The organism is Gordonia terrae (genome assembly GCF_001698225.1).
GTDB lineage: Bacteria > Actinomycetota > Actinomycetes > Mycobacteriales > Mycobacteriaceae > Gordonia > Gordonia terrae.
The window spans coordinates 1,435,824-1,549,436 of record NZ_CP016594.1; the positions used below are offsets into that span (position 1 = coordinate 1,435,824).

The window sequence follows — 113,613 nt, forward strand, 5'->3', positions numbered from 1 at the left end:
GTGTGTGGACGCCCGGCCGATCCGGTCACCGTGCCACGCAACCGAGTCATTGCCGTCGCGGTAGAGGCTGATCCCGGCCGTCGAGAATCCCTCGGGCAGTTCGTCGCGGTAGTGCTCGGTCAGCGCGGTGCGTGCGTCAGTGATGATCGGATCGGGGAACAGGTGATCGGCCTGGTAGATGGCGACAAGCCGCGGGACCTCGACCACCCGCTCGTACATACGACGTCGCTCGGCCCGCCAGGGGACGCATTCGCTGAGTCGGTCGAAGAGTTCGTCGGCGCCCCTGATCCAGCCGGGACACAGGTCGACCCACGCTCCCTCGGTGAGCGGGCGCCGCGAGATCGAGGTCGCCAGGTTTCCGAGCGTCGGCTCCGCTGACTGCTCAGAGAACAAGGAGCCTTGGGTACCGAGGGACATGGCTGCAGGGTACACCTGAATAGCACGTGTGTTCGAGTATTCTGCGCCTGCCGTCACCTCCCATCCGCGCGCGACAGTTCCGGCAGCAGGTCGAGCCGGCCCTCGATGAGTGCGGTCCGCTTCGCGCGCGACCAGCCATGGATGCGACGCTCTGCTGCGTAGGCCTAGCCGATGTGCGGGAATTCCTGCTGGTAGACGAGCCGGACCGGCCGACGAGGACGCGTGTAGCGCGATCCGTTCCCCGACTGGTGCTGGTCGAGTCGATGCTCGACGTCCCGGGTGCTGCCGACGTACAGCGTGCCGGCGGAGCATTCCAGGATGTAAAGGAACCCGCTCATGACTCGAGAGTGGTCCCTGTTGGTCCAGAGGGCGTGACTGTGTCCACAGCTGACGAACTCTGCGCCGCCTCCATACACAGGCGCGTCTCGCGTACGGGCTGGGTTGGGAGGTCGGGTCACCAGGTGGTTTCGACTCGGCGCCTCGCTTCGCTCGGTGCCGGCTCAACCAGCAGTGGGGGACTGCCGGGTCAATTAGCGGGGGTGCCGCCAGGTGGTTTCGACTCGGCGCCTCGCTTCGCTCGGTGCCGGCTCAACCAGCGGGGGGTGGGTGCCGGCTCCACCCAGCGGGGGAGAGTGCCGGCTCCACCAGCGGGGTGGTCACCAGGTGGCTTCGACTCGGCGCCTCGCTTCGCTCGGTGCCGGCTCAACCAGCAGTGTGGGCTTCCGGGTCAACCGGCGCGGGTGGCGTCGGACACCGGCGTGATCGGCAGACGCAGCGCGCCAGGGGCGTGTGCGGGGACGGTCGGACGGTGGGGTTCCACCGGCTCGACGGGACGGTACGACGCTCCGAGCTCGGGGCGCGGGTCGGCCTCCCCGGCATTGGGCCACATGGCGAGCGCGCGCTCCGCCTGTGCGGTGATCGTGAGCGAGGGGTTGACGCCGAGGTTGGCCGAGACGGTCGCGCCGTCGACGATGTGCAGGCCCGGGTGATCGAACACCCGGTGGTAGGGGTCCACCACGCCGTCCTGTGCCGACCGTCCGATCGAGCAACCGCCCAGGAAGTGAGCGGTCATCGGGATGTTGAACAGGTCGACGATGGAACCGCCTGCGTCGCCGTCGATCTCACGAGCGACAGCCCGGACCGCGTCGTGTCCCTCCGGGATCCACGTGGGCGGTGGATCGCCGTCGCCCTGCCTGCTACGCAGCATCGGGCCGAAACGGCCTCGCCGGGAGAACAGTTCGAGCGAATTGTCGGCACTCTGCATGACGAGCGCGATGATGGTGCGCTCCGACCAGCGCCGTACGGAGAGGCCGCGCATCGTGATCACCGGGTGGCGGACCATCTCGATCAGCGCCTGCAGCAGCCGGGGCAGCGGACCACCACCGTCGACGAGAATCGCCTGCAACAATCCGATCAGGTTGCTGCCCTTGCCGTATCGCACCGGCTCGATGTGCGTGTGTTCGTTGGGATGGAACGACGACGTGATCGCCACACCCTCGGTGTAGTCGGTCTCGAGGTCGCGCGCGGTGGCGGCCAGTACCGCCTCGGAGTTGGTGCGGACCACCTTGCCCAGGCGCGACGACAGCCCGGGCAGGTGTCCGCCCTGCTGCATGTCCAGCAGGAGCTTGTTGGTGCCGTACGTGCCGGCGGCGAACACCACGTGATCGGCGGTGAACGTGCGGCGCCCGCGGCGCGACCAGCGGCGACCCGACCGGTGCGCCTCCACGACGTACCCGTCGCCCGAACGGGGACGGACGGTGTCGACGGTCGTCATCGGGATGATGTGCGCGCCGGCCTGCTCGGCCAGGTACAGATAGTTCTTGACGAGCGTGTTCTTCGCCCCCACCGGGCATCCCGTCATACAGGCGCCGCAGTCGGTGCAACCGGTGCGTGCCGGACCGGCGCCACCGAAGAAGGGGTCCTCGACGGTCTTGCCTGCCTCACCGAAGAACACGCCGACGGGGGTGTGGACAAAGGTGTCGCCGACCCCCATCTCCTCGGCGACCTTGCGGATCACGCGGTCGGCCGGCGTCACCTTCGGGTACGTGGTCACACCGAGCATTCGCGACGCCTGGTCGTAGTACGGGTCGAGCTCGGACGCCCAGTCGGTGATCGACCCCCAGTGCGGATCGTCGAAGAAGGCGGGCAGCGGCCGGTACAGGGTGTTCGCGTAGTTCAGCGATCCGCCGCCGACGCCGGCACCGGCCATCACGAGCACGTCGCGCAGTAGGTGCATGCGCTGTACGCCGAACAGTCCCAGCGCGGGCGCCCAGACGTAGTCCTTGAGGCGCCAGCTCGTCTTGGGCAGGTCGCCGTCGGAGAAACGCCGTCCGGACTCGACAACCGCGACCCGGTAGCCCTTTTCGGTGAGACGCAGGGCCGCAACCGAACCGCCGAAACCGGAGCCGATGACGATGGCGTCGTAATGGTCTGGGGTCGAACTCACGGTGCGACGGTCCTCTCGGTGTCGGGTTCGGTTGCGTCGGTGGCGGCCGCGGGTGGGATCGCGGCGTCGAATCGGTGATCGGCCGGGTCGAACGACGACATCATCCGGCGGAAGTCGCTCGTGAACTTCGGCCACATCACCGAGTTTCGTCCGGTGGAGTCGAGATACCAGCTCGAGCATCCGCCCGAATTCCATACGGTGCGTTCGAGTTCGGGATCGAGGTCGGCGTTGTACCGGTCCTGGGCGGTGTCGGTGACCTCGAAGGTCGAACGGCCGCTGCGGGACAGCTCGGAGAGTGCCTTGCTCATGTAGTACGCCTGCGGTTCCAGCATGAGCACGATCGAGCTGTGACCCAGATTGGTGTTGGGGCCGTACAGGAAGAACAGGTTGGGGAAGCCGTGGATCTCGACGCCGCGGTAGGCGCGCGGCGATCCCGCCCACGCCTGGGCCAGGGTGCGCCCGTCGCGTCCGGTGATCGCCGACGCGATCGGCGGTTCGGTGGGTGTGAACCCGGTCGCGAACACGACCGTGTCGACCTCGTGTTCGCGGCCCTGGTCGTCGACGGCGCCGCGTGCGGTGAGGCGGGTGATCGCGCCGGTCACCGTTGCATTGTCGCGCTGCAATGCGGGGAACCATTTGTTGGTCAACAGCATCCGCTTGCAACCGATGGTGTAGTCGGGGGTGAGCCGACGGCGCAGGTCGCCGTCACGGACCTGGATCCGCAGCTGCGCCAGCGCGATGGTCTTGGCGATCGGGAGCAGTTTGGGGTTGCGGGCCATCATCAGGACGTAGGCCTCGCGATAGGTCCACACCATCCGCCGGACGAGCCGGTGGACACCGGGGACGCGGCGATAGAGTGCGCGTTCGAGGGAGCCGATGGTGCGGTCCAGACGCGGCACGACCCAAGCGGGAGTGCGCTGGAAGACCGTGAGATGTCCGACCTCGTCAACGATCTCGGGCACGATCTGGATCGCCGACGCGCCGGTGCCGACGATCGCGACGCGACGTCCGCGGAGGTCGTGGGAGTGGTCCCACTGAGCGGAGTGGAACACGGTGCCGGTGAACTCATCGGCGCCGGCGACCGGTGGCAGACCCGGCTCGGACAGCGCTCCCGGCGCCGCGACCAGGTAGCGGCAGCGGATCTCGCCATCCGTTGTGACCACGATCCATTCCTGCGCCGCGCCGTCCCAGTGAGCCGATGTGAGTGCACAGTTGTAACGGATCTGGTCGGCGAAATCGGCTGCGACCGAACGCAGATACTGGTGGATCTCGTGGCGGCGACCGTAGGTGTTGGACCAGTCCGGGTTGGGGGCGAAGGACAGGGAGTACAGCGACGTCGGGACGTCGCAGGCCGCGCCCGGGTAGTCGTTCTCGCGCCAGACCCCACCCGCGCCGTCGCCACGTTCGATGGCCAGCGTCTGCAGCTGCGGATGATCCGTGCGAAGACGATGCAGGGCGGCGAGACCGCCGAACCCGACGCCGACGACGAGGACGTCCACGCGCCGGGGCAGCGTGTTCTGCTGCGGGAGAGTCGGACTGGGTTCAGTCATGGGTCAGGAGTTCCTTCCATACGGGCAGGAGGTGGTCGAGCAGCGCGCGGTCGGCGTCGGGTGAGCGCAGGATGCGCGACACCGCCAATCCGCGTGCGAGTTCGATGGAGAGTTCGAGTTCCGCGGCGGTGTACCGGTCACCGAACAACTCGGCACAACCGACGGCGAGTGCGTCGGACACCTGCTGTTCCAGCGGGATGATCGCGGTTCGCAATCCGACGTCGCAGCGGGCGGCGACCCACAGCTCGAGAGCGGCGTCGAACAGCGGGCCGCTGAACGCCTCGATGAGTATCTCGAGTCCCTCGTGACCCGTCCGGGGCCGCGACAGGATCTCTGCCAGCCGACGCTCGACCAGGTGTCCGACCGCGGCGACCACCAGTGATTCCCGGGTGGGGAAGTGATGCAGGAGAGCGCCGCGGGAGATACCTGCCCGGCGGTTGACCTCCTGCGTCGTGGTGGCGGCGTAGCCGACGTCGACCAGGGCGTCGACGGTCGCGTCGAGGATGAGCGCACGCGTGGTCGCGGTGCGTTCGGCCTGCGTGCGTCGGCGCGGGGCTCGGGTGGGCTCGGTCACATCGACGACGATAGCACAAACAGTCCGGACTGCTTGTAAGTTCCGGAGATCATCCACCGCACGCCGCATGCGATGTCGTGATTGGCCACTCCGTACGATGACCGGGACGCAAGGGAACCCGGTGCGAATCCGGGGCTGTCCCGCAACTGTGACCCGACCTCGATCGGGAAGCCAGATCGCTTGCGTCTTCGCGACCCACGAGGATGGACATGAAAAATTCAAGATCGACAGCTGCGCACGCAGCTCCCGAATTGACCCGACGCCGGCTGCTACGCGGAGCCGGTGGGATCGCCGGCCTCGCCGGTCTCGGCGCGGTGGGCCTGCTCGCCGGTTGTGCCGACCGGCCGAGCCCGGCAGGCGCTCCGAGCGGCGGTACCCCGGTCCCCGGCGGCACGTTGCGCGTCGTCTTCGCGGGCACCTCGGCGACCGCCGATGTCCTCGACCCGCACGTCGTCGGCCACTCGGCGGGTGGCGCACTGTCCAAGGCGGTGTGGGATCACCTCGTCGACTACAACAACGACCTCACCCTCGACTATCGGCTCGCCGAGTCGCTGGAACCCAACGCCGACGGCTCGCAGTGGCGGATGGCGCTGCGCCGGGGCGTCGAGTTCAGTGACGGTTCGCCGTTCACGTCTCGCGATGTCATGTGGAGTCTCGAGCGCATGCTCGACGAGGAGAAACCGTCGGCCGGTGACCTCGACATCATCGACCTGTCCCGCACCAGGCCCGACGGCGATCACGCCGTCGTGGTGTCGATGAGAGAACCCGTCGCCGACTTCGGTTCGGTGCTCGCCGGTTGGTACGTCTACGTGATCAAGGACGGTACGACGGAATTCACGCCGTCGTCGCTTCCCGTGGGGACCGGCCCGTTCGTTCTGGAGTCGTGGTCGCCGGGCGACCGGTCGGTGTTGACCCGCAACGAGAACCACTGGGATCAGCGGCCCCACCTCGACGGGCTGGAGATCCTCCAGGTCGCCGAAGCCGACGCCAGATTCAACGCGTTCGGCTCGCAGGAGGCCGACGTCGTCTACGAACTCTCGCCGGCGCAGGGCAACATCCTGCGATCGCAGTCCGACGTCTACCTCGTGACGCCGCCGGTGGGCACGATGAGCTCGTTCACGATGCGTACCGACCTCGCGCCGTTCGACGATCCGCGAGTACGGGAGGCCCTCAAGCTGTCGGTGGACCGGCAGGCGATGGTCGACAAGGTGTATTACGGGTTCGCCGAGGTCGGCAACGACCTGTACGGCAAGGGCGCACCGTTCTACGCCGACATGCCGCAACGCGCGTACGACCCGGAACGGGCTCGCCGCCTGCTCCGAGAGGCGGGCAAGGAGAACCTCGTCGTCACCCTGCACACCGCGGACGTCAGTCCCGGCCAGTTGGCCTCGGCGACCCTCTTCGCCGAGCAGGCCAAGGCCGCCGGGATCACCGTCAACCTCGCTGTCGAGCCGGGCGACACCTACTTCTCCCAGGTCGTCGGGTCAAAGCCCCTCACCCAGTCCGGTTGGTGGAACTACAGTCTGGACTACTTCTACGGGCAGACCCTCACCTCGGACGCCCCGGCCAACGCGACCGCCTGGCGTCGTCCTGCGTGGGATGCCACCTTCGCCCAGGCTCGCGCCGAGATGGACCCGGCTCGCCGTGGTGAGTTGTACCGGGAACTGCAGGACGAACTCTGGAACGACAGCGGTTACCTCATCCACAGTTTCGCCCTGCAGCCGACGGGCGTCCGCAACACCGTGCAGGGCATCACCGACGGGGTGCCCGGCACCGGGCAGTGGGCCTCCTTCACGGGCACCTGGCTCCAGCAGCGCTAGGGGACTCGTCGTGTTGCGGTATGTCGCGGGCCGGTTGGCCGGGGCGTTGGCCGTGCTCGCTGTCGTTGCGGTGTCGATCTTCGTGCTCTTCGAACTGCTCCCGGGTGATGCCGCCACGACCCGGTTGTCGAGAGGAGCCGCGGGCCAACCGGATCCGGCTCAGGTGGCCGCTCTGCGCGCGGAACTGGGACTCGATCGTCCGGCAGTCGTACGGTTCCTCGACTGGGCAGGCGGTTTCCTCACCGGGGACCTCGGCGTGTCGCAACTCTCGGGCCGTCCGGTCGCCGAGATCCTCGACGGGCGACTCGCGAACTCGGTGATCCTCGCGATCGTCACCGTCGTCGTCCTGGTCCCGGCGGCGCTGGCGATCGGCGTCGCCGCCGGCGCACGGCCGGGTTCGCGCTGGGACCGGTTGCTCAGTACTGCGGCGCTCGCGGCGGAATCCGTCCCCGCGTTCGTGGTCGGTGTCGTACTGATTGCCTGGGTGGCGATCGGGATGGGGGTGCTGCCCGCGGTGTCGCTCGTACCGACGGGCACATCGGCGCTCGACCGTCCGGAGGTGCTGGTGCTACCGGTGCTGTGCCTGCTCATCGGGCTGGCACCGCATCCGGTGCGACTCGTCCGCGCCCGGATGACGGAAGCGATGCGCGCGCCGTACATCTCGGCGGCGCGGGCGAACGGGGTCGGCGAATTCCGGCTCGTCGTGCGTCATGCGGCGCCCAACGCGATCTCCGCGTCGGTGCAACCGCTGGCGGGAGCCGTCGTCGGGCTCGTCGGCGGTATCGCGGTCATCGAAGTCGTGTTCGCGTATCCGGGTGTGGCGCACGAACTCCTGCGGGCCATCTCCGGACGCGATCTGATCTTCGTGCAGTCGGTGGCGGTGCTGTTGGCCGCGTACGGGCTGCTCGTGTATCTCCTCGCCGACCTCGTGGCGCTCGGCTCGTCGCCGGCCGCACGGGGTGTCATCGGACGCAGCCGGTCATGAGCACGCGCTGTCGACGGCTCGTCGGCCCCGCTGCGGTGTTGGGCGTCCTCGTGATCGTCATTGTCCTCGGGCCGTTCGTCGCACCGTTCTCGCCGACCGCGATCGCCTCGGTGCCGTTCGAGACACCGTCGTCGAACCATTGGCTCGGAACCGATTTCGTCGGACGCGACGTCCTGTCACGCGTTCTACACGGTGGTCACCGGCTAATACTGATGACCGCGGTCGCGCTGTCGGTGTCGTACGTCGTCGGCGTTCTCCTCGGAGTCACCGCGGGAATGTCACGCCGGCTCGACGGCTGGGTGATGCGCCCGGTCGACGCGATCACCGTCCTGCCATGGTTTCTCCTGCTCGTGGTCATCGCGACGACGATGGGGAAGGGCCCGGTCGCGGTGTGCCTCACCGTCGGAGTCGCGACGGTGCCATGGGTGGCGAAGATCGTGCGGACGGCGACGATCGAACTCATGGACGCGGGTTTCGTCGAAGCCGCGATCGCCCGCGGCGAGACACTGCGATGGATCGCGGTGGCCCAGGTACTGCCGAACCTGCGGCCGGTGTTGCTGGCCGACGCCGGGATACGGGTCTCGGGAACCATCGCGCTCGTCACCGCGGGCAGCTTCCTCGGTCTCGGAGTGACTCAGCCACAGCCGGACTGGGCGTTGATGGTCACCGAGAACAAGGGCGGGATGGCGTTGACCCCCTGGCCGGTCGTCGTGCCTGCCGTATGCATCGCAGCGCTGGTCGTGGCGGTGAACCTGCTCGTCGACCGGTTGTCCGAACCCCCCGAGCCCTCACCTCGTGGTCCGCGACAACGTGTCCGGCGGCCGCTGGGCCGTCCGGATGCCACGGCCGGGAACCCGATATCGGTGTCGGGGCTCACGGTGGCGGCACCTGATGGCACCCCGCTCGTCGCGATCGACGCTCTCGAGGTCCGCCGTGGCGAGACCCTGGCCGTCGTCGGACCCTCCGGTGCCGGAAAGACCACGACGGCACTCGCTCTCGTCGACGCGCTGCCACCCGGATTCGTCACCGCCGGGACCGTGCGTGTGCAGGCTCCCGCCGACGGCGGTCGACGGCTCGGATACGTACCGCAGGACCCCGGTACCTCGCTCAACCCGTCCATGCGGATCGGTTCGGCCCTCCGAGAAGTCCGACGCGCCCACCGGTCGCGTCGTGCCCGGGACATCGAGATCCTGCTCGCCGAACTCGGATTGCCGACGGACCGCGAGTTCCTCCGCAGGTATCCGGCGCAGCTGTCCGGCGGCCAGCAACAACGGGTTCTGCTCGCGATCGCCCTCCTCGGCTCCCCGGGCGTGCTCGTCCTCGACGAGCCGACGAGCGGTCTGGACGCGGCCACGGCGGACGAACTGGTCGGGGTGTTGGACCGTCTCCGCAGTGGACGCACGGTCATCGTCATCACCCATGACCTGCACCGTATCTCGCGTATCGTCGATCGAGTCGTGATGCTCGACGGCGGGCGGATCACCGGCGAGTACCAGGCCGACGAGTTGCCTGCATCGCATGTTCCGGCGGCGGTGGCGCCCGCGGCCCGATTCGTCGACGACGCCGGCCCACGCGTCGTCGTGCGCGGCGTCACGGCAGACCATGGCCGCGCCACCGTGCTGCACGACGTCTCGTTCGAGATCGGGCGGGGCGAGTGTCTGGCGATCGTCGGACGTTCGGGCGCCGGAAAGTCGACGCTCGCGCGGTGTCTGGCGGGTTTGCATCCCCCGACCGACGGTGAGCTGCTGCTCGACGGCGCGCGCCTGGCGTCGACCGCCCGTGACCGCAGCATCGATCAGCGGCGCGCGATCAGCATGGTCTACCAGAATCCGCGACGCAGCCTGGACCCCCGGCGGACGGTCGGCCGGGAACTGCGCCGGGTACTCCGGGTGTTGCGCGGACTCGACGGCGTTGCCGCGGACCGCGAGATCGCGTCATTGCTGGCGGCGGTCCACCTCGGCCCGGAGATGCTCGATCGCCGCCCCGGCGAGTTGTCCGGCGGCCAGATCCAGCGCGTGGCGATCGCACGGGCACTCGCCGGCGGTCCGGACGTCCTGATCTGCGATGAGATCACGTCGTCGCTGGACGAGGTGGCCGCGGATGCGGTCCTGAGGATCCTCGAGGAACTCCGGGCGACGGGAACCTCGATGCTGCTGATCTCCCACGATGCGCAGACCGTGCGGCGGATGGCCGATCAGGTCCGGACGATGATCGACGGCCGCGTAAGTTGGACGTCATGCGATTCGGACTCTTCATTCCGCAGGGCTGGCGTCTAGATCTCGTGGGTGTGGACCCCGCGGACCAGTGGGGGGTGATGTCCTCGGTCGCCGACCGCGCCGAGTCGGGCGGATGGGACTCGGTCTGGGTCTACGACCACTTTCACACCGTGCCGCTGCCGACGGACGAGGCCACCCACGAGGCCTGGACCCTGGTGGCCGCACTGGCCGCCACCACCAGTCGCGTGGAGATCGGCCAGATGTGCACCGCGATGAGTTACCGCAACCCGATGTACCTGGCCAAGGTCGCCGCCACCGCCGACCTGATCTCCGGCGGTCGCGTGCAGATGGGCATCGGCGGCGGTTGGTACGAACACGAATGGCGCGCATACGGATACGGATTCCCGTCGGCGGGCGAGCGCCTCGCGCGGCTCGACGAGGGCGTGCAGATCATGAAACAGGCCTGGGAACAGGGCCGCGCGACGCTCGACGGCAAGCACTACACCGTCGACGACGCCATCTGCGCCCCGCAGCCCACGGCCGGACGGCTGCCGCTGTGGATCGCCGGCGGCGGGGAGAAGAAGACGCTGCGGATCGCGGCGAAGTACGCGGACTACACCAACTTCGACGGCACACCCGACGGATTCGTGCACAAATCGGCAGTGCTGCAACAGCATTGCGCCGACCTCGGACGCGACTTCGAGGCGATCACCCGCTCGGCCAACTACAACATCATGCTCGGCGAGACCGAAGCCGAGGTGGAACGCAAGCTCGCCGACCTCGAAGCCCGGCTCAGCAAGACGGTCGGGCCCGACGCGGCTGCCGGCAGCATGGGCGCGTTCCGCGGTATGCCCGGCGTCGGCACCCCGGAACAGGTCGCGGAGAACCTCCGCGGCCTCGCCGATGTCGGTCTGGCATACGGGATCTGCTACTTCCCGAACATCGCCGTCGACCGCGAGGACCTCGAGTTGTTCGAGGAGCGAGTGGTTCCGGCGCTGCGCTGAGTGGCTTCGGTCGCCTGGTGGTTTCGACTCGGCGCCTCGCTTCGCTCGGTGCCGGCTCAACCAGCGGGGGTGGGCGGCTCGCTTCGCTCGGTGCCGGCTCAACCAGCGGGGCTGGGCGGTGCCGGCTCAACCAGCGGGGGCGGTGCCCGCTCGATCAGCGAAAGATCAGAGCCGCCGAAGTCGTTCGGCGGCCTCGGCGATGACCTCGTCGCGTTTGGCGAAGGCGAACCGGAGCAGGTGGTGCCAGGGTTCGCGGTCGTCGGTGAAGACGCTCACCGGCACCGCGGCGACGCCGATGCGCTCCGGTAACGACCGGCAGAACTCGATGCCGTCGTCGACGCCGAGCGGCCGTGGGTCGGCGCAGACGAAATATGTTGCTTCGCTTCGGTGTACGGCGAAGCCCGCGTCGGTCAGGGCGGTCGAGATCAGGTCGCGTTTAGCCTGTAGTGCGAGAGCTGACTCGCGTACCCAACCCATCTCATGTTCCAGGGCGTGCGCGACCGCGGGCTGGAACGGTCCGGAGCCCACGTAGGACATGTACTGCTTCGCCGTCCGTGCCGCGGCGATCAATTCGGGCGGCCCACTCACCCAGCCGACCTTCCAGCCGGTGCAGTTGAAGGTCTTCGCAGCGCTGGAGATCCGCAACGTCCGTTCCCGCATACCCGGCAGCGTCGCCAGCGGGGTGTGCGTCCGGCCGTCGAAGACGAGGTGTTCATAGACCTCGTCGGTGACGGCGACGACGTCGTGTTCGACGCAGAGTCGGGCGATCTCGGCGAGGTCGCCGGGCGACAGGACGGTCCCCGTCGGGTTGTGCGGGCTGTTGACCAGCACCATCGATGTCTTCGGCCCGAAGGCCGCGGCGAGCCGTTCGCGGTCCAGGCGGAAGCCGTCGCCGTCGGGTACCAGCGGTACGACGCGTCGCACGCCGCCGGCCATCGCGACGGTGGCGGCGTAGGCGTCGTAGTACGGCTCGATCATGATCACCTCGTCACCCGGTTCCACCAGGCCGACGACCGCACCCGCGATCGCCTCGGTCGCGCCGACCGTGATCAGCACCTCGCGATCCGGGTCGTAATCCAGCCCGTACAGGTCGTGCTGCGTTCGCGCGACCGCGTGCCGCAACTCCGGCACCCCGATACCCGGCGGGTACTGATTACGTCCGTCGGTGATGGCCTGGCGCGCGGCGTCGAGCATCGACGCCGGCCCGTCGGTGTCCGGGAAGCCCTGGCCGAGGTTCACGGCGTCGTGGTCGACCGCCAGCGCCGACATCTCGGCGAAGATCGTCGTGGCGAACGGACGGAGCCTGCGGGTTGTCCTGTCCTCGAATGACATGGATCCCACAGTGGCACAGGTCCACTGTGTGCGGACACCGGACCGCGTCCGAATGACGGGGTCGACGACCCCGCCGGGGCGTACGATCCGTGCATGAAAAACCCAGCAGAGGTGAAGAAGCCCGCCGGACGGGTTCGGGTGCTGGCGGCGATCGCGGGGTGCGCTGCACTGTTCGCCGTGGCGGCCTGTTCGTCGGTCGAGCGCGTCACGAACAACGTCTCCGAGCCCTCGGATGTCGCGATCGGGGAGTGCGTGGAGGTCCGCGAAGCCGACGGTAGCTCCACCGTGGAGGCGACGAAGACCGATTGTGACGGTGACGGAATGACATTCGTCGCCACCCAGGTGATCCCCGGCGAATGCGGCGAATTCGAGAATTACCTGACCTTCCCGAAGACCGCCGACAAGCTGTGCCTGATGCCGAACTTCGCCGACGGCCAGTGCTACCAGATCCCACAGTCGGCGGGCGGGTCGCTGGTCGACTTCGCGAAGATCGACTGCGCGGGCACCGCAGAATCCGGATCGGCGATCTACCGCGTCGACGCCAGCGGTGACGGCTCGCTGGAGTGCACCGAAGAACAGCTCAAGGCCACGTACGAGGTGCCCGAACCACGCGCGTTCTGCATGACCTCGGTGGGAGACGCCTGACGCGCGAGGAGGGGCGATGCCGCGCAATCCAGGCGAGCACTTCGCCGGCTACACCATCATCCGACTCGTCGGCCGCGGTGGGATGGGCGAGATCTATCTCGCGAGACACCCGCACTTGCCGCGGAACGAGGCGCTGAAGGTACTGCCCGCCGAACTGAGCCGCGACCCGATGTACCGGCAGCGGTTCGTCAAAGAAGCCGAGCACGCCTCGAGCGTCGTCCACCCGTCGATCGTGACGATCTTCAACTCCGGCGAGTACGACGGCCACCTGTGGATCGCGATGGAGTACATCGACGGCATCGACGCGCTGCGACTGCTCCGCCAGACCCCACAGGGTCTCGACACCCCGACCGTGATCGCCATCGTGCGCGCCGTCGGTGCCGCGCTGGACCGTGCGCACGCGACGGGACTCCTGCATCGCGACGTCAAACCGGCCAACATCCTGCTGCAGGGCGTGGGCGGCCCGGAGCCGCGAGTCCTGCTCGCGGACTTCGGGATCGCCAAGTCCGAGCAGGACGTCAGCCATCTCACGTCGACGAACGTCTTCCTCGGCACGGTCGCCTACGCCGCCCCCGAGCAACTGCTCGGCGATCCGGTGGACGCGCGTGCGGACCAATACGCGCTCGCGGCCACCGTCTTCGAACTCCTCACCGGCCGGCCGCCGTTCCAGGGCGCCGGCACCGCGTCGATCATCGCCGGCCACCTGCAGTCGATGCCGCCGCGCCCGTCGACCCTGCGACCGGGCATCTCCGGCAGCGTCGACCCGGTGTTCGGCCGCGCCCTCGCGAAGGAGCCCGACCGCAGGTACGGATCCTGCCGCGAGTTCGCCGCCGAGCTCGAACGCGCGCTCGCGGCACCACCGCTGTCGAAGGAGCCGACGGTGCGTGCCCCGACACCCGCGCCACCGGTTTCGGTGACCCCGCCTCCTCCGGTGGGTCCATTGTCCTATCCGCAAGGGCCGCAGCAGCATTCGCCATATCAGTCGCAACCGGGGACCTATCCCGGTGGGTTCGCCTCGCAGGGTGGCTACCCCTCGCAGGGTGGCTACGCGCCGCCACCGCCGAAGAAGCGGTCCGGCCTGCTGATCGCCCTCGGCTCGCTCGCGGTGATCCTCGTCCTCGCGATCGCCACCGGGGTCGTGTACGTCGCGACACAGGTGTCGAGTGCACCGACCGCGGGCGGCACCTCGACGTCGCGCTCGACCCCGGTCGCCGGGCCGGAGACCACGACCTCCGCCGCCGGCACCTCCGCTCCTCGCACCACCGACTCCTCGACGCCGGCCGTCAACGGACCGGGGGACGTCCAGGTCGGCGAATGCGTCGGCATCGCCACCGATTCCGGGTCGTCGACGAGTGTGAATGCCTCCAAGGTCGACTGCGACTCCGCCGGTCTCAATTTCTACGCCGCGTCGAAGATCGCCGCGTCCACGTCGTGCGCGAGCCCACAGAATTCGACGCTCACGTTCCCGGACAGCACGGACAAGCTCTGTCTCACACCGAATTTCTACGAGGACCTCTGCTACCTGGTCCCGCTCTCGGGTGGCTCGCTCGCCGACTACCGGGAGGCCCCGTGCGCGAGCTCGGCGACGGCGCAGACGGTCCTCGCGCGTGTCACCACGCGGTCGGACGCAACCGTGACCTGCTCCGGCGACGAGACCAAGTGGGTCTTCTTCGAACCGGAGTCGATCGGGTACTGCCTCATCGAGACCTGAGGCCGTAGGGACCGGAGGGGCTCAGTCCGCGGAGGTGGAGTCACCGATCGTCGGGCCGAGAAGGTCGTCGGCGTCGGTGATGCGGTAGGCGTAACCCTGCTCGGCCAGGAACCGCTGGCGGTGCGCCGCGTAGTCGGCGTCGAGGGTGTCGCGGGACACCACCGAGTAGAAGTGTGCTTGCCCGCCATCACGTTTCGGGCGTAGCAGCCGGCCGAGGCGCTGCGCCTCCTCCTGGCGGGAACCGAACGTCCCCGACACCTGAACCGCGACCGAGGCCTCGGGGAGGTCGATGGAGAAGTTCGCCACCTTCGACACCACGAGGGTCTGCAGCTCGCCGGAACGGAACCGGTCGAACAGCACCTCGCGCTCCTTGTTCTTCGTCGAACCCTGGATCACCGGGGAGTCGAGTTCGCGACCGAGTTCCTCGAGCTGATCGATGTAGGCGCCGATGATCAGGGTCTGCTGACCGCGGTGCTTGTCGAGGATCGCCTTGACCACGTTGACCTTGGTGTGCGCGGTCGAGCAGAGCTTGTACTTCTCCTCCGGCTCGGCGACCGCGTACTGCAGACGTTCCTCGTCGGTCAGGGTCACCCGGACCTCGACGCAGTCGGCCGGGGCGATCCACCCCTGGGCCTCGATGTCCTTCCAGGGCGCGTCGTACCGCTTGGGGCCGATGAGGCTGAAGACGTCCCCCTCGCGGCCGTCCTCGCGGACCAGGGTCGCGGTGAGGCCGAGTCGACGACGCGACTGCAGGTCGGCCGTCATCCGGAAGACGGGGGCGGGGAGCAGGTGGACCTCGTCGTAGATGATCAGACCCCAGTCGCGCGAATCGAACAGGTCGAGATTGCGGTACTCGCCCTTCGACTTCCGCGTCATCACCTGGTAGGTCGCGATCGTGACCGGTCGGATCTCCTTGCGCTCACCCGAGTACTCGCCGATCTCCTCCTCGGTGAGGGAGGTGCGCGCGATGAGTTCGCGTTTCCACTGGCGTCCGGCGACCGTGTTGGTCACCAGGATCAGAGTCGTCGCGCCGGCCTTGGCCATCGCGGCCGCGCCGACCATCGTCTTGCCCGCACCGCAGGGGAGGACAACCACGCCCGAGCCGCCGGCCCAGAACGAGTCGGCCGCCATCTCCTGATAGTCGCGCAGCTGCCAGTCGTCCTGGGCGAGCTCGATGGCGTGCGCCTCACCGTCGACGTACCCGGCGAGGTCCTCGGCGGGCCAGCCGACCTTCAACAGAACCTGCTTGAGCCGGCCGCGCTCGGACGGATGCACGATGACGGTGTCGTCGTCGATGCGGGCGCCCAGCATCGGCGCGACCTTCTTGTTGCGCATCACCTCGATGAGGACGGCCTGGTCGAGGCTGACGAGGGTGAGGCCGTGTGCCGGATGCTTCACCAGCTGCAGTCGGCCGAACCGCCCCATCGTGTCCACGACGTCCATCAGCAGCGGCTGGGGCACCGCGTAGCGCGAGTACGTCACGAGCGCGTCGACGACCTGTTCGGCATCGTGACCTGCGGCTCGGGCGTTCCACAACGCGAGCGGGGTGACGCGGTAGGTGTGGACGTGCTCGGGGGCACGTTCGAGTTCGGCGAAGGGTGCGATCGCCGCGCGTGCCGCCGCGGCGTCGGGGTGATCCACCTCGAGCAGCAGCGTTTTGTCGGATTGCACGATCAGGGGTCCATCGGTCACCCGCTCCATTGTCCAGAAAGCACCGACGATTGTCAGCGTCGGGCCTGCTCTGGAACGCGTGAGACCCCCGTCGGCCTCAGAAGACGGGGATGCCGAGCTTGCGTCGGACCCGCAGATCCACCAGGTTGAGCCGGAAGATCCCGCGCAGCACGGGCGCCACCAGGGGGTCGACGAGTCGGAAGCCGGCGAGCGCCCGCTGGTACCGGCGCTCGTCGCGGTCGGACCACCGCCACCGCATCATCTCGCGGAACTCCGGCGGTAGCCCGGCTTTGATCGCGTAGGCGAGTGAGGGGCCGATCGTGATGTGCGCGAGGGTTCCCAGCGCGCCGACCCGGTACTCCAGGAACGACAGGTCGGCGAGGCTGCGGAGTTCCTCACGGACCGGGTCGTCGATGCGCAGCGCGGTCAGCTCGGTGTTCCAGTAGACGAGCAGATCGTCGTAGGTCTTCGGCCATCTGTCCCGCGGCACGTTGAGCGCGGTGCCCAACGGGTGCGACTCGGTGAGCACCATCTGCTTCTCCTCGGCGCTCAGGGGGCCGTAGAGCAGTTCGTACTGGTCGATGAAGTACTTGAGCAGGCACACCGCGACCCACAGCTGTAGGCGTGAGTCGTTCGCGCTGTAGCGGACGGGACTCGTTGCGGTCGAGTACACCTGGTCGTGGATGTGGCCGACGGCGTCGTGGATGTAGGCCTTGTCGGCGTCGGTGCCCATGAGTGCGACGGCGAGGAACGTCCCCGTCGTGCGGCCTCGTTTGATGGGCCGCTTGATCGCGTTGCCCGACGGCACGCGGCTCTCGTGGACGCCGTAACCGACCTTCGGGTTGGCGAGCTGCATGATCACGTTCGCGCCGGCGAGGGAAGGCCCGATGGCCGTGACGAGGTCGGCCGGTCGTGTCACCCGGGGGCGTCTGCGCGAGGGTTTCATCCGGGTGACGAGGTCGTGCTGATAGGTGTCGGCGACGCCACCGGGGGGTTCTCCTGCGGGGATCTCGCGAGCCGCGGTCATACCCGAGGGTACCAAGGATGAGACGGAAATCACTCCGATGTCTCTGTCTCCAGGGCTCAGGCGTCGAGCAGTTCGACGCTGGTGAGTCGATGGAGCGAGAAGCGCTGCTCGTCGTCGCTGCCCTCCTCGACGGCCACGAGTTGACCCGCGCCGAGGATCTTCGGCGTCACCACGTGCCGGCTCGCCGAGCCCTGGGCGTCGACGTACCCGACGCGCAGCCTGCGGTTGGCACGCAGGGCGAGCTGGATGAGCGCGGTCGCGGATTCGCCCCCGCCGGTGGCCCGAACCGGGGTCGTCGTGGCCGCGCCGCGAACCGGGGTGGCGGCGGCCGCCCGGTCGGTCGAGCGGATCCGGTTGACCACCGACCGTAGTTGGTCCTCGGACGGCGCATTTCGGCGCGGCTGGCTCTGTCGCCGCGCCCGCGACACCGTGACCCGACTGCCCCGCTCGCGCAGATCGACCAGGGCGCCCGACGAATCCTCGCCCGCCGGAGCGAATCCCGCCGCTCGCAACTGGTCGATGACGTCGCGCACCTCTGATGGCGACACCGCGACCGTCGGCGCCAACGCGCGCAACGCGAGTGGCTCGGCAGCCGCGCTGCGCAGCACGGCGGCCAGCACCGTCGGGTCCTCACATCGGATGAACGCGGACGCCACGCCCACCCGCAACTGGCCGTGTCTGCGGGCCACGTCCTCGATGAGATACGTGAGGGATTGCGGCACCGGGGTTCTCGAATGCGTCGTGAACATCGACAACAGCTCGTTGCTGCTGCGGCCCGCGTCCAATGCCCGGCGCACGCTCTCCGGCGAGACCCGATACACCGAGGCCGCGCCGCCCGACTCCAGATCGGCGACGAGTTCGACCTGTTCCGCGAGCTCCGAGGTCATCGGGCCGGGGACGGTCAGCGTCAGATCGGCCTGCGTCAGGAAGTGATCCACCGGTTCGGGCAACGCCTTGCGCATCGCGGCGAGCACCGCCGCGTCGACATCGGCGGGGTCGGTGGCCGGTGATTCCTCGACGGTGTACGCGCGGCCGACGGTGGTCAGGGCGTCGTGCGCGACGAGACCCAACTCCCTTGCCTCACGGAGTGTTTCGGCGACGACGCGGCGACTGAAACGTCGGATCTGGCGGGGACGGTGCCAGTGCAGGTTCGCGAGGACCGTGTCGGCGGGTACCCCGACCGCGGTGCCGGCGTCGGCGAGCGTGGACAGGATGAGCTGACGTTGCACGGGCGCGTACGCATCGTGCAGGTCGGCGGCCAGGGTGGCCAACGCGTTGCCGTCCCGGTCGGGTTCGCCGACCTGCCAGGCCCGGCGCGGCATGTGCAGCCAGGCATCTGCCAGCGCGAGCCACTGACGTTCCCGCGGTTGGTGCAGCCAGGTGTCGGCGGTGGAGGTGGGTGCGAAGGACTGCTCGCCGGAATCGTTGGGCGGCGCGGGTTCCGGGAAGCCGGCGTCGATGAGCCGGAGGTAGGCGGCGAGCTCGATCAGGAACGCGACCCGTTGAGTCTCGAGGCCGGTCAGCTTCGCCAGGCGCCGCAGTTCGCGCACGCCGAGCGCGCCCGAGCGGAGCACCGCCGCCGGGGTCGCCCCGAGGACCGTGATCAGCTGGGTGAGATGACGGATGAGTTCGAGTGCCTCACCCCCTGCGGCGGCGTCGACCGCCTTGGCCCCGAAACGGGGTTTGGCGCCGGACTCGTGTAACGGCGGTGGCGTGAGAATATCTGTGTGCCAAGGCGGTTCGTCGCGAAGCACGGCGCCGACCATCGGTGGGAGCTCGACGGTCTGACTGTCGACGCGGGCCAGCAGGCCCGACGAGATGAGGCGCGCGACCGGGGACTCCGGATCGGCGTCGGGTGCCGCATCGCGGCTGCGGCCCAAGGCCGGTCCGCGTGCCAGCGTCTGCAGCAGACCGAGAGGGCGTTCGTCGAGACCGGCGATCATCGCCGCGATCTCCTCCCCGGACCGGCCGACGAGAGGTCCGGTGAGATGCCGCGCCTTCCATGGCATCGCGGATTCGAGGTGCTCGCCGGCGCACAGGGAGGAGTCATCGCCCCACAGCACCGCGCGTCGACGGAGGAGATCGATCCGGGCACGTACGGAGTCGGCATCGGCCCGTCCGGACAAGGCCTTGACCACCGTCGTGACCGACGGTCGCTTCTTCTTGTCCGGACTACGGCTGTGGCGCGCGCTGACCACCTCGAGCACCGCGACGGCGAGGACGTCGAGATCCTCGCCCGCCAGGGACAGCGACGCCGCCGACAACGCCCGCTGCGCGAGCACTCGGGTACCCGACGGTGTCGGTGAGGCGAGATCGGGGCGTTCGACGAGGAGCTCGGTCAGTGCGTCGTCGGAACGCGCGGCCAACTCATCGGCCAGGCCGGTGTGCTGGTCATCCGAACTCATTCGATCGAGCTTACCGGGGTGCCTCCCACCTAGACGTCGCCGCGGCGGAGCATGCGGCCCCGGGCGGTCTCGAAGTCCACCCGCTGTCCGCGAACCCAGGTGCCCGTCACCACACCGGCAAGCGCACGACCGTCGTACGGGCTCACCGGGTTCTTGTGGTGGAGCCGGTTGACGTCGACGATCTGTGCGGACTCCGGCTCGAAAATGGCGAAGTCGGCGTCGCAACCGAGGGCGATGCGGCCCTTGGTCGGCAGGCCGGCGAGGTCGGCGGGCTTCGACGCCATCCACTCGATGACCTGCGGGAGGTCGATGCCGCGCTTCTTGGCCTCGGACCAGATGAGCGAGAGTCCGAGCTGCAGCGAGGCGACGCCGCCCCACGCGACCCCGAAGTCCCCGTTCTCGGGGTCCTTGAGGTCGACGGTCGACGGCGAGTGGTCGGAGACGATGCAGTCGATCGTGCCGGCCAGCAGTCCCTCCCACAGCAACTCACGGTTGCCGGCCTCCCGGATCGGCGGGCAGCACTTGAAGGCGGTCGCACCGTTGGGCACCTCCTCGGCCAGCAGGGTGAGGTAGTGCGGGCAGGTCTCGACGGTGATCTTCACCCCGTCGCGCTTCGCGCTGGCCAGCATCGGCAGGGCGTCCGACGACGACAGGTGGAGCACGTGGGCGCGGACCCCGGTCCAGCGTGCGCGCTCGATCACCTCGGCGATGGCCAGGTTCTCGGCCCCGCGCGGCCGCGAGGCGAGGAAACGTCCGTACTCGTCACCTTCGGGTGACGGAGCCTTGTCGATGGCGCGGGAGTCCTCGGCGTGCACGATCATCAGCGAGTCGAACTCGGCCAGCTTGGCCATGTCGGCTTCCATCTCGTCGGCCGTCAGGTGTGGGAACTCGTCCACTCCCGAGTGCAGCAGGAAGCATTTGAAGCCGAAGACGCCGGCGTCGTGCAGTCCCCGCAGGTCGTCCTCGTTGCCGGGGATGGCGCCGCCCCAGAAACCGACGTCGATGTGCGTCTTGCCCTGCGCCGCAGCGCGCTTCTCGGCCAGTGCGTCGACGTTCACGGTGGGCGGTATCGAGTTCAGCGGCATGTCGATGAGCGTGGTGACGCCACCGGCGGCGGCCGCGCGGGTGGCCGAGTCGAAGCCCTCCCATTCGGTGCGGCCGGGCTCGTTGACGTGTACGTGGGTGTCCACCAGTCCGGGGATCATCACCTGGTCGTCGGCGAGTTCGATGACCTCGGCGCCCACGAGTCCGCTCCCGAGCGGTTCGATGGCGACGACCCGACCGTCGCGGATGCCGATCTCACGCGCGACGATGCCCGCCGTCGTCAGCGTCTGTTCGCCACGCACGACCAGGTCGAACGGGGTGTCGGAGACGGGGGCCTGGTCACCGGATTCTGAGGTCATGGGGCGGGACTCCTTGGTGGTCGCCGTGTCCTGGGTCGATCCAGAGACTAGCTCACACTATTCCTCATCATGGAATCCCGCGCTGTTATTTCGGAACGTAACTCGCGAGTAGCGCAGGGTCATGCTATTGACAACGACCCTGAGCGTGGGGCTAACTGTCACGAACGCGGAAATCCGATTCCACATCACGGAACTCCCGCAAGTGTAGGAGCGCGGTCATCGCCGACCGTCCGACCGAAAGTGCAGAGATGAGCACTGAGCAGCACACAGTTCCCGTCGGTGAGGATGTCTCCGGTACCACCGGCGTCGTCCCGGATGGGCTGAGTCCGAAGCTCTACAACGACGACCTCGCGCCCACGAGCCGTGTCGGTCGACGCTGGAGCAGCTACAACATCTTCACGTTGTGGGCCAACGACGTCCACAGCCTGGGCAATTACGCCTTCGCCATCGGACTCTTCGCGCTCGGACTCGGCGGCTGGCAGATCCTGACCGCGCTGGTGCTGGGCGGCGTCTTCCTCTTCCTGCTGCTGAACCTCTCCGGGTTCATGGGGGAGAAGACCGGTGTGCCGTTCCCGGTGATGAGCCGCATCTCGTTCGGCATCCGTGGCGCGCAGATCCCCGCCCTCATCCGTGGCGGAGTGGCCATCGCGTGGTTCGGCATCCAGACCTACCTCGCCTCCGTCGTCCTGCGGATCATGCTGGTGGCCCTGTTCCCCGGCGCGGCCGATCTGGACACCAACCGCTTCCTCGGGCTGTCGACCCTGGGCTGGATCGCCTTCGTGTCCCTGTGGGTGATCCAGGTGATCATCGTCAGCTACGGCATGGAGATGATCCGCCGCTACGAGGCGTTCGCCGGTCCGGTCATCCTGATCACGATGGTGTCCCTCGCCATCTGGATGCTCAGCAACGCCGACTGGACCATCGCGTGGTCGACGCCCGATTCGTTGACCGGCGTGGACATGTGGCTCCAGATCATCGGTGGCGCCAGCCTCTGGGTCGCGATCTACGGCACCTTCGTCCTCAACTTCTGCGACTTCACCCGAAACGCCGAATCGCGAAAAGCCATCGTGGGCGGCAACTTCTGGGGCATCCCGCTCAACATGCTGCTCTTCGGCGGCATCGTGGTCGTCCTCGCCGGCGCGCAGTTCCGGATCAACGGCACGGTCATCGAATCGCCGGCGGACATCGTCCAGACGGTACCCAACACCTTCCTGCTGGTGCTGGCCTGCCTCGCGCTGCTCATTCTCACCGTCGCGGTGAACCTCATGGCCAACTTCGTCGCGCCGATCTATGCGCTGTCGAACCTCTTTCCGCGGCATCTCGACTTCCGGCGCGCAGCGCTCGTCACCGCGGTCATCGGGCTGGTGATCCTGCCGTGGAACCTCTACAACTCTCCCGCGGTGATCAACTACTTCCTGGGCGGGCTCGGTGCGCTTCTCGGACCGCTGTTCGGCATCGTGATGGCCGACTACTGGCTCGTCCGGCGTGCTCGGATCGACGTACCCGCGCTGTTCAGCGAGGCTCCCGACGCCGCCTACCACTACCGCGGCGGGGTGAACATGCGGGCCGTCGCCGCGCTGGTCCCGACCGCCGCCATCGCCCTGGTGATGGCGTTCGTCCCGGCCTTCGAAGTGATCTCGGAATTCTCCTGGTTCATCGGCGCCGGGCTCGGGGCGGTGGTCTACCTGGTGGTCGCCGACCGTCGCGGGCCGTTCGCCGAGGTCTCGGGCGAGCCGATCTCCGTCGCCAGCACCCACTGATCAGGAAGAAGATCTGATGCGCATCCTCGTCGCCAACGTGAACACCACCGAGTCGATGACCGAGGCCATTGCCGATTCGGCTCGATCGGTGGCCTCACCGGGCACCGAGATCGTCGGCATCACACCGCGATTCGGCGCGGACTCGTGCGAGGGCAACTTCGAGTCCTACCTCGCCGCCATCGCGGTGATGGACGCGATCCTCGCCTACCCGGAGCCGTACGACGCGGTGATCCAGGCCGGGTACGGCGAGCACGGACGCGAGGGACTGCAGGAACTTCTGGAGGTCCCCGTCGTCGACATCACCGAGGCCGCGGCGTCGACGGCGATGTATCTGGGACACCGCTTCTCGGTCGTGACGACGCTGGATCGGACCGTCCCGCTCATCGAGGACCGGCTCAAGCTCGCCGGCCTCGATCAGCGCTGCGCATCGGTTCGGGCCTCGGGACTCGGTGTGCTGGAACTGGAGTCGGACCCGGAGCGTGCGGTCAAGGCGATCGTCGAACAGTCGACGCGCGCCGTGGCCGACGATCACGCCGAGGTGATCTGCCTCGGCTGCGGCGGGATGGCCGAGCTCGAGGAGCAGGTCCGCGAAGCGACCGGCGTCCCGATCGTCGACGGCGTGCGTTCAGCCGTCACGATCGCCGAAGGTCTTGTCCGGATGGGACTCTCGACGTCGAAGGTGCGGACCTACGCCCCGCCGCGAGAGAAGAAGATCACCGGCTGGCCGTTGAACGGTTAGTTCTCCGGGGTTACCTGCGACCATTGCGGATCCCGGCCGGTCAGGCCGGCGAGCCGGTCGACGATGGGCGCGTCGTCGGGCACCTCGACCACCGGCCCGAACATTCCCTCGCGCTCGTCCTGTGGTTGGGGTGGGTAGTGGAGGTCGAAGACGACCTGGAGGATGTCGTCGGAGATGTCGAACGGGATGCCCATCGCACGTGTGATGTCCCAGCCGTGCAGCACGAGCTCTGACAGCGCCACGAGTCCCATGATCTCGGCCGGCAGTTCGACACCGCCCGCCTGGGTCATGCCGTCCCAGGCGGCGGGGTCATCCCAGGAGTCGGCGACCGTGGCGGTCAGGGCGAGCATGTGATCGGCGGCCGCCGATATCGATCGTGCCTGCGTGGTGTCGGTGGGCATGGGACTCCCTCTCGTCGTGTGTGCACTCGACAGGGCTGACCTGCTCGACGCCGGTTTCTCATCGGCCGCACCGATGCCCCCGTACGGTGGTCACGTGACCTCTCCGATCCGCGAGTACACGACCATCAGTCATCCGACGCCGAATACCCGTGTCTGGCACGAGATCCAGGGCGACGGGCAACCGCTCGTGCTGCTCCACGGCGCCTTCTCGGGTGCGTCGTCGTGGGGCGGGCAGGTGCCGGCCCTTGTGGACGCGGGGTGGAAGGTGTTCTGTCCGGAGCGTCACGGTCACGGACACAGCCAGGACGTGACCGACGAGTTCCACTACGCGGACATGGCCGAGGAGACGATCGCCTACCTCGACGAAGTGGTCGGTGGTCCGGCCGAGATCGTCGGGTGGAGCGATGGCGCGGTGGTGGGCGTGCTGGTCGCGCTGCGGCGGCCCGACCTGGTCCGGCATCTGGTCCTGATCGGCCAGTACTACAACAGTTCGGGCCGGGCGGTCGGCGGCATCCTCGACGCGCTCGATTCCGCCGACGACGAGCTGATGGAGTTCTTCGCTGCCGACTACGCGTCCGAATCCCCGGACGGGCAAGAGCATTTCCAGGTCGTCTTCGACAAGACGATGGCGATGATCAACTCCGAACCCGAGATCGATCTCGGTGATCTGGCCGCGATCACCGCACCGACGCTGGTCATGCAGGGTGACCGCGACGAGGTGACGCTCGAGCACAGCCGCGACGTCGTCGCCGCCATTCCGGGTGCACGGCTGGCCGTGATCCCCGGGACGCACCTCATCCCGATCGAGGCGCCGCAGGCGGTGAACGCGATCCTCGTCCAGTTTCTCGGCGCGGAGTGAGCCGGCGCCCTCAGTCCAGGACCATCGCCGAGAACGCGTCGGCCAGGGAGGGGTAGAGGTCGAGAGTGTCATCCAGGCCCGTCAGCCGCAGGGGCCGAGTGATGGCGGGATGCCCGCCGACGATGCCGAATCGGCCGGCCGGGGTGACGGCCGCGTGAGCGACGAGTAGCGCGGCGATGCCGGACGACGCGAGGAAGTCGGTGGCCGTGAGGTCGACGATCAGCCCTCGGGGTAGCTCGCTCACTGCTTCCAGAACGGCCGCACCCAACTGCGGGACGGTGAGCAGGTCGATGCTGCCGTGCACGGTCAGGACGATGAGGTGATCGCGCTGCGTCGAAACCACTGCGAGAGCTCGACCCGCCGGGGACGCGTCATCATCATCGTCGACGACCACCGGTTCGAAGCCATCTGCTCTCATGTAGCCCTGCCTCCCTGTTCGCTCGAAGTCGCCCGTCCATGAGATGGCAGCGCCACGAGGTTCGCCTGGTGGCGTCGGCAGTTGGCTTCACCGGTGCCTTGGTGTGTCCTCGGTATGACGTTCGGCGCCGTCGGCGACGCGGATGGCTGCGTGGGTGACCTGATTGCCTCGGGTGTCGACCGACCGCTAGCTTCAGACCGTGCGTACCCATGTCGCGTTTCTCGGCGGAGTCAATCTGGGCGCGCGCAACAGGATTTCGATGTCGGACCTCCGTGGGGTCGCCGAGTCGATGGGACTGACCGATGTGGTCACCTACATTCAGAGCGGCAACCTGGTGTTCACCAGCTGCGCAGTCGACGTCACTGAACTGGCTGGTGGTCTCGAGAATCGGATCGGCGAGCGGCTCGACGTCCCGCCCCGCCGTCGTCGTGCGGGCGCGAGGGCACGGTAGCGAGGACTCGGGTGTGGTGATCGGGCGGCGGGTGTACCTGCACACCCCGAAAGGCCTTGGTCGCAGTCAGTTGGCCGCCGAGCTCAACCGTCGGCCGGTCCCGACCACACCCGAGAACGTCAGCACTATGCGCAACTGGGCCACGGTCACCAAGGTGTTGAGCTTGCTCGACGGCTGACCGCAGCGCTGGATACGCCCGTCCCGAGCACCGCGACATACCCGGCGACAGCTACTGAGCTGACGAGGAGCAGGTACCAGCCGGCAGCGTGATCGAAGGCCAGCAGGTAGAGCGCGGTCAGTGTCGCGGCGCAGATCGCCGCGGCCGGCAGTGCCGGAAGCCACCGTCTGTCTCGCAGGACGAGTATCGCCGCCTGACACTGCACGGCGATCTGCATCAGGGCCAGGAGCGCCCCGGCGCCGGCCATCCCGATCAACCCCGGCAGTGTTCCGGTGTCGGAGAGGGCCGCAGTCGCGACGGACGCGAGAATCGCGACCGAGCCAAGGCCTGCTCCGACCGTCGGGGAGGTGAAGCGAGCGAAGTCGTGGTCCACAGAGTTCTCGGAGTGGTCGATGGAAAGGTGCATGACTTCTGTCTATCGCTTAGTGGGCCCCGCCGGTAGTATGCACAATATTGTCCATATGGACGAGAGTGTCCACGCCGACGGCAGGAGTCTGACGATGGAGAACCAGGACGAGTCCGTCCTACGGGACCCGGTTCGACGCGCTTACGAGGTGTGCCCGGTCGAGGTGAGCGTCGCCGTGCTCGGCGGGTCGTGGAAGATGACGATCGTCAAGAACCTCCTGGAGGGGCCGATGCGATATGGCGCGCTGGGGCGGGCAGTCGGTCCGGTGACACCACGAGTGCTCACCCGCCAACTCCGCGAACTCGAGAGCGACGGCATCGTGCAGCGCACTGCCTATCCCGAAGTCCCACCGAGAGTTGAGTATTCGCTCACCGAACAGGGGCGGGCATTGCGCCCCTTCGTCACCGCCCTCAACGAGTGGGGAATGACCTACGCGACCGAGGTGATCGAACCGAAGGTCGCGCAGCGGGGGAGCGCGGCGAGCTGAGTCGAGGCCGCCGCCAACCGGCGAAGCGTTCCGCGGAACACTCGTGACCTCAGGTTGAGCCCCGAAAGACTGTCGGTGCCGGGCGATACCTTATTGCTGTACTTCTCGTTCGGTTCAGGGGGTTGCGGTGGGGGTCAGTGCTTTTCGTTCCGGTGGGGATGTGTCGTCGATGTTCGACGGTGCGGATCCGGCGTCGCTGACGGATGAGGTGCTCGAGGGCAGGGTACTGGGGTATGCCGCGCAGATCACGGCTCTGTCAGCAACATTTCTTGAACTGGTGGCGGAACTGGATGAGCGGGAGTCGTGGCGGGGGCCCGGGATTCATTCGCTGGCGCACTGGTTGTCGTGGAAGGCCGGCATCGCACCGCGAACGGCGCATGAGCATGTGAGGGTCGCCAAGGCGATACGAGCATTGCCGGTGATTCGCAACGCTTTCGGTGAGGGCCGGTTGTCGTATTCGAAGGTTCGGGCGTTGACGCGGGTGGCCACCTCGGAGCGGGAGGCCGAGTTGGTGAATCTGGCGTTGTCGTGCACGGCGAGTCAGTTGGATCGGGCGGTGCGGGCGATGGTTCAGATCGATCGTGATCGTGGTGTCGAGGACGTGAGCCGGCCGCCGGTGGAGTCGACGGGTCGGTGGAAGTGGAATGCTGATGGGTCGTTGTCGGTGTCGTTGCGGTTGAGTCCGTTGGATGGTGCGCGGTTTCTGGCCGGGGCGGTGCGTGCGGAGTATGAACGCACTCGCACCTGCGATGACCCGGATCTACCGGCCGTGCAGAGTGTTCCGCGGAACACTGAACCTGAGTCGGGTGGCGGCGATTCGGAGGTGGTTCCGTCGCGGCGTCGGGATTTGTGGCGGCAGGTGCCGTCGAATGTGGCGCCGGCGGTGGTGGTGATGGCTGACATGGTGCATGACGGGATCGCGATGCCTGAACTCGCGCCGGGTGCGGAGATCCTCGTTCATGCCGGTGCAGGGATGGAGCACGCTCATCTCGATGATGGTCCCGGGTTGTCGGAGGTCGAGGTCGCCGAAGCTCGGTGCGGGGCGTCGACGCGGGAGGTGGTGAGCCGCAGGGTTCCCGGGCAGCCGGGGAAGCTGGCGTTGTTGGGTCTGGGGCGTAAGTCGCGGGCGCCGAACAAGGCCCTGATCAGGGCGTTATTCCTCCGCGATCGGTGCTGCCAGATGCCCGGGTGTGGTCGGACGCGTCATCTGCATGCCCACCATGTGCGGTTCTGGTCGGCGGGTGGGCGGACGGATCCGGACAATCTGATCTTATTGTGTGGGTCGTGTCATCGGTCGTTGCATCGGGGTGAGTTCTCTATCACCGCGCACGGCGAGCAGCGGTTCACCTTTCGCAGTCCGGACGGTGTCGAGATCGTGGCAGCCCCGCCGACCTCGAAACCGGTGGGCTGGGTGCCCGATTCCCGGATCGGTGCAACGGCGACGGTGCCGGTCGGTGGCGGGCGGATGGATCTGGGATACACCACCGAGGTGCTCTACGCCGTGTGGGAATGGAAGGAACGCAACGCAACTCGATCGGGGCCGGTCGTCCGAGCCGCGGCGTAGCTATTCGTCGCGCAGCTCATCGATGTCGGCCCGAGCGATCTCGTCGAGCCGGTCGAGGATGCGGTTGTAGGCGGGAGACTGATGATGCACGAGTGAGGTGTGGGTTTCGCCGTCGAACAGCTGCAGCTCGGTCGAGCCGCCGGCGGCGTCGAGGGCGCGCGTATAGCGGCGCGAGTTGTTCGGATCGACATCGGTGTCGGCCAGACCGTGAAACATGGTGACCGGTAGCGCGGGGTCGAGATTGCGGATGGGATCCACCGAGTCGTAGCGGTCGGGGACTTGTTGAGGTGTGCCGCCGAGTATGTGAGTGATGACGCGGTTGTTGCCGTGGCCGACCGCATAGCGCATGTCCAGGGGCCCCGAGATGGACACCGCTCGCGATGGAACGAAGGCCGGACGCGAGCCGACTTCATCGTCGGTGAGGCGATGGCGCGTGCCGCCCCACACGGCCAATTGCGCACCGGCGCTGTGACCGATCACCAACTCGTCGTCGATTCGCAACTGCGGGTAGGACTCTGCCAACGCGGGCACGTGATCCAATGCGCGAGCCACATCGTGGAAGGTGGTGGGCCACCCGCCGCCCGTACCCAGGCGTCGGTACTCCACGTTGTAAACCGCCAGCCCACGATCGGCGAGATCCCTCGCCATCTCGTCGAATTGCTCGGCGCCCGCACGGCTTTCCCAACCGCCACCGTGGATGATCGTCACGAGCGGCAGCGAGTCGTCGGCTTGCTCACCGGTAGGCAGGTACAGATTCGCCCAGTTCTCGGCGGGGTCGGCATCGGCGTCATCGAGATACTCGACGCGGACGACGTCGACCGATTCCGTTCCCGCAGGTACAGGGGGAGCGGTTGCCGCAGATGGTGTGCTGCTCGAAGTCGGCGACGACGACGGCTCGGGTTGCGTCGAGCATCCACCGCCGGCGACCGCGACCACCATGCTGACAGCGATCGTGACCATCCGGCGTCCCATCGGCTACTTCAGACCCGCCGGAACAGTCTCACCGTTGACCGTCACGGTCACCTCGCCCGTCGATGTGTTCTCGGTGATCCTGCCGTGTTCGAAGGTCACCACCTCGAGGTCTCCGTCGACTGTCACGTCGCTCGTGGGCACCCCCAGCGGGCCGGCCGAACCGTTGGTGCCGGTGAGCAACGGGACCCCGTCCGGCCCGCGCTCGGTGTTCCACGCGTCGCGGATCTTGCCGGAGGTGACGATGTAGGCGGGCGTTCCGGCTTCACTGCTCTTCGCGATGATCACACCACCGCGGAACTGTTGATAGACAACGCCGCTCTCGCGCGTCCCCGCGTTGTGATCCCCGGTCAGCGGCTTACCCAGGGCTTCTCGCTGTGCCCCCGTCGCGGACCCGTACTTCACCGCGATCGGACCGGTGAGGGTCACCTCCACGTCGTCCTCGCCCATCACCGTCACCTCGGTGGGCTCGGGCGTGGCATTCTGCGCGACAGGGGAGGAGGCCGTCGTGTCGCCGGCCGCTGCGGTCGTCGTCGACGACCCGGTCGTCGGGACTCCTGTGGGTGAGTCGTCGGCATCTGAGGTGCCGCACCCGGCGGCGATCAGCGTGACCACGAACAATCCGGTAACGAACTCGGTGCGGCGGGAAGCCATCTGCTTCATGTGCTCACCCTAACGGTGAACGGCAGGTGTGCTCACCCGTGCCGACGGCGATACTCACGCGCGGCACCCGGATGCAGGGGGATGGGGCCGGTGAGGATCAATGACTGCGCGTCGAGGAACTGACTGCCGATCGCCTGCGACGGTACGAGGTGTGCGGAGTCGTCGAGGAGCAGATCGACGACGGCCGCGGCGGTCGCGTCCGGCACATCCCGACGGGCGAGCAGCAGGTTCGCGACCCCGACGGTGGTGACCGCCGGGTGTCGGCCGTAGATGTCGGCCGGGATGCGTACGGGCTCGTACGCCGGCCCGTGCTCCCGTCGTAAGGCCGCCACGACTCCACCGAGATCGAGGAGGGCGATCGGCACGCGCAGGTCGGTGAATGCCGGGGTCGGCAGACCACCCGCCCACATGACGGCGTCGACCGCTCCCGTGGCGAGCGCCGAGCCGGCGTCCCGCATGGTCTGGCGAACCGGCCGGATGTCGCGGTCGGCGTCGAGACCGGCCGCGACGAGTACCCGCTCGGAGAGTCCCGCGGCACCGGAACCCGGCGCGCCGACACTCACCACCCGTCCGCGCAGATCGGCGATCGTCGCGATGCCGGAATCTGCGCGGACGGCCACCTGGAAGTAGTTCTCGTACACGCAACCGAGAGCGGTCAGTTGTGGATTCGCACGTTCGATGGCCGTGTCACTGAGGCTCATGGCCAGGTCTGCGGAACCCTCTGCCAGGGCGTCGAGGTTCTCGGCCGAGCCACCGGACCGACGCGGGCGGATCGGCGGCGCGCCCGACCGGTCGGCCGCCGCGGCGAGCAGTCCGGCGAACTCCCAGAAGAACCCGCCCGACTCGCCGGCGGCCAGGCGGACCGGCGCCCCGCGCTCGGTCCCACACGCGGACACCAGGAGCAGCGCGCCCAGGCCGGTGGCACCGCGGAGCATGGTCCGCCGGCCCACCGACCCGCGCGCGAACGACATGGTGCCACCTTAGGCCCGTCGCGCGCCGACCCCTGCGTCGAGGAAGGCCCGCCCTTGCTCGCGATCGAGCGGCGTCTCCGCCTTGTTGCGCAGGACGAAGATGTACACCATCAGCGACACCGCGATCACGATCGTGACGTAGGCGATGAACCACGGGACGTGACCGCCGTTCTTCGCCGCCTGGTAGATCAGCGGTGCGGTGCCGCCGAATGCCGAGTTCGCGAGCGCGTAACCCAGACCCACTCCCAGCGCACGGACGTGCGAGGGGAACAGTTCCGCCTTCACGATCGCATTGATCGAGGTGTAACCGGTGAGGATCACGTAGCCGACGGCGAGCAGGGTCAACGACGTTGCCACCGAGGTCGTCTGGGGCAGGTAGGTGATCAGGACGTAGGTGTACAGGACACCGCCGACGCCGAAGAAGATGAGGACGGGTTTGCGTCCGACCTTGTCGCTGATCATTCCGCCGATCGGCTGCAACACCATCAGGAACACCAGGCCGATGAGATTGATCCACGTCCCGGTGCGGCCGTGGTCCTCGTAGGCGGTCTTGACGATGGCCGGTGCGTTGACGCTGTAGGTGTAGAAGGCGATGGTGCCGCCGATCGTGACCAGGAAGCAGACCAGCAGGGGACGCCAGTAGTTCACGACGAGTTCGCGAATCGATCCGGACTCGGAGTCGGCCCCGCTGCGCACGGCCTCCAACTGCTCCGGTGTGAGCGACTCGTCCATGCTGCGGCGCAACCAGAAGACGACCACCGCGGCCACACCGCCGATGAGAAACGCGATGCGCCAACCGAAGTCGGAGATCTGCTCTTTGTCGAGGAACACCTGCATCACCAGCAGGGTGAGCTGTGCCAGCACGTGTCCGCCGATCAGCGTGACGTACTGGAACGACGAGAAGAAGCCGCGACGCTCGCGGGTGGCCGCCTCGGACATGTAGGTGGCCGACGCGCCGTACTCGCCTCCGGTGGCGAATCCCTGCACCAGACGACAGAGCACCAGGACGACCGCCGCCCACACGCCGATCGATTCGCGACCCGGTGTGAGCGCGATGACCAGGGAGCACGCCGCCATCAGCGACACGCTGAAGGTCAGCGCGGCCCGTCGGCCCCGACGGTCGGCGTACCGGCCGAAGAACCAGGAGCCGACCGGCCGCATCAGGAAGGTGACGGCGAAGATGGCGTACACGTAGACGGTCGAGTTCTTGTCGGCCGAGTCGAAGAACTGGCTCTCGAAGTACGTCGCGAACACCGTGTAGACGTAGACGTCGTACCACTCGACGAGGTTGCCGGAGGACCCTCGCAGGGTGTTGAGCACGGCACGGCGCGTCGCCGCGGCCGACGAGGTCGGCGGTGCGCTCCGGGCGTCCGCGGGCTGCCGGGTGGGCGAGTCGGTCATCGGGGTCCTCCAGATCGTCGAACGTGCTCCCGACCCGGTCCGGCGTCGGTGCCCCTAACACTGTGAACGCAGTCACAGGCGAAACGGAAGCCGATCGACGTTTCCTAACACTCCCTTAGGAGAGGTCCTCCACGTCGACCTCCGCTGCCGGGATCCAGAGGTCCACCCGCAGTCCGGTGGGACGTCCGGCAGCAACCCTCAGCTCGCCCCCGGCCGCGTCGACGAGGGCCGCAGCGATGGACAACCCGAGTCCGGACCCCGGTACGCCGCCGGTCGACGCGCGGAAGAACCGTTCGGTCACGCGAGGCAATTCGTCGTCCGTCACACCGCGACCGGTGTCGGCCACCCAGACCCGGACGCGCGTTCCCTCGGACCGGCAGCCCAGCTCGACAGACGCGCCCGGTCCGGCGTGATGGACCGCGTTGCTCATGAGGACGTCCGTCACCCGGATGAGGTCGTCCTCGTCGAGCGCGGCGATCGTCGAGGACGCTCGTCCCGATGGCAGTGCGATCGACGCCGACAGCCCGGCATCCGCGAGCGCGCCCGCCCAGAAGTCGTGGCGCTCGGTCAGTACGGCGGCGACGTCGCAGACCCCCGTCACGGCGCCGACGGGTCGTGACTCGGCAGTGGCCAGGACGAGCAGGTCCTCGACGATGCGGTCGAGCCGGTCTATCTCCACAAGCGTCTTCTGATGCGAGGTGAGCGATCTGCCGGTGAGGCCCAGACCGAGAGCGTCGAGACGAAAGCGGACCGCGGCGAGCGGATTTCGCAGGGCGTGCGCGGTGTCGGCGACCAGACGGCGCTGGGCCGCGGTTGCGTTCTCGACGTCGTCGGCCATCGCGTCGAAGATCCGGGCCAGCTCACGGACCTCCGGCGGGCCGCTGTGCCGGTGCTCGCGGAGTCCGCTCTGACTCGGCTCGTTCGCACCCGGAACGCGGTCGATGATCGATGCGCGCAGCGAGCGCACCCGGGTGGTCAACGCGGTGAGTGGACGAACCGTCCACCGCGACAGGGCAACCGCGATCAGCGACCCCACCACGAGCATCGCGACGGCCCCACCGGCGATCACCGCCCAGGTCTCGGCGACGTCGCGTCTGGCCGCCGAGGTCGACGCCTCGATGACCACTGCGCCGTCGACCTGGGTGCCCGTGCCGATCGGCATCGCCACCAGAACCGATCCGGGCGACCACGGCGTCAACCCCGACGCGACCCGGGTGCGCTGATTGCGCAACGCCTCGGACACGGCGTCGGCGACCTCTGGTGACCGGGCCGTGAGCCCGGCTGCGGCCCGCGTCGTGCCGGCCCGATCGACCACCACGACACCTTCCCCGTAGAGATCCCGATAGCGCTCGACGGCGCTCTGCAACTCGGTGCCCCGCATCTCCGGTTCCCGATCGGCGAGGTCGGCGAAGTAGACCGCGGACGCGGTCCGGCTCTCGGTGAACCGTTGCAGCCGTTCACGACTCGCCGTCGTCGCGAGGGGTACCGCCAGACCCAGGACCACGATCGCCGAATAGACGACGAGCACGAGCAGCACGCGCCGCCACATCGTTCAGGAACCCCAGCGGTAGCCGTACCCGCGGATCGTCTCGATCACGCCGGGCCTGCCGAGCTTCGCCCGGAGCGCGGTCATGTGGACGTCGATGCTGCGCGAGATGGCGACGTAGGCGTCGCCCCAGATCGCGTCCATCAACTGTTCGCGGCTCACCGCCTCACCCCGCCGGGCGACGAGGTGCGCGAGGAGTTCGAACTCCTTGGGAGTGAGGGCGACGTCGGTGCCGGCCACGGTCACCAGTCGCGCGTCGAGGTCGACGACGATGTCGCCGGCGGCGATCTGTCGCGCCGCGGGTGCCGGTGTGTCGACGGTGCGCCGACGGGCGGCCACCTCCAGGCGCGCCATCAGCTCGCCGAGGCGCGCCGGCTTCACCACATAGTCGTCGGCGCCTCCGCGGAGCGCCCGCACCACAGACCTCTCGTCCTGCCGCGCGGTGAGCACCACGACCGGCATCTCACTCACCGCCCGCAACCGGCGCAGCACGGTCAGCCCGTCCTCGTCGGGCAGTCCCAGGTCCAGCAGCGCGAGGTCGAATTCCCGGTGACCGAGGAGGAGATCGGCACCGCGCCGCATCCGACGGGGCTCGTGGCCGACCTCGTTCAGGGCGTCCACGAGCGCGTCACCGACCCCGTCGTCGTCTTCCACCACCGCGATACGCATCGCGTCTCACGGTACGACAGTGGGCATCCGGAGAAGCACGCGTCCAGACCGTTCGGGGTGGCCGCGTCAACGGGCGGTGTGGTGGCCCCGGAGCCGCTGAGAGAGTTCATGGGCGGTGTTGAGCAGGAGTGCGCCCATTTCCCGTCGACGAACGTCGCCGAAGCGGGTCTCGACGCCCGTCACGCTCAATGCCCACGCGGGCCGTCCGCTGTGATCGAACACCGCAGCGCCCAACCCCCAGCTTCCTTCCACCAGCAGCGCGGGATTCACCGCATAACCCTTCTCGCGCGTAGCGGCGATCCGCCGGCGGATCGCAGATTCGCTGTGCGTGTCGCCCCAGTCCGCCGACAGGTTCGATCGACCCAGGTACGCCTCGACATCGCCGTCGGGCAGATGGCTCAGGATGGCCAGACCGGCGGACGCCACCCCCAGGGGAAACCGCACCCCTTCGTGCAGGACGTGGGATCGGAGCGGGAAGCTGCCCTCTTGGCTGTGGGTGCACACGGTCTCATCACCCCGCCGGGCGGAGAGAAACGCACTCTCACCCGTCTCGCGCGCCACCCGATCGATCAGGTCGCGTGCGTCATCGGTGATGTCGTACCGCCGGCCGGCGCCGGCGCCGGCGCCGAGGAGAAACAGTTCGGGCCCCAGGTTCCACCGACCGGACGTCGAATCGCGATCCATCAATCCCTCGTCGGCCAGCGTCACCAGGAGGCGGTGCGCGGTCGGGCGCGCGAGCCCGGTGTCCGCCGCCAGTTGCGTCGTCGACGCGCCGTTCGGGGCGTGAGCGCCGGCGGCCCGCAAGAGTCGCGCGGCTCGTGCGATGACCGGAGTGCGCGAGGTGACCATGATCGGATCGTAGCGTTCATTCAACGAACGCCGTCAGGTTCGGTGTTCGGTGGGCGAGCAAATCGAGACCGAATATTGCCACTACAGAAGAAGTTCTCGGAGACTGATCGCCGACCGGACCAGATCAACCAATGAACGAGAGAAGGTGACGAGCGTCATGGCCGACAAAATGTTCGCCGACGCGACAGCCGCGGTGGTCGATATCAGGGACGGCGCAACGCTGGCCGTCGGAGGCTTCGGGCTGTGTGGCGTACCCGATCGGCTGATCGAAGCGCTCGCCGAGGCCGGGACCACCGGCTTGCGGGTGTTCTCGAACAACTGCGGGGTCGACGATCACGGCCTGGGCATACTGCTGTCGAGCGGGCAGATTTCCCGGGTCACCGCCTCATACGTCGGGGAGAACAAGGAGTTCGCCCGGCAGTACCTCGCGGGTGAGCTCGAGGTCGAACTGACTCCGCAGGGCACCCTGGCCGAACGGCTTCGCGCCGGTGGCGCCGGCATCCCCGCATTCTTCACGCCCGCCGGCGTCGGAACCCCCGTCGCCGACGGCGGGATGCCTTGGCGCCATGGGGCGGACGGGTCGGTGCTGATCGCCTCGCCGGCCAAGGAGACGCGTGAGTTCGGCGGTCGTCGCTTCGTGTTGGAGGAGGCCATCAACGCCGACTTCGCCCTGGTGCACGCGCGGCTGGGCGACACTGAGGGCAACCTCGTATTCGACAAGACCGCAATGAATTTCAACCCTCTCGCGGCCATGGCCGGCAAGGTGACCATCGCTCAGGTGGAAGAGCTGGTCGAGCCCGGCGACCTCGACCCCAACGAGGTGCACCTGCCCGGGGTCTTCGTGCAACGCGTCGTGCACACAGGGGCACAGCAGAAGCGAATCGAGAAGCGAACCGTCACCGTCGTCGGAGGACAGCCATGACCACAATCGCACGCCGAACCAGTGGATGGACCCGCGATCAGATGGCAGCTCGCGCCGCAGCCGAGATGATCGACGGCGAGTACGTCAATCTGGGTATCGGTCTGCCCACTCTCATTCCAGACCATCTCAGGGCCGGCGTGCACGTCACGCTGCACTCGGAGAACGGCATCCTGGGGACCGGCGGTTACCCGACCGACGAGGCGATCGACGCCGATCTGATTAACGCCGGCAAGGAGACCGTCACCGTCAGACCCGGCGCGTCGTTCTTCGACTCGGCCCTGTCATTCGGCATGATCCGCGGCGGTCACATCGACACCGCTGTGCTCGGCGGGATGCAGGTGTCGCAGACCGGCGACCTGGCCAACTGGATGGTGCCCGGGAAGATGGTCAAGGGTATGGGAGGCGCGATGGATCTCGTGCACGGCGCAGCACGTGTGATCGTCCTGATGGAGCACACCGACCGCAACGGGCTCCCGAAGATCGTCGAGGAGTGCACTCTTCCGCTGACCGGGCAGGGAGTGGTCGATCGGATAATCACCGACCTGGCTGTCATCGACGTGCCCGGTGACGGCTCCCTGATCCTCCGTGAACTCGCGCCCTCGGTGACGACCGACGATGTCATCGACGCAACCGGGGCGGAACTGACTGTGGCGCTTCGCTGAACCTTGTTCGTACTCGAGTCTATTCGGACGCCGGGTTCTCGCCCTCGACCCCGGTTCGGCCTCCACCGGTCTCGAGCATCGCCGCGACTTCGGCGGCCGCAGCGACCAGATCGCCTGTCCAGGAGGCGAGTTGCCCGGCTCGGCTCGTCGGGACCGCGATGGAGATGCTGCCGAGCGGAGCGCCGCGCTCGTTCGTGATCGGTGCTGCGACTCCGGCGACCCCGGGTAGGAGCTCGTCGTGGGTGGAGCTGTATCCACATCGGCGCGCAGTGGAGAGAGCCGATCGGACCGCATCGGGGTCCGGCGCGAACGACAGCGAGGTCTCGACGACGTCATCCGCGGAAGCGGCGAGGATCGACAGGGCCGCAGCGCCCTGATGAAGCGGAATGCGATGACCGATGTCGAACTGCACCCGCAGGACGTGTGCATGCGTCTCCACCTGATCGACCGCCACGGCATGCGGCTCCGGCCCGGCCAGGTCCGGCACGAACAGCAGGACCGTCTCTGACGTCTGCTCCGAGAGTCGCTCGAGGATGGGGCGCGCCACCTGCTGAACGTCGGGCTCCACCGAGTCGGCCAGCCGCAGCACGGTGGGTCCCAGCGAGTAGATCGCGGTCCCACCGACCCGCCGGACGAAACCTCGGGCATGCAACGTCGCGAGAAGCCGGTGTACGGCAGTGCGGTTCAGGTCGAGCGCGCGAGCGAGTTCCGCCGGGGATTGATTCGGCGTCGAACCGAGCTCGATCAAGACCCGGAGTGCCTGGTCGGCCGTCGTCGAGATGTTCACGGCATGTCGCTGCCGTTGAGGAACGAGGCACCGGACGACGACGTCAACGCCATATTTCCTTTCGTTCTAGCGAGTTCGACCCATCGTGCCACATGCCGCTTCGGTGAGACCGGTCGGACTCACCGTCTCTCTTTGCCCTGACCTTTGACTTCGAGAAGTGATCCGCGTTACAGTCAGCGAGTTCATTTAATGACCTCACATGGTTCACATTCGAGAGGATGCCGATGGTTGAAGTGCGGCAGGTTCAGGCATCGGTGGAGGCGACCCCAGGTCGTCAGTCGCCGAACAAGGTGTTGCGGGCGGGATTGCTCGGCACGGTGGTCGAGTATTACGACCTGGCGATCTACGGGCTGATGGCCACGGTCCTCGGCGCGAAGTTCTTCGCCGCGGAGGACGAGGGGACCGCCGTCCTGGCGACCTTCGCGACATTCGCCGTGGCGTTCTTCGTCCGGATCCCCGGTGGCATCGTCTTCGGTCAGATCGGAGACAAGTACGGGCGCAAGCCGGCTCTGACGGCCACCATCTTGTTGATGACCGGTGCGACCGCGCTGATCGGCGTCCTTCCCTCGTACGCCACGTGGGGCATCTGGGCGACCATTGTTCTCGTCCTCTGCCGCTCGGTGCAGGGATTCGCGGCCGGCGGTGAACTCGGCGGCGCGAATGTCCTGGTCGCGGAGAGTGCGCCGGCCCGCCGGCGTGGGTTGTACACCTCGGTCGTCAACATGGGCAGCACCCTCGGGTCGATCCTGGCTTCGATTGTTGCGCTGACCTTGGCGAGCATGGTGTCCGAGGAAGTCCTGTACGACTGGGCGTGGCGGGTGGCATTCCTGCTCAGCGTCGTGCTGGGAACAATAGGCCTCTGGATCAGGGTCACCCTGGAGGACTCACCGGAATTCGACGCCGTCAAGGCGTCTGACGAGGTGGAGGTACACAAGGTGCCGGTTCTGGCGCTACTGCGGACCGCTCGCAAAGAGGTGGGTCAGATCATCCTGATGCTGGCCATCGGCACCGGCGGATACTACGTCGCCTCCGTGTACTCGACGTCCTATCTGCAGATCCAGGGCGATCACAGTCCGAGTTTCGCCTTCCTGTGTTCCGTTGTCGCCCTGGGCTTCGGCACCGCCCTGCTTCCGGTGTCCGGAATGCTCGGTGACCGGTTCGGGCGCCGGCCCGTCCTGGTCTGCTCGGCCGGAATCGGTGTCGTCGTCGCCTTCCCCGCCTTCATCCTGATGGGATCCGGCAGTGTCGTCGGAGCCATAGTCGGACAGTCCATCCTGTTCGGATCGGTCTGCATGGTGAACGGGACGGCGATGGTGACGGCCCTCGAGATGCTGTCCGCTCGGGTCCGCTACTCCGGCCTCGCTCTCGGCATCAACACGGCGAACACCCTTCTCGGTGGCACCGCTCCGTTCGTCGCGGCGCTGTTGGTCAACACGACGGGCAACGCACTTGCTCCTGCCGGTCTGTTCACGCTCGTGGCCGTCCTGTCACTGATCGGTGCGCTCACGGTGACCGGGACCCGCAAGCTGGACCTGTCGCTGTGAACGGTTCTCTCCTGCAGGACAAGTGCGTTCTCGTCACCGGCGCCGCATCCGGAGTCGGCCTGGCAATCGCACGCGGCGTCGCCCAGTCCGGCGGGCATGTGTGGATCGGTGACGTCGATGCCGACCGCGCCCGCGCCGCCGCCTCGGCTCTCGGCGCCGAAGGGTATGCGGCCGACGCCTGCGCGCTCGATGTCACCTCCGAATCCGGCTGGGACGCAGCGGTCGGCCGCATCGAGGCCGAGTCCGGACAACTGCACGGTCTGGTCAACAACGCCGGAATCAGTGTGCGTACCGGCATCTCGGCGACCTCGCTCGACGACTGGAATCGCGTCTTCGCGGTCAACTCCACCGGACTCTTCCTCGGGATGCGGGCCTGCCACGGGATGCTGGCGAAGCAGCGTGGCGCCTCCATCGTCAACATCGCGTCGATCTCGGGCATGTTGGGGTACTACTCCGCCGGTTACACCGCCAGCAAATGGGCCGCACGCGGTCTGACGAAAACCGCTGCGCTGGAATTCGCCCCGGACGGAATCCGGGTGAACTCGGTGAATCCCGGACTGGTCGACACGCCGATGCTGCATTCGGCCGAGGACGGTGGTGCCTACGTCGACAGCAACGTGCGATCGATACCGATGGCGCGGATCGCGCAGCCGGAGGAGATCGCCGGCGTCGTCACGTTTCTGCTGTCACCCGACTCCTCGTACATGACCGGTACCGACCTCGTCGTCGACGGCGGTCTGCTGTCGGGCGGCACCTACCGCCGGATTCTCGCCGAACTCGACGGGGGGAACCGATGAGTTTCGACGGCATGTCGGCGGTGGTGACGGGGGCAGGTCGCGGAATCGGTGCGGCGATCGCGGACGGGTTGGCGCTCCTGGGGACGAACGTCGTCGTGGCCGATCTCAACAGCAGCAGTGCGACTTCGGTTGCCGAACGGATCTCCGGTCGAGGACACGGTGGCCGCGCCGTCGCCAGCGACATGGATGCCGGCTCGGCCGGCGATCACGAGCTGGCCGTCGCCGCTGCGGTGGAGGAGTTCGGACGCCTCGACTTCTACGTGAACAACGCCGGAGTGTTCCAAGAGAGCAGCCTCGAGGACATGAGCGTCGAACTCCTTCACCGAACCCTCCGGGTGAATGTCGAGGGAGTGATCTTCGGAACCCAGGCCGCGGCAAGACATATGCGACTCCACGGCGGGGGCAGCATCGTCAACATCGCGTCGATCGCCGGAACCAAGCCTCGCCCGAACCGCACCGCCTACAGCTCGTCCAAGGCCGCGGTTCTCCAGGCGACCAACAGCGCCGCCATCGAACTCGGGAACCATCGCATCCGGGTGAACGCGGTCTCACCAGGTTATGTCGACACCGCGCTGACCCAGTTCATGCGCGACGATCCGGATCTGTACGACGCCACTGTCGGCCGGGTCCCACTGCAACGAATGGGTCGAGTCGACGAGATCTTCTCGGTGGTGAGATTCCTGCTGTCCGAGGACGCCGGTTACGTCACCGGCGCGAACATTCCGGTCGACGGGGGGTCGCGCCATGTCTGACCACAACTCCGATTTCGATGTCGTCGTCGTGGGCGCGGGCGGAGCGGGGCTCGCCGCGGCCGCCACCGCCGCCGAAAACGGCTCGCGCGCGATTGTTTTCGAGGCCGAATCGTCCATCGGTGGTTCGACGGCGCTGTCGTCGGGAATGTTCACCGCCGCGGGTACGTCCGTGCAGGAATCCGCCGGCATCGCGGACTCGGCGGATCGAATGTTCCAGCACTACATGGATCTCAACCAGTGGCGCGTGCTGCCCGGGCCCACCCGCGCGTTCTGCCGGGAGACCGCCGACGTGGTCGACTGGCTGCTGGCTCTCGGCGTCGATGTGCCACCGTTGCAGACGACGAACGCCCACGAACCCGGGATCACCCGCGCCGGTGTGGAAGACTCTGCCCGAGGCCACGTTCCGCGAGGCGAGGGGCAGGCGATCGTCGATGTGTTGTCACGACGCTGTGCATCGCTCGGGGTCGATGTCGTCCTGAACACTCGTGTCGACGACCTCGTCCGGTCCGGAGACGGCTCGATCGCGGGCGTCCGCGTCGACGAAACGGAGGTGTCGGCACCGAACGTGGTGGTGGCGTCCGGCGGCTTCACCCGTGACGTCCACGCGCTCGAACGGTACTTCCCCGAGGGACTCGCCGCCGGTGACGATCTCTTCGTCGTCTCGGGGACCGGATCACGTGGTGACCACCTGCGATTCGCAGACAAGCACCGACTCGGGTTGTTCGGTCACGGCTGGGGACTGACCGTCCTCACCGCCAGAATCCAGACGGCGCACCACTGGACCAGCGGCTTCCCGCCGCCGTCGCGACTGTACGTCGACGGAAACGGCGTGCGCTGCATGGATGAGGATGCTCCGTACGCGATCAGCGGCGGCATCTACCGCGATCGTGGCGGCGTCATGTGGGCGGTGTTCGACGAGGCCGGCCGACTGGCGTTGCCGGAAGGGTACAAAGACTGGTCGCCCGACCGGGTTTCCGAGGAAGTACAGCGTGGCACCATCGAGACAGCGGACACCGTCGAGCAACTCGCCGCCCGGATGGGTGTACCGGGTGTGGCGCTCGCGGGCAGCGTCGCCGCGTTCAACGACTACTGCCACTCCGGTGTCGACGACGAGTTCCTCCGTCACGAGACCCGTGCGGCCAAGCGCCAACCCACGCCGCCGGCGGTCGACACCGGTCCGTACTACGCCGTGAGACTGGTGCCCGGCGAACTGGTCTGCACCCATACCGGACTACGGATCGACGACCGGGCGCGAGTCCAGGACGAGCTCGGACGCGCGGTTCCCGGACTGTACGCAGCGGGCGAAGCGGCCGGTGGGGTCTTGGGAAACCGGTATGTGGGAGGCGGCAACGCCGTCGCGCATGCCCTGGCCTTCGGACGGATCGCCGGCCGCAATCTCCGGACATCGCCCACGACGCACGCTCGACGAGAATCAGAGGCAGGACGATCGTGATGGAACTACTCGCCATTCCCATGCAGGCCAGCGACCGTATCGACGTGTACTCAGGTGTCGCGCGCATGGCGGGAAAGATCTGGGGTGCGCTCCATCGCGCGTCCGACCGCTCACGCACCGTCGCGTTGATCGTCCATCCGACATCGAACTTCATGGGCCACTACCTCCTGGACACCCTGGCGTCCCGAGGTGTCGACGCGGTCGGGCTCGCCACCCGGTACGTCGGAAACGACAGCGCACTCACCATGGAGAACTGCGTGCTCGACATCGGTTCGGCGATCCGACATCTCCGCGAACGCGGTTACGAGAACGTGGTTCTGATCGGCAATTCCGGTGGTGGCGGCCTGGCAGCCATGTATCAAAGCCAGGCCGAGAGACCCACGATCACCTCGACCCCCGCGGGTGACCCGCCGGACCTCACCGCCGCCGAGCTGCCCGCGGCCGACGCCGTGTTGCAGCTCATGGCACACCCGGGCCGTGCCCAGGTTCTCACCGACTGGATCGACCCCGCCGTCGTCGACGAGCACGACCCGTGGCGGCGCGACGAGGAACTGGATCTGTTCAGCGGCAGGATCTCCCCGCCCTATGATCGCGAGTTCGTGGACCACTACCGGGCCGCTCAGGTGGCTCGGAATCGTCGGATCACCGGGTGGGTCCGCGATCAGCTCGACCGACTCGAGCGGTCCGGGGGAGAGCTGCAGGATCTGCCCTTCGTGGTGCACGGGACGATCGCGGATCCGCGCTTCCTCGACGTGACCCTCGACCCGTCGGACCGCGAACCGGGCACGATGTGGGGACCGGCGAAGGTCGCCAACCTGATGCCCGCGTCTCTCGCGCACTACAGCAGTCTGCGGTCCTGGCTGTCCCAATGGAGTCTCGACTCATCCAATTGTGATGGTCCGCTGCACATGTCGAGAATCAGCACGCCGACGCTCATCATGTACGGAACCGCCGATCAGGTGTGCTTCCCGTCCTACGCCATCGAGATGTACGAGGCCGTCCGACACGACGACAAGCAGCTCACACCCGTGGAGAACGGGCTCCACTATCTGACCGGTCAACCGGACAAAGTCGCATTCGTCGGCGACACCGTCGCGGCATGGCTACGCGAACACGACCTCGTGAAAGGAAACTGACATGGTGTACTACCGTGCCGTGGGAGACATACCCGCCAAGAGGCACACGATGTTCGAGACCCGATATGGCGCACCGTGTTTCGAGGAGTTCATCGGTGAGGAAGGATTCTCGTCGACCGGGTCGCTGCTGTATCACCGCTCAGTCCCATCCAATCTGGTCGGCGCCCGCGACTGGCTCCCCGGAGATCTCGGCACCACGGTGAACCACCCGCTCGGTCCGCGGCATTTCCGGTTGCCCGAGCTGTTCGCGAACGACACGTACCGAGGGAACGATCTCGTCCGTGATCGTCGGCTCATCCTGTCCAATCCGGATGTGCGGATCAGCTATGTGGTCGCCGATCGGCCGAGTGTGTTGTACAGCAACGGTATCGGCGACGAAGTGGTGTACATCGAGAGCGGCCGGGCCGTTCTCGAGAGTGTCTTCGGCCGGATCGAGGTCGAGTCGGGCGACAACGTGGTCATCCCGCGTGTCGCCATCCACCGGTGGATCCCCGAGGACGTCGAGACCGTCGGACCCCTGAAAGCGTTCGTCGTGGAGGGTGCCGGACATGTTCGGTTCCCGCGCCGGTACCTCAGCGAGTTCGGCCAGTTCCTCGAAGGAGCTCCGCTGTGCGAGCGGGACATTCGCGGACCCCAGGGGTCCACGATGGTCACCGGTGAGGCGGCCGACGCCGACACGGATGTGTACGTCAAACACCGCACCGCTTCCGGCATCCTGGGATCGGTGGTGACCTACGACCATCATCCGTTCGACGTCGTGGGCTGGGACGGGTGCCTGTACCCGTACGCGTTCAATTACCGCGACTTCTCACCGGTCACCGGTGAGATATTGCAGCCACCCACCTCGTATCAGATCCTCGAGGGACGAAACTTCGTGATCTGCAACTTCGTTCCGCGCCCCCTCGAGTACCATCCGCGTGCACTCAAGGTTCCCTACTATCACTCGAACGTCGACTCCGATGAGGTGATGTTCTACCACGCGGGCGAGACCGCGGCCCGCAAGGGATCCGGGATAGGCAACGCCTCGGTGTCCCTCCACCCGGCCGCGTATACGCACGGTCCCGGTCGGCAGGCCTACCTGGACTCGCCGGCGATGACCGAGAGCAACGAGATGGCCTTCATGGTCGACACATTCAACCCGCTCGAACTGGGCGAGGGCGCCCTCGCCAGCGACGATCCCGGATATGCGGGGCACTGGACGCGCGGCCGCGGCGTCGTGCGGGAGGAATCGGCATGAGCACCGCCGATGCGCGACTGGCCATCCAGGACGCGCTGTACACGTACGCACGCGGGGTCGACCGCCTCGACTTCGACCTGATCCGGTCCTGCTATCACCCCGGCGCCGTGGACGATCACGGCGGGTACGTCGGGGACGTCGAGGGCCTGATCGACGACATCAGACAGCGCCACGAGACCATCGACTCGTCGCAACACCTGATGCTCAACATCATGATCGAATTCGACTCCGACACATCGGCGCTCGTCGAGTCGCATTGCCTGGTGTTCATGCGCTGGTTCCCTGAGGTCGACGGGGGTCCGCAGCGTCGCCGCACCGTGCGGGCGCGTCTGATCGACCGTTTCGAACTGCGCGCGGGGCAATGGAAGACAGCTCGTCGCGTCGTCGCTTTCGAGGAGTCGGTCGAGGACGACGTGGTCGATCTGGTGGGTCCGACCTGGACGAGGTCGACGCGAGATCGCACCGACCCGCTGTACCGACTGCAAGAATTGAGTGAGAGGTAGAACTGTGCTTGTCAATGGGCACCCGGAATCAACCGGCGCGCTGTCCGGGGTACGCGTGATCGAACTCGGGCAACTGATCGCGGGACCATTCGCCGGTCAGATGATGGCCGACAACGGCGCCGATGTCATCAAGGTCGAGCAACCCGGCGCGGGGGATCCCATGCGGAACTGGGGGGTGGTGCATGCGGGGAAGTCACTGTCATGGAACGTCATCGCGCGTGGAAAGCGCTGCGTCACCGCTGATCTGCACACGGAGGAGGGGCGTCGTTTCGTCCTCGACCTCGTGCGGCAATCCGATGTGGTGATCGAGAACTTCCGTCCCGGGACACTCGAGCGATTCGGTCTCGGGTTCGACGTACTCGCCGAGGTCAATCCGCGTGTCGTCCTGACGAGGGTGAGCGGCTTCGGACAGCACGGGCCCTATTCCGCACGTGCCGGGTACGGTTCGATCGGCGAAGCGATGGGAGGCCTGCGCGCTCTGGTCGGGGACCCGGACCGCCCGCCGAGTCGATTCGGCGTGTCGTTGGGGGACCTGCTCGCCGGCATGCACGCCATGGTCGGGACCCTCATGGCGTTGTACGCCAGGAACGAGTCGGGCCGCGGCCAGGTCGTCGACGTGTCGATCTACGAGTCGGTACTCGCCTTGACCGAGGGGCTCGTCTCCGATTACGCCGTCGCTGGTGTCACGCGCGAGCGGTCCGGGGCGGTGCTCCCCGGTGTCGCCCCGAGCAACGTCTACGAAACCGGCGACGGACACATGCTGCTGATCGCCGCCAATCAGGACTCGGTGTTCGGGCGGTTGGCGCAGGCGATGGGCGAGCCGTCCCTGGCAGTGGATGAACGGTACGCCACGCATCAGGCGCGGGGCGAGCGTCAGGCCGAACTCGACACCAGGATCGGGGCGTGGACGCGATCGCACTGCGCCGCCGACGTGGAGAGCCTTCTCGACGAGCACGGGGTTCCGTGCGGGCGCATCTACGGTGCGCGGGACATGTTGCAGGACGAGCACTTTCGTGCACGACAGTCGATCGTGGAAGTCGACGACGAGGTGCTCGGGTCGGTACCCATGCAGTCCGTCGCCCCGCGTCTGAGCGACACTCCGGGACGTATCCGGTGGGGAGGCGGGGGACGAGGTCAGCACGACACCGAGGTTCGCGAATGGTTGACGGCCGTCACCGAGGGTGAGCGTGCACGGTGACCCGGTCGGTCCAGATCGTCGACGTCACTCTTCGCGACGGGCTCCAGAACGAGTCGGTGATCCCGACCACCGCAGCGAAGGTGGACCTCGCGCGCCGGCTGGTCGACGCCGGTGCGCGCCGGATCGAAGCCGTCTCCTTCGTGCACCCGCGCGCGGTTCCGGCGATGGCCGACGCCGAAGCGGTGATGGCGGCGGTGGGCGGCCCGCCGGGGGTGCGGTACAGCGGATTGGTGCTCAACGAACGAGGATTGGATCGCGCCCTCGCTGCGCGGGTCGATGAAGTCAATGTCGTTGTGTGCGCGAGTGACACGTTCAGTCGTCGAAACCAGAACATGTCCACTGCCGAGTCGTCGGCGATCGCGTCGACCATCGTGCGGCGAGCCGGCGACGCGGGTGTCCCGGCCACGGTGACGGTGGCCACCGCGTTCGGGTGTCCATTCGAGGGTGAGGTGGCAGAAGACGCAGTCCTCGACATCGTCCGTGCCGCCGTCGCCGCCGGTGCCGCCGAAGTGGCTCTCGCCGACACCATCGGGGTTGCCGTACCCGCTCAGGTTGCGAGCCTGGGCCGGAAGGTGCGAGAGCTCGCCGACGGCAGGGCACTTCGTTTCCATTTCCACGACACCCGTAACACCGGTATCGCCAACGCCTGGATCGCAATCGAAGTCGGGGCCGATGCGCTCGACGCCTCGTCGGGCGGAATCGGGGGGTGTCCCTTTGCGCCTGCCGCTACCGGGAACGTGGCAACGGAGGACCTGGTCTATCTTCTCGACAGATCGGGTGTGGAGCACGGATTGGACCTCGAGGGCGTCGTCGACGCCGGACGCCGGGCCGTCGGCCTGATCGGGCGTGAGCCGACGTCGAGTCTGGCCCTTGCCGGGGGATTTCCGTCGCCACGCGCGTGAGGGCTCGATCGGGTCAGAGCACGATCTGTCGGTTGACGTCCTTGTAGAGGAGGTAGCGGAAGTTCGACGGTCCGCCGGCGTAGCAGGCCTGCGGGCAGAAGGCGCGCAGGGACATGTAGTCGCCCGCCTGGACCTCCACCCAGTCCTCGTTGAGCCGGTAGACGGCCTTGCCCTCCAGGACGTACAGACCGTGCTCCATCACGTGGGTCTCGGCGAAGGGGATCGACGCGCCGGGCTCGAAGGTCACGATGTTGACGTGCATGTCGTAGGCGAGGTCCTGCGGGTCGAGCATTCTCGTTGTCCGCCAGGCGCCGTCGGTGTCGGGCATCGCGGTGGGCTCGATGTCGCGCTCGTTGCCGAACTTCGGGGCAGGCTCATGGCCGGCGATCGGCTCGTAGCGCTTGCGGATCCAGTGGAACGACGCCGGGACGTCGCCGCGGTTGTGTGCCGACCACGGTGTGCCCGCGGGCAGGTAGCCGAAGCCACCGTCGGACAGGACGTGCTCCTCGCCCGCGATGGTCACGGTCAGCGATCCGGCGGTGACGAAGACGAAACCCTCGACCTCCGACTGCGGTTCGGGCGCAGCCGATCCGCCGCCCGGGGCGACCTCCACGATCGTCTGGGCGAAGGTCTGCGCGCCACCGGGTACCGGACGGTTCAGCACCCACGCGCGGGTGTCGATCCACTCCGGGAAGACCGACGTGACGATGTCGCGGAACACGCCACGGGGGATCACCGTGTACGCCTCGGTGACGACCGCGCGATCGGTGAGCAGATCGGTCTGCGGCGGGAGTCCTCCCGCGGGTGTGTAATACGGTGTCGCGTTCATCGGGCTGTCCTCTGTGAGTGGGGGAATGCGAGTTCGCGCACCTTCGCGATGGGCAGGTCGGTAGCGGTCTCGACCTCGTCGACGGTCAGCGCGCCGCACAGTTCTCCGCGTCGGATGAAACCGGCGAGCGCACGTGCCGTCGCAGGCTCGTCGAGCACCGACGACTCGATGCGGTGCGCGTAGTTCCGCAAACGTGCTGCGGCCGAGTCGAATCCGTCACGGTAGAAGGCGTACGTCGCCAAGAAGCGGGTGACGAGTTGAGCGGGATGCAGATCCCAGCCCTGGTAGAAGCCGCGTTCGAGGTGACGGCGGACGAGTCTCGCGTGCAAGGCCCAACCGGCGTGGACGGCCTCAGCGTCCCCGACCGGGAGGATGTTCGTCGATCCGTCCGACAGTCGCACTCCGGTGCCGGCCGCCGCGAGCTGCATCACGGCCTTCGCGTGGTCGGCGGCGGGATGCTCCATCGACTGATAGGCGGCGGCGATGCCGAGGGACGCCGAGTAGTCGTAGGTCCCGTAGTGCAGTGCGGTCACCCGGCCGTCGCCGGCATGGATCATCGACGCGACCGCCGCAGTGCCGTCGGCGCTCATCACCGCCTGTGGGGTTTCCACCTGGATCTCGAAGCCGATGCGTCCCTGCGGAAGTCCGTGAATGCGCTCGAGTTCGCGGGCGACGGCGACCATCGCGACCGCCTGGTCGGTCGAGGTGACCTTCGGCAGCGTCAGCGTCAGCCCCGCCGGCAGATCTCCGGTGTCGGCGAGACCGGCGACGAACAAGTCGAGGGTGCGCAGGCCGCGTGCCCGCACGTCGGCCTCGAAGCACTTGAAGCGGATGCCGAGAAACGGCGGTGACGTGTCGCCGGCCGTACGGATCGCGGCGACGGCAGCCGCCACGGCCGCGTCCTCCTCGTCGTCGGAGCGGACGCCGTAACCGTCTTCGAAGTCGATGCGCAGATCCTCGATGGGCTCGGTGCGCAGTTTGCCCTCCACCAGGTCCGCGAGTGCGGTTGCTGTCGAGTCGGTGTGGGCGACGGTCGAGCGGGCGATCGCGGCGAGGCCGCCGTGGTCGGCAGCTGCATCCAGCGCCGCGCGTCCCCACTCCTGCGGCAGGTTCGCCGAGTACCGGTCGGCGGGGACGTAGACCGTGTGGACCGGCTGGCGACTCCCGTCGTCGCCCGGATACCGATCGGACAGGACCGCATCCGCCGGTGCCAGGGCGGCCTCGAGTTCGGCGAGGAAAGTCGCGTCGAGGCGACCGGGTTGCACGCTCACGAGGCGCCCCTTTCGTTCGGCCGGCTGTGGAAAAACAATTCCGCAGAGCGGAGTTTACTGCAGGGAGGGTGATCGCCACCAGCCCCGTGCGCCGACGGCGGCCGATTGTGGTTTCACATCATGGAACGTAGCGTGATGCCGGAGTGTGGAGGTGGCGATGGCGGGGAACTCGGGCGGTGTGCAGTCCGTCGAGCGCGCGTTCGAGTTGCTCGAACTCATCGGACGCGCCGGCGGCGAATGCTCGCTGAGTCATCTGTCGGCGGAATCACCGCTGCCGCCTCCCACCATCCATCGACTGCTCCGGACGCTCGTGGGAATCGGATACGTCCGGCAGCTCCCGAACCGGTCATACGCCCTGGGTCCTCGGCTCATCCGGCTCGGCGAGGTGGCCAACCGGCAACTCGGCGCCGTGGCCGCGCCCGTCCTGGCCTCGCTGGTCGGCGAGCTCAGCGAGACCGCGAGTCTCGCAGTACTCGACGGCGACATGGTCATCTACGTGGCGCAGGTCCCGTCGCCGCACAGCATGCGCACCAACAACGAGGTCGGGCGCCGGGTGACCATGCACAACACCGCGGTGGGCAAGGCGGTCCTCGCCGAACTCGACGATGCGCGCATCCTCAAGCACGTCACGCAAGCCGGCCTGACCGCCGCCACCGAATGGAGTGTCACGTCGTTGTCCGGCGTGTTCGCCGCCGTCGAGCAGGTGCGCGCGGACGGTGTCGCCACCGACGAACAGGAACACGAGGTCGGGGTCTGCGGCATGGCGGTCGCGGTGCCCGGCGCCCCCACACCCATGGCGGTCGGCATCTCGGGACCGGTGGCCCGATTCGACGACGACCTCCGTGCCCGGGCGATCGGCGCCCTCCGCACCGCCGCCGGGACCGTGTCCGAAGCGCTGATCGGGTCCAGGGAGACGTAGGGACTAGATGGTGAGCTTCGTCGGCGTCGTGCGGTTCGCGCCGTCGCCGCTGGAACCGTCGCCGATCTGGCCGTCGTTGTTGAATCCCCAGCAGTACACCGATGCCGCCGACATCGCGCACGACGTCCCGTTGCCGGTCGAGATCGACGTGACGTCGGTCAGGGTCGAGACCTCGCGGGGGATCTTCACCGATCCGCCGGCGGAGCCGAGCTGGCTGCGATCGTCGTCTCCCCAGCAGAAGGCCCGGTCGTCGGAGACCGCACAGGTGGTGCCCCAGTCGGTGGAGATGGCCGAGACCCCGCCCAGATTTCCGACCTGGACCGGTGTCTGTCGGGTCTCGCTGGTGCCGTCACCGATCTGACCGTAGGCGTTGGAACCCCAGCACCACGCGTCACCGCCGGCGACCGCGCAGGTCGTCTGGAAGTAGGTGCTGGTGTTGGTGTTCGGGTCGTCGTCATCGGCCGCCTCGTGATAACCGCCGATGGCGATGTCGGTGACGTCGGTCAGCGAGCCGACCTTGACCGGTGCCGATCGCGCGGTCGTGCTGCCGTCACCGATCTGCCCGTTGTCGTTGGCTCCCCAGCAGAACGCCGAGCCGTCCGACACCGCGCAGGTGGTGCCGTAGGCGGTCGCGATGTCGGTGACGACGCCGAGTCCGGGCACCTTGACCGGGGCCGACACCGGGTCGGTGCCGCCGCCGTTGCCGAGCTGGCCGTATTCGTTGTTGCCCCAGCAGTAGGCGTCGGTGCCGGCGACGGCGCACGTGGTGCCCCACCCGGTGGAGATCGCCTTGACGTCGGAGATGGTGCCGACCTTGGTCGCGGCATCCACCGTCGATCCGCTGGCGCCGTTGCCGACCTCGCCGTAATGGTTGTTGCCCCAACAGAATGCGTCGCCCGCGGCGATGGCGCATGCCGTCGAGACGTAGGCGTTCTCGCCGGTGAGGTAGCCGCCCGTGGTGACCGCGGTGGCGTTCGAGACCCCGGTCACCGCGACCGGGCGGGTATGCGGGGTCGTCGTGCCGTCGCCGAGCTGCCCGGTGTCGTTGTCGCCCCAGCAGTGCACGCTGCCGTTGACCACGGCGCAGCTGCTGCCGAAGTTGGTGCTCACCACCGGCTGGGCGACGGCGGCCTTCTCGGGGTCGTCGACGGTGCTGCCGATGACGGCCAGCCCGACGACGGCCGCGACCACGAGCAGCAGCACGGCGCCGAGCACGCCGGCGACGATCAGCCCGGTCCGCTTCTTCTTTTTCGGCGGGACCGGGGGCATGCCGGGGTAACCGGGCTGGGGGTGGACCGGCTGGGCGTGCGGGCCGGAGAGGTGCGGTGCCGACGAGTACATCGGCTGCTGCCCCGACGGTTTGCTCATCAGCGGTTGCGGGCCGGACGGCCCGGTCATCGTCGCCTGGGGAGGAGGCGTGTACTGGCCGTGGGGTGGGCCGAACTGCTGCTGGGGTCCCGAGGGGTGCGGGGCCGGCGCGCCACCCGTGCCGCCACCGACGAGAGTGGGTGGGGGCACCGAGCCGGCGACCATCGTGTTGCCCTGTGCGGCAGGCGAATCGAGAGCCGCCTGCAATGCGGCCGCGAAACTGCGGCAGTCGGGGTACCGGGCCGCGGGGTTCTTCGACAACGCGCGCTGGAACACCGGGTCGAGGTGGGCGAGGTCTCCGCGCAGCCGGCCGATGTGGGGGACCGGACGCTGGATGTGTCCCAGCATCACCGACGGCTCGGACTGACCGACGAACGGAGGCTGCCCCGCGAGCAGTGCGTAGGCCGTACAGGCCAGCGAGTACTGATCCGATCGCGCGGTGGCGTCGGCTCCCTCGAGTGTCTCCGGGGCCGAGAAGGCGACCGTCCCGATGAAGGAGTGGGTACCGGTCAGATTCGCCGAGCCGGCGAGTTTGGCGATGCCGAAGTCGAGTACGAGGGCGCGCTCGACGGCGTTCGTCGCCGGATCGCGGGTGACGAGGATGTTGGCCGGCTTGATGTCCCGGTGCACCACATGATGGCGGTGCGCGTAGTCGAGAGCGTCGGCCACCTGCGAGACGACCGTCGACACCTCGGCGGGCGTCAGGCGTTCGTCGGTGAGGTCCTTGCCGTCGACGTAGCTCATCGAGAACCACGGGGACCCGTCCTCGATGCCGTACTGGTGGATGGTGATGATGCTGCGGTGGTCGAGCTTCGCGGTGGTGCGTGCCTCGTTGGTGAAGCGCTGGTTGAACCCGGGCTGGGCGCTGACCGCCGTCGAGATCACCTTCAGGGCCTCGCGCCGCTCCAGCTGCAGGTTCTCGACGAGGTACACCTCGCCCATACCGCCCGCACCGAGCTGGGAGACCACCCGATAGCCGGCGATGTGGGTGCCGGGACTCAACGGCACGGCGTCACCTCTTCCTGAGCTTGGCGAATGAACGGCGCCCAAATGGCCGCTCTCGCAGACGTATGCAGGGACGATACCGAAGCCGAAGGGGTCCGGGGCACCCTTCAACCGGATGACGGAGCGCGTCGCTAGAACGTGACCTGCGTAGGGGTGGGACGGTCGTCGGTACCGCCGACGCCGAGCTGCCCGGTGGCGTTGAAGCCCCAGCACCAGAGGTACGACGCCGCGTACGCGCACGAGGTTCGCTCGCCGGTCGAAATCGCACTCACCTCGGACAATTGGGGCACCCGGGTGGGCGCGGGCCGGTCGGTCAGGGTGCCGTCGCCGACCGACCCCCAGGCGTTGGCTCCCCAGCAGTACGCGACGCCACCCGCCACCGCGCAGGTGGTGTTCGCCGTTCCGGTGCTGACGGCGTCGACCCCGTCGACCCCGTCGAGGCCGGTCACGGGCGTCGCCGTCCGGCGGCCGTAGGTGGTGCCGTCGCCGAGCTGCCCGAAGTCGTTGTTGCCCCAGCAATACGCGCTCGCCCCAGCGATCGCGCAGGCGGTGGCGGCACCGGCGGAGACCGTGGTCGCGCCGTCGAGATCGCCGACGCGGGTCGGGCGAGCCCGGTTCGTGGTCGTGCCGTCGCCGACCTGACCGTTGTCGTTGAGTCCCCAGCAGTAGGCGTCGCCGGCCGCGACGGCGCAGGTGAAGTTCACCCCGACGCTGATCGCGGTCACGTCGTCGAGCCCGGCGACGCGAACGGGCCGGTACTGGTTCGCGGTGGAGCCGTCACCGAGCTGGTCGAAGTCGTTGGTGCCCCAGCAGTAGGCCGCGCCTGCCGAGATCGCGCAGGTGGCCCAGTTGGCGGTCGAGATGGCGGTGACGTCGGCGAGACCGGCGACCCGGGTCGGCGTCAGGCGCGCGTCGGTCGTACCGTCGCCGAGCTGCCCGTAGTCGTTGTTGCCCCAGCAGTAGGCGAGTCCCGCGGCAATCGCGCAGCTGTTGGGGCCACCGGTGCTGATCGCGGTGACATCGCTGAGATCGGCCACTCGGGTGGGTGTCTGGCGGGCTTCGGTGGTGCCGTCGCCGAGTTGGCCTGCGGTGTTGTCGCCCCAGCAGTAGGCGGTCCCGTCCCGGATCGAACAGGTGGCCCCGAGGCCGGCGCTCAGCTGCGCCTGGGCGTCCGTGGCCGCCAGGGGTGACGACGCGGCGTCGGAGGTGGTCCCGTCGTCGCCGCCGAGGGTGACGACCCCGATCGCGACCGCCGTCGCGAGGAGAGCGACCGCGACGACCGCGGCCAACGCGAGCGGCCAGCGGCGGCGGTGCGGCGGCGGAGACGATGCCGGCGGCGGCGTCGGGGACGAGACCGTCGGCGGCGGCGTCTGTGGTCGCGGTGTGATGACCTGCGTCGCAGGTGTGACGAGCGTGCGTGACCGGTCGTCGGTTCCGGCCCGTTGGAGCGCGGCGTGTAGCTCTGCAGCGAATGCGCGGCAGGTGGGGTATCGGTCCAGGGGGCCGCGAGCGAGCGCACGGTCGAAGACGGGGTCGAGAGCGCCGAGCACCGGTCGGTGGCTGCTGATCGGCGCCGGGCGCGTCGTGAGCTTCGCGACGATGTGCCGGGTCTGCGTATCGGCGTCGAACGGCGTTGCGCCGGAGAGGAGTTCGTAGGCCGTGCAGGCCAGGGCGTATTGGTCCGACGCGGGGCCCGCCGGTTTGCCGTCGAGGATCTCCGGCGCGGCGTACACGAGAGTTCCCACGAACGACGACGGCGCGGTCAGCGTGGTGGCGGTGGTCAGCTTCGCGATCCCGAAGTCGAGGACGACCACGCGGTCGAGGGCGTCGTCCATCGCGCGGCGCGTGACCATGATGTTGCCGGGCTTGATGTCGCGGTGGATCACGCCGTGTTCGTGCGCGTAGTCGAGCGCATCGGCCACCCGGTGGACCACGGCCACCACCTCGTCCGGGCGCAGCGAGGCGCGGCGGAGGTCCCGGCCGTCGAGGTAGGTCATCGTGAACCAGGGGTCGCCGTCGGTGACGCCGTAGTGGTAGATCGTCACGATCGCGGGGTGGTCGAGGGCCGCCGCGGTCTGCGCCTCACGGCTGAATCGCCGCGCGAACTCCTCGTCGACGGTCTCGCCGATCGAGATCACCTTCAGCGCCTCACGACGACGCAGTTGCGGATTCTCGACCAGATACACGGTGCCCATCCCGCCGCTGCCCAACCGGGTGATCACCGGGTAGCCGGCGACCTGGACTGGCTGGGCGGCCATGAGCGCCTCCTGGTGGCGTGACCTGTGTTGCGACGACGATAGCCCCTCCCGAGGCCGTCCTGCCCGGACACGGCACTTGTTCATCCGAACGTCATGGCACAATGCTCGACGTGGCAAACAAAACTGGCGCTGACACATCCACCCCCGGCGAAGCGGGTGCCGGCACCGGCAAGATCGTCGAATCTGCCAAGGGCAAGAAGCAGTATGTCGACAACGGCTGGCCGCAGGACGACAACGGCGACGCGGCCGAGCACGCCGTCTCCGAACTCGCGACGCACATCCCCGGTGCGCTGTCGCCGTTCGGCGACACCGAGTTCCCCCTTCCGGTCGACGACCTGCCGTTCGTGCAGTCGAAGACCGTCGTCAACCGCTGACACCGATGCCGCCCACCGGAACTGACGAAGGTGGGTCGGACTCGCGCGGGCTCGCAGAGGCCGGCGGCTCACGGCTGAGCCACCTCGACGCCTCCGGGTCGGCCCGCATGGTCGACGTCGGTGCCAAGCCGTCGACGAGGCGTCGCGCCGTCGCCGCCGGTACGTTCCGGACCACCGCCGAGGTGATCGGCCTCCTCAGTGAGTCGAGGCTGCCCAAGGGGGATGTGCTCGCCACGGCTCGCATCGCCGGGATCATGGCGGCAAAACGGACCGACGAGCTGATCCCGCTGTGCCATCAGCTGGCGCTGTCGTCGGTCGAGGTCGACTTCGCGATCGGTACCGAGACGATCGAGGTGACCGCCACCGTGGCCACCTCCGGCCAGACGGGCGTCGAGATGGAGGCCTTGACCGCGGTCGCCGTCACCGGACTGACCTTGCACGACATGGTCAAGGCCGTGGACCGGCGGGCGCAGATGGACGGGATCCGCCTGCTCGCCAAGACCGGGGGCAAGTCGGGGGACTGGTATCGCGATCCGGCTGACCCCGCCGATGACTGACCCGAAGCCGCCTCGCGTCGCGCGCGTCGTCGTCGCATCGAACCGCGCCAGCACCGGCGTCTACGCCGACCGTTCCGGTCCGATCATCGAGGCATGGCTTGCCGAACAGGGGTTTTCGGTCGACGAGTGCGACGTCGTGGCCGACGGCCCGCCGGTGGGCGACGCCATCCGCGCCGCGGTCTACGCCGAGGTCGACCTCGTGATCACCACGGGCGGAACGGGCTTGACCCCCACCGACCGGACACCCGAACAGACCCGTCCGCTGCTCGACGTCGAGATCCCGGGTCTGGCCGACGCGATCCGCTCGGCGGGCCTGCCGAAGGTGCCGACCGCCGTCCTCTCACGCGGGCTGGCCGGTGTGGCCGGGACGACGCTCGTCGTGAACCTGCCCGGCTCGACGGGCGGGGTCCGTGACGGACTGGGCGTGCTCGCCGGCGTCGTCCACCACGCACTCGATCAGATCCGCGGAGGCGACCACCGATGACCGGAGATCCCGCCACCCGGGTGGTGCACACCGGGGTCGTGGACGAGGCGATCACGCTGGCCGAGCACGAGGCGATGGTTGCCGACGCCGCCGACGGCAAGGCCGGGGCGGTGGTCGGATTCGTCGGCGCCGTCCGCGACCACGACGGCGGACGAACGGTGACCGCCCTGCACTATTCGGGACATCCCACGGCCGCGACGGTCCTGGCCGAGGTCGTCGAACAGGTCTCCGCGGTCGACGGTGTACGCGCGGTCGCCGTGTCCCATCGGATCGGCGACCTCGCGATCGGCGACATCGCGTTCGTGGTGGCGGTGGCTGCCGACCATCGCCGAGCCGCGTTCCAGACCTGCTCGCGCCTCGTCGACGAGGTCAAGGCCCGGCTACCGGTCTGGAAGCATCAGTTCTTCGACGACGGCACCGACGAATGGGTCAACTCGGCCTGAGCCCAGCACCATTGGAAAAGGGCCCCGCACGGATGGTTCATCGTGCGGGGCCCTTCGTCTGGGTCCCAGATCGGGAGTGGAGCAGGGATCAGGGGTTGGGCAGCAGGTGCTTGTTGTCGTTGAACATCTTGATCTGGTCCTGGTTCAGCGAGACTCCGCTGTCCTTGGCCGCCTGCCAGAGGTTCTTGATCTCGGGGCTGACGCCGGCCTCGGTGAGGGCGTCGGTGACCTGCTTGGCGACGTCGTCGGTGGTCTTGGCCAGGTCGACGCTGCCGTTGCCGCCGGGGAGGACCGGAGCGATCTCACGCGGGGTGTCGGTCGGCGCGCTGCGCGGGGTCGAGCCCGAGAGGCCGGTGCCGCAGGTGGGCCATGCGCCCTTGCCCTGCGATCCGAGGACGCGCTCGGCGACGACGATCTGCTCTTCGCGCGAGGCCTGATCGGCGGTCGGGGCGAACTCGCCGCCACCGTGGCCGGACCAGGTGCTCGGGGAGAACTGCAGGCCGCCGTGGTAGCCGTTGCCGGTCGCGATGGCCCAGTTGCCACCGGACTCGCACTGCGCGACCTGGTTCCACTCGGCGTCGGTGGCCGCGTTGGCGGTACCGGTGCCCAGGAGGGCTGCTCCGCCGCCGAGGACTGCGCCGGTGAGGGCGACCTTGGTGATGGTCTTGGCGGCCGTGCTGGTCGTCTGCTTGCGATGACGTCCGGACATGTGTGTATTTCCTCTCTCCACGCGCCTACGAAGTCAGCTGTCGGGTTCGAGCGAGAGGTGCTCGGCCCCGGTTGTCGTGGCGGTTGCCGCGACTTCCGGGACTTAACCCCGAGGACACCTGGTGTGGTGTCCGGTCTCAGGGGATGAGGTTGGGTCCCCCGTCCTCGTTCCTAGATTGCTTGTCGTTCCCACCGGCGGAACGAGGCTCGGCGCGGCCGGTGGGACGTTATGTCTTGGTTGCTGTGTCGTGACCTCCGAGGAGGACGCTTCGTACAGTACGTCGTTCGTTGGACTGAATCACCTGCTTGAACGCAAGCGATTTTCGGCCCGGATCCGGGTCTTCCGACCCACTTCGGCCGTCATCCCAGTTCAACGGGTTAGTGGCCGTCCCGTGCCCATCCTGTTACCGGGCCGTGATGTGACTAAGGTCACAAGGGGGCTGTGGCGTCAGCCACCGGCAAACGGGGGGAGGACGTCGAGTGTCGTGCACGCGCCGAGCGCACGCGTCCGATCGGAGAACGCGACCTCGTCGCGCAGATACGAACAGCGTTCGAGAACCGTGGCAAGGGAGGGGTTTCCGGCCGCGAGGGTCTCCTCCAGGGCGCGGAGGGTGGTCGACGGGTCGACGTCGACAACCGTCTCCTCGGCGCCGGCCGCGGCGCGCGCGGCCGCGAAGAATCGCACTGTGAGCTGCATCGGACGCGAGCCTAGCCGCCGATCGCCGACATCGGTCGATCCGGTTGCCGGAAGCCGGCCACGTTCACCTCGTGGCCGGGGGTCTTCGCCCACATGCTCGCGCGCCAGAGCTGCGCCAGGGCCGCGTCGATCTCGTCGTCGGGGAGAGTGCGCAGTGCGGTCCGGATGTCGGTCTCCGTCGTCGCGAAGAGGCAATTGCGCAGCGAGCCGTCGGCGGTGAGGCGGGTGCGGTCGCAGTCGCCGCAGAACGGCTGGGTGACCGAGGCGATGACTCCGACACGGGCGGGCCCGTGTGGCCCGTCGTGGCCGTCCACGAGCCAGGTGGCGGCCGGAGCGCTCCCGCGTGGCGCGGGGTCGGGAAGCAGCGTGAAACGCTCGCGCAGCGTCGTGAGGATCTCTCGGGCCGTGACCATCTGCGCCCGCTGCCACGCGTGGTCGGCGTCGAGCGGCATCTGCTCGATGATCCGCAGCTCATAACCGTGCTCGAGGCAGTAGGCGAGCAGGTCGGGCACTCCCGCGAGGTCCGCGCGGTCGGGCACCACGGCGTTGACCTTGACCGGATCGAGTCCCGCGCGCCGTGCCGCGGCCAGGCCGTCGAGCACGTCGGTCAGACGGTCCCGGCGTGTGATCTCCGCGAAGCGGGCCGGGTCGACGGTGTCCAGCGAGACGTTGATGCGGTCGAGCCCGGCGTCGACCAGGCCGTCGACCCGCCGGGGCAGTCCCAGGCCATTCGTGGTCATCGCGATCTCGGGGGCCTGCGGCAGGCAGGCCACGGCCGCGATGATGTCCTCCAGGTCGCGGCGCAGCAGTGGTTCACCGCCGGTGAACCGGATGCGTTCGATGCCGAGGTCGCGGACCGCGACCGTCAGGACCCGGATCAGTTCGTCGGTGGACAGCACCTGGTCGGTGGGCATCCAGTCGAGTCCCTCGGCCGGCATGCAGTACGAGCAGCGCAGATTGCAGCGGTCGGTGACCGAGACCCGGAGATCCTTCGCCACCCGGCCGAATGTGTCGCGCAGCGGACCCTCGGACGGCACGTCGGATGCCGCTGCCTCCCGCGGAGAGCGGGGCAGTGGCAGGCCGAGGCCGACCGTGCTCATGTGGTTGCCGTCATGCTGCGGGGAGACTCACTTCCGGGTGGGGTCCTTACGTGCCTCGAGGGCGCGGAAGGTGCTGGCGTGGAAGACCAGGGGTTCGACATCGGGATCGGCGCGCAGGGACTCGATCTCCAGCAGTACGACGGTGTGGTCGCCGGCCTGGATCTCGTTGTGGATCGTGCACGACAGGTGCGCGGCTGCGTCGGGCACGAACACCGCACCGCGGTCGGTGCTCAGCGGCGTGATGCCGTCGAAGCGGTGCTCCGACGATCCCGCGAGCTGCTTGCACAGCTCGATCTGGTCGCCGGCGAACACGCTGACCCCGATGGCCGGTGCGGTGCGGATCCGCGGCCAGGTCGTCGAGGTGTTCTGCACGCAGACCGAGACGAGTGGCGGGTCGAGCGAGACGGTGGTGAACGAACTCGCCGCCATTCCGATCAGGGTGGTCGAATCCCCGTCGCGCTGTTCGCAACACACCGCCACGACGCCGGACGGGAAGCAGCTGTAGGCATCCCGCAGTGCCCGCCCGTCGGAGACGGGGGAGAGGTCGGGGGTGGTGTCGATGGTTGTGGTCACGGTCCTCACCTGGCTCGGCGTCCGGCACGGAGTGCGTACACCAGGCCCAGGACGAAACCCAGCGGTGCGCACATGGTCAGCAGGTAGACGGCGGTCGGTGCGGTGTCGCCGTCGGTGACCAACGGTGTGAGGAACAACGCCACGATCGCCAGAATTCCGATTCCGAACACAACCCCGGCCGCCTGCAGCAATCGCGGGGACGACGTCTTCTGCATACCTGCCACGGTAGTGCAACGCCGAGCGCTTCGACGCCGCGCGATACGCGCCCGCCGGGTAATGGTGTGACCCCGGGGTGGGGCGTTGGCTACGATGGTCGATGCAGGCGCCTTGCATCCGTCTGGGCCCGCACGGCATCCGCCGTCCGGACCGCCGAGATGGGTGACGGCGTCTTTTGTCGTGACAGGTCGTTTTTCGACAGTTCGAGAACAGATGAGGGTGAGCACAGTGCCGACCGGCAAGGTGAAGTGGTACGACGCGGACAAGGGCTTCGGCTTTCTCTCCCAGGAGAGCGGCGAGGACGTCTACGTGCGTTCGGCAGCATTGCCCGACGGGGTCGAGGCGCTCAAGCCGGGGCAGCGCGTCGAGTTCGGCATGGCCGCCGGTCGTCGCGGACCGCAGGCATTGAGCGTGAAGGTCCTCGAGCCCGCACCCAGCGTCTCCAAGAACGTGCGTGAAGCTGCCCGCAAGGACGTCAAGCGGCACACACCCGACGAGCTGCACGGCATGGTCGCCGACCTCATCACCCTTCTGGAGGGCAAGGTCCAGCCGGACCTGCGCAAGGGCCGGTACCCCGACCGCAAGACCGCGCAGCGGATCTCCGAGGTCGTGCGGGCCGTCGCGCGGGAGCTCGACTCCTGACGACCTAGGCGTCCGGCGCGGTCTGCACCGCGAGTTCGCCGCGGGGCAGGACCTCGTCGGCGGGGGAGAGTCGCGCGGACGCGGAGATGACGGTGAATCCGATCAGCACCCGGTCCGGCACCGACCGCAATGTCAGCGTGTAGGTGCTGTCCGACCCCTGCGGCTGCTCGTCTTCGACGAGCCCGCGCGGCGTCTGGTAGACGGCCGCCAGATTCCACGGGCCCTGCGCGATCTCGCTCGAGACGGTCAGCATGACCGTCGACCCGACCGGCACCGGGACCGTCGCGGTCTCGCGCGGCGCGGTGATCTCCGGATCACAGGCGGTCAGCATCAGGTCGCACCACCAGCGCGGATCGACCGTGTGCAAGTCGTCGCCGACCGCGACGTGCAGGTAGGGCTGGTCGTCGGAGCTCGCATTGCGGGTCAGCAGGAACACCGACGTCCCCACCACCGCCACGAACAGCACGACGACGATCGCGATGATCGACAGAGCCTTCTTCTCACCACTGCTGATCACTGACGTCGCTGTCCTGTCTCGTCGTTCGGCGGGTGGTCGCCGGGGCTGTACGGGCGCTCACCCCGGTTCTCGAAGCGGGCGGTCGACGGTGTCCGGGTGGGCATGCGAGCTGTCGACGGCCGTTGGCTGTGCGGCCGGGTGTCGGCGTCGGCCGGGCCGGTCCGGATGTCCGATCGGGCTCCGGCGGCACGGAAGGCGACGGTCGGCGCGGCGTGGTCGGGGCGACGACCGCCCAGACCGGGGACCAGTGACCTGCCGCGGGTGGTCATCACGGTCTGCAGCAGCCCGAGTCCGAGCAGCACGGACACGACGGTGAACCCGATCCACAGGGTCGGCGGCAACAGGACCCCGAGCGAGGCGCCGAAGACCCACGACAACTGCAGCACCGTCTCCGACCGGCCGAACGCCGAGGCGCGGGACTCGTCGGGGAGATCGTCCTGGATGGAAGAGTCGAGGCACACCTTGCCGATCGCGCTGGTGCCGGAGGCGACCAGGGCCGCGACTGCGGCTGCGGCGATGTTGCCGAAGATGGCCGCCAGTACCGCGACGACGAAGCAGGCCGCTGTCGCGCCGACGACGATGCTCGGCGGGTTCTTCAGTTCGAGGCGGGTGCCGACGCCGTTGCCGATCAGGTTGCCGACACCGGCGGCGGCACCGACGGCACCGAGCAGCAGCAGCTGGGTCCAGTCGGAGGCGTCGCCCTGCTGGGCCTTGGCGTAGAACGCCACGAAGAGCGTCAGGAAGCCCGTCAGGATGCGGATCGTGCCGTTGCCCCACAACCCTGCGACGACCTTGCGGCCGAGTGGCTGGCGCATCTTGGCGGCGAGCATCTTGGCGCCGTCCCGGGCGCTCGTCGGCTGATCGGAGTCGCCGGGGGCGGACCGGGCGGGTTCACCGTGGTAGGTGAGGGTCGTCGGGATCTCACCTTCGGTGGACTCCACCCACGAGGGGATGCGCATGCACAGATAGGCGCCTGCGCCCGCGACCACGGCCAGCCACACCATGGCGCCTGGCAGATGCAACGGGAGCGCCTGGCCGAGCAGGAACTCGATGGCGGCGGCGACCGCGCCGCCCACGATCGTGCCGCCGATCAGACCGAAGGTGGTCAGCCGGGAGTTCACCCGCGGCAGATCGATGGTCGGCGGCACCACGCGCGGCGTGACCGCCGACTTGAGGACGCCGAAGGATTTCGACAGCACCAGCAGGCCCAGGGCGCAGGGATAGAGGACCCACGGGTCGTACTCCAGCTGCTGCGTCACGTCGTTCCACTGGACGTTGGCCATGATCAGCAGGGCCAGGACGACACGCAGGCCGAAGGTCGTGGCCATGGCGATCCGGCGACCACGCTGCAGCCGGTCGAGGAGAGGTCCGATCAGTGGCGCGATCAGCGCGAAGGGTGCGATCGTCAGCGCCAGGTACAGGGCCACGTTGGTCTTCGACTCGCCGGTTGCCGCGGCGAAGAACAGCGTGTTGGCGAGCGCGACGGCCATCGCGGCGTCGGCGGCGAAGTTGGCGATCACCGGCAGCGTCAGCGCGGTGAGGCCCGACTGGTCGGCGCCGTCGGCGGTGGCCGCCTGATGGATCTTGCCGATTCCCTTGCCGGTCAACTCGCGGCTCCGCATCGCCGCGACCCGCATCACCGTCAGCTTCTTCGGCGTCCGGCCGCCACCGTTCTGGGGCCCGTGCTCGGTCGGCATCGCCCGGGTCTGGTCCTCCGAGGGCGGCCGGCCGCGGTCGTCGAGCGGCGGGAGATGCGGATTGTGCGTGGGCGGGGGGAGGTAGGCATTGCGGCCGGGGCCCGGGCCGGCCGGTGGCTCTCCCCATCCCGGTGCCGGTCGACGGGTGCGCATCTGTCGTGTCTCGTCGGCCGGATAGTTGGTCGAACCGGGGTGCTGCGCGGCGCGGCGTGCGCGACCGTCGGGTGGTGGCTGCTGGGGATGCTGGTTCGCGGGACCCCTGGGGGCCCCGCGCCCCTCGTCGTGTCGGGAACTCCGTGGGATCACGCTGACGATTGTTCCTCATCTCCGGCCGAGGTCGCTTGAAGCGGGTCGGTTGTGTGGCACACGTCGGCGATATTGCACACTGGAGCGGTGACTCTGGTTGGTGACGGCGAACGACACGGTGACGGCGAACGGCTCCTGGCGGCCGTCGACATCGCGCGTGCCGCGCTGCTCGACGAAGGTCAGCGGCCGGGCGCGCATCGGCGCAGTGTGGCCGAGGGCGACTGGGCCGCCGCGCACTACTTCGACGCCGAGCTCGCGGGTTACCGGGGCTGGCAGTGGTGCGTCGTGCTGGCGGGCTCCCCGGGCAGTGACGAGATCACGCTCAGCGAGGTCGTGTTGCTTCCCGGTGACGGTTCGTTGCTCGCGCCGCCGTGGGTGCCGTGGGCGGAGCGGGTCGCCTCCGGAGACCTGGCCCCGGGTGATCTGCTCGCCGCCGAACCCGATGATCCGCGGCTGGTGCCGAATCAGATCGACACCGGCGACGAGTTCCGCTTCGATTCCGAGTCCGTCGAACCCGACGACATCGGTCAGGTCGCGGGCGAGCTGGGACTCGGCCGCAAGCGGCTGCTGAGCCCGGAGGGACGCGCCGACGCCGCGCAGCGCTGGTACGACGGCGACTTCGGGCCCGGCTCGGAGATGGCCCAGGCCGCGCCGTTCTCCTGCTGCACGTGCGGCTTCTACGTTCCCCTCGCCGGTGCGCTGCGGGCCGGGTTCGGTGCGTGCACCAACGAATTCGCCGCCGACGGACGCGTGGTCTCGGCCGAGTACGGCTGCGGTGCGCATTCGGACGTGCAAGGGCCCAAGGGCAACGGCTCGCCGGCCTATGACGCCTACGACGACGGCGCGATCGAGGTCGTCGCCATCTCCCGGGACGCGGAACCGGCTCGGACCTGATCCGGCGCACCCCGACCGTGAGCGACGACCCGTTCGGCACCGCGGTACTCCGGTCGTCGACCCTGGACGCCTGGGCCGCATCGCCCACGCGGCTCGCCGAGGACGCGGCGGCCGAGTCGGATCTGGTGACCGTCGGATACCGCGATCGGCTGTTGACCGAACTGGCCGCGAACGCCGCCGACGCCGCATCGGCGGCCGGTGTCGCGGGGCATCTCGCCGTCTGGGTGGACGGTGACGCACTGCATGTCGCGAACACGGGCGCCCCGCTGACCGACGCGGGCGTGCGTTCGCTTGCCGCGCTGCGGGTCTCGGCGAAGGTGTCCGGCGAACCGGGTGACCGGCAGATCGGCCGGTTCGGAGTCGGTTTCACCGCGACCGCGACGGTTGCCGATCGTGTCGAGATACGTTCACGCACGGGGTCGGTGGTCTTCGACCGGGCCGCAACGCTGGACGCGGTGCGCGAAGCGGGGATCAGCGTCGGTTCGAGCGCGGACGTGCCGGTCCTCCGGCTGGTGTGGCCGACGAACCGGGAACCGGCACCGGGTTTCGACACCGAGGTGGTCCTGCACCTCCGTGAGGATCCCGGTCCACTCCTCGCGACGATGCCGGCGCAGGCGTCGGACCTCATCGTCGAACTGACTGCACTACAACGGATCACGGCCGGCGACGTCGAGGTGTCGGTGGAGCGGACGGCCGGTCCGGGCGTCGACGACGAGGCTGCGCGGTCGGTGTTGACGACTGTGTCCATCGCCGGCGATCTCGCATCGACCGGCCTGCCGCCGACACGTCGGTGGCTCGAGGTCGCACGAGGCGGCACACGCTGGCTCGTCGACGCCGACGGTGAACCCGGGCCGGCCAGTGACGTCCTGCGCGCACCCACCCCCACCGACATCGAACTCAGCCTGCCGTGCCGGTGCATCACCGACCTCGCCCTCACGCCGGACCGGCGACACCTCCATCCGCATGCCGAGATCGGCGACGCGGCAGCGGGTTACGTCGATCTGATCCGGCTCGTCGAACCGACACGCCGAGTGCGCCTGATCCCGGAGCTGCATCTGGCGCGGAACCCCGACGACGCGCGGCTCATCGAGGCGGTCCGGCGCGAACTCCGGGACGCCGCTTGGCTTCCGGCCGCAGCCGGTGCCGACCTGGTGCCGCCGCGTACGGTGATGCTCGTGGGTGTGACCGATCGGCTCGCGGACACCCTGGGCGAACTCTTCGGTGACCTGCTTCATCCGGATCTATCACTGACACAGCACCTCCCGGCGCTGGGTCGGCTGGGGGTCTCGGAACTGGGGCTTGCGGAGCTGGCCGAACGGCTCGTCGGCATCGAGCGCGACCCGGCGTGGTGGTACGACCTGTACGACGCCCTGGCGCCGCTGGTGTCGACCGGGCGCGAGGTCGAGGAACTCGGTGCCCTGCCCATCCCGCGGTCGGACGGGCGGACCGCGATCGGGGTTCGCGGCCTGTTCGTCAGCGACCGGATCTCGACGCCGATGCGGTGGATTCCCACCGTGCATCCCGAGGCCCGCCACGAGTTGCTGACGCGACTCGGTGTCGCGGACCTGACCGTGGCCGAGGCGCTCGCGGACCCGGCGTTGCGCAGTCTCGTCGAGGACGTCGACTTCGAGGCGGCCGACGACGGACTCGCCGCCGAGGTGTGCGCCGTGCTCCGTGCCGACCTGGATGCGCCGGTCCCGTCGTGGCTGTCGGCGCTCGCGCTGCCCGACGCCGACGGTGAGCTGCGGCCGGCCGATGAGCTCCTGCTGCCCGGCAGTCCGCTGCTCGAGGTCCTCGTCGACGACCACCCGTTCGGTGTCGTCGACACCGAGATGGTCGCGGAGTGCGGGGCGGAGCCGTTGCGCCGGATCGGCGTCGGATGGGGGTTCGTCACCGTCGACGACGACCTGCCCGTCGGGCCCGAGCATGACCTCCCCGACGAGGAGGACTGGTGGGAAACACTCGCCGATGCTCCGGAGAAGCTCAGTGCGGTCCGGGATCTCGATCTGATCGACGAGGGGAGCTGGCCGGCGGCGCTGACCATGATGGCCACCGACGAACGGATCAGGCCGCTGTTGGCCGACCGCGCCGGTTACACCGCCTGGTGGTTACGACGCCACGCCGAGGTCGACGGGCTGCTGCTGGGGGAGTACCGATCGCCGTCGGATGACGTCCTGCAGAACATCATCGACCCCCTCGACCACCCGTACGCCGACGAACTCGGCGGCGCCCTCGCCCGTCTGGAACCCGACTCCGCCGACGACGCGACGTTGCTGCTGACCCGGCTCGGCGATCGGGCCCGGACGATCAGCGCGGGTGCCGCGGTGTCGGTGCACGCGGCCGTCGTGGCCGCATGCCGGCGCGGTGTCGTCGACCCGCATGAGGTCGAGGTGCCGGAACGCGTGCGCACGCTGGCCGGTGAGGCCGCCGACCGCGCGGTGGTCGTCGACCGGCCCTGGCTCCTCCAGGTGCTCGCCGACGACGAGTGCGTGCTCGCCGGCTCGACGGTGGTCGCGTCCGACGCCGACCTCCTGGGCACGCTGCTGGACCTGCCGCTCGCGAGCGAGGAGTGCTCGGCGTCGGTGTCCGCGCCCGGTGAGGCGGTGAGTTGGTCTCACCCCGACGTGGTGCGTTTTGCAGCCCTCCGCGGTGTCGAGGTGCCGCACGCGGAGGTCCGGCTGCACGACGAATTGTGGGTCACGGTGCGCGACAACGACACCGACCGTGAGGCCCGGGTCGAGTGGTGGGTCGACGCCGCGGGTGTCACGCACCTCGAGAAGCGCCGGCATCGATCCCCGCGGTGAGAATCGACGCGAGCTGGCGGTAGGCGGCCGCGTCGTCGAGCCCGGTCGCCGCCCGCACCTCGCGGCGTTGGATCCGGCTCATCATCGACGACGCCAGGTCGGCGGCGAACGCGGCGTCGACGTTGCGGAACTCACCCGCCGCGACCCCGTCTGCGATCAGCGCCTGGACTCGCGAGGACGCTGCCGCGGTGTTGCGCTCGTACAGCGCGCGAGCGGGTTCGAACGCGTCGAGGTCGCGCATGAACGCCTCTGATGCCGGTGCGAGTGCCTCGCCGACCGCGACGAGGTAGGCGACGACCCGATCGCGCGGACCCGTCGACGCTGCGACCCGGGCCTCGACCTGCTCGGTCGCGGTGCGGAAGAAGTGGGTCACGGTCGCGGTGACCAGTTGTTCCTTGCTGGCTGCGAGCGTGTAGAGCGTCGACTTCGAGCATCGGAGTTCGGCCGCGATGGAACCGATCGACAGGTGGGCGAATCCCTCGCGCAGGATCAGTTCGAGCAGGGCGTCGAACAGCGCTGCCCGGCGGCGGGTCGCGAAACCCTGGTTCGGCATGCAAGAATAGTACCGCGAGAAGGACTTGAGTACTAGTTTGGTTATCTGCTGCTGTTACCTGGAGGTCTGAGATGCCGGTCGATCGTCTGCTCCCCAACGACGAGGCGCGCGACCTGATCGCGCTGGTCCGCGACATCGCCGACAAGCGCATGGTGCCCATCGTCGATCAGCACGAGAAGGACCGTCAGTATCCCGAGGGGCTGTTCGCCGAACTGGGCGAAGCGGGGCTGCTCGGCCTGCCGTACCCGACGGAGTGGGACGGTGGCGGCCAGCCGTACGAGGTCTACCTCCAGGTGCTCGAGGAACTCGGCGCGCGCTGGGCCGCGGTCGCGGTCGCGGTGAGTGTCCACGGGCTGGCCTGTCACCCGCTGTTCAACTTCGGTACCGACGAGCAGAAGCAGCAGTGGTTGCCGGATCTGTTGAACGGCAAGCTGATCGGCGCCTACAGTCTCAGCGAACCGCAGGCCGGCTCGGACGCCGCAGCGCTCGCGTGCCGCGCCGTGCCCGGCGATGGCGGCTATTCGATGACCGGTGCGAAGGCGTGGATCACGCATGGTGGCATCGCCGATGTGTACAACGTCTTCGCCCGTACGGGTGAGGGTTCCAAGGGGGTGTCCTGCTTCTTCGTCGCCCGGGACACCGACGGGCTCAGCTTCGGCAAGCCCGAGGACAAGATGGGCCTGCACGCGGTCCCGACGACCGGCGCCACCTACGACGACGCGTTCATCGAGGAGGGCCGTCGGCTCGGGTCGGAGGGGCAGGGGCTTCAGATCGCCTTCTCCGCTTTGGATTCGGGGCGTCTCGGTATCGCGGCGGTGGCGACCGGTCTGGCGCAGGCTGCGCTCGACGCCGCCGTCGACTACGCGCAGGAGCGAGCCGCGTTCGGCCGCAAGATCATCGACCACCAGGGTCTGTCGTTCGTGCTGGCCGACATGGCCGCCGCGGTCGATTCGGCCCGCGCGACCTATCTCGACGCCGCTCGGCGCCGCGACGCCGGCATCGACTACACGCGCGCGGCCGCGACCGCCAAGCTCGTCGCCACCGACGCCGCGATGAAGGTGACCACCGACGCGGTCCAGGTGTTCGGCGGGTACGGCTACACGCGCGACTTCCCGGTCGAGCGTTACATGCGCGAGGCCAAGATCACCCAGATCTTCGAGGGCACCAATCAGATTCAGCGACTGGTGATCGGTCGGTCGCTGGCGCGGTGAGTTCGCCGAGCATCGCTGTTCAGCGCGGGTTGTAGTAGAACGCGCGGTCGTCGAGTCGCCGGAACCTCGGTCCGCCGAGCCTGATCATCAGGCGCAGGATCGCGGGGATGCGGGCGTACACCGCATCGCGGTCGGCGCCGACGAGTCCCTTCGCCATCAGCGGGCACGTACGAAGTGTCTCGGCCAGACCGGCGCGTCTGCTCATCTTCTCCTCGAAGGCGTCCCAGTCCGGCAGTGTCAGCCGACGCTGCACGATCGCGATCGCGTCGGTCTCCTCGTGGGCGAGGTGCCGGCCGAGAACCTCCTCGGTGCGCAGCAACGCCTCCGCGAGAGCGGCGCGGCCGGCGGCGTCGGCGTGTTCGGCCATCCGCGCGAAGCCGGCCGCGCACTCCTCGAGCAGTGGATCGATCTCGTCGTGCTCGGCCTCCATGGCCTCGAGTACCTCCCGCTCGGTGCTGTCGCATCGCTCGAGCAGCAGCGGCCACAGTTCGAGATCTTCGCCGGTGTGGTGGTGGTGCAGCGCGTGCGCGAACATCGTCCATCGCCGGGCGAGTGCTCGCCACGTCCCAGCGTCGTCGATGGGTGTGACCGGCACGGTGGCGGCGAAGTCGGCGAGGTCGCGCCGGAACCCGTGATGCAGGACGTACATCATGAACGGGTCGATCGGCCCGTCGGGCGCTGCGGCCTGCCCGGGGAGGAACAGCTGGATCGGGTGGGCGGTGTGGGCGGGGTGCGTGGTCATCGGCGGTGTCCTCATCGGTACGGGGTCGGGCTGTGTCGATGACAACTGTCGGCGGTGACGCTTGTGACGTACTTGCAGGCGACTTGGGCGACGCCTGATTCGGACCGGTGTTCCGCGGTGCGTGTCGATCGAACAGACGACTGATCGCGCCCGGATAGGGTGGCGGAATGTTCATCTCTCCGACGACGATCGACGAGAACATTCTGAACTGGGTCGTCGAGAACCGTTCGGAGCCATGGATCTCGATCGCCGAAGTGGTGACTCTGCTCGGGAACACCGTGACGATGACGGTGTTGACCTTGGCGGCCGTGGTCGCGCTCGTCGCGACACGACACCGGGTCGACGCCGTCCTCGTCGGCGCCGGAGTGCTTTCCGGTTATGCGGTGATGCAAGCGCTCAAGTACTCGTTCGCGCGGGACCGCCCGCCCGTCGAGGACCGCCTGCTCAACATCGACACCTTCTCGTTCCCCTCCGGGCACGCGATGATGACGATGGTCGTGTTCGGGCTGTTCGCCGTCTCGGCGTATCGCTGCTTCGCCTGGGTGCGATCGCATCGCTGGATCCTGGTGATCGCACCTGTGCTGTCGATCCTCGTGGGCCTCACGCGGATACAACTCGCCGTGCACTGGGCCACGGACGTCGTGGCCGGATGGTTGTTCGGGGCGATCTGGGTCGTACTGTGCACGTGGGTCCTGCTTCGGTACGAATCGCGACGCGGCACGGGCGATCTCGCCGGGGATCGGCATTAGGTCACTATGAGCGCGGTACTCACTCGGACCGAGACGGCATCGGCTTGCGCCGCACCGGATCGGACTCGATTGCGCCGACGGCACCCGTTGGCCGGCGGGTAAGAGCTGCTCGATCTCGACAATGTGATCCCGGCGGTCGACGCGGTGACCTGGACAGTGTGGCCAACCAGGCCTTTCGGGACGTCCGCCGGCGGCGTCGACCCACGCCGCGAGCCGGCCGTATCCGCCTCTGCATCTCCAGGAAGGGGCAGTTCGGTTCGATATGTGACTCATACTGCCCCTTGCTCGTTTCGAATCGACCGTGGCGGTCGATTCGAACTCATCACTGGCGAGTGCGCCAACCACGATGTGAGGGCGGCAGGCCGCGCGGGTTCGAAGTCAGGACCACTCAGCTCGATTCGGCGGCTTCGTTCCCACCGGACGGGTTTGCCGACAGTTCGATCAGGGTGGTGGCAATATGACACCCGGACCGGCGACGCCATCGCGACTGTCGCCGCGCCTGCTGGCGCGCCGGTTTGCTCGGAACGATGACGGGTAATCGGTTCATCGCGATACGGTCGGGTATGGATTTCTCCCCGTCAGCGCGGTCGGCCGAACTCACCGAACGCGTGCGCAACTTCGTGACCACCGAGATCGAGCCGGTCGAACCCGAGATCCATCGGGACATCAAGGCCCGTCGCGACGGGGACGGCAACCCCTGGACGCCGTCGCCGATCATCGCCGACCTGCAGAAGAAGGCACGCTCGCAGGGGCTGTGGAACCTCTTCCTGCCTGCTGAGCACGCCGGTCGTTATGCCGCGGACTTCGGCACCGACGGCGGTGCGGGACTGTCCAACGCCGACTACGCGCCGATCGCCGAGGCGATGGGATCGTCGGGGCTCGCGCCCGTCATCTTCAACTGCAACGCACCCGACACCGGCAACATGGAGGTGCTGCTCCGGTACGGCACCGAGGAGCAGCGCAAGCAGTGGCTCGAGCCATTGCTGACCGCGGAGATCCGCAGCGCCTTCTGCATGACGGAGCCAGCCGTCGCGTCGTCGGATGCCACCAACATGGCCGCGACCGCCGTGCTCGACGGCGACGACGTCGTCATCAACGGAACCAAGTGGTTCTCCACCGGCGTGGGCCATCCCGACTGCAAGGTCCTCATCTTCATGGGCGTCACCGATGCCGAGGCCGACCGGAAGTCGCGTCACACCATGGTGCTCATCCCGATCGACGCTCCCGGCGTGACCGTCGACCGGATGCTGACCACCATGGGCTATTTCGACGAGCCGTTCGGCCACGGTGAGGTCAGCTTCGACAACGTGCGCGTCCCCGCGTCGAACATTCTGCTCGGACCCGGCCGCGCCTTCGAGATCGCGCAGGGGCGGCTCGGTCCGGGCCGGGTGCACCACTGCATGCGGGCGATCGGGCTCGCCGAGAAGTCATTGGAACTCGGTGTGCGGCGGGCGCTCTCACGCGAGGCCTTCGGCAAGCAGCTCGCCCGTCTCGGCGGCAACAGCGAGCGCATCGCCGACGCCCGGATCGCGATCAACCGGTCGCGACTCCTCGTCCATCACGCGGCGTGGCTGCTCGACCAGGGCCTGTCCCGCGAAGCCGTGTCGGCGGTCAGCGAGATCAAGGTCGAGGTGCCCAACATGGCGCTCGGCGTCATCGACCTCGCCATCCAACTGCACGGCGGTGCCGGCATGACCGATGATTTCCCGCTGGCCCAGGCCTGGGTGGGCGCACGATCGCTGCGCCTGGCCGACGGCCCGGACGAGGTGCACCGCAACGTCGTTGCGCGCATCGAGTTCGGCAAGTACCGCTGATCGGGGGAACGAGATGACTGATGAAGTCGCGGGTGCAGGCGAGGTCCGCACCGAAGACGCATTCGACGTCGAGGCGGTGGCGAAGTGGCTCGAGGCCAACGCTGCGGATCCGGCCGGTCTCGACGCCGTCCCGGAGGTTCGCCAATTCGGCGGCGGCGCATCGAACCTCACATTCCTGCTGCGTTATCCGGCAAAGGATCTGATTCTGCGCCGGGCGCCGCGGGGGACCAAGGCGCGTGGCGCGCACGACATGGGACGGGAGTACCGGATTCAGTCCGAGCTCGCGACGGCCATCCGGTACATCGCGCCCATGATCGCGTTCTGCGACGACGAATCGGTGCTCGGCGCGGACTTCTACGTCATGGGCCGCATCGACGGTGTGATCCCGCGGACCGAATGGCCCGCCGACGTTCCGCTCGATGCCGAGCAGGCGCGCCGGCTCTGCCTCAACTTCATCGACACCCTGGTCGAGGTCCACTCGGTCGATCCGAGCGGCACCGGACTCGCCGACCTCGGCAAGGGGCACGGCTACGTACGCCGCCAGGTCGACGGATGGACCGCACGTTTCCGCAACGCCCACACCGACGACGTGCCCGACTTCGAGCCGACGATGGCCTGGCTGGCCGAGAACCAACCCGACGATGTTGCGAACTGCGTCATCCACAACGATTTCAAGCTCGACAACGTCGTCCTCGACCACGACGATCCCACCCGTGTCATCGGCATCCTGGACTGGGAGATGGCGACTCTGGGCGATCCGCTCATGGATGTCGCGGGGTCGATGGCCTATTGGATCCAGGCCGACGATCCGGAGGCCATGCAACTCATGCGGCGCGTCCCGACGCACCTGCCCGGCATGATCAGTCGCGCAGAATTCGTCGAGAAGTACTGCGAGCGGATGGGGTTCGACATGACTCCCGAACGCTGGCGTTGGTACGAGGTGTTCGGACTCTTCCGGGCGGGTGTCATCGCCCAGCAGATCTACTACCGCTATTACCACGGACAGACCACGAACAAGGCGTTCGAGCGGTTAGGTTATGCCGTGGGCATCCTCGGCGGGCGGTTGGACGAGCTCCTGCCCGACTGACACGTTGCCGCCGAGAGGAACTCAGACCATGGCCGAAGACCTGACCGCCCCGGCCGGTGTGGACGAGGAGTTCCAGGACAGCGGATATGCGCCGGAATTACGCAGGACACTGGGCGGTTTCGCGGTGTTCGCGATCTCCTTCGCGTTCATCTCGGTCGCCGTCGGTGTGTTCGCCACCTACGGCGACGTGCTCACCACGGCCGGCCCCGTCGGTATCTGGTTGTGGATTGTCGCGGCGATCGGTCAGACACTCATCGCGCTCGTGGTGGCCCAGTTCGCCGCGCGAATCGCGCTGAGCGGTTCGTCGTATCAGTGGGCATCGAGACTGGCCGGCCCGAAGATCGGCTGGTTCTTCGGTTGGCTGAGCTTCTGGTATCTCGCGATCGCCGTGGTGGCGATGGACAACGCACTGGCGAGCCAGGCGTTCATGCCACTGGTGGGGATGGCCGAGAACGAGGACACCGCGAGGGTGATCACGTTGGTCATCCTCGTCGTGCAGGCGGTCCTCGTGATCGCGTCCACCCGGTTGCTCGGTCTGTTCACCTCGGCTGCGGTGGCCGTCGAGCTGGCCATCGTCGCGGTCCTGGTGATCGGGCTCGGCGCGGTGATGATCTTCACCGGCAGCGGAGATCTCGACAATCTCGCCTCGCGCGGGGTCGCCGAGGGCGCCGCCGATTACTGGGCCATCGGTGGCGGGGTGATGGCCGCGATGGTCATGGGCCTGACCACGCTGGTCGGTTTCGATTCCGCGGCCAACCTCGCCGAGGAGGCCAAGGACCCGTTCCGCAGTGTCCCGCGCGCCATCGTCGCATCGGTGGTCGCCGCTGCCGTGGTGGGTCTGATCTTCCTGATCGTGCTCACCATCGCCATCAAGGACGTCACGACGGTGAGTGCCGGGGGGTCTCCGGTCGCGGCGATCATCCGCGACCAACTGGGTCCTTTTGCTGAGCGAGTCCTGCTGGCGTGCATAGCGTTTGCGATGTTCGGTGCCGGCATGGTGGTGATGGCCGCATGTTCGCGGCAAGTGTTCGCGATGGCGCGCGACCAGCGGTTCCCGGCCCACCGGTTGATGCGCCGGGTCAACCCGGCGACCCAGACGCCGGTCCCGGCGACCCTGCTCATCCTCGCCGTGGGGGTGGTGCTCATGGTGGCCCTGCCCGGTGACGCACTCATCGAACTCATCATCGCCTCGACGATCCTGCCCGCCCTGATCTACGGCGGCATCGTCGTCCTCTATCTGGGAGTGCGCAAGCGGTTGGAGCACAAGGAGGGCGGTTTCAGCCTCGGCCGGTACGAGCTTCCCGTCGCCGTCGCCGCACTGATCTGGGTGTGCTTCGCGCTCTTCGTCCTCGTCACGCCCGACGAGGCGACGGTCCCCACCCTGATCGTCGGCGGTCTCATCGTCGTGGGTGCGCTCTACTTCGCGGTGATGATGGTCCGCAATCGCGCTGTGCTCGATCACGAACCGGGCGCCGACGAGTTCGCGCCGCGAGAACCCTAGTCGAGCCCCTCCTGCGCGCCGCGGTCACCGCGTCGGACGCCGGCACGCTGCACGAGGACGATCGTCGTCCCGAGCAGGCCGACGGCCAGCCCGACAAGACAGATCGGGAGCGCGCGGTCGCCGCCGAGATCGGTGACGGCCACGAGCACAGTGGCGATCACCCACGCGACCATCCCGACCACGATCACCGGCTCCGGGGCGCGCAGTGCGCGGGGTAGTTCGGGGATCTCAGGTGTCGCGGACATGGACAACAGGGTAGCTTTCGGAACGTGCCACACGATGAGCCGAGTGAGTCTCGCGATCTGAGGTCCTCCGACACCCCGGGTGCCGACGCACCGACGGGGCACCTGCCCACCGAACCCGACTTCCCGGCGACCACGCCGGGGCCGGACTCCGCCGTTCCCCACGGCCCGCTCGACCGGTTCTTCAAGATCTCAGAACGCGGTTCGACGCTCAACCGCGAGTTCCGCGGCGGTCTGGTCACGTTCTTCACGATGGCCTACATCGTGGTGCTCAACCCGATCATCATCGGCGGTATCCCGGGCGGCGAGAAGAACGCCGACGTCCTGGGCAACGTCCTGCCGCTGGCGCAGGTCGCCGCGGTCACCGCGCTCGTCGCGGGCGTGATGTCGATCCTGTTCGGCCTCGTCGCCAACTATCCGTTCGCGATCGCGGCGGGACTGGGCATCAACAGTCTGCTGGCGGTGTCGATCGCCCCGCAGGTGACGTGGCCCGAGGCGATGGGTCTGGTGGTCGTCGACGGCATCATCATCGTGTTGCTGGCCGTGACCGGATTCCGCACCGCGGTGTTCAACGCGGTGCCCCCGGAACTGAAGGCTGCGATCGCGGCCGGGATCGGTCTGTTCATCGCCTTCATCGGTTTCGTCGACGCCGGGTTCGTCAAGCGCATCCCCGACGCCGCCGGGACCACCGTGCCCGTGCAGTTGGGCAGCGACAACTCGATCTCGACCATTCCCACCCTGATCTTCGCCGTCGGCGTGCTGCTGATGGGTGTCCTGGTGGTGCGCCGGGTCCCCGGCGGTCTGCTGATCGGCATCGCCATCACGACCGTGTTGTCGATCGTGCTGGAGCAGATCTTCGACTACGGGTCGAGCGTCGACAACCCCTCGGGCTGGGGACTGAGTGTGCCCGACATCCCGAACGCCCTCGGCGGTCTGCCCGATCTCAGCCTGGTCGGCGACGTCGACCTGTTCGGTGCATTCACGCGGATCGGGGTGCTGGCGGCGTCGGTGCTGGTGTTCGCCCTGGTGCTCTCCAACTTCTTCGACGCGATGGGCACGATGACCGGCCTCGGCAAGGAGGCCGGGCTGGCCGACGAGAAGGGCAACCTGCCCGGGATCGGCCGCGCGCTGGTGGTCGAGGGCACCGGTGCCATCGCCGGCGGTGCCGCCTCGGCGTCGTCGAACACCGTGTTCGTCGAGTCCGCGTCCGGTATCGCCGAAGGTGCGCGCACCGGCCTGGCCAACGTCGTGACCGGTGTGCTGTTCCTTGTGGCGATGTTCCTGACACCGCTCTACGAGGTGATCCCGCTCGAGGCGGTCGCCCCCGCGCTGGTGGTCGTCGGTGCCATGATGATCGGCCAGCTCACGACCGTCGACTTCAAGCGGCTCGACTTCGCGCTGCCGGCGTTCCTGACCGTGGTCACGATGCCCTTCACCTACTCGATCGCCAACGGCATCGGCATCGGCTTCATCAGCTGGGTCGTGATGGCGACCGCGGCGGGCAAGGCGCGTACGGTGCACCCGTTGCTCTGGTTCGTCGCCGCGGTGTTCGTGGCCTACTTCGCGCGCGGACCCATCTCCGACCTCATCGGCTGACGGACTCGCGCGACGTTCGTCCGGGTTTGCCCGATTCAGTGTCGTCCGCCCGATGCAATTTGGTTGCGGTCGGGGCTGGGTACCGTTTTCCTGGCCTACCCTTTGTGAATGCATTCACCATACGGTGACGGAAGTCTGTCGGGCGATCTGTCCCTCGCCGTGGTGCGCCTCGCGCGCCGACTCCGGGGTCGGCGCGAGAACAAACTCGTATCGCTCACACAGCTGTCCGCCCTCAACACCCTCCACCACGAAGGACCGATGACGCCGGGCGCACTCGCGGCCGCCGAGCGGGTCCGCCCTCCGTCCATGACCCGGGTGATCGCGTCGCTGTCGGATCTGGGGATGATCAAGCGCGAACCGCACCCGACCGACGGCCGCCAGGCCATCGTGACGTTGTCGCCGGAGGGTGTCGATGTCGTGATCGACGAACTCGCCGCACGCAAGGCGTGGTTGAGCGACCGACTCGCCGAACTCTCCGCCGACGAGCGGGAGATCCTGCGCGAGGGCGTGCAGATCGTCAACAAGATCCTCGGACAGGCCGACACCGACGTACCGCGCTCACGCGCGATCTGATCCCTGCTCCCTGGTCCGGAACTTCCGCGAACCGCTGGTCCTGATCCGAAAGAAGCACGGCCTACCGCCCCCTAATCCGAAAGAACCACAAACCCACTGGTCCCTGAGGTGCGAGGAGCGATAGCGACGAGCCTCGAAGGGCCTGGTGAGATACCCTGCGAGACCCTTCGAGGCTCGCTTCGCTCGCACCTCAGGGAGCAGAAGATGAACGCTCCTGTCGTCGTCCACTACAGCCGCGAGGTCCGCTGACCGGTCTCCCCGCTCCGTGAGGAGTCCCGGAGCTTGCGGAGGGACGTCTCGAAGGGTCAGAAGAACGTGCCGGAGAACGGTGCGCGATCGGTCATGAACGCGTGGTCGAGGGCCCTCAGCGTCGCCGGGGAGTCGACGTGCAGGCGTCCCGCCGCCGCGAAGGCCGAGGGGCGGATCCCGCCCAGGTAGATGCTGGAGAGCACCGAGATGTCCAGCCGCACAGTGGGCGTCGCACCCGCCTTCGCCGGCGCGACGATCGCCCCGCCCTCGCGTACCGAGATGTCGAAAACGCCTCCGTGCCCGCGGAACTCGTCGGTCACCTCGATCACGGCGTCGAGATCGGCCGCATAGTGGCGGGCGCCGAGCGCTGCCGGGACGTCGAGGATGCGCAGCCACATCGTGTCCGAGGTGCCGGTCACCGACACCGACCGCGGATTGACCAGTTTCTGTGGCAGCGGATCGTCGACGGGGATGCTCGCGGTGATCGACGGGATGAGGTCGAGGTTGATCAGAACGCGCCACAGGTCGGTGTGCGCGTCGTCGGTGACCGCGAAGACCTCGTTGACCTCGCCGCGCACCGCGCCGGTCTCGTCCTTGTAGATGCGGTAGCTCGCGTAGCCGTCGGCGTGCAGCAGGTAGTGCAGTCCGCTCGCCGACAGGGGCCGCTCCGACGCCCGGTCGGCCAGGATGGGATTCCACCAGGCGGGGGTGCGGGTGAGGGCGCCTGGCGTGGTGAGGGTCCACCGGGCGTGGAGGTCGGGGATCGCCGCGGCCACCGCGTCGGCGTCGGCGTACCGGACGGTGGCGTCCTCGGGCTGCGCGGCCCGCATCGCCGCGCCCGGCGTCAACGACACCGAGTTCGCGAAACACGCCGGGCCGAAGCCGAACCGTTCGTAGATGGTTCCCTCGCTGGCGGTGAGGATCCCGAAGGTGTACTTCTCCGTCTCCCACTGCTCGACGAGTTCGGTGAGCATGCGGCGCAGGATGCCGCGACGCCGGTGGGTCGAGGCGACCGACACCCACGACAGTCCGGCCGCGTCGGACACACCGCCTCCGGGCAGCGACATCGACATCCGGTAGAACATCGCCACCCCGACGAGCGGTCGGGCGTCCAGACCGGTGTCGCGCACCAGCACGACGTCGTCGTCGGCGACCTTGCCCCGCAGATCGGCGACCTCGTCGTCGGGCAGCGGGTTGCGCATGGCGAACGCACGGGCATCGGTGGTGATGATGTCGGCCCAGTCCGCGTCGGTGGCGCGGTCGAGGGACAGACGTGACATCGGAGTCGAATCGCTGGTCACGCCTTCCACAGTTTCACACCCGTGCGCTGCCGGTTTCGTCCGGGTGGCACACTGTTGCGGTGCCCGGGCTCGCAGTGAACGTGATCGACATCGACGACCCGGCGGACCCGCGGGTCGACGACTTCCGCGATCTGAACTCCGTCGACCGACGACCGGACCTGCCGGTCCTGCCCGGTGGGCGTCCCGGTCGCGGTCTCGTCATCGCCGAGGGCGTCCTCGTCGCGCAGCGGATGATCGCCTCGCGCTTCGAGACCCATGCATTCCTGGGTGTCGCCAAGCGGCTCGACGAACTCGACGCCGATCTGCGGGACCCCTCGCTGACCGGCGTGCCGTTCTTCCGTGCCACCGCCGAGGTGATGGCCGAGGTCGTCGGCTTCCACCTCAACCGGGGCGTGCTCGCGGTCGCCCGGCGCCCGGTGGCGCTCACGGTGCCCGACATCCTCTCCAGCGCACGGACCGTCGCGATCCTCGAAGGTGTCAACGACCACGAGAACATCGGTTCGATCTTTCGCAACGCCGCCGGATTGGGCGTCGACGCAGTACTTTTCGGTCAGGGTTGCGCCGATCCGCTGTACCGCCGGTGCGTGCGGGTGTCGATGGGTCATGCACTGCTCGTGCCGTTCGCGCGGTTCGACGACTGGCCGCGCGGTCTGGACCTCCTGCGGGACCGCGACTTCCAACTGGTCTCGATGACACCCGACCCCGACGCCGTGACCCTCGCCGAAGCCGTCACCGCCGAGAAGGTCGGTTTCCTCGTCGGGGCCGAGGGGCCCGGCCTGACGGCGTCGGCGATGGCGGCGACCGACGTGAAGGCCCGGATTCCGATGAGCCGGGGCACCGACTCGCTGAACGTGGCGACCGCGGCGGCCGTTGCGTTCTACGAACGCGCACGATCGGGCACGATGGGGGAGTGACCGTCGAGTCGGAGAGCGGCGAGCCGACGCCGTGGGCCCTGGGGATCATCGTCGGCGTCTTCAGTGCGTTGTTCGCCGCGTTCGTCCTGGTCGGCGTCTATCAACTCATCGGCGGGATATTCCGCTTCCTCGGCATCGCCGCGGTCCTGGTCGTCGCGGGTGGACTCGGCTGGACCCTGTGGGAGTTCCGGGCGCGACCCGTGTGGCGCTGGGTGGTCTGGGGGTTGCTGCTCGGCTTCCTCGCCGGCGTCGCGTCGTCGATCGCGTTGCTCGCGCTGGGCCGTCCCGCTGCCTGACTCTCAGAAGCCGAAGTACTCGCGGATGCGGCCTCGCTTGCGGGCATGCTCGTCCGGCGGGGCCGTCCGCTCCTGCGTGCGCGAAGCCGTTGCCGCCCGGTAGTTGTCGTAGTCGGCCGCGGTCGGCTCGTACTCGGCCGGGTGAAGGGCGAAGCAGGTGACGGTGATCGACGAAGGGTCGAGATCGGACTCCGCGAGCGGGTGGGTGTAGCGGAACCCGAGCCACGCGCGATTCGACTCCTCGGCGAGGTGTGCGGGGTGAAAGGGCAGCGACATCGGCGCGGTGGGCACGCCCTCGGCATGACTCAGCGGGTGTTCACCACCCCAGAACGGTTTCTCGAAGGTGAACGGCAGGCCGTGGTCCTCGTGGATGGTCACGGGGTCGGCCGCGAAGGAGCGGCGTAGCGTCCCCGACTCCCATCGAGCGAACACGCCGAGGGACGTGTCCGGCTCGGCGTACAGCAGGGTCGTCGTCGCGCTGGGGCGGATCCGTGCGAGTGCGCGGGTCAGTGTCGACGGTGCTTTCGTCTCGAACAGCGAGCAGGACACGACGGCCAGCGGGCCGTAGAAGCCGGCGTAGACGTGGGTGTCGCGGGCTGCGGCGGCGGTCGCGAGATCGGTGTCCACGAGGGGGACGAGCACACTGTCGCCGAAGACGGCGGAGGCCAGCTGATGGGCGTGCTGAGAGTCATTGGCCGGACCGGTGCGGAGGATCGAGGCCGGATCGTCGGAGTCGATGAACCAGACGGTGGCCGCGCGCGCCGAGGCCACTCAGCTGTTCCCGTTGCTGCGCACGCCGAGCAGGACATCCTCCCACGCCGGGACAGCAGGTTTACGCGTCTTCTTCCGGCGCGGACGTTCGGGTCCGGCCGCGGGAGCCGACGGCGCGTCGTCCGTGTCGGCGTCGTCGGGCGGTGCGGGCGTGGGCTCGTCCGGGGTGTCCGCGGTGTCGCCGGAATCGGTGGGCTGGTCGTCGAAGCCGAAGTCGAACGGCACGGTGCCGTCGTCGTCGACCGGCCGCCGGTCGTGGCGCGCGCGTTGTGCACCGATGATCGAGTTCGCGTCGATGGTGACCTCTTCGCGTCCGTCCGGGGTCGTCTCTACGGCGACCTCGGGGGTGGCCACCGGGGTCAGCCGGCGACGGGGAGCGATGGTCTCGGGGTGGGTGAGTTCGTCGGCGAGATCGTCGAGCGGGTCGACGCTGCCACCGTGCGAGCCGGGCTGGTAGCGCCAGTGCGCCAGGTTGTCGGTTCGTCCGACGCTCCAGGCCACCTGCACCACCCAGTAGCCGTCGTCACCCTTCCATGCGTCCCAGTCGGCGTCGTTCGGGTTCTGGCCGTAGGCGAGGAGTCCCTCGGTGACCGACTCGACGAGCGTCGCGACGGCGGGGCCGTCGTGGCGGATGGGATGCGCGGCGCCGGCGAGTTCGGTGGCGCGGCTGCGTTCGAGGAGGACCGGGTGGGCGAAGCGTTCGATCTTGTCGACGCCCACCCCTGCTGCGGCCGCCACCTCGGCGACGGTTGCACCCGCTCGGATTCGTGCTTGGATCTCGCGTGGCCGCAATGCACTCTCCATCTCGATCTCGATCTGTCCCAGTCGTGAGATGTCGCCGCGGGCTGCGGCGCGGAGGCGTTCGTCGGAGGCGATCCGGAATTTCTCACCCGATTGCGGGTCTTGACAGATGACATGGAAGCCGTCGGTTTCCACTCCGACGACGCGGAGCTCACGCATCTGCTCCTCCTCCGGTGGGTGCACGCATTGGGGTCACATTAACTCACCGATCTGCCGATTCACTGTGGGACACGCGGCAAAACCGCAGTTCAGCACGCGTGGGGCTCAAGCGACGCCAGCGGTCGATGCGTCGGATGTGGTCTGTGGGAACCAGGCTACCGGTTCGTGAACCACGACCGGCGCGCCGCAACGATCTGTGCGGCGCGCCGGTGGTCGACGGATCTACGAGGCGGTCAGAGACGCTCGACGATGTAGTCGATGCACTCGGTGAGCTTGCTGACGTCCTCGGGCTCGATGGCCGGGAACATGCCGATGCGCAGCTGGTTCCGACCCAGCTTGCGGTACGGCTCGGTGTCGACGACCCCGTGCGCGCGAAGGATTTTGGCGACGGCCGCGGCGTCCACATCGTCGTCGAAGTCGATGGTGCCGACGACCTGGCTGCGGTTGGCTGCCCCGGTGACGAACGGGGTCGCGAACTGGCTGGCCTCGGCCCACCGGTAGAGGCGTGAGCTGGAATCGGCGGTGCGCGAGACACACCAGTCCAGGCCGCCGTTGTTGTTCATCCACTCGATCTGGTTGGCGAACAGCAGCAGCGATCCGACAGCCGGGGTGTTGTAGGTCTGGTTCTTGCTGCTGTTGTCGACGGCGGTCGGCAGCGACAGGAACTCCGGGCACCACCGGTCGGTTTCGGCGATCTCCGCGACGCGGGCGAGCGCACGCGGGCTCATCAGGGCGACCCAGAGTCCACCGTCGGACGCGAAGCACTTCTGCGGCGCGAAGTAGTAGACGTCGGCATCGGCGATGTCCACGGGCAGGCCGCCCGCACCCGAGGTGGCATCGATGGCGATGAGCGCGTCATCGGAACCGGCCGGACGCACGACGGGAACCGCCACACCCGTCGAGGTCTCGTTGTGGGCCCAGCCGATGAGGTCGACGCCGCCGAAGTCGTCCGCGGTCAGCGCGGCCGGATCGGGTGCGGTGCCGGGGTCGGTCGAGATGACCGCGGGGGAGTCGAGGAAGGGGGCCTTCTTCGCGACCGTCGCGAACTTCGACGAGAACTCGCCGTAGGTGAGGTGCAGCGAACGCTGCTTGATCAGGCCGAACGCCGCGGCATCCCAGAACGCGGTGGTGCCACCGTTGGAGATCACGACCTCGTAGCCCTCGGGCAGGGAGAACAGGTTCGACAGGCCCTCGCGGATCGAGCCCACGACGTTCTTCACCGGGGCCTGACGGTGGCTGGTGCCGAACACCGACGCACCGGTGTCGACGAGGGACTGCAACTGCTCGGGGCGCACCTTCGACGGTCCGCAACCGAAGCGGCCGTCCGACGGCAGCAGGTCGGCGGGCAGGGTGACGGGTGCGGTGGCGGCTTCGCTCATGTCGGCAATTCTAGGGAGTGGTCCCCGCCACCTCGGGTTCGGTCCCTGCAAACCCGGTGACAGCGCCGTCTCCGGCTCGGTTGCCTCTGCATGTACGCGCGACGAGTGCAAGACGCGCCTGTGCACATGAGTGTGCGGCTCAGGCGGACTGGCGTCCGATGATCGTGTCCAGATGGCCGACGAACTGCGACAGGAACGCGTCCTCGCCGTAGAAATTGAGCTTCCAGAACACGGCCTGGCTACCTCCGGATGTGATGGCGACCAGGTTGAGCTCACGTCCGCGACCTATCAGCGTGACGGTCAGACTCAGCCGATTGTTACCAACCATGCTGTAACGCTCGAAGACGAGAGTTGCGCAACGGACGTCGCCGACCGTGATGTCGCTGCCCGCCTCGTAACTGGCCGACGAGCTGCCGTTGAGAACGCAGGCGTGGATTGCGTGGAGGACTTCGTCGAAGTCGCCGGTGAAGGCGCGCTCGTGCTTGGACATGTGTTCTCCTTGGTGTTTCGGTGGCGAGCGCGTCCGGCCACGTCAGCTATCTCTCGATCCGATGTGATCACGGGGGTGGCCACTCGGGCGACTGAGGAAGCACCGGGAACTGTTCCGGCCGAGGTGAAATCGCGGTCACCGAGTCCGTGTCTTCGGTCACGACCTGGCCGCGGTACGCGGGATGTGATCGGACGATTTCTCTTCCTCGGGACAGGCATGTCGCCATTCTCGGATCGTCGCGGACGCTGCGGTATACGACCTGCCACGGTTCGAACGCGTCGAAACGAGGGGCCCTGTCGCCGGAGTCGATCGGCGCAACTCGGTTTGCATCCTGTCGCGGATCGATCGCATCAGGCGATCGGGTGGCGTCTACGGCGTAAGCCGAGCCGCCGAGATATCCACCGGCCTTGGGTTCGTCGAGCTTAGGGATCAGCCCGAAGTTGTAAGCGCAAACGAGGGCATGAACAGAGTCGCGCGTAGAGGAGAGCGACGCAAGGTGAACGAACAGGGTGCCGTGCTTAGCGGTCAGATTGGTGCGGTCTCCGCTGAAGGTGTAGGCGCCCGGGATGCCGAAAGCGTCCTCGGCCGCGGCCTCTGCTCCAGGATAGTTTCGTGGACCAGGGACGCTGAGAATGCTCCCTGCCTCAGTGGTCGCGCGCACGACTTCGGCCGGACGGGAATGAAGATCGACTCCGGGTTCGCTTGACCAGACAACGTTGATCCTGCCAACCAGATGATGAGGGAATCGATAGGTGGCGGGGGTCTGCACGGAGGCCGGAGCATCTCCTGCCATTTGAGCTGTCGTGGCTGCCGCTGAAGACGAAGCCCTGTTGAGGCTGCGAACACGCGGTCAGAGGCAATACGATCACCGCGCACGCTGCAAGTTTGAAGTAATCGATCCGCATCGGTCTACTTGAATGTCGCAAGCTGTCTAGTCAGGATTCCGGCCATGCGGGAGACTGAGGCAGAGTCGGAAACCCTCTTTCGCCGAACAGTTTCGGCACCAACTCCGCAGGGGATCCGTCGGACGCGAAAGGGCTCTGGCCGGAGTACGCCGGAATCTGATCGAGCATTCGGGCTGCCCATCGACTGCAGGGTCGCTCACTGAAGGGCGGTTCCGGCGGCGCTGGAGTCCCTCGTCGAACTGCATCGAACTTCCACGGGTAGAAAACGTCGAAATTCGGGGCACGCGCGGTCGCCCCTGCAACTACATCCCGACCGACACCTGCCCGTGGATCGGTCTTGCCTCCGGGAAGTTGGGCAACGAAGCTGAATTCGGTCGCGTTGAGGTAATCGCTCTCCGGCTCTTGTGTCTTCACATCGGCGCGACCGTTGGTTGTGTAACACCCGCGGGCGGAGACTTGGTTTTCGCTGGAATCCAGCTCGAGGATGGTGGCGTACAGAGTGCCGAAATACGCTGGCTTATCACCTTCCGGCTGTTCGGGTGCGAAGAGGCAACTCATACGATGGTCGACGGCCGGGGCGGGAGCGGCGGCAACTGCACCGGGATAAGCGGCCTGCCGGCCGAAGATCGACAACTGGCATGACTCAACATAGGCGCGCGCCAACTCGGCTGCTCTGCTGTAAAGGTTGATTTGGTCGGGTGCAGACCAGACCGCGTTGTAGGGACCGGCCACCCCAGTGGGGAAACGGTAAGTACTGGGCTCGGAACTCGAACTCGTCGAGGCTGGCATCTTCCCGCGTCCATTGTCCTGCGGCGATACCGATGTCGAGCAAGAGATGACGGAGAGTACTGCACATAGCGCAATGACAGTGAGAACCGATGGAGGCCGGAGTAGGAGTTTCATCTATTCGGGGCCGTTCAGAATCATGTTGTCGTAGTTGTCGGGATCGGTTGGATCGAAATGCTTTCTACCATCCGTGTCCCCGGTGCTGGTGCCGGCGTGCAGTGAAGCGACAAGGCTGGATTCAGATCCCAATGCTCTTTCCATCGCGCCTAATAGCTCGCCGGTATCGCCATTGTGCTCACTAAGGATTTGGGCCAATGGTTTGAGTCGGCCGTCCGAGCCATACCATGCCTCGGACTTGCCGCCGATGTCCGGGATTCCCTCCGTTGCTGAGAGTGCGCCATACACAAGATGGAGTTCGTCCTCTGAAGCAGATCCGCCGCCGACAGTTCCTGGCGGTGGCCTGAAGTCAAGGTCGCCTGCTGATTCGGCAGGGAAGAGCCACGGCGAAGCTGCCGTACCGGCTGCGCCGGCAGCAATAACCGCAGGATGGGGTACTCCGGTCAACCCGGCTGACGCCGATGCCACGATGTTTCTGATCTTCGAGCCGGTAGCGTTCTTTTCTTCAGCACTTATATTCTCATCGATCTGGAGATCGTACTCAGCCCCGTAAAGACCGGCTTGCCCGAGGGCGCGCAGATTGGCGCTTAGCGTTGACAGAGAGCGTGCTCGATCCGGATCAGAGGAAAAGTCCTCGGCAGCCAACGCGCCGTTGCGGATAGTCTGGTCCAAGATGTCGCGATAGAGATCGGCTCCCGCTCCGGTGCCGTCTGGATTCTCCGATGTCGGTTGGCCATACGTATTGTCGCTCGCGATGAGAGTGAACAATCGTGCGGTGCGCTGCTGCAACTCACTTGCATCGAGTGACGGATCGAACCCGGGGTGACCGTGGACCTCTGAATGCCCGCCGGCGAGAATATTCAAGTACGGCAGGGACGCTTCTCGAAGCGCTTGTGCCAGGTGAGGGTTGATCTTCCCGACCGCATCGCCGGACGAGTTCGCGTTCATCAGTCCGGCAAAGTTGTTGTCGCCGTCCGTGGTTGTTGCGTAGTCGAACAGTCCTGTGAAAGCGCGGTCGGCGAGAGCGGTCTGCGCTGGGTCGCCGCTCGTGCCGTCGTCGCGAATCCAATCGATGAGACCGCCTGCGGCGTCGCCGCCATCCTCCCAGTCGTGTTTGAGCACGTACCCGAGCATGTTGTCTCGGTCATAATCGGCGAGTTCCTCGCCGCTGGAGTACTCACCAGTGAGGATGGCGGCCGACGCCTCGTGGTTTCTGGTGCCCACGTCCATAAAGGTTCGGATCGTATCCTCGTAAGTTCGTGTGAGTGTCTCGTGGCCGTCGCGTGGTCCGCCGTAGTTGATCTCGGGTGCAATCAAACCGCTGTCGTCGGCGCTCCGGCTTGCACCTCCGGCAGCTTTACGGATGAGCTCGGTACCGAATCTTTCTCCCGGCGACACGTTTCCGGAGTTTGCGAGGAGACCGGCGAGTGGAACATCGAAGTTTCGGATGCGCGCTCCGTCATTGGAGTTGTGGTTACTCGCCCAGTCCTGCACCCAACCGGGCAGGTACTGATACCCGGTATTGGCGCCGACGTTCTCGTTCGACAGGGTGAGGAGGCCTTGGCCGAGGGCCTTGGACCAGGCGTCTCCGGTGGGTGTGTGCATGCCGTCGAACTTCGACTTCAGATCGAACAGTCCGTCTGACCCGACCGAACCGTAGAACGTGTGAAGGTACTCCTGGACACCACGCGGGACGTCGTCCAGCTTTTCGCCGTTCATCAGCCGCGCGATCTGCTCGTCGCTCAGGCCCGCCGCTCTCAGGCTGCGCCCGACCGCAGCAGCCTCTTCGTCGGTCCAGCCATCGGCGGCCAGCTGGCCGTGGCGGCGCCCGTCCTGCGCGCTGAGGGTGAGTGCCGGCGGTGCGATGGTGTTCAGGTTCCCGACGGCGGTCTGGATCAGAGCGGCGTGATCGGAGGCTGTGGTGGCCAGCTCGTCAGCTTTCCCCTTCACGAAGCTGGTCATCTCACCCTCCATGTCGGCGATCTGACCAGGAGTCAGCTCGTCGTCCTCCTTCGGGACGTACCGCATCTTCCACGACGGATCGGATTCGCTGACCAGCAGGAAGCGCTGCATGGATGCACCGAGCAGGGCGCCGTTGACTGCGGTCTTCGACGAGTCGATTGCCGCAGCGGCGTTGTTGAGCGCTGTTTGAAGGTCGTCGACCTTGGCCGCTACCTTCTTGGCCCACCCGTTCTGGTCACTCGCCCGCGCATTGGCCGCCGACCTGGCGCCGCCGGCCCACGACGTGTTGGGCACCTGGTCAACCGTTCGTTCGGCTGCCTCGGAGTTCTCTCGAATGGCATTCGCAAGGCAGGTCAGCTTCGCCTCGGCCAGCTCCCAGGGCCGCCACGAATCCATGATCACTTTTGTGAGGGGCGGGTGCCCGCTCATCGGGGTGGCTCGTTCTCGAGGAGAGCGGAAAGGGTACGGAACTTGGTCGCGTTCTCGCCGTCGACGTCGACCGCGATCGTGCGCGCTGCGCGCACGGCAGAGGCGAATGTCTCCCACTGCCCGGATACGGCTGTCTGCGCCTGCGTCAGTTTCGCTGTGGCGTCGGCACCCGCGCCGACGAGAGGTGAGTTCGGCATCGACGTGTTGATGGTGGCGGTGACGTCTGGCCTAGACGCGGACTCGATGAAGTAGCCCATGCCCTCGAGCGCACCCGCGACGCCGTCCATCGCACCTGAATTGACGACAAAATCCCCGCTCATCGTTCCCCCGACAGTCGTTGTGAGCACGTGACTTGGGAACACTTTACGATGCCGGCCGCGACCCGACGAGCGGGTGTCCACAACCGACCCGACCAGCCTGAACCTGGTCGCGGCTGTGGAAGGGACCTACAGCCCCGGCTTCACGACGTCGCCCCAGCCCTCGACGTCTTCGGGGCGCCGGGGGCTCGGACCGGTGTAGATCGCGGCCGGGCGGACCAGCTTGCCGAGCCGCTTCTGCTCCAGGATGTGCGCGCACCAGCCGGCGGTCCGGCCACAGGTGAACATCGCGGGCATCATGTGGGTCGGCACCTCGGCGAAGTCGAGGATGACCGCCGCCCAGAACTCGACGTTGGTCTCGATGGCGCGGTCGGGGCGTCGTTCCCGCAGTTCGGTGAGCGCGGCCTGCTCGAGTGCGGCGGCGATCTCGAAGCGAGGGACGCCCAATTCCTGTGCGGTGCGGCGGAGCACGCGGGCGCGCGGATCCTCTGCGCGGTACACGCGGTGCCCGAAGCCCATCAGCTTCTCCTTGCGGTCGAGGATTCCCTTCACGAGTCCTCGTGCGTCGCCGGTGTTCTCGACCTCTTCGATCATCGGCAGGACGCGGGCGGGGGCGCCGCCGTGCAGCGGTCCGGACATGGCGCCGATCGCGCCCGACAGCGATGCCGCGACGTCGGCCCCGGTGGAGGCGATCACCCGCGCGGTGAAGGTCGACGCATTCATCCCGTGCTCGGCGGCGCTGACCCAGTAGGCGTCGATCGCGGCGATGTGCCGGGGATCGGGGTCGCCCTTCCACCGCGTCATGAAACGTGCGGTGACGGTGTCGCATTCGTCGATCACGTGCTGGGGGACGGCGGGCTGATGGATGCCCCGCGCCGACTGCGCCACGTACGACAGTGCCATCACCGATGCGCGGGCGAGATTGTCGCGGGCGGTGGCGTCGTCGATGTCGAGGAGCGGCTGGTAGCCCCAGATCGGTGCGAGCATGGCCAGCGCGGCCTGGACGTCGACCCGCACGTCGCCGGTGTGGATCGGCAGCGGGAACGGTTCGGCCGGCGGCAGACCGTCACCGAACTTGCCGTCGACCAGCAGGGCCCACACGTCGGCGAAGGTCACCTTGTTCTCGACCAGGTCTTCGATGTCCACGCCGCGATAGCGGAGATTGCCGCCGTTCTTGTCCGGTTCGGCGATGTCGGTCGTGAAGGCCACCACGCCCTCGAGTCCGGCGACGAAATCCTCGGGAACAGTGTTGGCCATGGCAACCCACCTCACTCGACGTCTGTGTCGTGCATCCGCGGGGGATGCGATCCACGACGAACTGTAGATCAGCACGCCGCCCCGCGTGTACCCCGGAGTAACGAGCGAGGTCGGAGTAGCGTCAGGACGGTGCTGGACGAGTCGCGCGACCCCATCGACCTGCCGAACATGCGCGTCGGATATGGCGGCGGGATTCCCCCCAACATCGGCGAGGGTGACCGTGCAGCCGGGGCCGACGGCATCCGCGAGAACCTCGACCCGAGTTGGCTGCGCGGCGACCCGCCGTGGCTGGACCTCTTCGGAGTCTGGCTGCGCGAGGCCATCGACGCCCGCATCGCCGAGCCCAATGCGATGGTCCTCGGAACTGCCGACGCGGAGGGCCGACCGTCCACGCGCACCGTCCTGTGTAAGGGAGTCGACGCGAACGGCGTGGTCTTCTTCACCGGTTATCAGTCGGACAAGGGGCGGCACCTCGCCGCCAACCCGTATGCCTCGGTGACGTTTCCCTGGATCGCCCTGGAACGGCAGGTGCACTTCCGCGGTCCGGTCGAACATGTCAGTGCCCTGGAGATCCAGGCGTATTGGGAGCTCCGACCCCGCGGTTCGCAGCTGTCGGCAGCCGCGTCCGAGCAGTCACGGCCCATCGGCAGTCGCGTCGAACTCGAGCAGAAGGCCGCCGAACTCGCCGAAGCCTACGGCGGGTTCGACGAGGGCGCCGAGGTCCCGGTCCCGTCCGAGTGGGGCGGGTACCGCATCGTTCCGGTCGAGGTCGAGTTCTGGCAGGGTCGAGCGAACCGCTTGCACAACCGGGTTCGGCTGACCCACGTCGACCACACCTGGCGTGCCGAGCGGCTGCAGCCGTGAGTGTCGGGGCCCGTCAGCGGTAGTCGAGACGGTTCGGGTAGAATCCGGCGATGCCGCACTGCGCCTGGGCGAAGATCGGTGCCCGGTACACGTGGTGGGACACGCGCACGCCGTTCACCCAGATCGTGCACCGGGCGTAACCGCCCCACGACGTGATGTTCGCGGCCGTCTGCTGCCGCTTCTTGTGTGAGACGAAAGTGATTGTGGTCGACCACAACCGGGTCTTCGGATCGAAGTCGCGCAGGTTCATGCCCACCTGCGTGGTGCGAGGCGCCCAGCGAAGGTGCGACCGCCCCTCGGGCGACAACGACCCTAGCGGAGAGCGGCGGCATCGCCGACGTCACTCTCCACAGGGCAGTCGTCGGCCTGCGTGACCCGCCCCCGGGCGGCGGTCATAGCATCGTGGAAATGGCCCGCCTTCTCGCCGACACCGCGCCGCTGCGCAATCACTACTTCCGGCGGCTGTGGCTCGCGAACATCGTCACCGTGATCGGCGCGCAGCTGAGTGTCGTCGCGGTGCCCGCTCAGATCTATGAGGTCACGGGGAGTTCGGCGTACGTCGGGCTGACCGGGGTGTTCGGTCTGGTCCCGCTCGTCGTCTTCGGCTTGTGGGGCGGGGCCCTGGCCGACGTCGTCGACCGTCGGACCCTGCTGATCATCACGACCATCGGCCTCATCGTCTGCAGCGCACTGTTCTGGGCACAGGCCGCGATGGGCGGGCAGAACGTCTGGATCGTGTTGGTGCTCTTCGGCGTTCAGCAGGCCTTCTTCGCCGTGAACCAGCCCACGCGGACGGCGGTACTACCTCGACTCCTCGACACCAAGGACCTGCCCGCCGCGCTCTCGCTGAACATGACGGTGATGCAAGCGGGCGCCATCGCGGGGCCGTTGGTCGGCGGCTCCCTGATCCCGGTTCTCGGCTACTCGCTCCTGTACTTCGTGGACACCCTGTTCCTGGTGCCGACGCTCATCGCCGTCATCATGTTGCCGTCCCTGCGACCGGAGAGCGAGGCAGCGCCGAAGGTCGCGGGCCTGCGCTCGGTCCTCGACGGCCTTCGGTACCTGGCCGGGCACAAGATCCTCCTGGCATCCTTCCTCGTCGACCTCATCGCCATGATCTTCGGCATGCCGCGGGCGCTGTTCCCACAGATGGCCCACGAGAACTTCGGTGGCCCCGAAGGCGGTGGCATCGCGTTCGCCTTGCTGTTCACGGCAATCGCCGCGGGAGCCGTCGTCGGCGGGATCTTCTCGGGTTGGGTCGCCCGCGTGCAGCGGCAGGGTCTCGCGGTCATCGTGTGCATCATCATCTGGGGTCTGGCGATCACCGGGACGGGGATCGCGGTGTCGTTCGCCGACGGCGCCGCCATGCCGATGCTCGTCGTCGCGGTCGTGCTGCTGATGATCGGTGGGGCGGCCGACATGGCGTCCGCGGCGTTCCGGCAGACGATCCTGCTGGCGGCCGCGACCGACGAGGTGCGGGGCCGACTGCAGGGCGTGTTCATCGTCGTGGTGGCCGGCGGCCCGCGGATCGCCGACGTCGCCCACGGCGCCGCGGCCGCCTCGATCGGGGTCGCCGCCGCGACGGCGTTCGGGGGCATCGCGGTCGTGATCGCGACGATCGTGGCCGCACTGATGATCCCGGCGTTTGTGCACTATCGCGCCGGTCAGCGCACCTGAGGGCCCGGTTCGCCGACCAGCGCGACCCGGCGATCGGTGCCACCATGGACGCCATGACCGCCGCCGCCACCGGATTCGACGTGCCGCTCATCGACATCTCGCCGTACACGCGCAACGGCGATCCCGCCGACCGGGCCGTGGTGGCGGCGAGGTTCGACGACGCGGCGAGTTCGGTCGGCTTCATCCAGGTCGTCGGGCACGAGATCCCGGCTGCGGTCATCGACGAGTTCACCGCGGTCATGGACGACTTCTTCGCCCTTCCGCTCGAACTGAAGAAGACCTACCGCACACCGCCGGAGATCAATCGCGGATACGCGCCGCCGAAATCGGAATCCCTGTCACTCTCGCTGGGCGTCGAGTCCGCGGGACGCATGAACGACTTCTTCGAGGCCTACAACGTCGGGGTCGAGGCAACGCAATACCCCGAACTCGACCTACCCGCCGACCAGTACGCGACAAACACCTGGCCGGCCGTCGACCATTTCCAGGCGGCGGTCTCGGCGTACTTCAGCGAAGCCCGCCGCGTCGCCCACACACTGACCAGGATCTTTGCCGACGCCCTCGACCTGCCCGCCGACTTCTTCGAGGGTTTCACCGACCATTCCCTCGACGTGCTCCGGATGAACAACTACGCCCTGCCGCCGGGTGAGATCGAACTCGACGGCGAGCTGACCGGCATGGGCGAGCACACGGATTACGGCATCGTGACGGTGCTGTGGGCCGACCAGGTGCGAGGCCTACAGGTGCTGGATCGGAACGGCGAATGGCACGACGTGAGTCCGGCTGACGGTGCGCTGCTGATCAATCTGGGCGATCTGATGGCGCGCTGGACCAACGAGCGGTGGACGTCCACCCTGCATCGGGTGAAGCCGCCGATCGTCGACGGCACGGTGGAGCGGCGTCGTTCCGCTGCCTACTTCCACGACGGCAACCTCGACGCGATGATCGCGACGCTGCCGTCGTGCGTCGGGGCGGGCAGTCGCTATTCGCCGATCACCGTGGGCGAGCACATCGGTGCGAAGCTCGCCGGCTCGCGAGCCGGACGTCCGAATCCACACGCCACCCGGGAGGCCGGACGGGTTCGTCAGGCGATGCGGCGAAGTCTGGGGCAGCAATAGCCGGCGGTGCGGTGAGTCTCAGTCCGCGGTGAGCACGCCCGGGTACGAGGCCCGCCGTGCGGCGCTCATCGGGCAGTAGTGCATCGGGTTGTCGCGCTCGCTCTCCGGGGGCAGGTTCCGCGTGGGCGTGTGCACGATCGGTGCGTCCGCGGCGACTCTTCCGGTGACGCGGTCCCATGCGTCGCGCGGCCGCGGATGGCGCAGCACCCGCTTGGGTAGGAGCTTGTGCATCACGAGGTTGATGCCCTTGCCCAGCAACCGGAATCGTCGCTCGTCCGTGTCGGTCCACTCGAGGCCGAGGATCTCGCGAACCGGCTCGTCGTAGAACCCGGTGGTCAGCCACATGAACAGCTTCTGGTTCTGCGGCACCAGGTACCGGTCCCACAGCCACGTCGGGATGAAGCCGAGGAAGGGCGGCGGCGGCAACTGGGTGATGTCGAGGACCGTGCGAACCGAGACGTGATCGCGGAGCACGTTGCGGCACATGTAGTCCCAGTACTCCAGGAAGTCCTCGTAGGTGTCCGGCACGGGACGCATCGACACGCCGTACTGGGCGTACCAGGCCTTCGACTCCTCGAACAGTTGGCGTTTCTGGTCCTCGGTCAGGAAGGGGCCGAATCGCTCGCACAGCCGGACGTTGCCGTACCAGAACGTGGCGTGGGCCCAGTAGAAGACATCGGGATCCAGCGCGTGGTAGCGGGACCCGTCGTCCATCGTCCCCTTGACGGTCCGGTGGTAGTCGCGTACCTCCAGCCCGGTCTGCGCGCCGGGCACGACGGAATCGAAGACCACCCCGCTGATGGGATACAGCGACCGCATCAGACGCTGCCATCGCTCGCCGAAGAAGTCCGAGTGGTCCCACACCGCGGCGCCCAGTTTGGGGTGCATGTTCTGGATCGACCCGGCCCACAGGCCTTGGAACATCCCCGTCCAGGTGCCCCAGATCTGCCAGGTCAGCGAATCCGGACCGAGAGGCTCGTAGTCGTGTGCCGACGCCGTGTCGTCGGTGTGAACGGGACAGGCCTCCGTCGCAGCGTCCATAACCTCGGTCATGAGACGAAACCCTAGGTTCGTCTCACCCCGGTGTCAACTGTCGGTCACTCGGGATTCTCGTGGGTCACGGCCCGGTAGCCACGTGCGCCGGCCCGGTCGACCGCGGCCTTGACGAGTCCGAAGACGAGACCCTGCAACGCGGCAGCCACCAGGACCTCGGTGTTCGAGCGCTCGAGGTCCTTCGGATCGGGTGCCGACTCGTCGTCGGAGATCCGTTTCCAGATCTGACCGAACACCGCGCCCGCGGCGATACCGCCGAGCACGCTGGTCGCCAAGGACATCGGTTTGTACATCGCCTTCGATACGGCACTCATGCGAATTCCTCGCTCATTCGGTAGTGGACCCCGGGCGGATCGTGGTCGGAGGTCAGCGGCGTCGACGACGGACGATGACGATGGTGCCGACGGCCAGCACGGCGGCCACCGCCGCGCCGATCAGCACGGTCGAGTTCTCCTGGGCCTTCACCTGCGCGGTGTGCGCCGTCCTCGACGCCGCGTCGTTCACCCGCGCCGGGACATCCAGCTTGGCGGCCAGCGCGTCGACGGTCTCGGCCAGTTCCTGGCGTTGCTGCTCCACCGGGGGCGGGGTGTCGGCCGTAGTGTTGTTCTCGGGTGTCTCACTCATCTACAGGTGCTCCTTCACAGTCGCCACGTCGCGCTGGACACTCTCGACGGTGCGCTCCGGGGCCGGCGGCACCGCGGACTTGGCCCGTTTGGCTCCGATCGCGGCGGCGGCCCCGCCGATGACCAACAGGATCACCCCCACGATCACCGCAGCCAGCCACGCCGGTACCGCGTTCGCCAGCCCCAACACGGCTGCCGCGACAAGAGTGCCGAGGCCGAACAGCACCAGCAAGGTGCCCGCACCGGAGATGCCGGCGCCCACCCCGATCCGGGTGCCCTTGCCCTTCATCTCCGCGACCGCGTGCTGCAGCTCGGTCTTCACCAGGGTCGTCGTCTGCTGCTGCAGACGTTCGACGAGCTGCACGGTCGACAGGTCGTTCACAGACGGATCACTCACGCTCGTACCTCCTATCGGGACGCTGGTCTATGGCTTCCCGCGGTCGGCGATTCCGAAACGTCGATTCTCCGCTCAGCGCTGCCGGAATCGGATCTCCGATCAGCGTTGCCGGAATCGGATCTCCGATCCGGGAGCGACCTGCGCGGCGAGATCCACCGCCTCGGCGGTGAGGACCGCCGCCACCGGATAGCCGCCGGTGACCGGGTGATCGGCGAGAAAGATGACCGGACGGCCACTCGGCGGGACCTGGATCGACCCGTGGGCGATGCCCTCGGAACGGAGCTCCGCGGCGCCGTCACGATGCGTGAGGAGGGGAAGCCCCGAGCCCTCGGCGCGGTCGACCCGCACGCCCACGCGATTGCTGTCGGTTCCGACCACCCAGGATCCGACGCACACGTCGGCCGGTGCAGCGAGATGGTCGGCACGGGGGCCGGTGTGGCAGTCCAGAACGACGACCTGCGGGTGCTCGTTGTCGGCGGGGGCGGACCACGTGGTCGGCCAGTCACCGGCGGCGTGACCCAGGGGCAACAGCGCGCCGGTGTCGAGTGGAGGCGGCCCGAGTCCGGAGAGGGTGTCGGTCGACCGCGAGCCCAACACCGGTTCGACGTCGATACCGCCCCGCACGGCGACGTAGTTGCGCAACCCCCAGGTGGGTGCGTCGAGCGACAGCTCGTCACCGGCACGAAGCACGAGAGCCGCGGCGAGCCCCGCGGGGATCCCGTTGCGACGCACCACGGTGTCCGCCCCGGTCGCCGCGACCAGTACGTCGGAATCGGCGCGAATCCGCAACCCGCCCAGCGTCGTCTCGACCACCGCCGCCGACTCCGCGTTGCCCACAAGACGATTGGCCAGAGCGTGGGCCGCACGATCCGCAGCCCCCGACCGCGGGACGCCGAGGTGTGCGTACCCCGGCCGCCCGGCATCCTGGACGGTCGCCAGAGGCCCCGTCGCGAGAACGGTCAGCGAGGTCATCTTTGTCCGCGCCCGGCGTCGACGAAGCGGACCATCCGGCCCGCGGTGAACAGGGCGGGGGGATCGGCGTGCGCGTCCCACAGGCGAACATCGGTGCGGCCCAGCAACTGCCAGCCGCCGGGGCTCGACTTCGGGTACACCGCGCTGTACCCGGCGGCGATCGCGACCGACCCCTCCGGAACGTTGGTGCGTGCTTCCCGGCGTCGACCCACCGTGTCGAACGGGTGCGATGCCTCGTCGTCGGCGACAAGATAGCCGAAACCCGGTGCGAAACCCATGAACTGGACGCGCCATCGGGTGCGGCAGTGCACCTCGACGACCTCGTCGCTCGTCATGTCCAGTGCCGCAGCCACATCCGCGAGGTCTGCGCCGTCGTACTCGACCGGGATGACGATCTCGTCGGAAACACGCTCGTCGTTGTCGTGCTCGGCGTCGGTTCCGCGGTGTCGCAGCGCGCGGCGGACACCGAGTTCGTCCACACCGCGATCCGGATTCGCCTGGACCAGGAGGGTGTGCGCGCTGGGCACGAGATCGGTCACCTCGGCGAGCTCGCCGCGATCGATCGCGGCGCGCAACGCCCTGGTCGCGGCGAGCACCGCGGCCGACGGAGCGTCGTCGGCCGAGAAGTCGAGGACCACCGCGTCGGGGCCCGCCGGCAGCTCGTGCATGAATCGAATCTACCTCGGGCGACATGGTGTCCCACCCCGCGAAGTCCAGACGTGCGCCCGCGTTGCGGTGGCAGACTCGGTGGAGGTGCCGTGCCCGGTGGCCCATGCGAATGCGAGGAGAGACCGTGAGAGAGATCGTCGTCTGCGGCGAGTCGCTGGTCGATGTCGTGCAGCAGGGCGGAAGTCGTCACGAGGCGAACCGAGGAGGCCTGGCGCCCCTGCAGCCCGCCCTGGGCGGCGGTCCATTCAATGTCGCAATCACCTTGGGGCGGTTGGGGAGTGCAGTGTCGTTGCTTTCGGCGGTGTCCACCGACACCTATGGCGATGCGATCGTCGACGCGCTCCGCGCTGCCGGGGTGGGAACCACGCTGGTCCAACGTCGCGACGAGCCCACTTCGCTGGCTCTGGCGACCATCGCCGACGACGGATCGGCACACTATTCCTTCTACGTGGAGGGGACCGCAGACCGGGCGGTCACCGATCCGGGCGCGCTGCCGCCCACCGTCGCGGCGATGACGTTCGGGACCCTGTCGCTCGTGCTCGAACCCGGTGCCACGGTGTACGAGAACCTGATGCGTCACTGCCGCGCCGAGGGTCGAGTCGTGGTGCTGGACCCGAACATCCGGCCCGCGGTCATCGACGACCCCGACGGCTACCGACGCCGTTTCCGCAGCTGGATGTCGTCGGTGGACCTGGTCAAACTCTCCGACGAGGACGCGGCCTGGCTCAGCGACGGGCCGGCGGGCAGTTCGGCGGCGGACTGGCTGGGTGACGGAGTGGCAGCGGTTGTCACCACAGCCGGGGCATCGGGTATCACCGTTCGTACAGCGGTCGGTGAGGTGACCGCGCCGGCGCCGTCCGTCGACGTCGTCGACACGATCGGCGCGGGGGACAGCGTCCTCGGGGGCCTTGTCCACCACCTGGACCGGCACGGTCGGCTCTCCCCGGACGCGGTGCGTTCACTGACCGTCGAAGAGTGGCGAGAAGCGGCCGAATTCGCAGCTCACGTGGCTGCGGTGACGGTGTCGAGGCCCGGGGCCGACCCTCCGTGGGCGGGCGAGCTGAGAAGCGACTAGGTTGTACCTGTGTGTCCTACCCGGACACTGTAAAAATCTCTGATCTGAATAAGGGGTTCGTGTGTCTGCTGAAACAGTCCCAGCCGACCAGGCGTCCGACACGGCCTCAGCGACCTTCACCTACCCCGGTGGACAGCTGGAGCTCCCGATCCTGAAGGCCACCGAGGGCACCGACTCGGTCGCGCTCGGCAAATTCCTGGCCGAGACCAATCTGACCACCTTCGACGGTGGCTTCGTGAACACCGCGTCGACCAAGTCGGCCATCACCTACATCGACGGTGACGCCGGCATCCTGCGCTACCGCGGGATCCCGATCGATCAGCTGGCCGAGAAGTCGACCTTCATCGAGGTGAGCTACCTGCTCATCTACGGCGAGCTCCCGACTCCGGCGCAGCTGGAGGACTTCACCACCAAGATCCAGCGCCACACGCTCCTCCACGAGGATCTCAAGCGCTTCTTCGACGGCTTCCCCCGCAACGCGCACCCGATGCCGGTGCTGTCGAGTGCGGTCAACGCGCTGTCGGCCTACTACCAGGACTCGCTCGACCCCAAGGACGACGAGCAGGTCGAGCTGTCGACCATCCGCCTCCTCGCGAAGCTGCCGACCATCGCGGCCTACGCGTACAAGAAGTCGGCGGGTCAGCCGTTCCTCTACCCGGACAACTCGCTGAGCCTGGTCGAGAACTTCCTGCGGATGACCTTCGGCTTCCCCGCGGAGCCCTACGAGGTCAACCCCGAGGTTGCCAAGGCGCTCGACATGCTGTTCATCCTGCATGCCGACCACGAGCAGAACTGTTCGACCTCGACGGTCCGCCTCGTCGGCTCGTCGCAGGCCAACCTGTTCACCTCGATCTCCGGCGGCATCAACGCACTCTGGGGTCCGCTGCACGGCGGCGCCAACCAGGCCGTGCTCGAGATGCTCGACGACATCCGCGCCGACGGTGGCGACACCAAGGACTTCATGAAGCGGGTGAAGAACAAGGAAGCCGGCGTCAAGCTCATGGGCTTCGGTCACCGCGTCTACAAGAATTACGATCCGCGCGCCGCGATCGTGAAGAAGACCGCCGATACGATCCTGGAATCGCTTGGCGTGCAGGATGATCTGCTCGACATCGCGAAGGGTCTCGAAGAGGTCGCGCTCAACGACGACTACTTCATCGAGCGCAAGCTGTACCCGAACGTGGATTTCTACACCGGTGTCATCTACCGTGCAATGGGCTTCCCCACCCGCATGTTCACCGTGCTGTTCGCGCTGGGACGCCTGCCGGGATGGATCGCCCACTGGCGCGAGATGCACGAGGACCCGACCACCAAGATCGGCCGTCCGCGTCAGCTCTACACCGGCTACACCGAACGCGACTACGTCCAGATGGGCGATCGCTGAGCGACCGCTCTCGCCGGACACGTCTGACCGCCGCACACCCGACTCAAAGGAGAGTCCAGTGACCAGCACCGAGAAGCCCACGGTCGAGTTCCAGGCGGGACCCCCGCCGGCCGACCTGACCATCTCCGACCTCATCGTCGGCGAGGGTGCCGAAGCCGCCCGCGGCGGCATCGTCGACGTTCACTATGTCGGGGTCGACTACGAGACGGGCGAAGAATTCGATTCGTCGTGGGACCGCGGCCAGTCGGCCAACTTCCCGCTGGACCGGTTGATCCCGGGCTGGCAGGAGGGCATCCCCGGCATGAAGGTCGGCGGACGCCGTCAGCTGACCGTTCCGCCCGAGCTCGCCTACGGCTCAGCCGGTGCGGGCCACCGTCTCTCGGGACGGACGCTCGTGTTCGTCATCGACCTGCTCGGAGTGGGCTGACGTCCGCGACCTCACTGGTCTGGCTCAGGCGTGATCTGCGCCTGAGCGACCTCCCGCCGCTCGCCGCGGCCGCCTCGGGGACCGATTCGTCGGTCCTCGTGTGCTTTGTGCTGGACCCGCGACTGGAGAAGTCCTCGGGTGAGCGGCGCCTGGCCTTCCTGTTCGACTCGCTGCGCGAGATCGACGACAAACTTGACGGCAAGCTGCTCGTCGTCCGGGGACGCCCCGAGGACGAGATCCCGAAGCTGGCCCGGGCGGTCGACGCCGAACGGGTCCACGTCTCCGAGGACTTCGCGCCGTTCGGCCGACGACGCGACGAGGCCGTCGCCGACGCGCTCGGCGACGTCGAACTCGTGGCGACCGGGTCGCCGTACCTCGTCTCGCCCGGTCGGGTGACCAAAGACGACGGTTCGCCGTACAAGGTGTTCACGCCGTACTCGAAGCGGTGGCGTGACCACGGGTGGCGCGCACCCGCCGACTCGTCGGTGCCGGCGAAGAAGATCGTCGACCCATCGGATCTGACGAAGGCCGGACGCATCCGGGTCCCTGCCGCGCCGACGACGCTCTCCATCCCCGCGGGCGAGGATGCGGCCACGGAGCGCTGGGCCGAATTCGTCGACGGCGATCTCGCCGACTACGACTCCGGCCGCAACGATCCCGCCGGGGACAGCACCAGCCGGATGTCGGCGTACCTCAAATACGGCAACATCCATCCCCGCACGCTCGCCGCGGATCTGGGCAGGTCGGGGGGAGCGCAAGCCTATCTCCGCGAGCTCGCGTTCCGTGACTTCTATGCCGATGTGCTCTATCACTGGCCACACAGCTTGTGGCACAACTGGAATCGCCAGTTCGACGGCATCGATCTGGATACCGACGAGAAGGCCTACGAGCGGTTCGACGCCTGGAAGGCCGGGCGTACCGGCTTCCCGCTCGTCGACGCCGGGATGCGTCAGCTGGCCGAGACCGGCTATATGCACAACCGGGTGCGCATGGTCACCGCGTCCTTCCTCGTCAAGGATCTGCACCTGCCGTGGTGGTGGGGAGCGGAATGGTTCCTCGATCAACTCATCGACGGTGACATGGCGTCGAACAACCACGGTTGGCAGTGGGCTGCGGGCACGGGAACCGATGCGGCACCATACTTCCGGGTGTTCAACCCCGAGGCCCAGGCCAAGAAGTTCGACCCCGACGGCGAGTATGTCCGCCGGTGGGTGGGCGACATCGACGCCGACGACTATCCCGAGCCGATGGTCGATCACAAGGCCGAGCGTGAAGAGGCGCTCCGCCGATTCGGCCAGATCTAGTCCCGCAACCTCCCCTGTCCATTGAGCGCCCCCACTGCTGGTTGAGCAGCGAGGAGCGTAGCGACGAGCGTGTCGAAACCACCTGCCGCACACGAGGACTGCACTGGCCCGATCCAGCTTCGCTGGCCGTCCCGCGAGGGATGAGATCGTCAGAAGGGTGGTGGGTCGAGGCGGTCGAGTTCTTCGCGGGCTCGTTTGTTCCGGGCGCGCTCTTGTCGCCGGCGGGCCAGTTTGGCGTCCAGTCGGCTGGTGGTGCGCTCCGAGTTGTCGGCGGAGGCGATGATGTGTGAGGTGGGTGGGGCTTGAGCGGCCTGTTCGAAACGGATTCGCCGCAGGTTGGGGAAGGTGTCTTCGAGGGTTTCGGCATCCCCGGGCAGGGTGACCCCTTCGGGGGTCTCGTATTCGGTGACCAGGCGGCCGTCGTCGTCGCGGTATTGCACGTCCACCCAGTCACCGTGGGTCTTGAGGAGGTGACTGGGGCGGCACTTGGCGTTGAGGTTCTCGCTCGACGTCGCCCCACCCCGGGCAGGGTCGGTGTGGTCGTATTCGGAGACGTGGTCGAGATCGCAGGCGAACGCTGAACGGGTGCAGCCGGGTTCGGTGCAATAGCCGTCCCGCACCCGCACGAAATCGGCGCACGACGTGGTCGGCCGGTACCCGTTGCCGGGATGGGTTGCCGGATACACCACTGCGACCGATGCGGTGGTGGCATCGGTCGAGTCGTCGAATTGCGCTGCGGTGGGATAGTTTTCGCTGTCGGACTGCGGTGTCTCGTCTGGTGCCGGGCGCCCGGCGGTCCGCCGCTGCGCATCGTCGCTGCTGCGGGCCACATAGGTCGGTTGGGTGCGGGCCGGGGTGACCGGGGACAGCGTGGCGTCCGGGCGGGCCGCGAGGTCACGCACATGCTCATCGGAGATTATGCCGTGCTCATCGAGGAACCCCACCCCCGGCGCACCAGCCAGGGTCGCGGCATCGGTCACCACATGAATCACTATCTCGGCGCGCACCGCGTCGAGGACACTCTGCGGGTCCGGGATGTCCGCGGTGCAGGGCTCGTCGTCGGCGCACTGGCACTCGAATGCCGTGCGGGTCAACAGCGCGAACATCGCATCGGACTGGCGGTGCCCGCGCTTGCGCCCGTCTCGTTTGCATACCGCATCAGCGAGGACGCGGACGGCTTTTGCCGAGATCCGCACGTTCTCTGCCGACATGACGGCGGTGAGTTCGGCGGTGCCGTCGGGCAGTTCGTGGGTCCACACCCCACGTTGGTCCATCGCGTCTTTGCGGCGTTGGCGTACCGCATCCGGATCGTGGCGGAACACGAGGCGGTCGACCATGTCCCGCAACCGCGCCCGATCCCACACACCGCTGCGGCGGCGCAGAGTATCGGCGATCTCGGCGTCGAGGGCGGGGATGATGGGGTCGTCGGCGGGGATCAGCTCGGTGCGGGAGAGGATCAGCCGGATCTGCCACTGCGACAGGATCCCGTCACGCAGGGTATCCGCGGTGTCGGGAAGCCGGTCACGCAGGGCGATTGCCTCGTCGATCAAGATTTCGGCCTGCCGTCGTGACACCGCGGCTTGGCGGGCGATCCGGGCGGCGCAGTCGGCGTGGCCGTCCATCACGAACCCCTGCGCGCTGGTGGTGACGAGCCGGTCGGTCATCGCCGCGATCGTCTGATATCGATGCCAAGCGAGATAGGACTCTCCGCGTCGGGTGGCGTCGAGGCCGGCCATCAACAACACCATGTCGGTCTCGGCCGCGAGGCCAGGATCGACCCCGGCGACGAACTCGCCCGGTAGATCGGTCCACATCCTCACAACGCCCCCCGACGCCTGTTTCGTCACCCACCCCGAGCTGGGTGATCCGCTACAGACCAATGTAAACCCGACCACCGACAACCTTTTCCCGATCTCAGCAGACGACGTCGTCGTGGTCGAAACGGGTTCCGGGCGTTGCAATATGGGGCCGGCCGGGTTGGCGACGCCTGAGTTCCCCGGGTCACCAGGTGGTTTCGACTCGGCGCCTCGCTCCGCTCGGGGCCGGCTCAACCAGCGGAGGAGGGGCTCGCTCCGCTCGGGGCCGGCTCAACCAGCGGAGGGCGGGCGTTACAAAGGGTCCTGCCACGCATTGCAACAGGACCCTTCGTGAAGCTCGCTCCTCAGCGGGCGAGCTTGAGCACCTCACCCCACCCGATGCGCGATCCGGTGCGCAGGATGGAGCGCTGGTAGATCCGCGCGGCGATCCAGGTGGCGGCGGCGCACGCCGCACCCATCAGACCGAACGTCACGATGATCTGCACGGCATCGGTGTCGCCGGTGGCGATGCGCATCGGCATCAGGGCCGCGCTGAACGGCGGTATCCAGCTGAGCACCTCGATTAGGGTCGAATCCATCGCCTGGACACCGAAGATGCCCGAGTACAGCACCGCGACCGCGAGGAACGTCAGCGGAGCCGACGACGAGTTCAGCTCTTCCTGTCGGGACACGATGGCCCCGGTCGCCGCGTAGAGAGAAGAGAAGAACAGGAACCCGAGGAGGAACCACGCGATCACCGCCGCGAACATCCCGAGGGCGGCACCCGGGAGGGTAAGTATTCCGGTCGCGGTACCGGCGATCAACGCGGTGGCGCCGAGCAGCACCACCTGGCCCAGGGCGACGACGCCGATGCCGATGATCTTGCCCCACAGCAGGTGCAGCGGCTTGATGGTCGCCAGCAACAGCTCCACGACCCGCGACGTCTTCTCTTCGACGACGCCGACGGCGACCATCGTGCCGCCCATCATGATCGCCGTGACCAGCAACACCACGCCCACCATGGCGATGAGCAGACGCTGTCCCTCATCGGGCTTGTCCGGCTCGGTCTGGGTCACGCTGATGTCGACGGTCGGCAGGGTGGCGGCGTCGACGCCGCGTTCGGACAGTGCCGCCGTCAGATTCGCCTGCGAGACCGCGGTTCTGATGGGCCCCTCGAGCGCGGGCTCGAGGCTGTCCTTGGTGATGATGACGTACGACCCGGGTGCCTCACCGGGTACGAGCGCGGCGGCCACATCGCCGCTGTTCACGCGGTCCCGCGCCTGCTCGACGGTGTCGGCGGGTTCGGTGGCGATGGTGGTGCCCGACGCCTCGCCGACGGACACGATGGACTCGGTGACCGCTGACGGCTGACCGACGACGGCGACCTTCTCGGTGTCGTCCCCGCCGGAGAACAGGTTGATGATGATGGCGCCGGCGATGATCACGACCATCAGCAGTGCGGTGCTCACCACGAAGGACTTGGTCTTGGCGCGCGTGGTGATCTCGCGGCCGGCGACGAGACGAATGGCCTGTGCGGCAGTGGCTCTGGTATCGCCGGTGGCGGGTGTCGGCGGGGTGTCGCGTACCGTGGTCATGCGGAAACCACCTCTCGGAACAGGTCGGTCAGGGACGGGGTCGAGGTCGCGAAGCGGTGGACGGGACCGTGTTGTAGCGCGGTGGAGAGGATCAGCTGATCGTCGGCGGTCTGCGGGTCGATGAGAAGGCGGGTCGTCTCGCCGTACTCCACGTTCCGCACGCCCGGAAGGCCTTCGGCCCAGGCGATGTCGGCACGCGGCCCGGTGATCTCGAGGCTGACCCCGTCACGAGCGCGAAGGTCGTCGACGGTGCCGAGCGCACGCATCTGGCCCTTGGCGATGATGCCCACGCGATTGCACAACCGCTGCACCAGGTCGAGCTGATGCGAGGAGAAGATGACCGGAATGCCCTCGGCTGCCTTCTCTTTCAATACGTCGCTCATCACGTCCACGGCGACCGGGTCCAGGCCCGAGAACGGCTCGTCGAGCACGAGGACGGTGGGATCGTGGACCAGTGCGGCGGCGAGCTGGACGCGTTGCTGGTTGCCGAGGCTGAGATCGGCGACGTTGTCGTCGTAGCGCGCGCCGACGCCCAGCCGGTCGGTCCAGCGCCGGACCGACTCCTCGGCCTCGGCAGCGGACATACCGTGGAGACGGGCGAGGAACGTGAGTTGCTCGCCGACTTTCATCTTCGGGTACAGGCCTCGCTCCTCGGGCATGTACCCGATGCGACGGCGCAGGTCGAGGTCGATGCGGCGGTCGCCGAGCCGCACCTCGCCGGAATCGGCGGCGAGCACGCCGAGGATGATGCGCATCGTCGTGGACTTGCCGGCGCCGTTGCTGCCGACGAAGCCGAAGATCTCACCGGGCTCGACATGAAAGGTCATGTCCTGCAATGCGACGAGATCTCCGTAGCGTTTGTGGAGCCCGTCGACGATCAGTGGTGCGGTCACGGCGCACCCTCCTCACTGGGGATGGTTGTCGGGTCGGATGACAGTGCTTCGAGGTCTTCGGGGTCGGGATCGGCCATCCACCAGGCGGTCAGCATGGTCGGCACGCAGATGGCGGAGAGTACGAGGGTGATCAGCAGGATCGCCGAGCCGTAGACGGCCTGCCCGGGTACCTCGTCGCGGAAGCTGAGGACGATCAGCACCGCGTACGGGATGAACATCAGGCAGTACAGCACGGTGAAGCCGATCGAGCGTGCCGAGTTGCGTTGCGCCACCTGGATCTCGTCGAGTGCCGTCACCGGTGTGTCGGCGATCGAGCCCGTGACGATGCGGAGCAGGTAGAGCGTCGTGATGATCCCGAACAGGCCGATCATGAACGGGAGGAGAAACCACCCGGATGTGAAGAACGCGATGATCGAGCTGAAGAGGAGCACGGTCGCGAAGAACACCTGCGCCACGACGAGGCGCCGGAACGTGCGCCGGGTGCGCCACGAGGTCAGGCGGTGGGAGTTCTTGGCATTGAATTCCTGATGCCGCTGACCGCGCCATTGTTCATAGCGTCGCCAGAGCGCGGGGGTTGCCTCCTCGGGGATGGCCGAGTAGGGGTCGGTCATCGTTCACCTCCGGTGTCGTCGGTGTGGATGGTGTGGACGGGTGGTGATTCTGGTGACTTCGGGGATGTTTCGCGGTGGTAGAGCGCCGCCGACATCGCCCCGAACTCTCGACGGCTGAACACCGCCTCGACGGGGAGGTCGAAGACGTCGCAGATACGGAAGGCGAGGTCGAGGCTGGGATAGTTGTCACCGCGTTCGAGTGCGCCCACCGACTGCACGTTGATGCCCACGAGGGCGGCGAGTTCGGCCCGCGACATCCGACGCTCGGCGCGAAGGACGCCGATGCGGTTGTAGATGGGAAGCTTTTCCCCACGGCGTATTGGACTCACGTGACTTAGTGTTGTGAAAACACAACAACTTGTCAAGAGCGGGCAAACCGTCCCGCCGTCGGGTCAGTGCGCGGACACGCCGAGCAGCTCGGCCGCGACGCGCGCCGCCTCACGCCCGGCGCGATTGGCGCCGATCGTGGATGCCGACGGGCCGTAGCCGAGTAGCTGAATTCGCGGATCGGCGTCGACGACGGTCGCGAGGCGCCCTGTCATGGTGATCCCGCCACCCGGCGCGCGCAGCCGAAGCGGGGCGAGATGGTCGATGGCGCTGCGGAATCCGGTGTTCCAGAAGATGACGTCGAGGTCCAGGTGGTCGGGTACGCGCGCGCGATCGAGGCCCTCACCGGTCCCGCCGTCGCAGTCCCAGCACACGCCGGTCTCGGTGATACGGGTGAACATCGGGCGCCATGTCAGGATCCCGTCCCGTTTCGCCGCCGCGATCGCCGGGGTGAGCGCCAGCCCGGTCACCGACACCACCGACGTGGGGGGCAGCCCGGCGCGCACACGCCGTTCGACACGGGCGACGGCCTCGCGTCCCTGTTCCGGGGTGAACGGCTTGGAGTTGAACACCGGTTCGCGCCGCGAGCACCAGAACGTCTCGCTGCCGGGTGCCTCCCGGGCGATCTCGATCAGCAACTGGATCGCAGAGATGCCCGCACCGACGACGAGGACGCGTTTGCCCTCGAACGCCTCGGGCGACGTGTAGTCGTGTGTGTGCAGCTGTCGGCCGCGGAAGTCGGCTGCACCCGGGATGTGCGGGATGAACGGCCGGTCCCAGGTGCCGGTGGCGTTGACGATCAGATTCGACGTGACCGAACCTCCGCCACCCAGCTCGGCTCGGAAGCCGTCGCCCTCACGTCGAACGGCGCGCACATGCACGGGCCGATGGACGGTGAGGCCGAACTTCTCCTCGTAGCGGCCGAAATAGTCGGGGACAGCCGTTGCGGCCGGTAGCTCGTCGCAGTCCAGGCCGAGCGCCTCGACCAGACCCCAGCCCGGTAGGTCGTGGACGCGGTTGGCGGTGGCCAGGGTCAGCGTCGGCCACCGGAACTGCCAGGCGCCGCCGGGCCCGGGGGCGTGGTCGAGCATCTGGTACCGATCGCCGAGCCCGAAGCGGTGGAGGAAGTAGGCCGCCGAGAGGGCGGCTTGTCCGCCGCCGATGATCAACACATCCGTATGCGGGGCGGGCTGTGCGCCGGTCGGGGGGATCTGCACGCCACCACCTTGTCACGCCGTGCCGCTGTCAGGCCGATGCGAGGTGTGGTCGGTAGGGTGGTGGCCCATGATCCACTCCACCACCGACCGATCGGTCGTCACGATCGAGTTGGACCGGGTAGACAAGCGCAACGCCCTGAACGAGGAGATGCTGTCGGGCTTGTCCGGTGCCTTCGACGCCGCGCTCGGGGCGGGTGCCCGCGCCATCGTCGTGACCGGTCGGGGGCCGGTCTTCAGCGCCGGTGCCGACCTGTCCGGCCCGGTGTACGACAAAGGTTTCCTCGACATCCTCGTCGGCACCCTGCGGCAGATCGAGACCGCGCCGGTACCCGTGATCGCGGCGTTGAACGGGTCGGCGATCGGCGCGGGGCTGCAGCTGGCGATGGCCGCCGATCTCCGCGTGATGGCACCGGACGCCATCGCGGGCATTCCGGCCGCGAAAATCGGTGTCGCCGTGGACGAGTGGACGATCCGGCGGCTGGTGTCACTGGTGGGGGCGGGGCAGGCCCGGGGAATGCTGATCGGGTGCGACCCGCTCGGTGCCGATCGGGCCCACGCGCTGGGCTTCGCGAACCGCATCGGCGATCTCGTCGATGCCCAGCACTGGGCGCACACGATCGCCGACCTCGCCCCGCTGACGCTCCAGCATTACAAGCTCGTCCTCAACGGCGACGGTGCCCGCGATGCGGCGCCCGACGACCGGGCCGCGGCGATGATGCGGGCGTGGGAGAGTGCCGACCTGCAGGAGGGCCGCGCGGCCCGCGCCGAGAAGCGCGCGCCCAGGTTCCTCGGGTCCTGAGCGGAGTACCTCGCTACCGGCGGTGGATGGGGCCGGTTCCCGCGTGGAGGGGTGTCGCCGTCGCACGATGTCGTTCGGCGATCAGCTGCGCCGCGATGGCCACGGCCGCCTCGCCGGGTGTGTGCCCGCCGAGGTCGAGCCCCAGCGGTGAGCGCAGACGGGCGAGTTGCCCGTCGTCGAGGCCCGCGTCGCGGAGACGTTGACGGCGGTCGTCGACGGTCCGTCGCGACCCCAGCGCACCGACGAAACCGAGGGTCGGGGAAGCGAGTGCGACGCGCAGGGTCGGGACGTCGAACTTCGGGTCGTGCGTCATCACGCAGATCGCGGTCGACGCACCGACCCGTCCGTCCCGGATCTCGCCCGCCAGATACCGGTCCGGCCACCCGACGACGACGTCGTCGGCGTCGGGAAACCTTGCGCGGGTGGCGAACACCGGTCGCGCGTCGACAACCGTCACCCGCATCCCGAGACTCGTCCCGAGTGAGCTGAGCGCCCGCACGAAGTCGTTGGCGCCGACCAATATCAGCCGCGCGGGTGGGGCGAAGGTCTGCACGAAGGTACGGGGGCGTTCGTCGGACGGGGCGTCGCAGTCGTCGACCCCGATGAGCCCGCTGCGGCCGGTGGTGAGGAGGTCGGCGACGTCGCGGTCGAGACGACGCCAGGCCGGCTGCGACGTCGCCGTGGCGAGGTACCAGTCGGTGTCGGCGGTGAGGGTCGTGGCCCACGAGATCGGTTCGTCGTCGTCGAGTGCGGCGACCATGCGGGTGAGGTGCCGACGGCGCTGGGCGGTCGGGGAAACCCGCTCGACGAGGACCTCGATCTGCCCTCCGCAGGTGAGGCCCGGCGCGGGGTCGTCGGGATCGTCGACGCCGTAGTGTTCGACCACGGCGACGCCGTCGGCCAGGACGTCGCGCGCGGTGTGCACGAGCGCGGATTCGACGCAGCCGCCGGACACCGACCCGATGACGGTGTCGTCCTCGGTCACGATCATCGCGGCGCCCAACTCGCGGGGAGCCGATCCCGTGGTGCCGACGACCCGGCAGAGCGCAACCGGCCGCGCGTCACCGGTGTCGAGGAGTTCGGTCAGGGACCGCAGGACGTCGCGCATGTACTCCAGTGGACCAGAAGATCACCGTCCCGACCAGGTGGCCGGCGCTGCGAGTGCCATGTCGCGGTACGCGGGCTGATGTCGGCGCCCTAGTCGCCCAGCACTCGCCGCAGATAGTCGTTGGCGAACACGCGAGACGGGTCGTACCGGTCCCGCACGGAACGGAATTCGTCGAATCGCGGGTAGACCCCGCGGAGGTACTCGGCGTCGCGGGTGTGCATCTTGCCCCAGTGCGGTCGGCCACCGAAACCGGTGAGGATGGCTTCGACGTCGGCGAAATAAGCGTCGGAGTCGGCGGGGTCGTCGCGGTGGTAGCGGTGGACGGCGATGTAACCGCTGGTGCGGCCGGATGCGGTGGACAGCATCAGGTCGTCGGCGGCCGCGGCGCGGACCTCGATGGGGAAGCTCACCAGATACTCGCGCCGGTCGAGCAGTGCCCGGATCTCGCCCAGGGCCTCGGGAACGGCGTCGAGGTCGATGGCGTACTCCATCTCCCGGAACCGGACGTCACGGTCGGAGACGAACACCCCGGTGGAGGTGTCGGTGAACTCCCGCGCGGAGAGCGCGCGACCGGTGACACCGTTGATGGCCGGTACCAGCCGGGGGACGCGCGCACCGATCTCGCACAGCAGTCGGAGAGCCTTGTTGCTCAGGAGTTCGTCGTCGATGTAGCGCTTGATGCGTGACGGGCCGGTGAGCGGGGCGTCGGGCCCGACGCGGGTGTTCGTCTTGACCAGAGCGCAATTGGTGTGCGGGAAGATGTAGAACTCGTGGTGATCGGTGCTCGCGACGCGTTCGTGGAACGCGGCGATCGCCGCGTCGGCGGTCTCCGGCCCCTCCACGGCGTGCAACCGGAACTCGTCCACGCACTCGATGGTCAGTTCGACGACGACCCCGAGGGCGCCGAGGCCGAGCGCGACCGCCTGTAGGTCGGTGTCGTCGGAGGTCAGCGTGACGATGTCACCGGTGCCGGTGACGACTGTCGCGCCGACGATCTGGGTGCTGATGCCCCCGAAGGCCAACCCGGTGCCGTGGGTTCCGGTGGAGGTGGCACCCGCGATGGTCTGCCGGTCGACGTCGCCGAGATTCGTCATCGCGAGACCGAAAGGTGCCAGGAGACCGGGGATCTCGTGGAGATGGGTACCGGCCCGCACGGTCACGCGATGGGCGTCGACCGACACGAGTCCGCGCAGGCCGGACAGCTCGAGTTGCACATCATCGGCAACGGCGATGGGGGAGAAGCTGTGTCCGGCGCCCACGGTCTTCACCGTGCCCTCGCGCGCCGCTGTCTCCCGGACGATGCCGGCGATCTCCTCGGTGCTCGACGGACTGACGACGCGGTTCGGCGAGCAACCGGCGGTACCGCCCCAGTTGCGCCAGGCTTGCGTCGAACGCGCAGCGGTACCGCTCACAGGAAGCACTTGCCCTCTCCTCGGTAGGTCGGCACGACCTCGCTCACCGTGGCCCGCCCGGCGTCGTCCCGATCGATGATCGCGACCTCGCGAGCCCGCTCGCACACCTCGCCGGACTTGGTGTGCCGGAACCACACCCGATCTCCGACGGCGACCCGGTCGGCGGCCGCACCCCGCAGTGGGGTCTGCACCTCGCCGGCCGCCTCGGTGCCGACGAAGGCGAGTCCCTGCGGCCACACCGGTGACGGCAGCCGGTCGGCGGCCGGCGGGCCGGAGGCGATCCACCCGCCGCCCGCACAGGTCACGATGCCGGGGGCGGGGCGCCGGACGACGTCGAGCCCGAAGGCCAGTGCGGGCGCGGGCCGGAAGCGCTGATAACCGTCGAACAGGTGGCCGCCGAACAGCCCGCTGCCGGCCGCGATGTCGGTGACCGCGCGATCGCGTGCGGTCTCCTCGAGGGATCCGGTGCCGCCGCCGTTGACGAACTCCAGGTCCGCGATCTGACGCAGTTCCCCGATCACCTTGCTCCGACGACGGCGCAACTCGGCCATCGAACGATGCTGCATCGCCCGGACGGCGCGGTTCGCCAACGCCTTACCCGGGACGGCGTCGGCCACCCCGGCGACCTGCGCCTCATAGGACATGACTCCGACGAGGTCGAAGCCGGGACGGGCCACGACATCTCGTGCGAGCTCGAGTGCATCTCGACGTGAGTGCACCGGTGAGCGGCGCACGCCGATGTGGACCCGTCCGCCGAGCAAGCGGTACGACGCATCGAGGTCGATGGCGACTCGGATCGGCGGCCGGGCGCCGGCTGACACGACGGAATCGATGACGTCGAGCTGGTCGACGGAGTCCACGAGCACGCTCACCCGGCTCGTCGCGACCTCGTCGGCGATCAGGGCCGCCAGCGCATTCCGCCGCACGCTGGGATAACCCATCAGCACCTCGCCGATTCCCGACTGCGTGGCCAACCAGTGCGCCTCGGCCAGGTCGTAGGCGAGTACGCCGTGGAAACCGGGGCGACCGACGATGTCCTCGACGACCGAGCGGACGCGGACCGATTTGGTGGCCAGCCGGATGGGGACACCCGCCGACCGTCGGGTGAGGTCGGCGATGTTGTGCTCCAGGGCGGCCCGGTCGAGTGCGAGGACGGGGGCGTCGAGTCCCGCGTCGGTGACCGCCTGATCGATTGCCGCCCAGTGGGATTCGGGGTCGCTCAGCCAGGGGGTGGGCGTCGTCCCGCCGGCCTGGGACGCGTCGAGACCCTCACTCGAAGCTGACATAGGTCATGAGCTGGTCGGCGATCGAGCGGATGATCGCGTCGACGACCTTGTCGTCGGCGGTGCTGAGGTAGACGAGTGTGATCGAGTTGGTCGCCGCGATGATGAGCGGACCGAGGTCCTCGACCGGCGTGGTCCACACGATGGGCGTCAGGTCGGCCATCGACCGCAGCCCCGCCGAGGCGACCCGGTAGAGCTGCTCGTACATGTGCTTGCCGACCTGCTGCAGCTCCGGGTGATTGTGGGCGTAGATGCCGAGCGCGATGGTCGCCTGCATCCGTCCCGGGTCGGCTTTCAACAGGTCGTAGAACGCGTGGAATTGCCGCACCATGCTCGACCGGATCGTCTCCGGCCCGGGCTCCGATCCGTAGTCGGCGGCGGGCAGCACGGCGTGCAGCATGCGCTCGATGTCGGTGGGCACCGCCGTCTCCATCACCGCGCACAACAGTGCGGTGCGGCTCTCGAACGCGTAGTGGAAGCTCGCGAGCGGCATCCCGGCGTGGGCGCAGATGCGACGGGTCGTCGCACCCTCGACCCCGTGATCGGCGATCACGCGGTACGCCGATTCGATGAGCGCGCTTCGACGTTGGTCGACGGACATCCGTGCCACTGCGGTGACTTCCTGACCGCATGCGCCGGCGCATGCTCGGTGGACAATGCTCGGTGGAGCCTATCAGTGCCGGTGAGGCACACAATGCGCTTCACGCACTACTGTGTGGACGTGACCTCCACGACCGGTAGAAAAGGCACGACCGACCTGCGCCACGATGTCCTCGCGCGCGTGGGTTCGGCAGGAGCGGCGGTGGCCGACGCCGTCGTCGGGCGGCTCGCGGCCGAGGGACTCGGCCCCGCCCGCGCGCTCGGCGCCTCCCGTGCGGAGATCGCGCCGCATGTGCTCCACAGCCCGCACCAGCGCGATGGCGCCTTCGACAACCCGGAACCCCCGTCGATCGCCGACCCGAGCCTGCAGGTCCTCACCGACATGGCCCGGCGGCCCGGCCGGCCGCGCCGACCCGTCCTGGTGACGGTCCCGCGCTTCGACGCGCCGGCCGACCTCGCCGTCACCTGGCTCGGTCACGCCACCGCCGTCGTCGACATCGACGGCGCCCGTGTCATCACCGACCCCGTTCTCAGCCGTCGCTGTTCGCCGAGTCAGATCGTCGGTCCCGCACGCATGCACGCCGCGCCTCTGTCGGCGTCTCAATTGCCGCCGCTCGACGTCGTCCTGATCAGTCACGATCACTACGACCACCTCGACATGGACACCGTCACCACCATCGCCGACACGCAGCCCGATGCGGTCTTCGTCACGACGATCGGGGTCGGTGCGCACCTCGCGTCGTGGGGGATCGCCGAAGACCGTATCCGGCAGGCGGATTGGTGGGAGGAGGTGGTGGTGCCGACCAGGGCGGGCGAGCTGCGCTTCACGTGCGGCCCGGCACGGCACTTCTCCGGGCGCTGGCTGGCACGCAATCTCACACAGTGGGGCAGCTGGGCGATCGCCGGCCGCGACCACAAGGTCTTCTTCTCCGGGGACACCGGACACAGCGAACGATTCGAGGACGTCGGCGCCCGCCTCGGCCCGTTCGACCTCACCCTCATCGCCGTCGGGGCCTACGACGTGATGTGGCCCGACATCCACGTGAACCCGGAGGAGGCCCTCTCGGTCCACCGGATGGTCTCGCCCGGTTCGGGTTCGGACTCGGTGTTCATCCC

Annotated in this window: 110 protein-coding genes, 1 pseudogene and 2 riboswitches (2 of these 113 running past the window's edge); of the genes and pseudogenes, 49 read left to right on the forward strand and 62 right to left on the reverse strand. The window is 68.0% G+C overall.

Translation table 11 applies throughout. The features are described from left to right. The 5 genes and pseudogenes from BCM27_RS06525 to BCM27_RS06545 all read right to left on the reverse strand — a co-directional run. On the reverse strand, positions 1-417 hold the 5' portion of the coding sequence (locus tag BCM27_RS06525) for an alpha-ketoglutarate-dependent dioxygenase AlkB (RefSeq protein ID WP_004020259.1). It extends 213 nt beyond the left edge of the window; the window shows 417 of its 630 coding nt (coding positions 1-417); it begins with the start codon at positions 415-417; its stop codon lies off the left edge, out of view. Positions 418-470: 53 nt separating this feature from the next. Continuing rightward, a pseudogene (locus BCM27_RS25740) lies at positions 471-755 on the reverse strand (GIY-YIG nuclease family protein). Positions 756-1,144: 389 nt separating this feature from the next. Continuing rightward, the gene (locus BCM27_RS06535; RefSeq protein ID WP_004020257.1) at positions 1,145-2,863 is read right to left on the reverse strand and encodes a GMC family oxidoreductase N-terminal domain-containing protein; all 1,719 of its coding nucleotides are present in this window, start codon (positions 2,861-2,863) and stop codon (positions 1,145-1,147) included. Beyond that, positions 2,860-4,413 carry a flavin-containing monooxygenase gene (locus BCM27_RS06540; protein WP_004020256.1) on the reverse strand — a complete coding sequence of 518 codons (1,554 nt, stop codon included), beginning with the start codon at positions 4,411-4,413 and terminating at the stop codon, positions 2,860-2,862. The genes BCM27_RS06535 and BCM27_RS06540 overlap by 4 nt, the downstream gene beginning before the upstream one ends. After that, positions 4,406-4,987 carry a TetR/AcrR family transcriptional regulator gene (locus tag BCM27_RS06545; RefSeq protein WP_004020255.1) on the reverse strand — a complete coding sequence of 194 codons (582 nt, stop codon included), beginning with the start codon at positions 4,985-4,987 and terminating at the stop codon, positions 4,406-4,408. The genes BCM27_RS06540 and BCM27_RS06545 overlap by 8 nt, the downstream gene beginning before the upstream one ends. 105 nt (positions 4,988-5,092) lie before the next feature. Then, positions 5,093-5,174: riboswitch (adenosylcobalamin (AdoCbl) riboswitch) on the forward strand. 22 nt (positions 5,175-5,196) lie between these two features. Here BCM27_RS06545 and BCM27_RS06550 point away from each other — a divergent pair. From BCM27_RS06550 to BCM27_RS06565, 4 genes are read left to right on the forward strand one after another with little or no spacing between them, the layout of a single operon-like run. Further along, positions 5,197-6,807: an ABC transporter substrate-binding protein gene (locus BCM27_RS06550; RefSeq protein ID WP_051987052.1), complete on the forward strand. Its 1,611-nt coding sequence runs from the start codon at positions 5,197-5,199 to the stop codon at positions 6,805-6,807. A gap of 10 nt (positions 6,808-6,817) precedes the next feature. Then, complete coding sequence (locus tag BCM27_RS06555; RefSeq protein ID WP_004020253.1) at positions 6,818-7,792, forward strand: ABC transporter permease; 975 nt, start codon at positions 6,818-6,820, stop codon at positions 7,790-7,792. Further along, entirely contained in the window at positions 7,789-10,068 is a 2,280-nt protein-coding gene (locus BCM27_RS06560) for an ABC transporter ATP-binding protein/permease (RefSeq protein WP_004020252.1), read from the forward strand. The genes BCM27_RS06555 and BCM27_RS06560 overlap by 4 nt, the downstream gene beginning before the upstream one ends. Then, complete coding sequence (locus BCM27_RS06565) at positions 10,029-11,012, forward strand: LLM class F420-dependent oxidoreductase (protein WP_004020251.1); 984 nt, start codon at positions 10,029-10,031, stop codon at positions 11,010-11,012. Before BCM27_RS06560 ends, BCM27_RS06565 begins: the two co-directional genes overlap by 40 nt. 165 nt (positions 11,013-11,177) lie before the next feature. On the opposite strand, the gene BCM27_RS06570 is transcribed toward BCM27_RS06565, so the two are convergent. After that, positions 11,178-12,344, reverse strand: coding sequence for a pyridoxal phosphate-dependent aminotransferase (locus BCM27_RS06570; protein WP_004020250.1), 1,167 nt, complete (start codon positions 12,342-12,344; stop codon positions 11,178-11,180). A 93-nt stretch (positions 12,345-12,437) separates the two neighbouring features. Here BCM27_RS06570 and BCM27_RS06575 point away from each other — a divergent pair, with 93 nt between their 5' ends. Further along, positions 12,438-12,989, forward strand: a complete 552-nt coding sequence (locus tag BCM27_RS06575) for a hypothetical protein (protein WP_004020249.1) — start codon at positions 12,438-12,440, stop codon at positions 12,987-12,989. A 16-nt stretch (positions 12,990-13,005) separates the two neighbouring features. Further along, complete coding sequence (locus BCM27_RS06580) at positions 13,006-14,700, forward strand: protein kinase domain-containing protein (protein WP_004020248.1); 1,695 nt, start codon at positions 13,006-13,008, stop codon at positions 14,698-14,700. A gap of 21 nt (positions 14,701-14,721) precedes the next feature. Here the strand turns inward: BCM27_RS06580 and BCM27_RS06585 are convergent, their stop codons facing one another. The 4 genes from BCM27_RS06585 to allB all read right to left on the reverse strand — a co-directional run bounded on the left by BCM27_RS06585 (position 14,722) and on the right by allB (position 21,206). Then, on the reverse strand, positions 14,722-16,392 hold the full coding sequence (locus BCM27_RS06585; RefSeq protein WP_331711032.1) for a DNA repair helicase XPB: 1,671 nt from the start codon (positions 16,390-16,392) through the stop codon (positions 14,722-14,724). 76 nt (positions 16,393-16,468) lie between these two features. After that, complete coding sequence (locus tag BCM27_RS06590; protein WP_004020246.1) at positions 16,469-17,398, reverse strand: oxygenase MpaB family protein; 930 nt, start codon at positions 17,396-17,398, stop codon at positions 16,469-16,471. A gap of 56 nt (positions 17,399-17,454) precedes the next feature. Next, the gene (locus BCM27_RS06595; RefSeq protein ID WP_004020245.1) at positions 17,455-19,803 is read right to left on the reverse strand and encodes a helicase-associated domain-containing protein; all 2,349 of its coding nucleotides are present in this window, start codon (positions 19,801-19,803) and stop codon (positions 17,455-17,457) included. A gap of 29 nt (positions 19,804-19,832) precedes the next feature. Then, the gene (allB, locus tag BCM27_RS06600) at positions 19,833-21,206 is read right to left on the reverse strand and encodes an allantoinase AllB (RefSeq protein ID WP_004020244.1); all 1,374 of its coding nucleotides are present in this window, start codon (positions 21,204-21,206) and stop codon (positions 19,833-19,835) included. A gap of 248 nt (positions 21,207-21,454) precedes the next feature. Here allB and BCM27_RS06605 point away from each other — a divergent pair, with 248 nt between their 5' ends. Beyond that, positions 21,455-22,966 carry an NCS1 family nucleobase:cation symporter-1 gene (locus tag BCM27_RS06605; protein WP_004020243.1) on the forward strand — a complete coding sequence of 504 codons (1,512 nt, stop codon included), beginning with the start codon at positions 21,455-21,457 and terminating at the stop codon, positions 22,964-22,966. 16 nt (positions 22,967-22,982) lie between these two features. Then, positions 22,983-23,705 carry an aspartate/glutamate racemase family protein gene (locus BCM27_RS06610; RefSeq protein WP_004020242.1) on the forward strand — a complete coding sequence of 241 codons (723 nt, stop codon included), beginning with the start codon at positions 22,983-22,985 and terminating at the stop codon, positions 23,703-23,705. Here the strand turns inward: BCM27_RS06610 and BCM27_RS06615 are convergent. Beyond that, positions 23,702-24,106, reverse strand: a complete 405-nt coding sequence (locus BCM27_RS06615; RefSeq protein WP_004020241.1) for a TIGR03086 family metal-binding protein — start codon at positions 24,104-24,106, stop codon at positions 23,702-23,704. The genes BCM27_RS06610 and BCM27_RS06615 overlap by 4 nt on opposite strands. A gap of 94 nt (positions 24,107-24,200) precedes the next feature. Here BCM27_RS06615 and BCM27_RS06620 point away from each other — a divergent pair, with 94 nt between their 5' ends. Beyond that, positions 24,201-24,965: an alpha/beta fold hydrolase gene (locus BCM27_RS06620; protein ID WP_004020240.1), complete on the forward strand. Its 765-nt coding sequence runs from the start codon at positions 24,201-24,203 to the stop codon at positions 24,963-24,965. Positions 24,966-24,975: 10 nt separating this feature from the next. Here the strand turns inward: BCM27_RS06620 and BCM27_RS06625 are convergent, their stop codons facing one another. Further along, entirely contained in the window at positions 24,976-25,383 is a 408-nt protein-coding gene (locus tag BCM27_RS06625) for an STAS domain-containing protein (protein WP_033204984.1), read from the reverse strand. Positions 25,384-25,582: 199 nt separating this feature from the next. Here BCM27_RS06625 and BCM27_RS06630 point away from each other — a divergent pair, with 199 nt between their 5' ends. After that, entirely contained in the window at positions 25,583-25,834 is a 252-nt protein-coding gene (locus BCM27_RS06630; protein ID WP_051987047.1) for a DUF1697 domain-containing protein, read from the forward strand. Between the two features lie 146 nt (positions 25,835-25,980). Here BCM27_RS06630 and BCM27_RS06635 read toward each other — a convergent pair whose 3' ends face one another. Further along, a complete protein-coding gene (locus BCM27_RS06635) occupies positions 25,981-26,418 on the reverse strand; it encodes a hypothetical protein (RefSeq protein WP_004020234.1) in 438 nt (145 codons plus the stop codon). A gap of 55 nt (positions 26,419-26,473) precedes the next feature. Between BCM27_RS06635 and BCM27_RS06640 the strand changes: the two genes are divergently transcribed. Together BCM27_RS06640 and BCM27_RS06645 are read left to right on the forward strand one after the other, a co-directional pair. Further along, a complete protein-coding gene (locus BCM27_RS06640) occupies positions 26,474-26,905 on the forward strand; it encodes a winged helix-turn-helix transcriptional regulator (protein ID WP_373278281.1) in 432 nt (143 codons plus the stop codon). 169 nt (positions 26,906-27,074) lie between these two features. Further along, on the forward strand, positions 27,075-28,469 hold the full coding sequence (locus BCM27_RS06645) for an HNH endonuclease signature motif containing protein (RefSeq protein WP_004020232.1): 1,395 nt from the start codon (positions 27,075-27,077) through the stop codon (positions 28,467-28,469). Here BCM27_RS06645 and BCM27_RS06650 read toward each other — a convergent pair whose 3' ends face one another. From BCM27_RS06650 to BCM27_RS06680, 7 genes are all read right to left on the reverse strand, one after another. Beyond that, positions 28,470-29,429 (reverse strand): alpha/beta hydrolase, encoded by a 960-nt coding sequence (locus tag BCM27_RS06650; protein WP_004020231.1) that lies wholly within the window; start codon positions 29,427-29,429, stop codon positions 28,470-28,472. It abuts the gene before it with no gap. Between the two features lie 15 nt (positions 29,430-29,444). Then, on the reverse strand, positions 29,445-30,101 hold the full coding sequence (locus BCM27_RS06655) for an LGFP repeat-containing protein (RefSeq protein WP_004020230.1): 657 nt from the start codon (positions 30,099-30,101) through the stop codon (positions 29,445-29,447). 32 nt (positions 30,102-30,133) lie between these two features. Continuing rightward, positions 30,134-31,072 (reverse strand): TAXI family TRAP transporter solute-binding subunit, encoded by a 939-nt coding sequence (locus BCM27_RS06660; RefSeq protein WP_004020229.1) that lies wholly within the window; start codon positions 31,070-31,072, stop codon positions 30,134-30,136. A gap of 9 nt (positions 31,073-31,081) precedes the next feature. After that, on the reverse strand, positions 31,082-32,473 hold the full coding sequence (locus BCM27_RS06665) for an MFS transporter (protein ID WP_004020228.1): 1,392 nt from the start codon (positions 32,471-32,473) through the stop codon (positions 31,082-31,084). A gap of 115 nt (positions 32,474-32,588) precedes the next feature. Beyond that, the gene (locus tag BCM27_RS06670; protein WP_004020227.1) at positions 32,589-34,022 is read right to left on the reverse strand and encodes a sensor histidine kinase; all 1,434 of its coding nucleotides are present in this window, start codon (positions 34,020-34,022) and stop codon (positions 32,589-32,591) included. A gap of 3 nt (positions 34,023-34,025) precedes the next feature. Continuing rightward, a complete protein-coding gene (locus BCM27_RS06675) occupies positions 34,026-34,688 on the reverse strand; it encodes a response regulator transcription factor (protein ID WP_004020226.1) in 663 nt (220 codons plus the stop codon). 66 nt (positions 34,689-34,754) lie between these two features. Continuing rightward, positions 34,755-35,537 (reverse strand): IclR family transcriptional regulator, encoded by a 783-nt coding sequence (locus tag BCM27_RS06680; protein ID WP_033205024.1) that lies wholly within the window; start codon positions 35,535-35,537, stop codon positions 34,755-34,757. A gap of 157 nt (positions 35,538-35,694) precedes the next feature. Here BCM27_RS06680 and BCM27_RS06685 point away from each other — a divergent pair, with 157 nt between their 5' ends. Both BCM27_RS06685 and BCM27_RS06690 read left to right on the forward strand, forming a co-directional pair. Beyond that, positions 35,695-36,459: a CoA transferase subunit A gene (locus BCM27_RS06685; RefSeq protein WP_004020224.1), complete on the forward strand. Its 765-nt coding sequence runs from the start codon at positions 35,695-35,697 to the stop codon at positions 36,457-36,459. Continuing rightward, a complete protein-coding gene (locus BCM27_RS06690; protein WP_004020223.1) occupies positions 36,456-37,121 on the forward strand; it encodes a 3-oxoacid CoA-transferase subunit B in 666 nt (221 codons plus the stop codon). Before BCM27_RS06685 ends, BCM27_RS06690 begins: the two co-directional genes overlap by 4 nt. A gap of 19 nt (positions 37,122-37,140) precedes the next feature. Here BCM27_RS06690 and BCM27_RS06695 read toward each other — a convergent pair whose 3' ends face one another. Further along, positions 37,141-37,908 (reverse strand): IclR family transcriptional regulator, encoded by a 768-nt coding sequence (locus tag BCM27_RS06695; RefSeq protein ID WP_004020222.1) that lies wholly within the window; start codon positions 37,906-37,908, stop codon positions 37,141-37,143. Positions 37,909-38,132: 224 nt separating this feature from the next. Between BCM27_RS06695 and BCM27_RS06700 the strand changes: the two genes are divergently transcribed. Genes BCM27_RS06700 through BCM27_RS06740 form a run of 9 tightly spaced genes read left to right on the forward strand, consistent with a single transcriptional unit; the run spans position 38,133 to position 47,430 of the window. After that, positions 38,133-39,452 (forward strand): MFS transporter, encoded by a 1,320-nt coding sequence (locus tag BCM27_RS06700; protein WP_004020221.1) that lies wholly within the window; start codon positions 38,133-38,135, stop codon positions 39,450-39,452. Next, positions 39,449-40,249: an SDR family NAD(P)-dependent oxidoreductase gene (locus tag BCM27_RS06705; protein ID WP_004020220.1), complete on the forward strand. Its 801-nt coding sequence runs from the start codon at positions 39,449-39,451 to the stop codon at positions 40,247-40,249. The genes BCM27_RS06700 and BCM27_RS06705 overlap by 4 nt, the downstream gene beginning before the upstream one ends. Then, a complete protein-coding gene (locus tag BCM27_RS06710; RefSeq protein WP_004020219.1) occupies positions 40,246-41,001 on the forward strand; it encodes an SDR family NAD(P)-dependent oxidoreductase in 756 nt (251 codons plus the stop codon). Before BCM27_RS06705 ends, BCM27_RS06710 begins: the two co-directional genes overlap by 4 nt. Further along, positions 40,994-42,454, forward strand: coding sequence for an FAD-dependent oxidoreductase (locus tag BCM27_RS06715; RefSeq protein ID WP_004020218.1), 1,461 nt, complete (start codon positions 40,994-40,996; stop codon positions 42,452-42,454). Before BCM27_RS06710 ends, BCM27_RS06715 begins: the two co-directional genes overlap by 8 nt. Continuing rightward, positions 42,454-43,590 carry a serine aminopeptidase domain-containing protein gene (locus BCM27_RS06720; RefSeq protein ID WP_004020217.1) on the forward strand — a complete coding sequence of 379 codons (1,137 nt, stop codon included), beginning with the start codon at positions 42,454-42,456 and terminating at the stop codon, positions 43,588-43,590. The genes BCM27_RS06715 and BCM27_RS06720 overlap by 1 nt, the downstream gene beginning before the upstream one ends. Before the next feature lies 1 nt (position 43,591). Continuing rightward, a complete protein-coding gene (locus tag BCM27_RS06725) occupies positions 43,592-44,827 on the forward strand; it encodes a homogentisate 1,2-dioxygenase (RefSeq protein WP_004020216.1) in 1,236 nt (411 codons plus the stop codon). Beyond that, on the forward strand, positions 44,824-45,330 hold the full coding sequence (locus tag BCM27_RS06730; RefSeq protein ID WP_004020215.1) for a nuclear transport factor 2 family protein: 507 nt from the start codon (positions 44,824-44,826) through the stop codon (positions 45,328-45,330). The genes BCM27_RS06725 and BCM27_RS06730 overlap by 4 nt, the downstream gene beginning before the upstream one ends. Before the next feature lie 4 nt (positions 45,331-45,334). Next, positions 45,335-46,528, forward strand: coding sequence for a CaiB/BaiF CoA transferase family protein (locus BCM27_RS06735; RefSeq protein WP_004020214.1), 1,194 nt, complete (start codon positions 45,335-45,337; stop codon positions 46,526-46,528). Continuing rightward, positions 46,525-47,430, forward strand: a complete 906-nt coding sequence (locus tag BCM27_RS06740) for a hydroxymethylglutaryl-CoA lyase (protein ID WP_004020213.1) — start codon at positions 46,525-46,527, stop codon at positions 47,428-47,430. The genes BCM27_RS06735 and BCM27_RS06740 overlap by 4 nt, the downstream gene beginning before the upstream one ends. Before the next feature lie 13 nt (positions 47,431-47,443). Here the strand turns inward: BCM27_RS06740 and BCM27_RS06745 are convergent, their stop codons facing one another. Continuing rightward, positions 47,444-48,259, reverse strand: a complete 816-nt coding sequence (locus tag BCM27_RS06745; RefSeq protein ID WP_004020212.1) for a bifunctional allantoicase/(S)-ureidoglycine aminohydrolase — start codon at positions 48,257-48,259, stop codon at positions 47,444-47,446. Further along, a complete protein-coding gene (locus BCM27_RS06750) occupies positions 48,256-49,530 on the reverse strand; it encodes a DUF6986 family protein (protein WP_004020211.1) in 1,275 nt (424 codons plus the stop codon). Before BCM27_RS06750 ends, BCM27_RS06745 begins: the two co-directional genes overlap by 4 nt. Positions 49,531-49,687: 157 nt before the next feature. Here BCM27_RS06750 and BCM27_RS06755 point away from each other — a divergent pair, with 157 nt between their 5' ends. Next, positions 49,688-50,449 (forward strand): IclR family transcriptional regulator, encoded by a 762-nt coding sequence (locus BCM27_RS06755; protein ID WP_004020210.1) that lies wholly within the window; start codon positions 49,688-49,690, stop codon positions 50,447-50,449. Positions 50,450-50,452: 3 nt separating this feature from the next. Here the strand turns inward: BCM27_RS06755 and BCM27_RS06760 are convergent, their stop codons facing one another. Then, positions 50,453-52,825: a protein kinase domain-containing protein gene (locus BCM27_RS06760; protein ID WP_004020209.1), complete on the reverse strand. Its 2,373-nt coding sequence runs from the start codon at positions 52,823-52,825 to the stop codon at positions 50,453-50,455. 128 nt (positions 52,826-52,953) lie between these two features. After that, positions 52,954-55,080: an RCC1 domain-containing protein gene (locus BCM27_RS06765; RefSeq protein WP_004020208.1), complete on the reverse strand. Its 2,127-nt coding sequence runs from the start codon at positions 55,078-55,080 to the stop codon at positions 52,954-52,956. Between the two features lie 101 nt (positions 55,081-55,181). Here BCM27_RS06765 and BCM27_RS06770 point away from each other — a divergent pair, with 101 nt between their 5' ends. Genes BCM27_RS06770 through BCM27_RS06785 form a run of 4 tightly spaced genes read left to right on the forward strand, consistent with a single transcriptional unit; the run spans position 55,182 to position 56,938 of the window. Continuing rightward, positions 55,182-55,454 carry a hypothetical protein gene (locus BCM27_RS06770; protein ID WP_004020207.1) on the forward strand — a complete coding sequence of 91 codons (273 nt, stop codon included), beginning with the start codon at positions 55,182-55,184 and terminating at the stop codon, positions 55,452-55,454. A 5-nt stretch (positions 55,455-55,459) separates the two neighbouring features. Beyond that, the gene (gene moaC / locus BCM27_RS06775) at positions 55,460-56,011 is read left to right on the forward strand and encodes a cyclic pyranopterin monophosphate synthase MoaC (RefSeq protein WP_004020206.1); all 552 of its coding nucleotides are present in this window, start codon (positions 55,460-55,462) and stop codon (positions 56,009-56,011) included. Then, positions 56,004-56,495, forward strand: coding sequence for a MogA/MoaB family molybdenum cofactor biosynthesis protein (locus tag BCM27_RS06780; protein ID WP_004020205.1), 492 nt, complete (start codon positions 56,004-56,006; stop codon positions 56,493-56,495). Before moaC ends, BCM27_RS06780 begins: the two co-directional genes overlap by 8 nt. Further along, positions 56,492-56,938, forward strand: coding sequence for a molybdenum cofactor biosynthesis protein MoaE (locus BCM27_RS06785; RefSeq protein ID WP_004020204.1), 447 nt, complete (start codon positions 56,492-56,494; stop codon positions 56,936-56,938). The genes BCM27_RS06780 and BCM27_RS06785 overlap by 4 nt, the downstream gene beginning before the upstream one ends. Positions 56,939-57,026: 88 nt before the next feature. Here BCM27_RS06785 and BCM27_RS06790 read toward each other — a convergent pair whose 3' ends face one another. The 5 genes from BCM27_RS06790 to BCM27_RS06810 all read right to left on the reverse strand — a co-directional run bounded on the left by BCM27_RS06790 (position 57,027) and on the right by BCM27_RS06810 (position 60,231). Then, positions 57,027-57,647, reverse strand: a complete 621-nt coding sequence (locus BCM27_RS06790; RefSeq protein WP_004020203.1) for a transglycosylase family protein — start codon at positions 57,645-57,647, stop codon at positions 57,027-57,029. A 6-nt stretch (positions 57,648-57,653) separates the two neighbouring features. Then, a riboswitch (cyclic di-AMP (ydaO/yuaA leader) is annotated at positions 57,654-57,837 on the reverse strand. Positions 57,838-58,094: 257 nt separating this feature from the next. After that, the gene (locus BCM27_RS06795; RefSeq protein ID WP_004020202.1) at positions 58,095-58,343 is read right to left on the reverse strand and encodes a MoaD/ThiS family protein; all 249 of its coding nucleotides are present in this window, start codon (positions 58,341-58,343) and stop codon (positions 58,095-58,097) included. 11 nt (positions 58,344-58,354) lie between these two features. Continuing rightward, a complete protein-coding gene (moaA, locus tag BCM27_RS06800; protein ID WP_004020201.1) occupies positions 58,355-59,443 on the reverse strand; it encodes a GTP 3',8-cyclase MoaA in 1,089 nt (362 codons plus the stop codon). Between the two features lie 27 nt (positions 59,444-59,470). Next, complete coding sequence (locus BCM27_RS06805) at positions 59,471-60,016, reverse strand: flavin reductase family protein (RefSeq protein WP_004020200.1); 546 nt, start codon at positions 60,014-60,016, stop codon at positions 59,471-59,473. A gap of 5 nt (positions 60,017-60,021) precedes the next feature. Further along, positions 60,022-60,231 (reverse strand): hypothetical protein, encoded by a 210-nt coding sequence (locus BCM27_RS06810; protein ID WP_004020199.1) that lies wholly within the window; start codon positions 60,229-60,231, stop codon positions 60,022-60,024. Positions 60,232-60,460: 229 nt separating this feature from the next. Between BCM27_RS06810 and BCM27_RS06815 the strand changes: the two genes are divergently transcribed. Then, positions 60,461-60,874 carry a cold-shock protein gene (locus BCM27_RS06815; RefSeq protein WP_004020198.1) on the forward strand — a complete coding sequence of 138 codons (414 nt, stop codon included), beginning with the start codon at positions 60,461-60,463 and terminating at the stop codon, positions 60,872-60,874. A 4-nt stretch (positions 60,875-60,878) separates the two neighbouring features. Here BCM27_RS06815 and BCM27_RS06820 read toward each other — a convergent pair whose 3' ends face one another. Together BCM27_RS06820 and BCM27_RS06825 are read right to left on the reverse strand one after the other, a co-directional pair. After that, positions 60,879-61,391 (reverse strand): DUF2771 family protein, encoded by a 513-nt coding sequence (locus tag BCM27_RS06820; RefSeq protein WP_004020197.1) that lies wholly within the window; start codon positions 61,389-61,391, stop codon positions 60,879-60,881. Further along, on the reverse strand, positions 61,388-63,394 hold the full coding sequence (locus BCM27_RS06825) for an MFS transporter (RefSeq protein ID WP_033204978.1): 2,007 nt from the start codon (positions 63,392-63,394) through the stop codon (positions 61,388-61,390). Before BCM27_RS06825 ends, BCM27_RS06820 begins: the two co-directional genes overlap by 4 nt. Before the next feature lie 87 nt (positions 63,395-63,481). Here BCM27_RS06825 and BCM27_RS06830 point away from each other — a divergent pair, with 87 nt between their 5' ends. Together BCM27_RS06830 and BCM27_RS06835 are read left to right on the forward strand one after the other, a co-directional pair. Then, positions 63,482-64,288 carry a DUF3027 domain-containing protein gene (locus BCM27_RS06830; RefSeq protein ID WP_004020194.1) on the forward strand — a complete coding sequence of 269 codons (807 nt, stop codon included), beginning with the start codon at positions 63,482-63,484 and terminating at the stop codon, positions 64,286-64,288. A 17-nt stretch (positions 64,289-64,305) separates the two neighbouring features. Further along, the gene (locus tag BCM27_RS06835; protein WP_004020193.1) at positions 64,306-67,092 is read left to right on the forward strand and encodes a sacsin N-terminal ATP-binding-like domain-containing protein; all 2,787 of its coding nucleotides are present in this window, start codon (positions 64,306-64,308) and stop codon (positions 67,090-67,092) included. On the opposite strand, the gene BCM27_RS06840 is transcribed toward BCM27_RS06835, so the two are convergent. After that, the gene (locus tag BCM27_RS06840; protein WP_004020192.1) at positions 67,052-67,645 is read right to left on the reverse strand and encodes a TetR/AcrR family transcriptional regulator; all 594 of its coding nucleotides are present in this window, start codon (positions 67,643-67,645) and stop codon (positions 67,052-67,054) included. The genes BCM27_RS06835 and BCM27_RS06840 overlap by 41 nt on opposite strands. A 71-nt stretch (positions 67,646-67,716) precedes the next feature. On the opposite strand from BCM27_RS06840, the gene BCM27_RS06845 reads away from it, so the two are divergent. Continuing rightward, positions 67,717-68,856, forward strand: coding sequence for an acyl-CoA dehydrogenase family protein (locus BCM27_RS06845; RefSeq protein WP_004020191.1), 1,140 nt, complete (start codon positions 67,717-67,719; stop codon positions 68,854-68,856). A 19-nt stretch (positions 68,857-68,875) separates the two neighbouring features. Here the strand turns inward: BCM27_RS06845 and BCM27_RS06850 are convergent, their stop codons facing one another. Continuing rightward, positions 68,876-69,598 (reverse strand): hemerythrin domain-containing protein, encoded by a 723-nt coding sequence (locus BCM27_RS06850; RefSeq protein ID WP_004020190.1) that lies wholly within the window; start codon positions 69,596-69,598, stop codon positions 68,876-68,878. Positions 69,599-69,765: 167 nt separating this feature from the next. Between BCM27_RS06850 and BCM27_RS06855 the strand changes: the two genes are divergently transcribed. The 4 genes from BCM27_RS06855 (at position 69,766) to BCM27_RS06870 (ending at position 74,749) form a co-directional block, all read left to right on the forward strand. Beyond that, positions 69,766-70,347, forward strand: a complete 582-nt coding sequence (locus tag BCM27_RS06855; RefSeq protein WP_004020189.1) for a phosphatase PAP2 family protein — start codon at positions 69,766-69,768, stop codon at positions 70,345-70,347. A gap of 563 nt (positions 70,348-70,910) precedes the next feature. Next, positions 70,911-72,161 carry an acyl-CoA dehydrogenase family protein gene (locus BCM27_RS06860; protein WP_004020188.1) on the forward strand — a complete coding sequence of 417 codons (1,251 nt, stop codon included), beginning with the start codon at positions 70,911-70,913 and terminating at the stop codon, positions 72,159-72,161. Positions 72,162-72,174: 13 nt separating this feature from the next. Beyond that, complete coding sequence (locus tag BCM27_RS06865; RefSeq protein WP_004020187.1) at positions 72,175-73,248, forward strand: phosphotransferase family protein; 1,074 nt, start codon at positions 72,175-72,177, stop codon at positions 73,246-73,248. A gap of 28 nt (positions 73,249-73,276) precedes the next feature. Beyond that, a complete protein-coding gene (locus BCM27_RS06870) occupies positions 73,277-74,749 on the forward strand; it encodes an amino acid permease (protein WP_004020186.1) in 1,473 nt (490 codons plus the stop codon). Here the strand turns inward: BCM27_RS06870 and BCM27_RS06875 are convergent. Then, complete coding sequence (locus tag BCM27_RS06875) at positions 74,746-74,994, reverse strand: DUF2530 domain-containing protein (protein WP_004020185.1); 249 nt, start codon at positions 74,992-74,994, stop codon at positions 74,746-74,748. The two genes, BCM27_RS06870 and BCM27_RS06875, sit on opposite strands and share 4 nt — an antisense overlap. 24 nt (positions 74,995-75,018) lie before the next feature. Here BCM27_RS06875 and BCM27_RS06880 point away from each other — a divergent pair, with 24 nt between their 5' ends. Further along, positions 75,019-76,587 (forward strand): NCS2 family permease, encoded by a 1,569-nt coding sequence (locus tag BCM27_RS06880; protein WP_004020184.1) that lies wholly within the window; start codon positions 75,019-75,021, stop codon positions 76,585-76,587. Positions 76,588-76,695: 108 nt separating this feature from the next. Continuing rightward, entirely contained in the window at positions 76,696-77,160 is a 465-nt protein-coding gene (locus BCM27_RS06885; protein ID WP_004020183.1) for a MarR family winged helix-turn-helix transcriptional regulator, read from the forward strand. A gap of 305 nt (positions 77,161-77,465) precedes the next feature. Here BCM27_RS06885 and BCM27_RS06890 read toward each other — a convergent pair whose 3' ends face one another. Further along, entirely contained in the window at positions 77,466-78,689 is a 1,224-nt protein-coding gene (locus BCM27_RS06890; RefSeq protein WP_033204974.1) for a GNAT family N-acetyltransferase, read from the reverse strand. A gap of 80 nt (positions 78,690-78,769) precedes the next feature. On the opposite strand from BCM27_RS06890, the gene BCM27_RS06895 reads away from it, so the two are divergent. Beyond that, positions 78,770-79,624, forward strand: a complete 855-nt coding sequence (locus BCM27_RS06895; protein ID WP_004020181.1) for a TrmH family RNA methyltransferase — start codon at positions 78,770-78,772, stop codon at positions 79,622-79,624. Beyond that, positions 79,621-79,920: a DUF2537 domain-containing protein gene (locus BCM27_RS06900; protein WP_004020180.1), complete on the forward strand. Its 300-nt coding sequence runs from the start codon at positions 79,621-79,623 to the stop codon at positions 79,918-79,920. Before BCM27_RS06895 ends, BCM27_RS06900 begins: the two co-directional genes overlap by 4 nt. Positions 79,921-79,923: 3 nt before the next feature. On the opposite strand, the gene BCM27_RS06905 is transcribed toward BCM27_RS06900, so the two are convergent. The 9 genes from BCM27_RS06905 to BCM27_RS06930 form a co-directional block, all read right to left on the reverse strand. Continuing rightward, positions 79,924-80,691, reverse strand: a complete 768-nt coding sequence (locus tag BCM27_RS06905; RefSeq protein ID WP_004020179.1) for a DUF6928 family protein — start codon at positions 80,689-80,691, stop codon at positions 79,924-79,926. Then, positions 80,692-81,651, reverse strand: coding sequence for a septation protein SepH (gene sepH, locus BCM27_RS06910; RefSeq protein WP_004020178.1), 960 nt, complete (start codon positions 81,649-81,651; stop codon positions 80,692-80,694). A gap of 233 nt (positions 81,652-81,884) precedes the next feature. Continuing rightward, entirely contained in the window at positions 81,885-83,030 is a 1,146-nt protein-coding gene (serC, locus tag BCM27_RS06915) for a phosphoserine transaminase (protein WP_004020177.1), read from the reverse strand. A gap of 139 nt (positions 83,031-83,169) precedes the next feature. After that, positions 83,170-83,520, reverse strand: coding sequence for a DUF6054 family protein (locus tag BCM27_RS26050; RefSeq protein WP_004020176.1), 351 nt, complete (start codon positions 83,518-83,520; stop codon positions 83,170-83,172). 67 nt (positions 83,521-83,587) lie between these two features. Then, positions 83,588-84,289, reverse strand: coding sequence for a hypothetical protein (locus tag BCM27_RS25375; protein WP_004020175.1), 702 nt, complete (start codon positions 84,287-84,289; stop codon positions 83,588-83,590). 166 nt (positions 84,290-84,455) lie between these two features. Next, positions 84,456-85,157 (reverse strand): hypothetical protein, encoded by a 702-nt coding sequence (locus BCM27_RS25380; RefSeq protein ID WP_174316844.1) that lies wholly within the window; start codon positions 85,155-85,157, stop codon positions 84,456-84,458. A 171-nt stretch (positions 85,158-85,328) separates the two neighbouring features. Further along, complete coding sequence (locus BCM27_RS06925; protein WP_004020173.1) at positions 85,329-87,719, reverse strand: TPR repeat domain-containing protein; 2,391 nt, start codon at positions 87,717-87,719, stop codon at positions 85,329-85,331. Beyond that, positions 87,716-88,039: an invasin gene (locus tag BCM27_RS25645; RefSeq protein ID WP_141638820.1), complete on the reverse strand. Its 324-nt coding sequence runs from the start codon at positions 88,037-88,039 to the stop codon at positions 87,716-87,718. Before BCM27_RS25645 ends, BCM27_RS06925 begins: the two co-directional genes overlap by 4 nt. A gap of 126 nt (positions 88,040-88,165) precedes the next feature. Continuing rightward, positions 88,166-89,293: a citrate synthase 2 gene (locus tag BCM27_RS06930; RefSeq protein WP_004020170.1), complete on the reverse strand. Its 1,128-nt coding sequence runs from the start codon at positions 89,291-89,293 to the stop codon at positions 88,166-88,168. Between the two features lie 168 nt (positions 89,294-89,461). On the opposite strand from BCM27_RS06930, the gene pdxH reads away from it, so the two are divergent. Beyond that, complete coding sequence (pdxH, locus tag BCM27_RS06935) at positions 89,462-90,157, forward strand: pyridoxamine 5'-phosphate oxidase (protein WP_373194782.1); 696 nt, start codon at positions 89,462-89,464, stop codon at positions 90,155-90,157. Positions 90,158-90,170: 13 nt separating this feature from the next. On the opposite strand, the gene BCM27_RS06940 is transcribed toward pdxH, so the two are convergent. Continuing rightward, the gene (locus BCM27_RS06940; protein ID WP_033204971.1) at positions 90,171-90,407 is read right to left on the reverse strand and encodes a hypothetical protein; all 237 of its coding nucleotides are present in this window, start codon (positions 90,405-90,407) and stop codon (positions 90,171-90,173) included. A gap of 158 nt (positions 90,408-90,565) precedes the next feature. Between BCM27_RS06940 and BCM27_RS06945 the strand changes: the two genes are divergently transcribed. Both BCM27_RS06945 and BCM27_RS06950 read left to right on the forward strand, forming a co-directional pair. Then, complete coding sequence (locus BCM27_RS06945; RefSeq protein ID WP_004020167.1) at positions 90,566-91,834, forward strand: MFS transporter; 1,269 nt, start codon at positions 90,566-90,568, stop codon at positions 91,832-91,834. A gap of 44 nt (positions 91,835-91,878) precedes the next feature. Further along, the gene (locus BCM27_RS06950) at positions 91,879-92,952 is read left to right on the forward strand and encodes an isopenicillin N synthase family dioxygenase (RefSeq protein ID WP_004020166.1); all 1,074 of its coding nucleotides are present in this window, start codon (positions 91,879-91,881) and stop codon (positions 92,950-92,952) included. A gap of 18 nt (positions 92,953-92,970) precedes the next feature. On the opposite strand, the gene BCM27_RS06955 is transcribed toward BCM27_RS06950, so the two are convergent. From BCM27_RS06955 to BCM27_RS06980, 6 genes are all read right to left on the reverse strand, one after another. Then, the gene (locus BCM27_RS06955) at positions 92,971-94,005 is read right to left on the reverse strand and encodes an oxygenase MpaB family protein (protein WP_004020165.1); all 1,035 of its coding nucleotides are present in this window, start codon (positions 94,003-94,005) and stop codon (positions 92,971-92,973) included. A gap of 44 nt (positions 94,006-94,049) precedes the next feature. Beyond that, positions 94,050-94,319, reverse strand: coding sequence for a DUF4235 domain-containing protein (locus tag BCM27_RS06960; RefSeq protein ID WP_004020164.1), 270 nt, complete (start codon positions 94,317-94,319; stop codon positions 94,050-94,052). A gap of 52 nt (positions 94,320-94,371) precedes the next feature. Beyond that, positions 94,372-94,629 carry a DUF3618 domain-containing protein gene (locus BCM27_RS06965; protein ID WP_004020163.1) on the reverse strand — a complete coding sequence of 86 codons (258 nt, stop codon included), beginning with the start codon at positions 94,627-94,629 and terminating at the stop codon, positions 94,372-94,374. After that, complete coding sequence (locus BCM27_RS06970; protein ID WP_004020162.1) at positions 94,630-95,025, reverse strand: phage holin family protein; 396 nt, start codon at positions 95,023-95,025, stop codon at positions 94,630-94,632. A gap of 99 nt (positions 95,026-95,124) precedes the next feature. After that, the gene (locus BCM27_RS06975; protein ID WP_004020161.1) at positions 95,125-95,997 is read right to left on the reverse strand and encodes a 5-oxoprolinase subunit C family protein; all 873 of its coding nucleotides are present in this window, start codon (positions 95,995-95,997) and stop codon (positions 95,125-95,127) included. Continuing rightward, a complete protein-coding gene (locus BCM27_RS06980) occupies positions 95,994-96,665 on the reverse strand; it encodes a 5-oxoprolinase subunit B family protein (protein WP_004020160.1) in 672 nt (223 codons plus the stop codon). The genes BCM27_RS06975 and BCM27_RS06980 overlap by 4 nt, the downstream gene beginning before the upstream one ends. Positions 96,666-96,790: 125 nt before the next feature. Here BCM27_RS06980 and BCM27_RS06985 point away from each other — a divergent pair, with 125 nt between their 5' ends. From BCM27_RS06985 to BCM27_RS07000, 4 genes are all read left to right on the forward strand, one after another. Further along, positions 96,791-97,741, forward strand: a complete 951-nt coding sequence (locus BCM27_RS06985; protein WP_004020159.1) for a carbohydrate kinase family protein — start codon at positions 96,791-96,793, stop codon at positions 97,739-97,741. A 61-nt stretch (positions 97,742-97,802) separates the two neighbouring features. Then, positions 97,803-99,125, forward strand: coding sequence for a citrate synthase (locus BCM27_RS06990; protein ID WP_004020158.1), 1,323 nt, complete (start codon positions 97,803-97,805; stop codon positions 99,123-99,125). A gap of 58 nt (positions 99,126-99,183) precedes the next feature. Further along, a complete protein-coding gene (locus tag BCM27_RS06995) occupies positions 99,184-99,552 on the forward strand; it encodes an FKBP-type peptidyl-prolyl cis-trans isomerase (RefSeq protein WP_004020157.1) in 369 nt (122 codons plus the stop codon). 14 nt (positions 99,553-99,566) lie between these two features. Then, positions 99,567-100,856: a cryptochrome/photolyase family protein gene (locus tag BCM27_RS07000; RefSeq protein ID WP_033205005.1), complete on the forward strand. Its 1,290-nt coding sequence runs from the start codon at positions 99,567-99,569 to the stop codon at positions 100,854-100,856. Positions 100,857-101,005: 149 nt separating this feature from the next. Here BCM27_RS07000 and BCM27_RS07005 read toward each other — a convergent pair whose 3' ends face one another. From BCM27_RS07005 to BCM27_RS07030, 6 genes are all read right to left on the reverse strand, one after another. Then, positions 101,006-102,670, reverse strand: coding sequence for an HNH endonuclease signature motif containing protein (locus BCM27_RS07005; RefSeq protein WP_004020155.1), 1,665 nt, complete (start codon positions 102,668-102,670; stop codon positions 101,006-101,008). Between the two features lie 347 nt (positions 102,671-103,017). After that, positions 103,018-104,247, reverse strand: a complete 1,230-nt coding sequence (locus BCM27_RS07010; RefSeq protein ID WP_004020154.1) for an ABC transporter permease — start codon at positions 104,245-104,247, stop codon at positions 103,018-103,020. Continuing rightward, positions 104,244-105,140 carry an ABC transporter ATP-binding protein gene (locus tag BCM27_RS07015; RefSeq protein ID WP_004020153.1) on the reverse strand — a complete coding sequence of 299 codons (897 nt, stop codon included), beginning with the start codon at positions 105,138-105,140 and terminating at the stop codon, positions 104,244-104,246. Before BCM27_RS07015 ends, BCM27_RS07010 begins: the two co-directional genes overlap by 4 nt. Then, positions 105,137-105,751 carry a hypothetical protein gene (locus BCM27_RS07020; protein ID WP_004020152.1) on the reverse strand — a complete coding sequence of 205 codons (615 nt, stop codon included), beginning with the start codon at positions 105,749-105,751 and terminating at the stop codon, positions 105,137-105,139. The genes BCM27_RS07015 and BCM27_RS07020 overlap by 4 nt, the downstream gene beginning before the upstream one ends. Continuing rightward, positions 105,748-106,080 (reverse strand): helix-turn-helix transcriptional regulator, encoded by a 333-nt coding sequence (locus BCM27_RS07025; protein WP_033203714.1) that lies wholly within the window; start codon positions 106,078-106,080, stop codon positions 105,748-105,750. Before BCM27_RS07025 ends, BCM27_RS07020 begins: the two co-directional genes overlap by 4 nt. Before the next feature lie 63 nt (positions 106,081-106,143). Further along, positions 106,144-107,295, reverse strand: coding sequence for an NAD(P)-binding domain-containing protein (locus BCM27_RS07030; RefSeq protein WP_004020150.1), 1,152 nt, complete (start codon positions 107,293-107,295; stop codon positions 106,144-106,146). Between the two features lie 67 nt (positions 107,296-107,362). Between BCM27_RS07030 and BCM27_RS07035 the strand changes: the two genes are divergently transcribed. Next, on the forward strand, positions 107,363-108,094 hold the full coding sequence (locus BCM27_RS07035; protein WP_004020149.1) for an enoyl-CoA hydratase: 732 nt from the start codon (positions 107,363-107,365) through the stop codon (positions 108,092-108,094). Between the two features lie 13 nt (positions 108,095-108,107). Here BCM27_RS07035 and BCM27_RS07040 read toward each other — a convergent pair whose 3' ends face one another. The 4 genes from BCM27_RS07040 to BCM27_RS07055 all read right to left on the reverse strand — a co-directional run bounded on the left by BCM27_RS07040 (position 108,108) and on the right by BCM27_RS07055 (position 112,507). Next, positions 108,108-109,202 (reverse strand): XdhC family protein, encoded by a 1,095-nt coding sequence (locus BCM27_RS07040; protein WP_004020148.1) that lies wholly within the window; start codon positions 109,200-109,202, stop codon positions 108,108-108,110. A gap of 89 nt (positions 109,203-109,291) precedes the next feature. Then, the gene (locus BCM27_RS07045) at positions 109,292-110,623 is read right to left on the reverse strand and encodes a D-arabinono-1,4-lactone oxidase (RefSeq protein ID WP_004020147.1); all 1,332 of its coding nucleotides are present in this window, start codon (positions 110,621-110,623) and stop codon (positions 109,292-109,294) included. Continuing rightward, on the reverse strand, positions 110,611-111,900 hold the full coding sequence (locus tag BCM27_RS07050) for an alanine racemase (RefSeq protein WP_004020146.1): 1,290 nt from the start codon (positions 111,898-111,900) through the stop codon (positions 110,611-110,613). The genes BCM27_RS07045 and BCM27_RS07050 overlap by 13 nt, the downstream gene beginning before the upstream one ends. Continuing rightward, a complete protein-coding gene (locus BCM27_RS07055; RefSeq protein WP_004020145.1) occupies positions 111,884-112,507 on the reverse strand; it encodes a TetR/AcrR family transcriptional regulator in 624 nt (207 codons plus the stop codon). Before BCM27_RS07055 ends, BCM27_RS07050 begins: the two co-directional genes overlap by 17 nt. A gap of 105 nt (positions 112,508-112,612) precedes the next feature. Here BCM27_RS07055 and BCM27_RS07060 point away from each other — a divergent pair, with 105 nt between their 5' ends. Next, positions 112,613-113,613, forward strand: partial view of an MBL fold metallo-hydrolase gene (locus BCM27_RS07060; RefSeq protein WP_033203858.1) — the 5' portion only. 184 nt of this gene lie beyond the right edge of the window; 1,001 of the gene's 1,185 nt are visible here — the first part of the coding sequence; the start codon lies at positions 112,613-112,615; the stop codon falls past the right edge of the window.

Excerpts from the sequence above, each read along its gene's own strand:
- BCM27_RS06665 (WP_004020228.1), bottom strand. The coding sequence starts at position 32,473 with ATGACCGACTCGCCCACCCGGCAGCCCGCGGACGCCCGGAGCGCACCG.
- BCM27_RS06785 (WP_004020204.1), top strand. The coding sequence starts at position 56,492 with ATGACCGGAGATCCCGCCACCCGGGTGGTGCACACCGGGGTCGTGGAC.
- BCM27_RS06725 (WP_004020216.1), top strand. The coding sequence starts at position 43,592 with ATGGTGTACTACCGTGCCGTGGGAGACATACCCGCCAAGAGGCACACG.
- BCM27_RS06670 (WP_004020227.1), bottom strand. The coding sequence starts at position 34,022 with ATGTGGCGGCGCGTGCTGCTCGTGCTCGTCGTCTATTCGGCGATCGTG.
- BCM27_RS07005 (WP_004020155.1), bottom strand. The coding sequence starts at position 102,670 with ATGTGGACCGATCTACCGGGCGAGTTCGTCGCCGGGGTCGATCCTGGC.
- BCM27_RS06980 (WP_004020160.1), bottom strand. The coding sequence starts at position 96,665 with ATGCACGAGCTGCCGGCGGGCCCCGACGCGGTGGTCCTCGACTTCTCG.
- BCM27_RS06680 (WP_033205024.1), bottom strand. The coding sequence starts at position 35,537 with ATGGTCACCTCGCGCACTCCGGTCATCGCACGAGCCGCGCGACTCTTG.
- BCM27_RS06565 (WP_004020251.1), top strand. The coding sequence starts at position 10,029 with ATGCGATTCGGACTCTTCATTCCGCAGGGCTGGCGTCTAGATCTCGTG.
- BCM27_RS06595 (WP_004020245.1), bottom strand. The coding sequence starts at position 19,803 with ATGAGTTCGGATGACCAGCACACCGGCCTGGCCGATGAGTTGGCCGCG.
- BCM27_RS06770 (WP_004020207.1), top strand. The coding sequence starts at position 55,182 with ATGCTCGACGTGGCAAACAAAACTGGCGCTGACACATCCACCCCCGGC.
- BCM27_RS06765 (WP_004020208.1), bottom strand. The coding sequence starts at position 55,080 with ATGGCCGCCCAGCCAGTCCAGGTCGCCGGCTACCCGGTGATCACCCGG.
- BCM27_RS06730 (WP_004020215.1), top strand. The coding sequence starts at position 44,824 with ATGAGCACCGCCGATGCGCGACTGGCCATCCAGGACGCGCTGTACACG.
- BCM27_RS06810 (WP_004020199.1), bottom strand. The coding sequence starts at position 60,231 with ATGCAGAAGACGTCGTCCCCGCGATTGCTGCAGGCGGCCGGGGTTGTG.
- BCM27_RS06610 (WP_004020242.1), top strand. The coding sequence starts at position 22,983 with ATGCGCATCCTCGTCGCCAACGTGAACACCACCGAGTCGATGACCGAG.
- BCM27_RS06960 (WP_004020164.1), bottom strand. The coding sequence starts at position 94,319 with ATGAGTGCCGTATCGAAGGCGATGTACAAACCGATGTCCTTGGCGACC.
- BCM27_RS06860 (WP_004020188.1), top strand. The coding sequence starts at position 70,911 with ATGGATTTCTCCCCGTCAGCGCGGTCGGCCGAACTCACCGAACGCGTG.
- pdxH (WP_373194782.1), top strand. The coding sequence starts at position 89,462 with ATGCGCGTCGGATATGGCGGCGGGATTCCCCCCAACATCGGCGAGGGT.
- BCM27_RS06675 (WP_004020226.1), bottom strand. The coding sequence starts at position 34,688 with ATGCGTATCGCGGTGGTGGAAGACGACGACGGGGTCGGTGACGCGCTC.
- BCM27_RS07035 (WP_004020149.1), top strand. The coding sequence starts at position 107,363 with ATGATCCACTCCACCACCGACCGATCGGTCGTCACGATCGAGTTGGAC.
- BCM27_RS06720 (WP_004020217.1), top strand. The coding sequence starts at position 42,454 with ATGGAACTACTCGCCATTCCCATGCAGGCCAGCGACCGTATCGACGTG.
- serC (WP_004020177.1), bottom strand. The coding sequence starts at position 83,030 with ATGAGCGAAGCCGCCACCGCACCCGTCACCCTGCCCGCCGACCTGCTG.
- BCM27_RS06795 (WP_004020202.1), bottom strand. The coding sequence starts at position 58,343 with ATGCAGCTCACAGTGCGATTCTTCGCGGCCGCGCGCGCCGCGGCCGGC.
- BCM27_RS06575 (WP_004020249.1), top strand. The coding sequence starts at position 12,438 with ATGAAAAACCCAGCAGAGGTGAAGAAGCCCGCCGGACGGGTTCGGGTG.
- sepH (WP_004020178.1), bottom strand. The coding sequence starts at position 81,651 with ATGCGTGAGCTCCGCGTCGTCGGAGTGGAAACCGACGGCTTCCATGTC.
- BCM27_RS06840 (WP_004020192.1), bottom strand. The coding sequence starts at position 67,645 with ATGCCGAACCAGGGTTTCGCGACCCGCCGCCGGGCAGCGCTGTTCGAC.
- BCM27_RS06645 (WP_004020232.1), top strand. The coding sequence starts at position 27,075 with ATGTTCGACGGTGCGGATCCGGCGTCGCTGACGGATGAGGTGCTCGAG.
- BCM27_RS06845 (WP_004020191.1), top strand. The coding sequence starts at position 67,717 with ATGCCGGTCGATCGTCTGCTCCCCAACGACGAGGCGCGCGACCTGATC.
- BCM27_RS06685 (WP_004020224.1), top strand. The coding sequence starts at position 35,695 with ATGGCCGACAAAATGTTCGCCGACGCGACAGCCGCGGTGGTCGATATC.
- BCM27_RS06930 (WP_004020170.1), bottom strand. The coding sequence starts at position 89,293 with ATGGCCAACACTGTTCCCGAGGATTTCGTCGCCGGACTCGAGGGCGTG.
- BCM27_RS06650 (WP_004020231.1), bottom strand. The coding sequence starts at position 29,429 with ATGGTCACGATCGCTGTCAGCATGGTGGTCGCGGTCGCCGGCGGTGGA.
- BCM27_RS06615 (WP_004020241.1), bottom strand. The coding sequence starts at position 24,106 with ATGCCCACCGACACCACGCAGGCACGATCGATATCGGCGGCCGCCGAT.
- BCM27_RS06690 (WP_004020223.1), top strand. The coding sequence starts at position 36,456 with ATGACCACAATCGCACGCCGAACCAGTGGATGGACCCGCGATCAGATG.
- BCM27_RS26050 (WP_004020176.1), bottom strand. The coding sequence starts at position 83,520 with ATGTCCAAGCACGAGCGCGCCTTCACCGGCGACTTCGACGAAGTCCTC.
- BCM27_RS06890 (WP_033204974.1), bottom strand. The coding sequence starts at position 78,689 with ATGTCACGTCTGTCCCTCGACCGCGCCACCGACGCGGACTGGGCCGAC.
- moaC (WP_004020206.1), top strand. The coding sequence starts at position 55,460 with ATGCCGCCCACCGGAACTGACGAAGGTGGGTCGGACTCGCGCGGGCTC.
- BCM27_RS07020 (WP_004020152.1), bottom strand. The coding sequence starts at position 105,751 with ATGACCGACCCCTACTCGGCCATCCCCGAGGAGGCAACCCCCGCGCTC.
- BCM27_RS06715 (WP_004020218.1), top strand. The coding sequence starts at position 40,994 with ATGTCTGACCACAACTCCGATTTCGATGTCGTCGTCGTGGGCGCGGGC.
- BCM27_RS06655 (WP_004020230.1), bottom strand. The coding sequence starts at position 30,101 with ATGAAGCAGATGGCTTCCCGCCGCACCGAGTTCGTTACCGGATTGTTC.
- BCM27_RS06605 (WP_004020243.1), top strand. The coding sequence starts at position 21,455 with ATGAGCACTGAGCAGCACACAGTTCCCGTCGGTGAGGATGTCTCCGGT.
- BCM27_RS06540 (WP_004020256.1), bottom strand. The coding sequence starts at position 4,413 with ATGACTGAACCCAGTCCGACTCTCCCGCAGCAGAACACGCTGCCCCGG.
- BCM27_RS06590 (WP_004020246.1), bottom strand. The coding sequence starts at position 17,398 with ATGACCGCGGCTCGCGAGATCCCCGCAGGAGAACCCCCCGGTGGCGTC.
- BCM27_RS06580 (WP_004020248.1), top strand. The coding sequence starts at position 13,006 with ATGCCGCGCAATCCAGGCGAGCACTTCGCCGGCTACACCATCATCCGA.
- BCM27_RS06925 (WP_004020173.1), bottom strand. The coding sequence starts at position 87,719 with ATGAGCGGGCACCCGCCCCTCACAAAAGTGATCATGGATTCGTGGCGG.
- BCM27_RS06975 (WP_004020161.1), bottom strand. The coding sequence starts at position 95,997 with ATGACCTCGCTGACCGTTCTCGCGACGGGGCCTCTGGCGACCGTCCAG.
- BCM27_RS06780 (WP_004020205.1), top strand. The coding sequence starts at position 56,004 with ATGACTGACCCGAAGCCGCCTCGCGTCGCGCGCGTCGTCGTCGCATCG.
- BCM27_RS06660 (WP_004020229.1), bottom strand. The coding sequence starts at position 31,072 with ATGTCGTTCGCGCGCGGGTCGGTGGGCCGGCGGACCATGCTCCGCGGT.
- BCM27_RS06855 (WP_004020189.1), top strand. The coding sequence starts at position 69,766 with ATGTTCATCTCTCCGACGACGATCGACGAGAACATTCTGAACTGGGTC.
- BCM27_RS06625 (WP_033204984.1), bottom strand. The coding sequence starts at position 25,383 with ATGAGAGCAGATGGCTTCGAACCGGTGGTCGTCGACGATGATGATGAC.
- BCM27_RS06790 (WP_004020203.1), bottom strand. The coding sequence starts at position 57,647 with ATGTCCGGACGTCATCGCAAGCAGACGACCAGCACGGCCGCCAAGACC.
- BCM27_RS06875 (WP_004020185.1), bottom strand. The coding sequence starts at position 74,994 with ATGTCCGCGACACCTGAGATCCCCGAACTACCCCGCGCACTGCGCGCC.
- BCM27_RS06945 (WP_004020167.1), top strand. The coding sequence starts at position 90,566 with ATGGCCCGCCTTCTCGCCGACACCGCGCCGCTGCGCAATCACTACTTC.
- BCM27_RS06640 (WP_373278281.1), top strand. The coding sequence starts at position 26,474 with ATGGACGAGAGTGTCCACGCCGACGGCAGGAGTCTGACGATGGAGAAC.
- BCM27_RS06755 (WP_004020210.1), top strand. The coding sequence starts at position 49,688 with ATGGCGGGGAACTCGGGCGGTGTGCAGTCCGTCGAGCGCGCGTTCGAG.
- BCM27_RS06950 (WP_004020166.1), top strand. The coding sequence starts at position 91,879 with ATGGACGCCATGACCGCCGCCGCCACCGGATTCGACGTGCCGCTCATC.
- BCM27_RS06550 (WP_051987052.1), top strand. The coding sequence starts at position 5,197 with ATGAAAAATTCAAGATCGACAGCTGCGCACGCAGCTCCCGAATTGACC.
- BCM27_RS06865 (WP_004020187.1), top strand. The coding sequence starts at position 72,175 with ATGACTGATGAAGTCGCGGGTGCAGGCGAGGTCCGCACCGAAGACGCA.
- BCM27_RS06955 (WP_004020165.1), bottom strand. The coding sequence starts at position 94,005 with ATGACCGAGGTTATGGACGCTGCGACGGAGGCCTGTCCCGTTCACACC.
- BCM27_RS06965 (WP_004020163.1), bottom strand. The coding sequence starts at position 94,629 with ATGAGTGAGACACCCGAGAACAACACTACGGCCGACACCCCGCCCCCG.
- BCM27_RS07010 (WP_004020154.1), bottom strand. The coding sequence starts at position 104,247 with ATGACCACGGTACGCGACACCCCGCCGACACCCGCCACCGGCGATACC.
- BCM27_RS06710 (WP_004020219.1), top strand. The coding sequence starts at position 40,246 with ATGAGTTTCGACGGCATGTCGGCGGTGGTGACGGGGGCAGGTCGCGGA.
- allB (WP_004020244.1), bottom strand. The coding sequence starts at position 21,206 with ATGACCTCAGAATCCGGTGACCAGGCCCCCGTCTCCGACACCCCGTTC.
- BCM27_RS06885 (WP_004020183.1), top strand. The coding sequence starts at position 76,696 with ATGCATTCACCATACGGTGACGGAAGTCTGTCGGGCGATCTGTCCCTC.
- BCM27_RS07040 (WP_004020148.1), bottom strand. The coding sequence starts at position 109,202 with ATGCGCGACGTCCTGCGGTCCCTGACCGAACTCCTCGACACCGGTGAC.
- BCM27_RS07050 (WP_004020146.1), bottom strand. The coding sequence starts at position 111,900 with ATGTCAGCTTCGAGTGAGGGTCTCGACGCGTCCCAGGCCGGCGGGACG.
- BCM27_RS06870 (WP_004020186.1), top strand. The coding sequence starts at position 73,277 with ATGGCCGAAGACCTGACCGCCCCGGCCGGTGTGGACGAGGAGTTCCAG.
- BCM27_RS06635 (WP_004020234.1), bottom strand. The coding sequence starts at position 26,418 with ATGCACCTTTCCATCGACCACTCCGAGAACTCTGTGGACCACGACTTC.
- BCM27_RS25645 (WP_141638820.1), bottom strand. The coding sequence starts at position 88,039 with ATGAGCGGGGATTTTGTCGTCAATTCAGGTGCGATGGACGGCGTCGCG.
- BCM27_RS06940 (WP_033204971.1), bottom strand. The coding sequence starts at position 90,407 with ATGAACCTGCGCGACTTCGATCCGAAGACCCGGTTGTGGTCGACCACA.
- BCM27_RS06850 (WP_004020190.1), bottom strand. The coding sequence starts at position 69,598 with ATGACCACGCACCCCGCCCACACCGCCCACCCGATCCAGCTGTTCCTC.
- BCM27_RS06570 (WP_004020250.1), bottom strand. The coding sequence starts at position 12,344 with ATGTCATTCGAGGACAGGACAACCCGCAGGCTCCGTCCGTTCGCCACG.
- moaA (WP_004020201.1), bottom strand. The coding sequence starts at position 59,443 with ATGAGCACGGTCGGCCTCGGCCTGCCACTGCCCCGCTCTCCGCGGGAG.
- BCM27_RS06560 (WP_004020252.1), top strand. The coding sequence starts at position 7,789 with ATGAGCACGCGCTGTCGACGGCTCGTCGGCCCCGCTGCGGTGTTGGGC.
- BCM27_RS06745 (WP_004020212.1), bottom strand. The coding sequence starts at position 48,259 with ATGAACGCGACACCGTATTACACACCCGCGGGAGGACTCCCGCCGCAG.
- BCM27_RS06700 (WP_004020221.1), top strand. The coding sequence starts at position 38,133 with ATGGTTGAAGTGCGGCAGGTTCAGGCATCGGTGGAGGCGACCCCAGGT.